This is a genomic window from Methylobacterium sp. J-048, assembly GCF_022829515.1.
In the GTDB taxonomy this organism is placed as follows: domain Bacteria; phylum Pseudomonadota; class Alphaproteobacteria; order Rhizobiales; family Beijerinckiaceae; genus Methylobacterium.
This window is the reverse complement of sequence record NZ_JAKSYL010000287.1, coordinates 112,793-224,983: the sequence shown is the minus strand read 5'-3', so window position 1 is coordinate 224,983 and position 112,191 is coordinate 112,793. Positions and strand designations below refer to the sequence as shown.

Sequence of the window (112,191 nt, the reverse complement as noted above, 5' to 3'; positions counted from 1 at the left end):
CGATGTCGGTGGCGAGGGTTGCCCGTCCGCCCGGGGCCAAGCGGAACTCGATCCGCCCTTCCTCGAAGCGCACGAGGTGGACGTCCCGCTCCAGGGCGGTCTTGAGCAGGATGTCGCGGTTGGCGTCGGCCAACGCGACCACGTCCTCGAAACGGCTGAGACGCAGGGCGGGGGCCGCCGCCGGCCGCTCCGCCGGGGCGGCCATCGCGGTCGGTGCCGGCGCCGAGACTGGCATCGCCAGGGGTGCCGGGGCGGCCGACACCATCGGGGCCGCGACCGGCATCGGACGGGGCGCGACGGCCGCGGCGGTCTGGCCGCCGCCGCGCAGGTCGGGGATCGACGGCAGGGGCGGGCGGGCCGAGGCGGGCGGTGCCTCCTCGGATGGCGCCGATGCAGCCTCGGCCTTGAGCTGGCGCAGGGCCTCGTCGGGGGTCGGCAGGTCGGCCGCGTAGGCGAGGCGGACGATCGCCATCTCGGCCGCGGCCAGCGGGCGGGGCGCGGCCTGGACCTCGGGGATCGCCTTGAGCAGGATCTGCCAGGCCCGCGACAGGGCACGGATCGAGAGTTGTTCCGCGAACTGGCCGCCGCGGACCCGCTCGGTCTCGCTCAGCGTCGGGTCGGAGGCGGTCTCGGGCACAACCTTCAGGCGGGTCACGAGGTGGGTGAAGGCCGCGAGGTCGGACAGCACCACCGACGGGTCGGCGCCGGAATCGTATTGCGCCCGCAATTCCGCGAACGCCGCCGGCACCGCGCCGCGCATCACCGCCTCGAACAGGTCGAGGATGCGCGCCCGGTCGGCAAGCCCGAGCATGTCGCGCACGCTCTGCGCCGTGACCGCCCCGGCTCCGTGGGCGATGGCTTGGTCGAGCAGCGAGAGCGCGTCGCGCACGGAGCCTTCGGCGGCGCGCACGATGGCGCCCAACGCCTCGTCCTCGGCCTCGACTTTCTCCGCCGCGCAGACCTTGGCGAGATGCGCGTGCAGGACCGGCGCCTCAACCCGGCGCAGGTCGAAGCGCTGGCAGCGCGACAGGATCGTAACCGGGACCTTGCGGATCTCCGTGGTGGCGAACACGAACTTGGCGTGGGGGGGAGGTTCCTCGAGCGTCTTCAGGAAGGCGTTGAACGCCTTCTCGGAGAGCATGTGGACCTCATCGACGATGTAGACCTTGTAGCGCGCCGAGACCGGCCCGTAGCGGATGCCGTCGATGATCGCGCGCACGTCGTCGATGCCGGTATGCGAGGCGGCATCCATCTCCAGCACGTCCATGTGCCGGGATTCCATGATCGCCGCGCAGTGCAGGCCGAGTTCCGGCATCGACACGGTCGGCCCGGTATCGGGCACGCCGGCGCGGGCGTAGTTGAGGCCGCGGGCCAGGATGCGGGCGGTGGTGGTCTTGCCGACCCCGCGCACGCCGGTCAGCATCCAGGCCTGCGGGATGCGGTTGGCTGAGAACCCGTTGGCGAGGGTGCGCACCATGGCGTCCTGGCCGATCAGGTCGCCGAAATTGGTCGGGCGGTATTTCCGCGCGAGCACCCGGTAGGGCGTCGCCGCGCTGGCGGGACTCACGAACCCGGGCAGGCCCGGCTCGTCGTCAGGCGTGCCGGTCGAAGCGTCCATGCCGTGTCGGATCAGGCTGCCGAGCGCCAGGAAATCAAGGTGGGAGGCTGGACGAAGACCCGCTCGGTCTCGTTAGGGCTGCTTCCTTCCGGACCTGACCCGGTTGGCGAGTGAAACGTCCCTCGCCAACCCCCCGCCGGCTATATGGCCGGGCTCTTGGCCGAACGCAAGCGCCGGCTACTCGGCCTTGCGCTTCACCACGGCCAGGGTCTTCGGATCGAGCTTCAGGTCGAACTGCTTGCCGTTGGCGTCGATCGCGTCGTCAACCTCGATCATGCCGTCGTCGAGCTCGATCTCCTTCCACTTGGTGAAGCCCTCCTGGCGCAGCACGGCCTCGACCTTCGCCTGCTGGTCGGGCGGCAGCTTCTCGTCCGCGCGGGCGACGCTGGTGAGGCCGGCGGCCAGGGTGAGGGCGAGAAGGGGCGTGGCAAGGCGCATGGCGGTCTCCGTTTCCTCGTTGCGTGCCGGCTTTGAACAGGAACAAGGCGTCCAGGTTCCGGTAGACCTGCGATCCTCTTGAGCCCGCTTCGATTTTCCCGCACAGCTAAGGTTGCTCGCGGCAGCGCCCCGCCTCAGGGGGCCAGGACTTCCGACCTATGGTCACACGCGTCGCCACCGTGGCGTTCGAGGGGATCGAGGCCCGGGCCGTCGACGTGCAGGTCCAGATCATCCCGGGCAACGTCGTGTTCAACGTGGTCGGCCTGCCCGACAAGGCGGTGGCGGAATCGCGCGAGCGGGTGCGCGGCGCCCTGATCGCCTCCGGGCTGGCGCTGCCGGCCAAGCGGATCACCGTCAACCTCGCCCCGGCCGACCTGCCCAAGGAGGGCTCGCATTACGACCTGCCGATCGCGCTCGGCGTCATGGCGGCAATCGGGGCGATCCCGGCCGATGCGCTCGCCGGCTATTGCGTGCTCGGCGAGTTGGCGCTGGACGGCAGCATCACGGCGGTGAACGGCGTGCTGCCGGCGGCCATCGCGGCGGGAGCCCGCGGCCTCGGGCTGATTTGTCCGGCCGCAACCGGCTCTGAGGCGGCCTGGGCCGGGGGCGATCTCGACGTGCTCGCCCCGCGCTCGCTGATCCAGCTCGCCAACCACTTCAAGGGCAGCCAGGTCATGGCCCGGCCGGAACCCTCGGTCGCCGGGCTGGCGGGGCCGCTGCCGGATCTCTCCGACATCAAGGGCCAGGAGGGCGCCAAGCGCGCCCTGGAAATCGCGGCGGCCGGCGGGCACAACCTCTTGATGAACGGGCCTCCCGGCTCCGGGAAGTCGATGCTGGCCGCCCGGCTGCCCTCGATCCTGCCGCCGCTCACCCCCCGGGAACTGCTCGACATCTCGATGATCCAATCGGTGGCCGGCGAGCTGAAGGACGGGGCGCTCTCGAACCGCCGGCCGTTCCGGCAGCCGCACCATTCCGCCTCGATGGCAGCGTTGGTCGGCGGCGGCCTCGGCGCCCGGCCTGGGGAGGTGTCGCTCGCCCATGGCGGGGTGCTGTTCCTCGACGAATTGCCCGAGTTCAATCCGCAGGCGCTCGACAGCCTGCGCCAGCCGATGGAGACCGGAGAGGTCATGATCGCCCGGGCCAACCACCGGGTGACCTACCCGGCGCGGTTCCAGTTGGTCGCGGCCATGAACCCGTGCCGCTGCGGCCAGGGGCTTGAGCCGGGCTATGCCTGCCGCCGGGGGCCGAACGCGCGCTGCATGGCGCAGTACCAGGCGCGGATCTCAGGGCCGATGCTCGACCGGATCGACCTGCGCATCGAGGTCCCCGCGGTCACGGCGGCCGATCTGATCCTGCCGTCGCCTTCCGAGGGCTCCCGGGAGGCCGCCGCCCGAGTCGCCGCCGCCCGCAATCTCCAAACGACGCGCTACGCGGCCCGCGCCCTGCCGGCCGCCACCACCAACGCCACCTGCCCGGCGACGCTGATCGAGGAGGTCGCGTCCCCCGATGCCGAGGGCACCGCCCTGATCCGGCAGGCGGCCGAGAGCATGCGCCTTTCCGCCCGCGGCTTCCACCGGACCCTGCGGGTGGCGCGCACGCTGGCCGATCTCGACGGTGAGGCGCAGGTCCGCCGGCTGCACCTTGCCGAGGCTTTGTCCTATCGCGGCCGAGGCGATACCTCGGCGGCGGCCGCGTGAGCGCGGCAGGCACGCTCACGGTCTCGATCGGCCAAGCGAGCACAGCCGGTCGGAAGGAGGCCAACCAGGATTTTCACGGGGTGCTGGTGCCGTCGCAGCCGGCACTCGCCCTGAAAGGCATCGCGGTGGCGCTCGCCGACGGGATCAGCAGCAGCGCTGTCGGTGCCCTGGCGAGCGAGACCGCGGTCAAGAGCTTCCTCAGCGACTACTACGCCACGCCCGACACATGGTCGGTGAAGTCCTCAGCCCAGCGGGTGATCGCGGCGACGAATTCCTGGCTCTACGCCCAGACACGGCGCGGTCTCGATCCGCACGATGCCGACAAGGGCTACGTCACCACCTTCAGCGCGCTGGTGGTGAAGGCGCGCACCGCACATCTCTTCCATGTCGGCGACGCCCGGATCTGGCGCGTCGCCGGCCGGTCGCTGGAACAGCTAACCGAGGATCACCGGGTCATCGTCTCCGCGGCGGAATCCTATCTCGGCCGGGCGCTGGGGGCGGGCGGACACGTCGACATCGACTATCACACGGTCAGCATCGAGGTCGGCGACGTCTTCGTGCTGACCACCGATGGGATCCACGAGCATGTCCGCCCGCGGGACATAGTCGCCGTGATCGCGGAAGCCGGGGACGACCTCGTCGGCGCCGCCCGGGCGATCGTGGAGGCCGCGCACGAGGCCGGCAGCCCGGACAACCTGACCGTCCAAATCGTGCGGATCGAGTCCGTGCCCGACGGCGAGCCGGCCGACCTCCTCGGCGGCGTCGAGGGGCTCGATCCGGCGCCTCTGCTCGACCCGCCGGCTGATTTCGATGGCTATCGGCTGCTGCGCACCCTGCATTCCGGGCCGCGCAGCCGGGTCTATCTCGCGGTCGATGCGCAGACGGAGGATCAGGTCGCGCTGAAGGTCCTGTCGCTCGACCTGCGCGACGACCCGGCCCAGCGCAAGCGCTTCGCCCTGGAGGAATGGATCGCCCGGCGGATCGACAGCCCGCACGTGCTCAAGGCCCATCCGCAGACCCGCCGCCGCAGCCACCTCTACACGGTGATGCGCTACGTCGAGGGCCAGACCCTGACCCAATGGATGCGCGACCACGCGGCGCCCGAGCTGGAGGCGGTGCGCGGCCTCGTCGAGCAGCTCGCCAAGGGCGTCCAGGCGTTCCACCGCAAGGAAATGGTCCACCAGGACCTGCGCCCCGACAACGTCCTGATCGACTCCGCCGGCACCGTGCAAGTCATCGATTTCGGCGCCACCAAGGTGGCCGGCGTGGTCGAAGGCGATCCCCGAATCGACGCGGCCGAGATCCTGGGGACGGTGCAGTACACCGCCCCCGAATGCTTCCTGGGTGCGCCGTCCACGGCCGGCTCCGATATCTTCGCGGTGGGCGTGATCGCCTACCAGATGCTCACGGGCCGGCTGCCCTACGGCGATCGGGTGCCCCGGGCGCTGACCCGGTCCGCCCAGCGCAAGCTCCGCTACGCCTCGGCCCGGGGCGCACGGCCACTTTTACCGGTCTGGGTCGACGGGGCGCTGCGCAAGGCCGTGCATCCCGATCCCACCCGGCGCTACCAGGCGCTCTCGGAATTCATCCACGACCTCCGGCATCCCAACCCGGCCTTCACCGAGACGCGCCGGGCCTCGCTGCTGGAGCGGGACCCGCTGCTGTTCTGGCGGCTGCTGTCGCTGGTGCTGGGGATCGTCGCCTTGGTCCTCGCGGGCATCCTGATCGCGCATCCGCCCCGGTGATTGGGTGGTTCAGCCGTCGAGCTCCGGATATCGGCGAAAAATCCCGTCCTCGTTGAATGGGATACGCCGGTCGCTCGCGAGATAGGCGGCGATGCGCGGACGCTGTGCCACCGCTTCGTGCAGCCGCGCGACATGGGGCGCGTCGCGCAGGGCCACCGCGGATGCCTTCGGGAAGGCGTAGCGCAGACCGGCGACGAGCTGGAACAGGGACAGGTCGGCGTAGGACAGCTCTGCGCCAACCAGATGCGCGCCGCCATTGGCCGTCAGCACGCGCTCGAAATAGCCGAGGAACTTGGGGATGCGCTCATGGCGAAACCCCTCCGCGCGGCGCAGCGCCTCCGGCTTCTGGTCCGCGTAGTATAGGCCGACGCCGAGGGGGTGATGAGTGTCGTGCGCTTCGTCCACCGCATCCGCGACGGTGAGCTGGAGTTGGTGCGTCCAGATCCGGTCCGGCTCGGAATTACCGACGAGGCTGAGCCGCGGCCCGAGATACAGCAGGATCGCTGAACTCTGGCCGATCACGACAGCACCATCGCGCAGAAACGGCGGCGCGAAGGGCGGGCGCGGATTTGCGGGATCGGAGAGGCGGTCGAGCATCGGCTCTATGCCGCCGGCCTCATCGTCTCGGCGCGCGACATCGACGTAGTTGGCGCCGGCTTCCTCGAGGGCGAGGCGGACGAACTCGCCGCGCCCCTGGATCATCGGCCAGTAATGCAGCTCGTAGGACATCGCCCTCTCCTCGACCGGGAAGGCGCTGCGCCGGGTCAGTTCGCCGGGGCGTCGCCGTCGGTGATCTTCTCGGGCGGCGGCTCGGCGCTGGCCACGGCCTTGTGGGCCAGCATCGGCTGCAGATGCTCGGCGAGCTGCTGGTCGAGATGCTTGGCGTAGGCGCCCTTGAAGTACCGCTCGCCGGTCTTGGCTCCGTAGATCCGATCGTGGGCCTGGATCATTGCGGCGACTTCCGGACGGCACAGGAAGCCGGTGATGCCCACCGCCTCGTACCAATGGCCGGCCCGCGCCTCGGCCGTCGCTTTCGGGTTCGCCAGCACCGTCTCGGCGAAGCATTCCGTCGCCGCCTGCCGCAAGGGGCTCAGGACCTTCTCGGCTTCCGCCTGGTTCACCACGGGAGCGGCCGGATGCCGATGGGGACGGGCCTGCGCCGTCGTGGCGAGCGCGAGGATGGCGAAGGTGGCGAGGATCGTGGACTTCATGCGGGCGGCCTCGTCGGATGTCCGAACGGCGTTCAGCATGCGCTCATGATTGCGTCGGGATCGGGGCTGAGGGCGCGCTGCACCCGCCCGATCTCGGGCAACATGCAGACCATTTCGCGACCGCGTCAGCCGCGCCGCTCGGCCTGCCAGCGGCCGCGGCATGCGACGGCGCCGGAAGCGACCCAGGTGCCGGTCCCAAACCCGTTCGCGCCGAGGCGGCCGGCGACGTCCGCGGTGGCGATGCCACTGGCGATCGAGCCGCGCACGATGCCGTTGCGGGCGACGCTGCCCTGCACGACGAAGGCGGTGCCGATGAACCGGGCCTGCCCGTGCTCGATCCGCACCGGATAGCGATAGGTCCGGTCGCAGGCCCCGGCTTCGGTGAGGATCTCGACGCTCCAGGTGCCGTCGAACCGGTCCGGGATCGGGACGCCCCGCGGCACAGCCGCCGCGGGGATCGCGCATCCGAGGATCAGGGCGGCGCCGATCAGGCACCCGAAACGGTGTCGAGTCATGACGATGGTCGGGGCAGGCAGGTTGGTGGTCGTCTTAGTGGGTCGCGGGGGCTCGCATGGCTGCCCGAAGCGCCTCGTTGAGCAGGGCGACCAGATCGCAACCGGCATGCAGGAACGCGTGCACGCCCGCTGCCTTCAACGGATCGAGCAGATCCGTCGGTTTGCCGGCGAGGTAAATCGTGCCGGCGCCTGCCTGTTTCAGCGCCGCCGCGGCCGCCACGGCATGGTCGGCGTAGATCGCGTCGGTGGAGCAGATGCAGACGATTGCAGCGCCGGATTCGCGGAACGCCGCCGCCAGGGCGGCCGGATCCGTGAAGCCGTCGTTCGACACGGCCTCGATCCCGCCGGCCGCGAAGGCGTTCGCCGCGAAGGTCGCCCGGGCGTTGAACGCCGAGACCGAGCCGAGATTGGCGAGGAACACGGCCGGCCGCCGCCCGGTCTTGGCGAGGTAGGCGTCGGAGGCGTCGCGCAGCGCCTCGAAGGGCTCTGCCAGACGGATCGAGGGCAGCGCGTCGCAGGCGACCGCCGAGCCGGAGCCGAAATTCGAGCCGGGTCCGAAGGCCACCGGCTTCACGTCGAGAACGGTGACCGGCTTCTCCGTGAGATTCGGGAACTCGCTCGCGCCGGTCAGCGGCTCGCGGCGGGTCGCCACGGCCTTGGCCCGGGCTTCGCGGGTCACCTCGATGCGCCGCTGCAGCTTGCCGACGCTGAGCGAGGCGACGATGCCGCCCTCGGCCTCAATCGCCTGGAACGCCTCCCAGGCCGCCTCGGTGAGCTGGGCGGTCAGGGTCTCGAACCCGCCCGCGCCGGCGGCCGGATCGCTGACCCGGGCGAGGTGCGATTCCTCCAGAAGGACGATCTGGCTGTTGCGCGCCACCCGCCGGGCGAAGGCGTCGGGCAGGCCGAGGGCCTGGGTGTAAGGCAGGATCGTGATCGTATCGGCGCCGCCCATCCCCGCCGACGCGGCGGCCATGCCGGTGCGCAGAATGTTCACGAACGGGTCGCGCCGGGCCGTCATCCGCCACGTGGTCTCGGCGTGGAGGCGCAGGGGCTTCGGATCCAGCCCGCAGGCCTGCTCGATCCGGGCCCAGAGCCGCCGCAGGGCACGGAACTTCGCGATCGTGACGAACTCGTCGGCATCGGCGGCGAGCAGCACGGAGATCCGGTCGCGGGCGGTGGCGAGGTCGTGGCCGGCGGCCTCCAGGGCGCGCAGGTAGGTGACCGCGGTGGACAGCACAGCGGCCAGTTCCGCCGCCTCGCCGGCCCCAGCCTCGTGGTAGGGGCGCCCGTCGGCCAGGAGCGCCCGGCCGGTGAAGCCGGCCGCTTCGAGATCCGAGACGGTGGCGGCCAGCCGCGGGGCGATCTCGCTCCAGACCGCGCCGAGGCTGCCGGTGGCGGCGAGCGTCCCGACCGGATCGATGCCGAGGTCGAGATCGTATGTCGACAGGTCTTCGCCGCGCCGCCCTGCCAGGGCCTTCACCAGGCCGGCGACTTCGAGGCCGCGCCCGCCGGCGTCGATGCGCAGCGCGATCAGCGGCAGCATCACGCCTTTGAGCAGAGCGTCGAGATCCTCGACGCTCTGGACCGTCAGACCGTAGCCCCGGGCGCTGGCCGACCCGGCAAAGACCAGGGCCAGCGCGTCGGCGCCGCCCTCGAGGTCGGTCATCGCCTGTGTGTTCGCGACGGCGATCTCGGGATGGTCCACTCGCTGCGAAACCCGCCAGGGTCCCGGCTCGCGGAACGGCTGGGCTGTAGGCTCAGCGCGCTCGTAGAGCGGCTCGATCCGCAGGCCGTCGCTCGTCCGGGAGACCAGCCGCTTCTCGAAATCGGCGCCCTTCAGGACACCCTCGACGAGGCCGAGCCAGCGCGCCCGGTCGGCGGGCTCGAACAGGTCGGCAAGCTTAGTGTCTTCCATCGGAACGCCCCTGGGCGCGGCGTCTTGTGCACCGCTTTCAGGGACGTGCCTCGCACGCCGCTCGCCCGGAGGCAATCGCCCCACGGCTGAGGGTTGTTATCCGAGAATGATCAGCCCGGCGAAGCCGAGGGCGCCGACGATGATTCGCCACCAAGCGAACAGCCGGAAGCCGTGGCGCGAAACGTAGTCGAGCAGCACCCGGACCACGAACAGGGCCGAGATGAACGACACGACGAACCCGATCACGATCAGGCCGACATCGTTGCTCGACAGGAATTTATAGTTGTCGAACAGGTCCTTGGCGAAGGCGCCGGCCATGGTCGGCATCGCCAGGTAGAACGAGAACTCGGTGGCGGAGCGCTTGTCGGCGCCCATCAGCATCGCGCCGACGATGGTGGCGCCGGAGCGCGACACGCCCGGGATCATGGCGAGGCACTGGAAGATGCCGATCTTCAGGTCCATCGGCAGGGTGAAGTCGTAGACGTCGGTCTTCTTCACCTCGAGGTCGGTGTCGTCGATGACGAGCAGCACCAGTCCGCCGGCCACCAGGGTCGCGCACACGATCCACGGGTTGAACAGGTAGGCCTTGATCACCTTCGAGAAGAGGCCGCCGATGATCGCGGCCGGCAGGAACGCCACCAGGATGCCGATCACGAAGCGGCGAGCCTGCGGGTTGGTCGGCAGCGCCGTGGCGATGCCGATCAGCCTGCGGAAATACACCGCCAGGATCGCCAGGATCGCCCCGAGCTGGATCAGCACCTCGAAGGTGTTGTTGGGCGAGTGGAAGCCGATGAAGTGGCCGACCAGGAGCTGATGCCCGGTGGACGAGACCGGGATGAACTCGGTCGCGCCCTCCACGAGGGCGAGCAGGACCGCCTTGCCGATGCTTACCGGATCCATTGTCGAGCCTCGCGCCGCGGGCGCGCGACCGCCCGGTTCGGGTGCGTCGCGCGCCATTGGGAAATTGCGCCCGGAGGCATCGCCCATCAGGGTTGACGGGCAGTTACCGGAACAGGCCGCGCGTGTTAAGGGCTCGGCAACGATCGAGCAATAACGCTCGCTTTGAAGTCCTGCGCGCCGAAGTCCTGCGCGCCTGGGCCGACGACCGGCGCGGGACTGGCCGCGCCGTCAGACCGAGCAGTCCTGACGGCCAATGGCGACCCTCTACCACTTCCCCTTCTGCGCGAATTCCCGGTTCATCCGTCTCGTGCTGGCCGAGATGGGCCTGGAACCGACGCTGTTCGAGGAGCGCCCCTGGGAGCGCCGGGACGATTTTATGCTGATCAATCCGGCCGGGTCGACGCCGGTTCTGCTGGAGCAGACCGGCCTTGTGGTGCCGGGCGCCGGGGTCATCGCCGAATACCTGGATGAGACCCGGGGCCTTGGGCTTTCCGGGCGAAGGATGCTGCCGGACGACACGGTGGAGCGGGTCGAGGTCCGGCGCCTGCTCGACTGGTTCCTGATCAAGTTCGACTCGGAGGTGACCGGCTACCTGGTCAACGAGAAGATCTCGAAGCGCTTCATGTCGGCCCATGAGGGCGGGGGCCCGCCGGACATGAACGCGATCCGGGCGGCGCGGACCAACGTGCGCTACCACCTCAAATATATCGGCTACCTGATCGCGCGGCGGCGCTGGCTCGCCGGCGACAACCTGACCTATGCCGATCTCGCGGCGGCGGCCCACCTCTCCTGCGCCGACTACCTGGGCGACGTCCCGTGGGACGAGGACGAGATGGCCCGCAACTGGTATGCTCGGGTCAAGTCGCGGCCCTCGTTCCGGGGGCTGCTGGCCGACCGGGTGGCCGGCATGCCGCCGGCGGCCCATTACGCGGATCTGGATTTCTGAGCCCCAGTCTGAGCCCAAGACGGACCTATTTCGGCGCCGACCTGCGTCGCCTCGTCGAGGCGCGGGCGCAGCATCTCGGCTTCTGCGGGCTGCGGGTCACCCGGCCCGACCGCCTGCCGGATCTGCCGGGCCGCCTGACGGCGTGGCTCGCCGAGGGCGCCCACGGCACGATGGACTGGATGGACGAGCGCGCCGACCAGCGCGCCAGCCCGGTCGGCCTGTGGCCCGGCCTCCGCAGCATCCTGGTGCTCGCCATGAGCTACCGGCCGGACGACGATCCCCTCGATCTCGTGGCCCGGACGGATCGCGGTGCCATCGCAGCCTATGCCCGCCGCCGGGACTATCACGAAGTTTTGAAAGGCAAGCTCAAGGAGCTCGGCGGCTACCTGTCGGCCAAGGGCGACGTCCGGGTGAAGGTCTTCTGCGACACCGCCCCGGTGATGGAGAAGACCCTGGCCGAGGCCGCCGGGCTCGGCTGGCAGGGCAAGCACACGGTGCTGCTGTCCCGGGAGCACGGCAACTGGCTGCTGCTGGGGGCGATCTACACCAGCGCCGAGTTGGAGCCGGACGAACCCGGGCGCGGCCATTGCGGCTCCTGCCGGGCCTGCCTCGACATCTGTCCGACCGACGCCTTTCCGGCACCCTACCGTCTCGATGCCCGGCGCTGCATCTCGTACCTGACCATCGAGCATGCCGGGCCGATCGCGGAAGAATTCCGGGCGGCGATCGGCAATCGGGTGTTCGGCTGCGACGATTGCCTGGCGGTCTGCCCCTGGAACAAGTTCGCCCGCACAGCCGCCGATAGCCGGCTGGCCGCCCGGGCCGATCTCGAAGCGCCGGCGCTGGCCGATCTCGCGGAGCTCGACGATGCCTCCTTCCGAAAACTGTTCGCCGGCACGCCGGTGAAGCGTACCGGCCGGGACCGGTTTCTTCGGAATGTGATGATCGCGGTCGGCAATTCCGGCGATGTCCAGCTGGCGGATAGCGCAATCGCACGCCTGGAAGACGACTCGCCGCTGGTGCGCGGCATGGCGGTCTGGGCCTGCGGCCGGCTGTTGGAGCCGGACGTCGTGCGGGCCTTGCAGCGGCGGCATGGGCTTGGCGAGGCGGATTCGCACGTGCGCGCCGAGTGGATCGCCGCCACCGCCTTGACGGAAACCCGGGCCGGCGAGACATCGGCGGCATGAACCTTTTCATCTTCGGGCTCGGCTTCACCGGCCACCGTTTCGCCGAGCGGGCGCGCGACCGCTTCCAGACGGTGCGGGCGACCGTCACCGATCCGGCGGCGGCCGCGCGCATCGCCACCGAGACCGGCTTCACCCTGCGCGCCTTCGGCCCGGAGGCCGAGGATTCCCGGATCGCGGCCGACCTCGCCGACACCGACGCGCTGCTGGTCTCGGCGCCGCCCTCCGAGCAGGGCGACCCGGTGCTGCGGCGCTACGCGGACGCGATCGCGGCGAGCCGGATCGGCTGGATCGGCTACCTCTCGACCATCGGCGTCTACGGCGACCAGGGCGGCGCCTGGATCGACGAGACCACGCCGGCCGCGCCGCGCAGCGCCCGGTCGAAGATCCGGGTCGAGGCCGAGGCGGCCTGGCTCGAACTCGGGGCCCGGACCGGCAAGGCCGTGCAGGTGTTCCGGCTGTCGGGCATCTATGGGCCCGGGCGCAATCCGATCGTGAAGCTGCGCGAGGGCCGCTCACAGCGCATCGTGAAGGCGGGCCAGGTGTTCAACCGCATCCATGTCGACGACATCGCGACGACGCTGCTGGCCTCGCTGGACCGTCCCCGGCCGGGCGCTGTCTACAACGTCACCGACGACGAGCCGACGCCGCCGCAGACCGTCACCGAGCACGCCGCGGCGCTCGCCAACCTGCCGCTGCCGCCCGAGATCGATTTCGAGACCGCCGACCTGTCGCCGATGGCGCGCAGCTTCTACGGCGAGAACAAACGCGTGCGGAACCGGCTGATCCGCGACGAACTCGGCGTCACGCTGGCCTATCCGACCTACCGCGAGGGTCTCGCCGCGCTCAAGGATCAGGCCTGATCACGCCTCGAGGTGGCGCGGCCGGATGAGGCGGCGGAGCAGGCCGCCGCGCGGGCCGGTGAGCATCGAGACGAGGTAGAGCGCGCCGGCGGCCAGCACGATGGCCGGGCCGCTCGGCAGGTCGAGGTGATAGGACAGGCTGAGGCCCGATACGCTGGCGATCACCGCGATCAACATCGAAACCGGGATCAGGCCGCCGAGATCGCGCGCCCAGAATCGGGCCGCCACCGCCGGCAGCAGCATCAGCCCGACGGCGAGCAGGGTCCCGAGCGCCTGGAAGCCGCCGACGAGGTTCACCACCACCAGCGCCAGGAACGCGAGATGCACCGGGCCGCCGCTGCGGCTGACCGTGCGCAGGAACAGCGGATCGACGCATTCCATGACCAGCGGCCGGTAGATCGCGGCGAGGGCTACCAGGGTCAGCGTGCTGATGCCGCCGAGCAGGATCAGGGCGGCATCGTCGAGCGCCAGGACCGAGCCGAACAGGACGTGCATCAGGTCGATCTGCGAGCCGCGCAAGGACACCAGCAGCACGCCGCCGGCCAGCGAGATCAGGTAGAAGGCCGCGAGATTGGAATCCTCCCGGACCACCGTGGCCCGGGTGACGGCGCCGGCGAGCAGGGCCACGACCAGACCGGCGACCAGCCCGCCCAGGGTCATGGCCGGCAGCGACAGGCCGGCGACCAAAAATCCCGCCGCGGCGCCGGGCAGGATCGCGTGGCTCATCGCGTCGCTCATCAGGCTCATCCGGCGCAGGGTCAGAAAAACCCCGACCGGCGGCGCCGAGACCGACAGCGCCAGGCAGCCCGCCAGCGCCCGGCGCATGAAGCCGAACTCCACGAACGGCGCGAGGATCGGCCCGAACGGATCGATCACGCGGCATCCTCGTGGTGGTGGTGATGGCTGTCCGGGCCGTGGTCGTGCCCGTGAGCCCCGGGCTTCCTGGGGCCGACACACACCGCGGCATCCTCGTCCCAGGCCTCGGAGAGATTGCGCGCGCGCGCCAGATTCTCCGGCGTGAGCACCCGGGCGGTCGGTCCCCAGGCCACGGCCTCGCGGGCGAGCAGGAGCGTCGTCGGAAAATGCTCCCGCACCTGGGCGAGGTCGTGCAGGGCGGCCACGATGGTGCGGCCCTGGCCGTGCCAGAGCCGGATCAGCGCCAGAAGGTCGTCCACGGTGCGGTTGTCGATGCCGGTGAACGGCTCGTCGAGGAGCACCACCGGGCAATCCTGCAGGATCAGCCGGGCGAACAGGGCACGCCGGAACTGGCCGCCCGAGAGGGTGCTGATCGGGCGCGTCTCGAAGCCGCCGAGCCCGACCGCGTCGAGGGCCGCCCCGATCTCCGGTCGCCACCGCCCGAGGCTGCGCCAGGATCCGGCCTTCCGCCACAGACCCATGCCGGCGAGGTCCATCACGCTGAGCGGGAAGCTGCGGTCGATCTCGTCGGCCTGGGGCATGTAGGCGAGGTCGCCGGCGCGCTCGATCTGCCCTTCGAGGCAGCGGATCTCGCCGGCCATCCCCTTGAGCAGGGTCGACTTGCCGGCGCCGTTCGGTCCCACCAGCGCCAGCAGGTCGCCGGCGCGGACGGCTCCGGACAGGTGGTGGACCGCCGGATGCCGGTCGTAGCCGAGGGTCAGGCCGACCAGGCGGATCGAATCCTGCGGCGACGGACGGATGCTCATGCGGCAAGCGCCCAGGCGATCACCAGCCAGACCAGACCCGACAGCATCACCGCGAGGGCGAGGCGCGGGCCGATGCCGCTGCGGAATAGGGATCGCGGACTCGCTTGGCGTGGGCTGGAGATGGGGGGCAAGACGTCCTCAGTCGCGCGCGCGGGCTGGCGCGGGGACCCATCGGGCTACTGGTGCGGTCCGGGGCTGCGGTGATACACTGTAACAAACCCGCCGGACAACCGGCGGTTTTCGGGTTGGAGCACACATGCACCGTCACGAGGGTCACGACGCGTGCCAGGCAGGCGTCGGCGACATGCTCGCGCGGGCGGAATCCGTCTGTCGCGAGCGCGGGCTGCAATTCACGCCGCTGCGCCGGGAGGTGATGGAGGCGGTGGCCGAGGCCGGCAAGGCCCAGGGCGCCTACGACATCGCCGAGACGCTGAGCGCGCCGGGTAAGCGCGTGGCGCCGGTCTCGGTGTATCGCGCCCTCGATTTCCTGATGCAGCAGGGCCTCGTCCATCGGATCGCCAGTCGCAACGCGTTCATCCCCTGCGCCCACGGGCACGCCCCGGGGGAGGGGGTCGTCTTCCTGATCTGCCGCAGCTGCGGCGGCGTCGACGAAGCCTCCTCGGAGGAGCTGGAGGACGGTCTCGACCGCACCCTGAAGCGGGCCGGCTTCACGCCGGCCCACAGCATCCTGGAGGTCGAGGGCGATTGCGGCGCCTGCCGGGGGCGGCAGGAAGCCGGCTAAGGCGTCAGCGGGCGTTCTTGTAGGCCCGGCGCGAGACGATCGTCTGGATCATGATCTGGAGGTCGAACCAGATCGACCAATTGTCGATGTAGTGCAGGTCGCAGGAGACGCGCCGCTCCATGTCGAGATCGGTCAGGGTCTCGCCCCGATAGCCGTTGACCTGGGCCCAGCCGGTGATGCCGGGGCGCACGTTGTGCCGACGGGCGTAGAGGGCGATGCGCCGCTCGAAGCTTCGGTCATGCGCCAGGGCGTGGGGGCGCGGGCCGACAAGCGACATCTCGCCCTTGAGGACGTTGAGCAGCTGGGGCAGCTCGTCGAGGTTCGTCCGCCGCAGGATCGCGCCGACCTGCGTGATGCGGCTGTCGTTGCGGGTCGCCTGCTTGAACACCGCGTTGGCGTCGGCCCGCATCGACCGGAACTTGAAGACGCCGAAGGGCTGCTGGTTGAAGCCGTAACGCTTCTGGCGGAAGAAGACCGGGCCCGGGCTGTCGAGCTTGATCGCCACGGCGATCGCGGCCAGCAGCGGCGACAGCGACACCAGGGCGATCGCCGCGACGGTCAGGTCGAGGGCCCGCTTCAGGACGATCTCGGCGACGTTGAGCGGCCGCCGGCCGATATTGATGCCGGAGACGCCGCCGACCCGGGCGACCTGCATGTCGGGGAACCGGTCGAGCACGCTGCCGGGACGCAGATGCAGGGCGGAGGGCACCCGCAGGAACGCATCGATGCAGCGTTCGATCTCGGCGGTGTCGGTCCACGGCACCAGCACGAAGACGTCGTCCGGCCGGAGGAAGCGGACCACCGACACGGCGAGGTCGAGATCCTCCTGCAACTGGTCGTGGCGGGACACGGTGTCGGCGCCGGGATCGACCCGACGCAGGTAGCTGGTGCCGACGATCCTCGAGCCGAGCTGGTCCGCCTCGTGGCTGGCATAGAACCGGGCGATGTCCTCCTCATAGCCGACCAGGTGGACGCGGCTGGCGGAGGCTGAACCGGAGGCGAGGCTGCGGCGCACCAGGCGGATCGCCACCGTGCGGGTCAGGACCAGGGCGGGCAGCCCGAGGACGAAGGCGGTGATCGAGACGATGCGGGAATAATCGTTGGTCGTCTTGGTCAGGAAGCCGACCACCAGCACCGCGGCCCAGGCCACCAGCCAGAGCGAGGCCATGCGCTGAAAATTCAGCTTCTGCGCCATGATGCCGTCGAGGCTGTAATCTTCCCGCAGGCCGTTCGTCGCGACGATGATGGCGCTAAGCAGTGCGGCGAGCCGCAGGCTGCGGAAGCTCGTCACCCAGAGGCTGTCACCGGCGAAGACGACTTGGTAGCCGAACTCGACCGTCAGGATGACGGCGAGGATCGCCGCGATGTCGGCCAGAGCCAGGGACGACGACAGGGCCATCCGCGCCACGGCGCGCCCGCGGCGCGGCAGGAGCGCGGACCACACGCTGCGACGGCGTTCGGCCGAGGTCGGCAAAGCCTGAAACGTCTCCGGAACCCGTTCGTGAAACATCTGGCCCGCCACGTCCCGGTTTGATCGGACTTTGTACCAGTCTGAAACACGAAAGATTTCAGCGCCGGCATCTGCCGATGACGGAGCAAGGGGTGAGCCGCAACGTTCGGTGATTCGGTCGCATCGTAATCGGCGCCCATGTAAGCGAACGTCGGACCGCCGGCAATACATGGTAAATGCTGAGTTGCCGGATTACAGTCACTTGAGATCGGCCTGAGTGCGAGAATCCGTTACCAGCAGTTGCGTTGTAACGTCAGAATATTTCTGAGCGGTTGAATTTCGTCGCCGCGCGAAGCTTGGCCAAAGCTCCGGTGAGCGTGGGTGGTTCGGCGACGCGACCCGCGCGTGCGGTTCGCGATGTCCGCGAATCAAAAAAGCGCCCGCCACCGGTCCGGCAGCGAGCGCTCACAGAATGATGAACCGCAGCGTCAGACGGCAGCGGCGTGCTGCTCGGTATCGCCCGCGCCGCCGACCGTCTGAACCATCTCGAAACCCTCGAATTGCGGGTGACCGAGATACAGCGGCTTGGTCGAGGGCGCCCGGCTATGGGCCTTGCGGAACTGCTCGGAGCGCGTCCACGCCTCGAACGCGGCGCGGGACCGCCAGACCGTGTGGGAGGCGTAGAGGACGTGATCCTCATGCTCCGGCCCGCGGAGCAGATGGAACTCGACGAAGCCTTCCATCTCGCCGAGGTGGCTGTCGCGGCCGAGCCAGACGGCCTCGAAGTCCTCGGTCGCATCCTTAACGACCTTGAAGCGATTCATCGCGATAAACATGGTGTTCTCCGGTGAAACAGCGAAATTAGGCCCTCAAGACCGTCTGGGCGAGCCCTGCTGCGGCGACGCGGCGCGCGTGAAGGACTGCGCAGACGTAATCGATCGACATTTGAGCAACAATGTTTCAAAGATACGTTAGGTTAAACCACAAGATGTAGTGTTTGACTTGCGGGGCCTAACAACTTGGTGTCCAATTGCCGTATGGCCCACAGTGTGCCGCAGTCGGCGTGTCGACCGATTGCTATAGCGCCCATTGTCAACGTGTTTTCTTGTTCGGCACGTGGGAGCAGGCGACAATAAGGGCTTAGAGGTGTTGCCGTTTGCAATGCAATCGGCTGCTGCTCTAGCGTGCGACACCACACGGCAGGTACAGGCGCGATATGAGATCGAGGGTCGGACGGTGAAGCGGCGCGATAGCGAGGCGGGAACACCGGATCCGCAAGGGGACGCTGTTCAGAGCGTGGACAAGGACACGATTAGTCATCTGATGCCGAAACAGACCACCGACGTCGATCGTCTGGTCGGCATCCGCATCACCGCATTGCGCAAGGCGCGCGGTCTCAGCCAGACCGCGCTCGGCAATGCTGTCGGCGTCACGTTCCAGCAGGTTCAGAAATACGAGAAGGGCCAGAACCGCGTCGGAGCCGGCCGGCTGCGTGAGATCGCGCGCCTGCTCGAAGTGCCGGTCTCCGCGTTCTTCGAGGAGAGCGAGACGCGCGAGAGCGCGCAGGAGGACGTATTCGGCTTCCTCAGCGCGCATGGTGCGATCGAACTGCTGCGCGCCTACGCGCAGATCGAGGACGAGCAGATGCGCCGGGATGTCCTGGCCCTGGTTCGCAGCGCCGCCCGCCTCGCGCAGGCCCGCAGCGCGCCGCCGGCGACGGATCCCGCCTGATCCTATCCAATTGCGGAATCAGCGAAGCGCTTCACGATCAGGCCGATCGTGGAGCGCTTTTCGTTTCAGGCCTGCCGCTCGCATGGCGTCTCACCCCTCGTCCGCCGCGATCAGGTGAAAGAAGCTGCCGCCCACGAGGCCGACCCGGTGTCCGGCCAGACCGTGATCGATGCCCTCCGCGTCGGTGACGCGGGCCAGGGCGTCCGCCTCCGCGGCGGCCGGCGACAGTTCGCTGGCGTAATGGAATTCATGGCCCACGACCCGCGCCCCACACCGGCCCAGGGGACTGTCGCTGCAGAGCCGCGCGATGCGGTAGCCGAGATGCAGCTTGCGTTTGGCGTACGACGTGGCGACCGGGAGCAGGCCGGCCATGGCGTGCGTGATGCCGTCCGCATCCTCCAGGGTATCCCCCAGCACCATATAGCCGCCGCACTCGCCGTGGACCGGGCGCGTGGCCGCGAAGGCGCGCAGACCGCCGAGGAAGCGGTAGGCTGCAGTTAGCCGGCCCGCATGTAGCTCCGGATATCCGCCCGGCAGCCAGCAGGTGTCGCAATCCTCCGGGGGCGCCTCGTCGGCAAGCGGTGAGAACGGCACGAGTTCGGCCCCGGCCAAGCGCCAGCCGGCTTCGAGATGCGGGTAGAGGAAGCTGAACGCCGCATCCCGGGCGACCGCGATGCGCTGCCCGGGCGGGCGCGGCAGTACGCCGCCTGAGGCCGGGATGGCGCCATCCGCGCAGGCGAACACGGCGTCGAGGTCGATGCCGGCCTCGGCCAGATCAGCCAGACGATCGAGCCGTGCCTCCAGGTCGGCGGTCTCGCCGGCTTGGACCAGGCCGAGATGGCGCTCGGGCAGGACCAACGCGGCGTCGCGCATCAGCGCGCCGAGGACCGGAAGCCCCACGCGCTCCATCCCGGCTTCCACCAGGCGGCGGTGGCGGGCGCTCGCGACCTTGTTGAGGATCACCCCGGCGAGCCGGATCCGCGGATCGTAGAGCTTGCAGCCGAGCGCCACGGCGGCGGCCGATTGCGCCGCCCCGGAGACGTCGACCACCAGCACCACCGGCCAGCCGTAGCGGGCGGCGATGTCGGCATTGGCCCCGGTCCGGCTCTCTGCCGCCCGGACGCCGTCGAACAGGCCCATGGAGCCCTCGGCGACCACGATGTCGGCCTCCGCCGCCGTCTCGCCCGCCAGCGCGTCCATGAGACCGGGCTCCATGGCGAAGCTGTCGAGGTTGAAGCTCGGCTGGCCGGTCGCGGCGCGATGGAAGGCCGGGTCGATGTAATCCGGGCCGCATTTGGCGCCGCGCACGCGCAGGCCCCGCCGGCTCAGCGCCCGCATCAGTGCGAGGGTGACGGTGGTCTTGCCGGAACTCGAGCGCGGTGCCGCGACCAGCAGGCCGGGGGCGCTCATACCGCGCTCCCGACGGTGCCACCGGGACGGTAGCGCCGGTCGTAGTCGGGGGCGTAGAGCGCGCTGTCGCGGAAATCGGAGGCGGCGAGCGCGGGGCCGACCAGGATCAGCGCGGTGCGCTCGAGGCCGGCCTCGGCGACGAGTCCGGGCAGCCCGGCCAAGTCGCCCACCAGCGCCCGTTCGTCCGGCCACGAGACGCGGAACACCGCGGCCGCCGGGCAGGCCGCTCCGTAGAACGGGATCAATTCGGCCGCGACCTTCTCCACGACGTGGATGGACAGATGGATCGCCAGCGTCGCGCCGGTGGCGGCGAACGCTGCCAGCGTCTCCCGCTCCGGCATCGCGCTCGCCCGGCCGGAGGTGCGGGTCAGGACGACCGATTGCGCCACGCCCGGCACGGTCAGCTCGCGCCGCAGCATCGCGGCGGCCGCCGCGAAGGCTGGCACCCCCGGCGTAACCGTGTAGGCGATGCCGAGCCGGTCGAGCCGGCGCATCTGCTCGGCGAGCGCGCTCCAGATCGACAGGTCGCCCGAATGCAGCCGCGCCACGTCCTGTCCACGGGACTCTGCGGCCTCGATCTCGGCGATGATCGCGTCGAGGTCCAGGGGCGCCGTGTCGATGATCCGGGCGCTCGGCGGACACCAGCCGAGGATCTCGGGCGCCACCAGGGAGCCGGCATAGAGGCAGACCGGGCAGGCGGCGATGCGGTCGCGGCCGCGCACCGTGATCAGGTCGGCGGCGCCGGGGCCGGCGCCGATGAAGTGGACGGTCATGGGTGCCGAGCTTTGTCGTGCGGGATCGCGAGGGCGCAGGTCGCGCCGTCGCTGGCGATGCGGGGGAGGGCGAGGCGGCTCTCCGGCCCCGCCGCCGCGAGCGCCGCCGCCTCGGCCAGGGAACCGACCCCGCGCAGGCGCTCGATCCGAGCGGAGCGCGTGACGACCTTTGGGTCGCAGGCTTCCAGGGCCGCCGGTTCAACCGAGCAGGGCGACAGGCCGAATTTCGATGCCGCCTGACGGATCGACGGTTCCGCGGCCCGATCGGCTGCAGTCGCGATGGCCGCGAGATCGGCATGGGGGGCGCCGATCGCCCCGAGGGCGCGGGCGATCAGCGCGGCGATTTCGTCGGCGCCCGTGCCGCGCCGAAATCCGATCCCGGCGACGATCCGGTCGCTCATGGCTTGGTCCAGGCCCATTGGGTCACCGGCATCGCCGGCCGCCAGCCGTGCAGGCTGCCGACCGGGCTCGCCCGATCCACCGAGAACCGCCGCAGGCTGCCGCCGTGCGCAGCGAAGGCCGCGAGCAGCGCCGCCTCGCCCTGGAGCGTCACCGCATTGGCGACGCAGCGGCCGCCGGACCTCAGGGCTGCCAGCGCGGCCGACAGAATCCCGGGCTCGGAGACGCCGCCGCCGATGAAGATGGCATCCGGAGCAGCCAGGCCGGCGAGCGCCGCAGGCGCCGTGCCGGTGATCACTGTCAGATCCGGAACCCCCAGGGTCTGAGCATTGAAAAACATTCGCTCGGCCCGATCCGGGCGCGCCTCGATGGCGGTGGCCCGCAGGCTCGGATGGCGCAGCATCCACTCGATCGCGATGGAGCCCGCGCCGGCCCCGACATCCCAGAGATGCAGGCCCGGATGCGGACGCAGGGCCGCCAGCGTCAGCGCCCGGATCTCGGCCTTGGTCAGCTGCCCGTCATTCTCGAACAGCGCGTCATCCAGGCCGGGCGCCAGCGGCAGCGCGTGTCCCGCGCCCCCAATGGCGATCGCCACGGTGTTGAGTGGGTCGATCGCAGCAAGGTCGAAGGCATCGGCCTTCGCCGCGCGGATCCGCTCGCGCGGGCCACCCATCGCCTCCAGGACGGTGACGGTCGAGGCGCCGAAGCCGCGCTCGGTGAGCACGGCCGCCAACGCCGCCGGCGTCGTGCCGTCCCAGGAGAGCACGAGGAGGCGCGCGCCCGGCTGGATATGCGGGACGATCCGGGCGAGCGCTCGGCCGTGCAGGGTGACGAGGCCGCATTCGGCGAGCGGCCAGCCGAGCCGCGCGCAGGCGAGGCTGAAGGCCGAGGGTTGCGGGAAGGCGCGGATCTCGGCGGGCGGCACCAGCCGGGCGATCTCGGCGCCGATGCCGTAGTGGAACGGGTCGCCGGTGGCGAGGATGCAGGTCGGCTGGCCGCGCCGAGCCAGGATCTCCGGATAGGCGTCGTGGATCGGGCTCGGCCAGGGCCGGGTCTCGACATCGAGAGGCGCGGCCAGGGCCAGGTGGCGCCGGCCGCCATAGACGACCTTGGCAGCATCCAGGGCCGCGGCGGCGGCGGGTGTGAGCCCGTCCCGCCCGTCCTCGCCGATGCCGACGATCGACAGCCAGCGCCTGGCCGCAGGCCGGCTCGACAGGGGCTCAGCGCTCATGGACAAGGCCCCCATGAGCGGCGGCGCGATGCGAATCCTGATCCTCGGCGGAACCGGCGAGGCGAGCGCCCTGGCGCGGGCTCTGGCCGACCGGGATGATTGCGCCGTGACGTTGTCGCTCGCCGGCCGGACCGCCGCGCCGAAGCCCGAACCGGTACCGACCCGGATCGGCGGCTTCGGCGGCGCAGAAGGCCTCGCCGCTTATCTGCGTCGCGAAAACATCGATCGCCTGATCGACGCGACCCACCCGTTCGCGGCGACGATCTCGGGCAACGCCGCCGCCGCCGCGGTCACCGTGGGCGTGCCGCTGCTTGCGATCCGCCGCCCGGCCTGGAGCCGCGCATCCGGCGACCTCTGGACCGAGGTCGGATCCATGGAAGAGGCGGTCGCCGCCCTCGGGCGAGAGCCGCGGAGGGTGTTCCTGACGATCGGTCGGCAAGAGGCCGGCGCCTTCGCGACGGCGCCGCAGCACGCCTACCTGGCGCGCAGCGTCGAGCCGCTCGAATCGGTTCTGCCGGTCCCACACCTCACCGCCATCGAGACGCGAGGCCCGTTCGACGCGGCGGCCGAGGCGGCGCTGATGCGCGCCGCCGGCACCGAAATCCTGGTCAGCAAGAATTCCGGCGGGGCGGCGACCTACGGCAAGATCGCGGCGGCGCGCAGCCTCGCGATCCCGGTGGTGATGGTGCGCCGGCCTGAAAAGCCCGACGTGCCGAGCGTGCCCAATGCCGAGGGTGCGCTTCGCTGGCTGCGGACGCGCGATCACGCCGGCCCCGCGACTTTGCGCGAGGTGTAGACGAAGGGCAGGCCATCATTCCGCGGGATCAGCCGGGTGGTCGAGGCGCCGAGGATCACCATCGTGGCCATGTCGGCCGGCACGTCGCGCGCCTCGGCGAGGGTCGACACCCGGATCGCCTCATCCGGGCGGCTGATCGCCCGAGCGAACATCACCGGGGTCTCGGGCGCCCGGATCCCGGCAGCGAGTTCGAGGGCCGCACCGAGCTGCCAGGGCCGCGCGGTGGAGATCGGGTTGTAGAGCGCGATGACGAAGTCGGCGCGCAGCACCGCTTCGAGGCGCGCAGTCACCACCGGCCAGGGCTTCAAATTGTCCGACAGCGATAGGGCGCAGAAATCACCGCCCAGCGGCGCCCCGAGCCGGGCCGCGGCGGCCAGCATGGCGGTGATGCCCGGCTCGACCGTAATCGCCAGGTCACGCCAGCCGGGCTCGCCGTGCTCGACCGCCTCGAACACGGCCGAGGCCATGGCAAACACGCCGGGATCGCCGCCCGACACCACCGCCACCCGTCGGCCGGAGGCGGCGAGCTGCAGGGCGTGGCGGGCGCGGTCGACCTCGACGCGGTTGTCGCTGGCATGCCGGATCAGGCCCGGACGCTCGGGCACGCGGGCGACGTAGGGAAAATACCCGACCAGATCCTCAGCGGCGTCGAGGGCCCGGTGTGCGGATTCGGTCAGCAATCCCGCATCCCCGGGGCCGAGGCCGATTACCGTGAGGCTGCCACGCGGATCCGGGCTCAACGCGCGTCCGCCTGTGGTGTCGGCGACAGGGTCGCGTAGCCCTGACGGTCCAGCAACGTGCGCGCGCGCCTGTCGAACGACACGAAGGTTTCGCTCCCCAGCCAGCGTCCCTCGAAGGCGATCACGCCATCCGCGAAATCGCCGCCGGCTTCCAACTGGGCCAGGCCCGCCTCGATGGCGGGTCGGTTGGCGACGACATTGCTCGCGCCGATCAGGCCGCGGATGGCGGCCGCGATGTCCGAGCGCGGCATCGCGTAGCGACCGCGCAGCACCCAGACCAGCTCGCACAGCGCATGCACGCCGATGGCGACCTGGGCGGCGCGCTCCATCGTCTCGACGGCCGCGGTTCCTTGCGCCTCGTCGTCATCGACGATGAGGCGGAGCAGGACATTGGTGTCGGGCGTGAGCTTCACGGCCGTTCCAGGCCGGCCATGCCGGCGGCCGCACCGGCTTCGGCAATGGCCTCGTCGATCTCTTCGATCGAGTAGCGGGCGCCGTTGCCCTTGCCCTTGAGCAGGCCATGCAGCTGCCGCCAGGATCTTGACGGCTGATCGGCCTTCAGCTCCGCCCGACCGTCGGGGAGCAGGTCGAGCCTGACCCTGTCGCCGGGCTTGATGCCGAGGTGCTTCAGCACGTCCTGTCCGAACGTGACCTCGCCCCGATCCGTCACCGTCAACGTCGTCACGCCACGTCCTCCAACCCACGAACTGTAATGCTCGCCGGCATCACAGACCAGGGACAGATACGTGGTCTTGCAATCACGGCCGCCGCCCCTCGCCGGGTAGAAGCACCATGGAGAAGTACGGGGCGTCGTCGTCCGCCTTGTCGGCGAGCATCACCACGCGCTCGCCCGCCATGGTCCCGCGCTCGACATAGATGGCCCGGGGCAGCAGCCCGGCGGCGGTCAGCGCCGCCCGGACCTTCGGCAGATGACGGCCGAGCTTCATCACCACGGCGGCGTCGGTGCCGCGCAGGCGCTCGGTGAGGGCGTCGAGCGGCAGCGTCGCCGGCAGGACCGTGAGGATGTCGTCGCCCCAGGTGATCGGCGTACCGGCCCGGGTCCAGCAACCGGACATGCCGGTCACGCCCGGCACCACCTCCACGGGGAAGCGGTCCTTAAGGCGCCGCCACAGGTGCATGAACGAGCCGTAGAAGAACGGGTCGCCCTCCGACAGGATCGCGACGTCCCGGCCGGCGCCGAGATGGTCGGCGAGCTGCCCGGCCGCGTCGTCGTAGAAGGCCGCGAGCGCCGCCACGTAGTCCGGGTGCTCCGGATGGATCTCTGTGGTGTAGGGATAGGCCAGCGGCATCTCCCGGGCCGGATCGCGCAGGATCGCGTCCGCGATGGTGCGGGCGTTGCCGCGCCGGCCGCGCTTGCAGAAATGCACCAGCACCGGCGCGCGCATCAGGATGCGCTGCGCCTTCACGGTGAGCAGCTCCGGGTCGCCCGGCCCCATGCCGACCCCGTAGAGGGTGCCGGTCACCGCCGCGGCGGGACTCTCCTCGACGGGGGCTTCGACCCGCTCGAACCCGTCCATCACTCGACCTCGCTGGCCAGCGCGTTGACCGCCGCCGCGGTCATGGCGCTGCCGCCGCGGCGGCCGTGGACGACGACGAACGGGACGCGGCCGTCCCGGGCCAGCGCCTCCTTGGACTCAGCGGCCCCGACGAAGCCGACCGGAATGCCGATCACCGCGGCCGGGGGCGGCACGCCGGCGTCGAGCAATTCCAGCAGGCGGAACAGCGCGGTCGGGGCGTTGCCCACCGCCACGATGCTGCCCGGCAGGTGCTCGCGCCACAACTCCATGGCGGCGGCGGACCGGGTCGTGCCCAGGCTCGCGGCGAGGTCCGGGACCCGCGGGTCGCCCAGCGTGCAGATGACTGCGTTCTTGGCCGGCAGCCGCGCCCGGGTGACGCCGTCGGCGACCATCCGGACATCGCACAGGATCGGGGCCCCGGCCTGAAGCGCCGCGACGCCGGCCTCGGCGAAGCCGTCCGACATCTCCACGTCCACGGGCAGGTCGGTCATGCCGCAGGCATGGATCATGCGCACGACGACGCGCTCGGCCGCTCCCGACCAGCGCGCGAGGTCCGCCTCGGCCCGGATCATCGCGAAGGAGCGCGCGTAGATCGCAGCGCCATCGCGGATATAGTCGTAGCGAGAGGTCGCCTCCGGCTCCGAACCTGCCTGGCGCAGGGCATTGTGGCTCGCGCTCATGCCGGTTTTCCGTTCCCCCCGAAATCCATCACAGTGCTCTCCGGCGCGAAGGCGGCGGCGAGCCCGATTGTCTCGGCCCTTCCTAACCGCTCCAGCACCGCCTCGATAGGGAGATGCATCGCCGGCTCATCGCCGGGCGCGCCGCCGATGACGGCGCCGTAGGAGCCATTCCGGCCGACGAGGGTGAGGTCCGCCGGGCCCGGCCGGGCGCAGCCCTTGGCGCAGCCGGAGACGTGGGCGGACCGCCCGTCCGCGGCGAACAGCGCGAAGATCTCCGCGAGACGTGCGGCATCCGTGAGCGTCGGCGTCGATCCGGAGGCGCAAGCCGGCGCGCCTGTACAGGCGGCGACGCTGCGTCGCGGATCGTCGGGGGCTATGATGAAGTCTTCGGCCAGCGCCGTCAGATCTGCGGTTGACGGAGCCTGAAGCGGCAGCAGCACGAAGCCGCGGGCCGGTGACAGGCGTATTTCCCCGGCCCCGAGGCAGGAGGCGCGGTCCACGAGTCGGTCAAGGGTATCGGCCGTGCAGCGACCGAACGGCGCATCCACGGTAAGGACGGATTGGCTTGGCGCCAGCCATTCGACACCGGCCCGCGGCGAGAAGGGCACTGCCCATCGAATGACGCCACCGTGCCCCCTCTCCCGTGCGGGAGAGGGTTGGGGTGAGGGACCAGGGTCTTCCGGAGAGGTCGCATCCCTCACCCTGTCCCTCTCCCGCACGGGAGAGGGGACCCGCGCCTGCATCTCAAGATGCACGGCAACTGCCAACGCGCTGAAGTCCTCCGGCGACAGATCGCGCATCCGCCGCATTCTGGTCCGGGCGAAGGCCTGCAGCAGCGCCGCTACCGCGGCCGGCGCCTCCTCCGCGGCACAGGTAGCGAGATCGTGAAAGCCCTGCTCTGCGGCGACCGCGATCCCGATGCCGCCGGAGGCACGAGGGAACACGCAGGCATCGCCGTCCGGCATCTCCGCATCCAGACGCCCCTCGACCACCACCAGGGTCTTGGCCGGCAGCCCTGGCACGGTGAGCCCCACCGCCTCAATGGCGCGGGCGAGGGCCGGCACGTCGAGCGACTCGGCGGGGTCGTGGCCGGCCAGGGGGCTCGTGAGCGTCAGGCGCTGCGGGCCGCCATCCGCGCGCGTGTCGCCGAGGCCGGCGGCTTCCAGCAGGCAGGCCAGCGGCGCGCGTGTCGCCTCGGAGATGCCGCGGATCTGGAGGTTGGCCCGGGCGGTGAGGTCGAGATGGCCGTTTCCGTAGCGGCGCGCGCCCTCGGCTACAACACGGGCCTGCGGCAGGGTCAGGATTCCCAGCGGCGGATGGACCCGTGCGAGCAGGCCGTCTCCGGTGGGCATCGGCCGGCTGAGCCCGGGGCACCAGCCCCGGCGGGCCGGCGCCTCGGGCAGGGCGCGGCGATGAGCCGGAGCGCTCATTCGGCCGCCTCCGGCATCAGCGCGTCGGCGGGCAGCGCGTTGCGCCGGCTGTGCCACAGGCCGCGGTCGCGGGCCTCGTCGAACCGCTCCAGGATCGCCCGGGTCGCGGCCGGATTGGCGGCGCGCAGCCGGTCGAACACGTCGGGATCGGCGATCCAGGCCGCGTAGAGCCGGTCGAAGCCGGCATCGGTCACGGCATCGCTCGCGGCGGCGAGCACGAACACCGCGTCGAGCCCCTGGGCCAGTTCCTGCGCGCCGCGGTAACCGTGGCGGAGCTGGGCGGCGATCCAGCGCGGATCGGCCAAGCGCCCGCGAATCAGCCGGGCTGTGTCCTCCCGGGCGGTGCGGGTCTTGGGGTGCTCGGGAACCGAGACGTCGAGGCTGTAGAGGGCGGGCCTGGCCCCCTGGAGCGTCGCTGCGGCCGCGAACCCGCCCATGGCGTCCACTGCAGCGTCGCCGTCGAACAGGTCGCGTTCGGCGACGTCGAAGGCGTGCAGGTAGGCATCCGCCGCGGCTATCCGGGCGCCGAAGGCCGCATCCGGCCCCTCACGGTCGCCGTAGGCATGGCCGCTCGCCGCGAGATAGGCCCGGCCGAGGTCCGCCCGGTCGTCCCAGGCGCCGTCGAGGGCGGTGGAGGCGGTGCCGGCGCCATATTGGCCAGGCGCCGCGCCGTAGACCCGGGCGATCCCGTCGCCGCGGCGCCGAGCGGCGGCCAGGGGATTTTCAGAATCCTCCTCGTCCCGCTCGGCTACCGCCCGGGCGGCGCGGTCGAGCAGCGCCAGCGTGTCCGGAAAGGTGTCGCGGAACGCGCCCGAGACGCGCACGGTCACGTCGATGCGCGGCCGGTCCAGCATGGCCAGCGGCAGCACCTCGAAGCCGGTGACCCGGGTGCTGGCATGGTCCCAGACCGGCCGCACGCCCATCAGCGCAAGGGCGTGGGCGACATCCTCGCCGCCGGTGCGCAGGGTTGGGGACGCCCAGAGATCCATGACGATCCGGGCCGGGTACTCGCCCTCGTCCTGGAGGTAGCGCGTCACCACCGAGGCGGCCGCTCGCTCGCCGTGCAGCGCGGCGGCGCGGCTCGGGATCGCCCGCGGGTCGAGGGTCGCGAGGTTGCGCCCGGTGGGCAGCACGTCGGCGCGGCCGCGCGACGGCGAGCCCGCCGGGCCCGGCGGCACGAAGCGGCCGTCGAGCGCCGCCAGCAGGCCCGCCCGCTCCCCCGCCGCGCTCGCCACAACCGGCTCGGACGCACCGTCGGGGGCGCGGCCGAAGACGTGCAGGCCGTCGCGGAACGTCGTCTCGCCGAGATCGCAGAGATGGGCGTCGAGGCGGGTCAGCGCCTCTTCCATCGGCGTGTCCGGGCCGATGCCGGCGCCGTCGAGCAGCCCGGCGACGTCCGCATCTTCCAGGATCGCGCCGGCGATCAGGCCGGCCCGCCGCGGATCGAGCACGCTGGCAGCGGAATATTCCTCCACCAGCTCCCGCAGGCGCGCGGCCGCCGGCGGCAGGGCGTGCAGGGTTGTGTCGGGGGTGAGGTGGCCGAGCGCGATCCCGCCCAGGCGGCGCTTGAGCGGGGCGGCCTCGCCCGGGTCGTCGACGATGAACGGGTAGATCACCGGCAGCCCGCCGACGCAGAGCGCCGGGAAGCAGTCCGGGGACAACGCCACCGCCTTGCCGGGCAGCCATTCGGCGGTGCCGTGCGTGCCGAGTTGCACCAGCGCGTCGAAATTCCGACGCAGGCCGAGATGGAAGGCCAGGTAGGCGTGGGTCGGGACGCGATCCGGGTCGTGATAGCCCACCTTGCGATCGGGATCACGGCCTCGGTCGGGCTGGAGGAAGAGAGCGATGGATCCGCCCGTGACCGCAGAGGCGTCGGCATGCGCACTTTGGCCCGGCAGAGATCCGACGTGCCCCCTCTCCCGTGCGGGAGAGGGTTGGGGTGAGGGACCAGGACTTTCCGGAGAGGTTGCATCCCTCACCCTGTCCCTCTCCCGCACGGGAGAGGGGACCAGCGCTCGATCCGGCACTGTTTGGATGTGGCGATCCGCAGCGAGGGGCCGGTGCGCGGCCCGCGATGTGACCATCCGAAACCGGAAAAGACCGTCGCGACACATCGGGTCGTCGGCCGGCTCGCCCCAGGCTTCCATCAACGCATCACGCGATGCTGTGGGCAGTTTGGCGAGCCACGCGGCGTAGTCCGCCAGCGGTACCGTGAATTCCGCCGCGCCCTCGGTGAGCACCTGCATCAGCGCGGCCGACTCGGGCAATTCCCCGGTCGCGTAACCCACCTCAGCCAGGTCCGAAACCAGCGTGCGGGCGCTCTCCGGCGTATCGAGGCCGACAGCGAAGCCGGCCCGGCCGCCGCGGGCGGGATAGTCGGAGAGGACCACGGCCACCCGCCGCTCGGCCCGGGGGAGGGCGGCGAGACGCAGCCAGCCCGCCGCGCGCTCGGCCAGGGCTTCGATGCCGTCGGGATAGGGCACGGCCCGGCGCTCGGCGAAGCCGGCGACCTCCGGGGCCTCCTCCTTGAACGAGATCGGGAAACCGGAGAGCCGGCCGTCGAATTCCGGCAGGGCAACCTGCATGGCGAGATCGGCGGCGCCCAAGCCTCGGGCCGAGGCCTCCCAGGCCGCCCGGGGAGCGCCGACCGTGAACGCCTGGAGCACCGGGCAATCGGCGCCGTCGAGGACGAAATCGATTCCGTCCTCTCGCGCTGAAAAGGCTGTGGCCGCGATCACGAGATCCGGCTTGCGCGTCCTCACGGCCTCGGCGACGGCCCGGGCCGCCATAGGCTCCTTGAGGCTCGATACCGCCATTGGCAGCACGCCGATCCCGCGGGCACGCAGGGATGCAGCCAGGGCGACGAACGGCGCGGTATCGCCGCCGAGCACCGCGGAGCGATAGACCAGGAGCAGGGCAAGCGGGGTCGCGGTTACGCGCGGGTCCGAGAGCGGCACCGCCGTCTCGGCGGCTTCGATCGCCGTATCCAGCGCGAGCACGCCGCAACCGGGACACCACGGGAAGCCCCGCGGCAACGGCTGCGGCGGCTCGACGGCCCCGCCCGCGCCGATCCGGGCGGCGAGCAGGCGCAGCATCCGCCGCAGGTTCTCCGGGCCGCCGGCACGGAAATACGCATCGAGTTGCTGGGCGAAATCCGGATCGGTGGAGAAGCCGGCTAGCCGCGGGTCCGGCCGATCGTCGCCCGGCAGCACCGCCAGCACGACCCCGTGCGCCCGCGCCGCGGCCGCGCAGCGCTCGATGCCGTAGCGCCAGTAATCCAGGCCGCCGAGGCAGCGGATCACCACGAGCTTCGCCCGGGACACGACGCGCTCGACATAGAGATCGACCGACATCGGATGCCGGAGCTTGGCGAGCTTGGCGAGCCGCAGGCTCGGCAGCCCCGGCTCGGCGGCCTGGGCCTGCCCGATCCCGGCGAGGTCGCTGTCGGTGAACGACAGCACGACGAGGTCCCCGGGCTCCTGCCCGAGATCCACGGCCGCCTCGCCCTCGTCGAGGGAGACGCTGTCGATGCGAACGAGATGCATGGCGCCCGGGCCTATTCCACCGGGCCGGGCTCGTCCGCGACGAGGCGCGGCCGTGCCGGAAAGGTGACTCCGTCGTAGATGTCGGCCAGCGGGAGGTTCAAGCTAAGGGCGGACAGCCCCAAGGTTCCATCGAGGCCCGTGACGCGCGCCTCTCGCCAGGCCCCCCTGTCGTCGCGGGACCACGATCGGATCTCGGGCGCGTTCGGTTCGACCAGCAGGATATGCGCGAGGCTGCCCATGGTTTTGTATTCCGCCAGCTTGGCGAAGGCATCGAAGTCGCGGGTCGTTGGGGACAGGACTTCCGCCACGAGCCGCGGCTCGGCTGCCATCAGGGCGTTGGGATCGCGCGCACCGCAATCGACGCCGACATCCGGCCGGCGGATCTGGCCTGGCAAGGTCTCGACGCTGCCATCGCCGGTAAAGGGCCGGCAGTCACTGCCGCGCAGATGCGTGCGCAACAGGGTCAGCAGGTTCACCACGATGTCGTCGTGGATGTTGCGTGCGCCCGCCATCATCCGGACAGGCACGCCGCCGACGAGTTCGTAGCGCTCGGCCTGGGTCTCCGCCCAGGCAAGGAACGCGTCGACCGACATCGGTTCAGGCTTGCGATCCAGCATGGTTCGAGGCGCTCCCTCGGCCCCAACACTCGTCACTTTGCCACGCGCCGCCGCTATTCCCTAACGCGCGCCGTGGAGAAACCGAGATCGATCGTCTGCAAGCACAGCGCGATAACAAGACCAGCGCGCATGCCGACGGGCGATCATCCCGCGAGCGCCGCGGCGACGGCGCCCTGATCGAACCCCTTCAAGCCGATCACCACGAGGCGCCCGTCACGGCTCTCGCCCGCCCGCCAGGGACGGTCGAAATGGTGGACGACGCGCCGGCCGACGCCCTGCACCACGAGGCGCATGGCCTTGCCCTCGACCTCGGCGAACCCCTTGATGCGCAGGACGCCCGGCGCTTCCGCGGCCTTCTCCACGCGGGCCGCGAGGTCGCCGGCGGTGATGGCCGGGCGGACCGGCAGGGCGACGGTCTCGAAGTCGTCGTGGTCGTGGTCCTCGCCGTCGCCGTGATGCGAGGGACGCGCGTCGAGGTCGTCCTCGGCGGCCGCACCCAGCCCGAGCAGGACCAGCGGGTCGATCGCGCCATTGGCGGTCTCGACCACCTTCACGGCGCGGGGCAGGTGCCCCTCGACCTCGGCGCGCACCCGCGCCCGGGTCTCGGCATCGAGCAGGTCGGACTTGTTGAGCACGACGAGGTCGGCGCAGAGGAGTTGATCCTCGAACACCTCCTCCAGCGGATTGTCGTGATCGACTGCCGTGTCGGCGGCGCGCTGGGCGGCCAGCGCCTCGGGGTCCTCGGCGAAGGCGCCCGCGGCCACCGCCGGCCCGTCCACCACGGCCACGACCCCGTCGACGGTGACCCGCGAGCGGATCGCCGGCCACTGGAACGCCTGGACAAGGGGTTTCGGCAGGGCGAGGCCGGAGGTCTCGATCAGGATATGCTCCGGCGGCTCGGCGCGGCTGAGCAGGCTTTCGAGCGCCGGCACGAAATCGTCGGCCACGGTGCAGCAGATGCAGCCGTTCGGGAGCTCGACGATGGAGTCCTCGGTGCAGCCCTCGACGCCGCAGGCGGCCAGGAACGACTTGTCGAAGCCGACATCGCCGAATTCGTTGACCAGGATCGCCAGGCGGCGGCCCTTCGCGTTCTCGATCACGTGGCGGACCAGCGTGGTCTTGCCGGCACCGAGAAAGCCGGTGACGATGGTGCAGGGAATCTTGGTCACGATGGTCATTCCGCAGCCTCCAGGGTGCCAGCCGGAAGCGGGCGGGGATCGGGAAAGGGCGGGATCCGGGCGATCACGCCGGTCTTGAAGGCGGCGGGCCGTTCCCGCCACGGCACGATGCCGTCCTGCGTCGCCGCGTAGGACGAGAGACCGCCCAGGATAATCGCGGCGGACTCGATCGGGTCCATGTCGCCGTAAACGTAGGTCCAGCGGTTCACGGAGGCGACCGCCACCGAGCAGGGCCGTTTGCACACCGACAGGCACTCCACCCCCTCAATCCGCAGATCCGGCGCAGCGTTGCCCGCGCGCAGGGCGTCGAGCAGGCGCGCCCCGGCCCGGGGGCCGTCCGGGTCGTCGCCCGGGCGTCGGCAGGTGGTGCAGACGTAGAGGACGGTCTCAGGCATGAGCCGTCCCGCGCGTCGTACCCCGGGCGAACGCCTGCCAGGCCCAGCCGAAGCCGAGGCCGATCAGGAGCCAGAAGACGAAGCTGATCGCCAGCGACCTTGCCGCGAACTGCGCCGCCAGCGCCGCGGGAAGCTCGGAGGCCGCCTCCGGTGCCTGCGGCGCGCCGGCCACGTGCGGCGCGATGATCAGCACGAGCCCGCCCAGGATCGCGATCAGCGAGCGCCGGATCGCGATCAGGTACAGGCCCATGCCGGTGGCGGCGGCGGTCATCACCCACCAGGCTTGGCGGGTGGCCAGCGGCGCCGCCTCGCTGCCCGGCAGTTCCGGCGGCAATCCGAGGCCCGGGGCCAGGGCGACGCTGGCGAAACCCGCGATCGCGAAGGCGACGCCGACCTGCCGGGTCGGCTCCCGCCCGCAGGCGAGGATCGCGGCGCCGAGCAACAGGGCATAACCCACCGCGCCGACGAGGGTCGCGAGCGCCGTGAACGTCATGCGGGGCAGGCCCTCCCCGGGCTGCCATTCCGGCGCGGCATCGGGCGCGGCGTGATCGTGCCCGGCATGCGCCAGGACGATCGGCAGGCCGCGCTGGGCCTGATGCGTCTCGTGGTTCTCGTAACGCTCGGCCGCGACGATCAGCGGCGAGGTCAGGGTCAACTCGAGGCCCGTCACGACGACGGCCGCGAGGAAGCCGGCGGCCAGAGCCGCCGACAGAAGCCGGATTATCATCCCTGTGGCAGGGGCGTCAGTGGCAGGGGAAGTTCTGGGTATGCCGGAAATCGTGCGCCGCGTTGTGCAGCGCGATCGCCGGCGAGAAGCCCGCCATGAACAGCAGGCCGAGGCCGAGGAAGGCCGCGAGCGCGACGGCGACCGGGCGCTCGGCGGCGCGGGTGCCGGTGGCGACGGGGGCGAGGGTCGAGGTTGTCATCATCGTGTCTCCAGCCGCCCCACCGGCGGCAATGCGGGATGTCATCATGACGGCAGGTCTCCTGGCTCGCGGCTCGGCGCGCCTGCCGCCTTCCCGGATCGCTCCGGTGGCTTCCTGGCAGACGCTCGCCGCTCACAGTTGCGGGGGCAGCCGCGGAATCGGGGCTCGCACCCCTCACCGCATTCCCTTTTCACCCCGTCGCCGGGGCACCGTCACCGGATCGTTGTAGACGCATGACAGCTCTCGCACAACGGACGCGCGGCGGAATCGTTTCCCGCCGACTGGTGCGGCGCAGAAATGGGGCTGAGACGGTTGCTGTGAGGGTAAGGCCGCGTCCGCACGACGCTTCCGGCGAAGGGACCGTCCCACCCCGGCGATGTACGGGGTGCATGCCGTCCGGATCACACGACCGTCGTCCCGGCAGCGGCCGGGCGAACAGTCGTTTCTCGAACACCTTGAGCATGATACCGATGCGGACCTTGTCGCTGGCTTTCGCCGCTTTGGCGGTGGCATCCCTACCTGTCCGAGCCGATGACACCAGTGCCGTGCTCGCGGCCGGTGAGCTGGTCCTGGAGAAGACCGACAGGATCGCGCTCGCGGCGGAGGACCTGTACCTGTCCGAGCAGGTCGTGCGGATCGACTATCGGTTCCGCAACCTCGCCGACGCGGATATCGAGACCACCGTCGCGTTTCCGATGCCCGACATTACCGGCGATCCCGCGACGCTCGTTTCGATCCCCGATCCCGCGCGTGACAACTTCCTCAGGGTCGCGACCGAGGTCGATGGCCGGCTCGTCGAATCGCAGGTCGAGCAGCGCGCCTTCCTGGCGCGCAGCGGCTCGCCGCCGGTTGAGATCACCGACCGGCTCAAGGCCTTGGACATTCCGTTGATGCCGACGGTGGAGGCTACGGAGGTCGCCCTGCGCCGCATCGGAGAAGGCCAGCGCCGCGCCCTGGCCGAAGCCGGCATCCTGGAGCGCCAGGTGCACAAGGATGGAACCATCGCGGACGTTCCGGTCTGGAGGCTGACATCGAAGCTCTGGCACCGCCAGGTCTTCCCGGCCGGCCGCGAGATCGTGGTCCGCCAGAGCTACGCGCCGAGCCTCGGCGGCCAATCCAGCCTGTCCTTCGGCTCTCCCGACCTGGACCCGTCGCAGCAGGCCCAATACGTGGCGCGGTTCTGCACGGATGCCGCCTTCGAGAAGGTCGCCCAGGCTCTGTATCGAAGGGCGAGTGCCGATGGCAGCCGGGCCTTTCAGGCCTATGAGCAGTACCTGACCCACGTCATCGCGTCCGGGGATAACCGGGCGGGGCCGATCGGCACATTCAGGCTCGTTGTGGACAAGGGCGATCCGGCGACCCTGGTTTCGTTCTGCGGCAGCAACGTCAAGAAGACCGGGCCGACGACCTACGAGATGGTCGCGAAGGATTACGTCCCGCAGCGCGACATCGACGTTCTCTTCCTGAAGATCGGGCACAGAGGCTGAGGCTGCTGCCCAGGTCGAGGCCGGCGAAGGGCCGCGCGCCCGGTTCCCATGACCGCGGCACGCGGGCGGACTTGACGGGCCGGTCCCGATGCGGGCACCGCCGGTCGCGCCGTCCGGCTGCGCCCGTGGCGCGGCCGGCCCCGATCCGCCCCGGAGACATGATGGCCCCGGCTGACGACCCGAATCCCGCCTTCGTCGACCTCGCCTCCGGACGTGCGCCGCAGGCTGTCGCGGATACGACCTGGATGGAGATCGATCTCGGCGGCCGCTTCCCGATCCACTCGATCGTCGTCATGGACGGGGAGGGTGGGGCACCCGCCGCGGACGTCGCGGTCCTGTTTTCGCAGGACGGTGCGTCCTGGTCGGAGCCCGGCATCGAGGGCCGGCAGCGCGCAGCGGGTTTTAGGGCCGCATTCATCGAACCCGACGAGCGCGCCTGGGCACGGTTGGTACGAGTTGCCGTGTCGGCTTCCGAAACCAACGCCGCCGTGCAGGTCCGGTGCGACGAGGCTGCGTTCGACCTGATCGCCTTGCGGGCGATGCTCGACCTCGACGTGACGCTCCTCAACGAGAAACCGGGGGCCAACGCCTTCACGTCCTATAGCCTCGGAAGCGGACCCAGGCGGAAGAGCCGTACCCTTGTCGGCGTCTCGACGTTTCAGAACGGCGCGTTCGGCAATTGTCTAATCCAATACATCATCGCGCTCTCGGTCGCGAAGGCGCTGAATCTAAAATATGTCGCGGTCCCGAAGTTCGACCGCAGCAAGGTGATCTTTCTCACGGAGCGGCTCACCCGCGACGGCATCACCTTCCTGCCACCGGATGAGGAACTGCCTGCCGACGGATACTTCCTGTCCGGCCTGTTCTTCGATCCGACGCAGTTCCAGCGGCAGGTGAGCCTCGACGCACCGCCGGACTCGCGAGCCATCATCCAAGGGATGATCCGCCCGCTGTTCAACGGCCTGCCGGCGACGTTCCCGGCCAAGGCCGACGACCAACTCCTGATCCACATTCGTTCGGGCGACATCTTCAGCACCTGGGTCGATCCGCATTATCCGCAGCCGCCCTTCGCCTTCTACCGCATGGTCATCGACCGGCTGCTCGGCGAGGGACGGATCCGCTCGGTGAAACTGGTCTTCGAGAACCGGCTGAACCCGGTGATCGCGGAGGTCGAGGCTTATGCCGGCAGCCTTGGTCTGCCGGTTGAGACGCAGAGCGAGTCCCTCGTGGCCGATGTCGCGGCTTTGGTGAACGGCCGCTATCTCGTCTTCGGACTGGGCACCTTCGGTCCGGCGATCTGCCACCTGTCCGAGCGGGTCGAGCAGGTGTTCTACTTCGCGTCGAACTGGCCGCAGATTTTTCGCGGTATCCCGTCCATCGACAAGGTGGTCGAGGTCCGAGACATCGCGGAGCGCTACATCAAGGTCGGTGAGTGGCAGAACACCGACGCCCAGCGTCGTATGATGATCGACTACCCGGCCGAAGCCCTCGTGTTCGACGACGCGGCCTGACCGTCAGGGCACGTCTTAGGGGCGTTCGCCCGCAGGGACCACCGAACCGGCGTCGCGAGCCTTGAGGGCGTCCTGATAGAGCCGCTGGACATCCCGCTTGAACGCGGCGCGGGAATCGTCGCGCGAATAGAACATGTGCCCCCCGGGATAGACCGCGAGGCTGAGGCGTCCGGCGCTGTAGGCCGGGACCTGCGCGAGCAGCAGCTTCGAGGCGTAGTACGGCGTCACCAGATCGGTGAAGCCGTGGGCGACCAGCACGCGAAGCTGGCCGTCCAGCGCAAGCACGCCCTTGAGGTTCGAGAGCACTTCCGGCGCCTGCCGGCCAGAGCCCCAGCTCCATCCGCGGTTCACGGCGTTGCTCAGGAGCTCGTAGCGCAGGTTCGGCACCGGCCATTTCAGCGTGCGCGCGTAGAGATCGATCATCGCGCTGGTCAGCGGCGCCTGGAGCGCGGTGAGTTGCGGATCCTCGAAGCTCGGCTGCGCGGAATCCGGGTTCGGGTCCCAGCCGGTGATGCCGGTGTCGTAGGCACTGGTGACGCGGCCCTCCGCGCGATCGATCTCGCGCTGGATGCTGCGGGTCGAGAGGCGCGCGGCCTGGGCGCGGACGAAGGCCGGATCGAAGCCGGTGAGCGGCGCGACCCTGTCGGTCATCCGGGCGACGGCGGCGGCATCGCTCGGGCCCTTGAGCAGGTCGGTCAGATACGGACCGGCCGCGTAGGCCTCGGCCTCGCCGAGCAGCGCCGGGGTCGGGATCGTGCCGGCCCGTTCCAGGGCGCCGGCCGCCAGGGAGGGCAGCTTCAGCACGTAGCCCCACGGGTTCGCCCGCGGGGTCTCCAGCCAGCCGAAATCGAGCACCGGGGACAGCAGCACCATCCCGGACAGACCGATCCCGATCTCTTCCTGCAGCTTCTCGGTGATCAGGGGCCCGCGGAAGCCGCCGTAGCTCTCGCCGACGAAGAATTTCGGGCTCGCCATCCGCTCGTTGACCCGTAGGTAGCGGGCGATGACGGCGGCGAGCGTCGAGGCGTCACTGTCGATGCTCCAGTAGGTCTTGCCGTTGCCGTCGCTGGCCCGGCTGTAGCCGGTGCCGACGGGATCGATGAACACGAGGTCGGTGAAGTCGAGCCAGGTGCCGTCGTTGGGCGTCAGCGCCACCGGTTGCGACGGGCTGATGCTGGTGCCGCCCGTAGGCAACCGCCAGGGGCCGATCGCACCGAGGTTCAGATAGGCGGAAGCCGCGCCCGGGCCGCCGTTGATCGCGAAGGTGACCGGCCGCTCGCGGCCGGCCTCCGGGGCCATCGTGTAGGCGACATAGGCGATCTCGGCCTGGAGCTTTCCGGCCTCGTCGACCAGCGGCAGGCTGCCGGCCGTGGCGGTGAAATCGAGCGTCCGTCCATCCGGAAGCTTGATGCTCTGTCGCGTGGTCGAATCCGCTGGCAGCCGTTTTCCGTCCGGCCCGCGCTGGGCCGTTTTGGCCTCCGGTTTGGCCTCCGGCTGGGCGCCGTGATGCGGGTCCGCCTGGGCGTGGACCGGCAGCGGCGCCGCCAGCGCGACGGTGAGGGCGAGCGCGGCGTGCGCGAGACGCGTGTTGAAGAGCACGATCAAGCCTTCTTGTTCCAGCGGCCCGAATCGTCCTGCTGCCAGTAGGCGACGGCATGGCCCGCCTCCTTGGCCTGGCGCCACTGCTCGCGGGCGCGCAGCAGGGCGTCCTGGTCGGTCCCGTCGAACAGGATGCAGATCCGCTCGTAGCTCTCCGCGTCCGGCGGCAGGTCGGCGCCCTCGACCAGGAACCGGATCGAGGCGGTGTTGGGGTTCACGTCGCGGAGCGTCAGCACCACCGGCTGGCCGGCCGCATCGGGGTCGCGGTCGGTGCCGTGCGGCAGAAAACTCTCGTCGGAATAGGTCCAGAGGTGGTCGTCGAGGGCCTGCAGCCGTTCCTCGGTGGCCGCCTGGATCGCGGCCTGCCAGCCCCGGCCGAGCGAGCGCTCGACGAGGTTCGGCAGCACCTTCTCCAGGGGCTGGCGCTGCATGTGGTAGAACAGAATCTCGGTCACGATCCGACCGATATAGGGTTCAAGCCCAGGGAGCGAGCAGCGGCGCGCGGCCGCGGTCCTAAACCAGCCGGCTCTGCTCGATCGCGGCGCCGACGAACCCCTTGAACAGCGGGTGCGGCTCGAACGGGCGCGACTTCAGCTCCGGGTGGAACTGCACGCCGATGAACCACGGGTGCCCGACATGCTCGACGGTCTCGGGCAGGAGCCCGTCCGGCGAGAGCCCGGAGAAGCGCAGGCCCGTGGCCTCCAGCCGCTCGCGATAGGCCATGTTGACCTCGTAGCGGTGGCGGTGGCGCTCGGAAATCCGGTCCGACCCGTAGATCTGGGCGATCTTCGAATCGGGGTCGAGCTGCGCGTCGTAGGCGCCGAGCCGCATCGTGCCGCCCAGGTCGCCGACCGCGGCGCGGCGCTCCAGCTCGTTGCCGCGCAGCCACTCGGTCAGCAGGCCTACAACCGGCTCGGAGGTCTCGCCGAACTCGGTGGAGTTGGCGTCCGGGACGCCGGCCAGGGACCGGGCGGCCTCGATCACCGCCATCTGCATGCCGAAGCAGATGCCGAGATAGGGGATGCGCTTCTCGCGGGCGTAGCGGGCTGCGCGGATCTTGCCCTCGGCGCCGCGCTGGCCGAAGCCGCCGGGCACCAGGATGCCGTTCAGGCCTTCGAGGAACGGCGCGGGATCCTCGCGCTCGAACACCTCGGCCTCGATCCATTCGAGGTTGACCTTGACCCGGTGGCTGATGCCGCCGTGGATCAGCGCCTCGGTCAGCGACTTGTAGGCGTCCTTCAGCCCCGTGTACTTGCCCACGATGGCGATGGAGACCTCGCCCTCGGGGTTGCGCACCCGGTCGGAGATCGTGGTCCAGCGGCCGAGATCCGGCTCCTCGCCGTGCTCAAGGCCGAAATGGCCGAGCACCTCCCGGTCGAGCCCGGCCTTCCGGTAGGAGAGCGGCACCTCGTAGATCGAGGCCACGTCGAGGGCTTCGATCACCGCGGTCTCGCGGACGTTGCAGAACAAAGCGAGCTTGCGCCGTTCCTCGACGGGGATCGAGCGGTCGCAGCGGCAGAGCAGGATGTCGGGCTGGATGCCGATCGAGCGCAGCTCCTTCACGGAGTGCTGGGTCGGCTTGGTCTTCAACTCGCCGGCGGACGGAATGTAGGGCAGCAGCGTCAGGTGCACGTAGCAGCAGGTACCGCGGGGCAACTCCTGGCCGAGCTGGCGGATCGCCTCGAAGAACGGCAGCCCCTCGATGTCGCCGACCGTGCCGCCGATCTCGACCAGGACGAAGTCGAACGTGTCGTTGCCGTCGAGGACGAAGTCCTTGATCGCGTTGGTGACGTGCGGGATCACCTGGATCGTGGCGCCGAGATAGTCACCCCGCCGCTCCTTGGCGATGATGTCCTGGTAGATCCGGCCGGTGGTGATGTTGTCGGCCCGGCTCGCCGGCACGCCGGTGAAGCGCTCGTAATGGCCCAGATCCAGGTCGGTCTCGGCGCCGTCGTCGGTGACGAACACCTCGCCGTGCTGGGTCGGGCTCATCGTGCCCGGATCGACGTTCAGGTAGGGGTCGAGCTTGCGCATCCGGACCCGGTAGCCCCGGGCCTGGAGGACGGCGGCGAGCGCCGCGGAGGCGAGTCCCTTACCGAGAGAGGAAACCACGCCGCCGGTGATGAAAACGTACCGCGTCATGGGCCTCGGTCCATAAAGAAGGCGCTGGCATTTGCCAAACGGCAAGCCTGCCGGCGATGGAATGGTTGGGGATCAGGCGGGCACGGGAAAGGCCTGCCCGGGCGGACCGGCGTCAGGCCGAATCGTCGGCCCGCGCTCCCCCGCCGCCTGTCCTCTTGCGGCTCACGGACCCGGATGTCACGCGCGCCCAGTGCCGATCCGGTATCCGTTTCGACCATGCGCGCCCGGCGCGGGTCAGCGCGACTCCGGCGCCTCGGGCACGGCTGGCTGGGCCGGGGCGGTGGCGGGCGCGCGGTCCTGCTGCTGGCGCAGGGTGTCGAGCAGGTTGTCGGCGCCGGTGGGCTGCTTGGCCGGCTGGCCGGCCGGCGTCGACGCGCCGGTGTCGAGGATCGACTTCGGCGCCGCCGTGCGGTGCGACATCACGGCGAGCAGCATGCTGGTGGCGAAGAACAGGGCGGCCAGGATCGCGGTCGCGCGCGTCAGGGCGTTGGCCTGTCCGCGGCCGGTCATGAAGCCCGCAACGCCACCACCGCCGCCACCGCCGAGACCGAGGCCGCCCTCGGAGCGCTGCAGCAGCACGACGCCGATCAGCGCGAGCACGATGATGAGGTGGACGACGATCAGGACGGTCTGCATCGGTGTTCCGGAATCGGGTTCGGCGTCGCGCGTCGGTCCCGAGGGTCCGGCGGCAGGCACAGGGCGAGCGGTCCCAAACGGTTCGACTGGGTGCGCCGGTCGCAAATCTGTGCCGGCCATACACCACTCGCCGGCCGCCGCCAACTTGACGATCGGCCGTCCGCTGTTCCCCGCACCCCTCGCACCTGGGTCTGCATCGTGCTCTGTCGGGCGGAAGGGCGGCTGGCATAACGCGCTGCCCGGCCCGGGAGGCCCGCCATGACCATCTCACGCCGTACGACGCTCGCCGCCGCGTTGGCCGCGCCGATCCTGATACACGCAGGACCCGGGATCGCCGCCGGCCCGACCGACCCGGCGCAAACCGCCGAGGTCGAGGCGGCGGTGGATGCCCTGACCAAGGCCTTGCTCGCGGCGGACGGTACCGCCCTCGACGCCCTCACCCTCGACGGCTTGAGCTACGGCCATTCGAGCGGCGTGATACAGGACAAGGCGGCCTTCGTTGGGGCGCTGACCAGCGGCGCCTCGCGCTTCCCCAGCATCACCCTGTCGGACCGCTCGGCCTCGGTGATCGGCGAGGACGCGATCGTCCGGCACGTCTTCACCGGGGAAACCGTCGCGGGCGGCAAGACTTCCCCGGTCCATATCGGGGTGCTGCAGGTGTGGCGCCGGGATGGCGGCCGTTGGCGGCTGATGGCGCGTCAGGCGTTCAAGCTCTGACGTGCCGTGAGCGCGCTCAGTAGCGCGCGGGAACGAGCATCTCCGGCGGGGTCGGCGTGCGGATGTAATCCGCATGGCGCACGCGCTCGGGCAGATGGACCGCCGGATGCTCGACGTCCTGGTAGGGGATCTGCTCGAGCAGGTGGCTGATGCAGTTCAGGCGGGCGCGCTTCTTGTCCACAGCCTCGATCACCCACCAGGGCGCCTCGGGGATGTGGGTGCGGGCGAGCATATCCTCCTTGGCCCGGGTGTAATCCTCCCAGCGCCGGCGGGATTCGACGTCCATCGGCGAGAGCTTCCACTGCTTCAGCGGGTCGGCGATGCGCATGTGGAAGCGCAGGGCCTGCTCCTCGTCGGTGATCGAGAACCAGTATTTCAGCAGGATGATGCCCGAGCGCACCAGCATGCGCTCGAACTCGGGCACGGAGCGGAAGAACTCCTCCACGTCGGCCTCCGAGCAGAAGCCCATGACGCGCTCGACGCCGGCCCGATTGTACCAGGAGCGGTCGAACAGCACGATCTCGCCGCCCGCGGGCAGGTGGGTGACGTAGCGCTGGAAGTACCATTGCGTGCGCTCGCGCTCGCTCGGCGCCGGCAGAGCGGCGACCCGGCAGACGCGCGGGTTGAGGCGCTGGGTGATCCGCTTGATCACGCCGCCCTTGCCGGCCGAATCACGCCCCTCGAACAGGACGACGACGCGCAGCTTCTTGTGCTGGACCCAATCCTGGAGCCGGACCAGCTCGTGCTGGAGGCGCAGGAGCTCACGGAAGTACCGCCTGCGGTCGAGGCCGGATTCGGTGGCGCCTTCGAGGCTGTCGAGGCGGTCGTCCTCGAAGCCGAGTTCCATCTCCTCGTCGTAGCTGTCGAGGATTTCGCGGCGGATCATCTCCACCATCGTGGGATCCGCGGAGGCGTGGTCGATCGTCATGTCGGGGCTTCTTGGTCGGATGTCGTCACGACCCTCAAAGCAGGATCGTGTGACAGATCCGAGAACCCCTGACGCCTCACGCGTAGGCGGCGCAGATCCCCAAGAAGTCCTCGGCCACGAGGCTCGCGCCGCCGACCAGGGCGCCGTCGACATTCTCCACCGCCATCAGCTCGCGGGCGTTGCTGGGCTTCACCGAGCCGCCGTAGAGGATGCGGATCCGGTGGGCCTCGTCGCCGACGAGCTTGTCGAGCATCTCCCGCAAGGATGCGTGGACCTCGGCGATGTCGCGGGGCGTCGGGGTGCGGCCGGAACCGATCGCCCAGACCGGCTCGTAGGCGATCACCGTGTCGGCCGAGGTGGCGCCCTTGGGCAGGCCGATGGCGAGCTGGGCGCGGACGATGTCGAGGGCGCGGCCCTGCTCGCGCTCCTCGATGGTCTCGCCGACGCAGATGATCCCGCTCAAGCCGGCGCGGCGAGCGCCGAGCGCCTTGGCGTGGACGCCGTCATCGGTCTCGTGGTGGTAGGCCCGGCGCTCGGAATGGCCGACGATCACGTATTGGGCGCCGAGATCGGCCAGCATCTCGGCCGAGATCGAGCCGGTGAAGGCGCCGCTCGGACGGGCGTGGAGGTTCTGGCCGCCGATGGCGATCGGCGACCCGGCGGTGGCTGCCACGCAGGAGCCGATCAGGGTCGCGGGCGGGCAGATCAGCACGTCGACGCGGGCGGCGAGTTCCGGCGTGAGACCGTCGCGGATCGCCTCGACCACTTTGATCGATGCCCGCGTTCCGTTCATCTTCCAGTTGCCGGCGACAAGCGGCTTCCGCCCCGTCTGCGTCATCCCTATCCCTCGCCTCGACCCCGCGCCGCCTCGGTTTTCCGGGGTCGGCGCGGCCTACCAGAGCGAGCTTGGGCGCGCAAACCGTCCGAAAGGCTGAGCCTTTGCCTGCGGGCGCGAATGGTCTATCGCGGTCGCCTTTCAGGGATGGCATCGGCCCGGCGACGGGTCAGGTGCCGAAGGTATCCGATCACAGATCATGCTTCAGGGCATCCGCAACGCCAGCCAGCACTGGCTCGGCAAGATCGTCTTGACGATCATCTTCGCGCTGCTGATCGCGGGCGTGGGCATCTTCGGCGTGGAGGAGTTCTTCCGCGGCGGCTCCAGCAACAACGTCGCCACGGTGGGCAGCACGCCGATCACCGGCGAGCAGGTGCGCCAGGCCTACCAGAACCAGCTGCAGCGCTATCAGGCGCAGCTGAAGCGCGCGCTCACCCCCGATCAGGCGCGTATGCTCGGCCTCGACCGGCAGGTGATGTCGCAGCTGATCACCGAGGCGGCCCTCGACCAGAAGACGCATGATCTCGGTCTCGGCGTGCCGGACGCGTCGGTGATCCGGGCGATCCACGACGAGAAGAGCTTCCAGAACGCGCAAGGGCAGTTCGAGTCGCAGCTGTTCTACCAGACCTTGCAGCGGGCCGGCCTGAACGAGGGGATGTTCGTGCGCGAGCAGCGCGCCGTGATCGCGCGGCTGCAGCTCGCCGAGGCCGTGTCGTCCGACCTGCACGTGCCGGCGGCGATGCGCGAGGCGGTCCACCGCTACGCCACCGAGCGCCGCTCGGCCGCCTACCTGATGCTGACGCCCTCCGTGGCCGGAGAGATCCCGGCCCCGACCGAGGACGAGCTGAAGACCTGGTACGAGGCCAACAAGTCGGGCTTCCGGGCACCGGAATTCCGCGCCGCCACCCTGCTGGTGGTCGATCCGGAGGCGATGGCCAAGCCAGAGGCGATCACCGATGCGGATGCCAAGGCCGCCTACGAGCTGAACAAGGGCCGCTACGGCAGCCCGGAGAAGCGCACGATCCAGCAGGTCGTTTTCCCGGACGCGGCCTCCGCGGACGCCGCCCGCAAGGCGATCGAGGATGGCGCGAAGACCTTTGAAGCTGTGGCCGAGGCGCGCAGCACCGGCGGCACCGACCTGACGCTCGGCACGCTGACCAAAGCTGAGTTGTTCGACACGGTCGTGGCCGATGCCGCCTTCGCGCTGCCCGAGGGCGGTGTCAGCCAGCCGGTCCAGGGCCGGTTCGGCACGGTGCTGCTGCGCGTCACCAAGATCGAGCCCGGCACCGTCAAGCCGTTCGAGGCGGTCGAGGGCGAGATCCGCAAGAGCCTCGCGCTCACCCGGGCCCGCGACGCCATGGAGACCACCCGGGACGCCATCGAGGACCAGCGCGCCGGCGCCAAGCCGCTGGCCGACATCGCGGCCGAGCGTGGCCTCAAGCTCGTGACGCTCAAGGCGGTGGATCCCCAGGGCAAGGGTCCCGACGGCCAGCGCGTCGCCGACATCCCCGATCCGGACACGACCCTGCCGGCCCTATTCCGCGCCGAGATCGGCGGCGACAACGAGCCGCTGCGCACCAAGTCCGGCGGCTACGTCTGGTACGACGTGACCGGCATCGACGCCGCGCACGACAAGCCCCTGGACGAGGTCCGGGATGGCGTGAAGGCCGGCTGGACCGCCACGGAGATCGCCAAGCGGCTCCAGGCCAAGGGCCGCGAGCTGGTGGACAAGCTCAACGGCGGCGCGACCATCGAGGCGGTCGCCCAGGAGGCCGGCGTCAACACCCAGGAGGCGCAGGATCTGTCGCGCAACCAGGCGAAGGACATGCTGACCGCCGACGACGTGAACCTGATCTTCGCCACCCCGGTCGGTAAGGCCGGCACCGCGGCGGCGGGCGATTCGCGGGCGGTGTTCAAGGTGACCAGCGCGACGATGCCGGCCTTCGTGGTCGATACCCAGGCCGACAAGACCATCACCAAGAACTTCCAGGCCGCGCTGGCCGACGACGTGCTGTCCCAGTACATCTCGGAGGTCCAGAAGAACGCCGGCGTGAAGATCGACCAGACGGCCCTGCGCCGTGCGATCGGCGGAGAGTATTGAGGGCCATGGCCGAGGCGCACGACTACGCGGCCTTCGCCGGACGCTACGAGGCCGGGCGACCGAGCCTCGTCGAACTGAGCCTCGTGGCCGACCTGGAGACGCCGGTGGCGGCGTTCCTCAAGCTGCGCGCCCGCCACGCCGGGCCGGCCTTCCTGCTCGAATCGGTAGAGGGCGGCGCGGTCCGCGGCCGCTACTCGATGATCGGGCTTGATCCGGACCTGATCTGGCGCTGCCGCGACGGCGCCCCCGCCATCGCCCGCGGCAACGATCTCGACGCGTTCGAACCGGACGATCGGGCGCCGCTTGCCAGCCTCCGGGCGCTGATCGCCGAGAGCGCAATCGGCGAATCCGACGGCCCGGACCTGCCCCCGATGGCCGCCGGCCTGTTCGGCTATCTCGGCTACGACATGGTCCGCGCCATGGAGCGGCTGCCCGAGCCGAACCCCGACCCGCTGGGCGTCCCGGACGCGATCCTGCTCCGCCCGCGGGTGATGGTGGTGTTCGATTCGATCCGCGACCAGATCACCGTCATCTCACCCGTCCGTCCGGTGCCCGGCGTGACGGCCCGCGCCGCCTACGAGGCCGCACTTCTGCGTATGGACCGGGTGGCGGAAGCCCTGGAGGGACCGCTGCCGGTCGACGCCCGGGTCGACCTCTCCACGGTGGCGCATCCCGAGCCGGTCTCGAACACCACGCCGGAGGCTTTCGCCACCATGGTGGCGCGGGCCAAGGAGTACATCGTCGCGGGCGACGTGTTCCAGGTGGTGCTGTCCCAGCGCTTCTCGGCGCCGTTCACGCTCCCGGCCTTCAGCCTCTACCGGTCGCTCCGGCGGACCAACCCGGCGCCGTTCCTGTGCTACCTCGATTTCGAGGCGTTCCAGATCGTCTGTTCGTCGCCGGAAATCCTGGTGCGGGTGCGCGAGGGTACCGTCACGGTGCGCCCGATCGCCGGAACCCGGCGCCGGGGCGCGACCCCGGCCGAGGACGTGGCCCTGGCGGCAGAGCTCTTGGCCGATCCGAAGGAGCGCGCGGAGCACCTGATGCTGCTCGACCTCGGCCGCAACGATGCCGGCCGGGTCTCGAAGATCGGCACCGTGCGGGTGACCGATTCGTTCTTCATCGAGCGCTACAGCCAGGTGATGCACATCGTGTCGAACGTCGAGGGCGACCTCGACCCGCGCCACGATCCCCTGGACGCCCTGGCGGCCGGCTTCCCGGCCGGCACGGTCTCCGGCGCCCCAAAGGTGCGGGCCATGGAGATCATCGACGAGCTAGAGCACGAGAAGCGCGGGCCTTACGCCGGCTGCATCGGCTATTTCGGTGCGCGCGGCGAGATGGACACCTGCATCGTCCTGCGCACCGCGGTCGTGAAGGACGGGCGGATGCACGTCCAAGCCGGCGCCGGCATCGTCTACGATTCCGACCCGGCCTCCGAGCAACAGGAATGCGTCAACAAGGCCAAGGCGCTGTTCCGGGCCGCCGAGGAGGCGGTGCGGTTCGCCGCGCAGGCCAAGCGCGGGCAGTAGCGCCCGGTTGACCGGAGGCATGCGAGCCGTCACATCGCCCCCATGCCCGAGCGTCCCGCGATGCCCAACGTCCTCGTCATCGACAACTACGATTCCTTCACCTGGAATCTGGTCCACCTGATCGGTCCGCTCTGCGGCGCCGTCGAGGTCGCCCGCAACGATGCGCTGAGCGTCGCCGACATCCGCGCCAAGGCGCCGGACGCGATCGTGCTCTCGCCCGGACCCTGCACGCCGAATGAGGCCGGCATCTGCCTCGACGTGGTCCGCGAGCTGTCCGAAGAAATTCCGATCTTCGGGGTCTGCCTCGGCCTCCAGGCGATCGGCCAGGCGTTCGGCGGCGACGTGATCCGGGCGCCGCTCCCCCTGCACGGCAAGGTCTCGACCATCCGGCACGGGGCCAGCGGGCTGTTCCGCGGCCTCAACGACAGCTTCGAGGCGACGCGCTACCATTCGCTGATCATCGACCGCGCTACCTGCCCGGAGACCCTGCGGGTCACCGCCGAGGCGGACGGCCTGATCATGGGCGTGGAGCACGCGGAGCGACCGCTGCATGGGGTGCAGTTCCATCCCGAAAGCATCCGGTCGCAGCACGGCACCGAGATCGTGAAGAATTTTCTGGATCTCGCCGCCGCCTGGAACGCGGGGCGTGACAGGACCCCGGCCGACGTGCATTGACGCCGGACGGCCGGGGCGGCCTTCCGACAGAGCGCATGGACAGTTTCAGACCCCATCTCGCCAAGGTCGCCGGGGGCTTGGCCCTCGACCGCGCCGAAGCGCGCGCGGCCTTCGACGACCTGTTGTCGGGCGAGGTCACCCCAGTCCAGGCCGGCGCCTTCCTGGCCGCGCTGAAAGTGCGCGGCGAGACCGTCGAGGAGATCGTCGGCGCGGCCGAGGCGATGCGCGCCCGCATGACCCGGATCGCGGCGCCCGACAACGCCGTCGACGTGGTCGGAACCGGCGGCGATCATTCCGGCAGCGTCAACGTCTCGACGCTGGCCGCCATCCTGGTCGCCGCCTGCGGCGTGCCGGTGGCCAAGCACGGCAACCGCGCCGCGACCTCGCGCTCCGGCGCCGCCGACGTGCTGGCGGCGCTCGGCATGAAGCTCGGGCTCGATGCCGAGAGCCAGGCCCGGTGCCTCGCCGAGGCCAATCTGTGCTTCCTGTTCGCCCAGGCCCATCACGGCGCCATGCGCCACGTGGCGGCGGTGCGCTCCGAATTGCCGGTGCGGACGATCTTCAACCTGCTGGGTCCGCTGTGCAATCCGGCGGGCGTCGCCTACCAGCTGTTCGGCGTCGCCCAGGAGGCCCTGGCCGAGCCGCTGACCCGGGTGCTCGCCGAACTCGGAAGCCGCCGGGTCTGGACCGTCCACGGCTCGGACGGCCTCGACGAGATCACCGTCACCGGGCCGACCCGGGTGGTCGCCCTCGAGGACGGCCGCCTGACCCGCTTCACCATCGATCCGCGGGAACTCGGCCTGCCCCTGCGGGCGCCGGAAGACCTGCGCGGCGGCGATCCCGCCGACAATGCCCGGGCGCTCGAAGCCGTCCTGGCGGGGGCACGCAACGCCTACCGCGACATCGCCGTTCTCAATGCGGGCGCGGCCCTCGTCGTCGCGGGGGCGTCGTCGACCCTGGCGGAGGGGCTCGCCCGGGCGCAGGATGCCGTCGATTCCGGGGCTGCGCGCAACACCCTCGCCCGCCTGGTCCGGGCCTCGAACGAACGCTCGAACGGGCAGGAGTGCCGATGAGCACGCTCACGCAGGATCCGGCGCCCCAAGCGGGTGCCGCCGAGGCGCCGCCCGAGCGGCCCAACGTGCTGGCTCGGATCGAGGCCTACAAGCGCCGCGAGATCGCCGAGGCGAAGCTGCGGGTGCCGCTGGCCAAGCTGGAGCGCCGCGCCGCCCAGGCCGAGCCGGTGCGCGGCTTCGCGGCCGCGATCCGGACCCATCTCGCCGCCGGGCGACCGGCCCTGATCGCCGAGGTGAAAAAGGCCTCGCCGTCGAAGGGGCTGATCCGGGAGGATTTCGCGCCCGCGATGCTGGCGGCGGCCTACGAGGCCGGCGGGGCCACCTGCCTGTCGGTGCTCACCGACGAGCCGTCGTTCCAGGGGCGCCCCGAATACCTGACCGAGGCGCGGGCCGCCTGCAATCTGCCGGTCCTGCGCAAGGACTTTCTGTTCGAGCCCTACCAGGTTTACGAGGCCCGCGCCTGGGGCGCCGATTGCATCCTCGCGATCATGGCCTGCCTGGACGACGACGAGGCGCAGGCCCTGGTCGCCACCGCCCACGAGCTCGGCATGGACGTGCTGGTCGAGGTGCATGACGGGGCCGAGTTGGCGCGGGCGCTGCCGCTCGGCACGGCCTTGATCGGGATCAACAACCGCAACCTCAAGACCTTCGAGGTCTCGTTCGACACCGCGATCCGTCTCGGCCCCGGCATCCCGAAGGACCGGATCGCCGTGGCCGAGAGCGGCATCGGCGGCCATGCCGATGTCGAGCGGCTCCGGCAGCACGGCCTCGGCGTGGTGCTGGTCGGCGAGAGCCTGATGCGCCAGGCGGACGTGACCGAGGCGACCCGGGCGCTGCTGTTCGGCGAGGCCGGCAAAGCCAAGAAGAAGGGCTGAGCATGGAGCCGGGTTCGACGCTCACCCATCTCGACACCACCGGCGCGGCCAACATGGTCGACGTCACCGACAAGCCCGCTTCAGACCGGACCGCCCGGGCCGAGGGTAGCGTGGTGATGCGGCCCGAGACCCTGGCGCTCATCCGCGAGGGCGACGCCAAGAAGGGCGACGTGATCGGCACCGCTCGGCTCGCCGGGATCATGGCGGCCAAGCGCACCCACGAGCTGATCCCGCTCTGCCACCCGCTGCTGCTCTCGAAGGTGCGGGTCGAGTGCGAGCTGGACGCGGGGCTGCCCGGCCTGCGCATCGCCGCCGAGGTCCGGGTCCAGGGGCCGACCGGGGTCGAGATGGAGGCGCTGACCGCCGTCTCGGTGGCCTGCCTCACGGTCTACGACATGGTGAAGGCGGTGGATCGCGGCATGCGGATCGAGGGCATCCGCCTCGTCGCCAAGGATGGCGGCCGCTCCGGCGCCTATCGGGCACCCGAGGTATGAGCGGGCTCATCCCGGTCGCCGAGGCGCTGGCGCGGGTCCTGGCGAGCGTGCCCGGCCCGGTCGAGGCCGAGACCGTTCCGCTGGCCCAGGCCGCAGGCCGGACGCTCGCGGCCGATGTCGCCGCCGCCCGCACGCAGCCGCCGTTCCCGGCCTCCGCCATGGACGGCTACGCGGTCCGGTTCGCCGACGCAGCGACCGTCGGTGCCAGCCTGCGGCTGATCGGGACCAGCGCGGCCGGCCACGGCTTCTCCGGCCGCATCGGCCCCGGCGAGGCGGTGCGGATCTTCACCGGGGCACCCGTGCCGGAGGGGGCCGACGCGATCCTGATCCAGGAGGATGCGGAAGCCCAGGGCGAGACCGTTCGGGTTACGGAGGGAGTCGAAAAAAATCGCTTCATCCGCCGGGCCGGGCTCGATTTCACCGCCGGGGAGACCCTGCTGGTGGCCGGCATGACCCTCGACGCGCGGCGCCTGGCGCTGGCGGCCGCAGCCGGCCATCCGCATCTGTCGGTGCGGCGCCGGCCGCGCGTGGCGATCCTCGCCACCGGCGACGAGTTGGTGGAGCCCGGCGCCGCGCCGGCCTGGGACCAGATCGTCGCCTCGAACAGCCTGGCGCTCGCGGCGCTCTCCGCCGAGGCCGGCGCCGAGATCATCGACCTCGGCATCGCCGCCGACGATCACGGCGCTTTGGAAGACGCCTTCCGCCGCGCTCGCGAGGCCCGGGCCGACCTGCTGGTGACGCTGGGCGGCGCCTCCGTGGGCGACCACGATCTCGTTCAGGCGGCTTTGGCCAAGGAGGGGCTGGAACTCGGCTTCTGGCGGGTAGCGCTCCGACCCGGCAAGCCGCTGATGCAGGGGCGTCTCGGCGCCATGCAGGTGATCGGCCTTCCCGGAAATCCGGTCTCGTCGATCGTCTGCGGGCTGCTGTTCGTGGTGCCGGCGATCCGGGCTCTCCAGGGCGATCCCCAGGCCGGCGTCGACCGGAGCGAGCCGGCCACGCTCGGCCGCGACCTGCCGGCGAATGACGGTCGCGCCGACTACATGCGCGCGAGCCTCGCCCTTGAGCCCGGCCGCCTGCCGGTGGCGGATCCGGAGAAGCGCCAGGATTCCTCGATGCTGGCCGTGCTCGGGCGCGCGGAAGCGCTGCTGATCCGCGCCCCCCACGAGCCGGCCGCGAAGGCCGGCGACCCGTGCCGGATCATCCGGCTGGACCGTCGGCTGCTCTGACCGCTCACCGCATCACCCGCCAGACCTTCAGGGGGCCGGGCAGCGCAATCGCCTCCAGCCGGTCGGACCGGACCTCCCCGCGGGCGAGCCGGGTCGCGAAAGCCGGCTCGGCCTGAAGGTCGTCGGCGGGCCGGGACGGACAGGCCACCAGGTAGCGGACCCGGAAGGTGTCGAGCACCCGGTCGAGATCCGCTTCGGTCCCGCCAAGCCCCTCGATCGCGGCGGTCAGGCCCGGAATCGCCCGGTGATAGGGCGCAGCCACGATCGTGTGGGGTGTGCGCAGCAGGATTGACGGGCCGAGGAAGATCGGCCCCAGAACGGTCCCGGCCGGAAGCGCGGCCAGGGGGCTCACGGCGGCGTCGCCCTGGCAGGCGATGACGCCCGCGGGATCCAGCGCCGTCCGCGAGGCCGGGGCGAGCCATTCGGCCAAAGCCGCCGGCGCTAACCAGACCATGCTGACCAGGCTGCCGCCGAGGGCGACAGCGCCCCAGCGCCGTGCGCCGGTCCCGGGTGCGGCGGCCAAGATCAGGGCGCGGTCGATCACCGGCCCCGCCACCAGCGGCACGAATCCGGAGGCGATGTAGAGCCCACGGAACTGGAAGAACCCGAGGATCAGACCGGGCCACAGGAACAGGGCCGCCACCGACCAGGCCCGCCGCCGCGGTCCGCGCCAAGCCATCCAGGTCGCCGTCAGGCTCGCGAGCAGCACCACCGGATAGAAGACCAGCATTTCCCAGCGCCCCTGGGCGACGGATTTCGGCAGCGCGGTCATCTCGTTGACGGTGAGCAGCCAGTGATCCCGAACCAGGGCCGGCATACCGGCGAACGGCCCGTCGAGGCAGATCGGGAAGGCAAGGACGAAGCCGCCGATCAGGATGGATCCGCACAGGGCCGCCAGGGCGACACGCGATCCGGGCGTCGCGAGCCGGCGGCCCAACTCGATCGCCGCCAGCGCGAAGCCGAAGCCGCCGGCGGCCAGCCACAGCCAGGGCGGCGAAAGGGCGTCGCAGCGCGTCGCGGTCCAGAGGGCGGGCGCCGTTTGTGCGGCAAACAGGAGCGGCGCCCCGAGCCCGAGGCCCAGCCCGAACCCGGCGAGGCAGGGGAGGGCGGGCCGGCCGCGCCAGCACCAGTCGCCCGCGAGGTACAGGGCGCCGAGCACGACGTAGGGCAGCCCTTCCAGACCCACCGCCAGCGACAGGGAGGCGAGCCCGCCGCCGATGAGGCCGGCCCGAAAACCGCCGCGCATCACGCAGACGGCGAGGCCCAGCATCGCCAGGATCTGCACGTTGTGGTGATCGACCCGGCCCGGCTGAAACTGGATGGCGATCCCAAAGGTCTGCGTCGCCACGAGCACCGCCAGGATCGCCGCGCGGTCCCCGAAGTTCTGCCGCGCGCCGCGATAGAGCAGGACGCAGAACAGGCCGAACACCAGCATGGGCCAGATGACGGCCGCCAGCCCTTCGGCGAGGGGCGGGCTCGCCAGCGGCGTGAGCATCCGGATCAGCCCGGCGATCGGCGCGTCCACCAGGCGCGACCAATGGCTTGCCACGCCGTCCGGCGCGAGGAACCGGTGCTGGACATTGTCGTACCAGCCCTGGCCGGCCAGGAGGTCGCGCACCGCCGCGAGCCGCATGGCGTCGTCGGTATCAGGCACGCGCAGGTGCCGGATCGTCTCCCAGATGTCCTGTGGCGCGTGCATCGTCGCCAGCGACAGAGCGACGAGCAGCCATAGGAAGGCGCGTTGGTCGATCCGTGCCGGCGAGGCGGCGGCCGCGGGCGGCATCTGTGCGGGTCCCCGTCTGCGCCAAGGTCAGGCGCGGGAGGGAGCCTGCGCGAACCGGCTTAATGGCTGGTCAATCGACCGTGAGTCGGTTCCTTAACCATCCGCCCGCAATCTCCGCGCGAGCCGGCCCTGGACCGGCCGCGACGGCAGCCGGAGCAGGGGATGAGCCACCACACCGAGACGCTGGTGATCGGCGCGGGGCCGGCCGGCCTCACGGCCGCTTACCTGCTGTCGAAGCAGGGGCGGTCGGTTACCGTTCTGGAGCGGGATCCGGCGCAGGTGGGCGGCATCTCGCGCACCGTCTCGCACAACGGCTACCTGTTCGATATCGGCGGGCACCGGTTCTTCTCGAAGTCCAAGGCGGTGGTCGATCTCTGGGACGAGATCCTGCCCAACGATTTCATCGAGCGGCCGCGCCTGTCGCGGATCTACTATCGGGGCAAGTACTACGCCTATCCGCTCAAGGCCTTCGAGGCGCTGCGCAATCTGGGCCTGTTCACCAGCGCGGCCTGCGTCGCGTCCTACCTGTACGCGCGCATGAAGCCGGTGCGCGACCCGAAGAACTTCCACGCCTGGGTGCGCAACCAGTTCGGCGAGCGGCTGTTCTCGATCTTCTTCAAGACCTACACCGAGAAGGTGTGGGGCATGTCCTGCGACGCGATCTCGGCCGATTGGGCGGCCCAGCGCATCAAGGGCCTCGACCTCGGCTCGGCGATCCGCGACGGCCTCAAGCGCTCGCTCGGCCTGCGCAAGGCGCCGAAGGCCGGCGGCCCGGTAATCAAGACGCTGATCGAGTCGTTCCGCTATCCGCGCCGCGGACCGGGCATGATGTGGGAGGCCGCCGCCGCCAAGATCCAGGCTCAGGGTGGTCGCGTGATCCTCGACCGCGGCGTCGATTCCCTCAGCTATGATTCCGGCACCGGCGTCTGGACGGTGGCGGCCCGGAGCGCCGACGGCAGCCGCGAGACCTTCACGGCCCGGCACGTGATCTCGTCCGCGCCGGTGCGGGAGCTGGTGGATTCGATCCGCCCGCGCCCGCTCAGCACCTTCAACGCGAGGTCCCTCAAGTACCGCGACTTCCTCACCGTCGCGCTCATCGCAAAATCCCAACAGAATTTTCCGGACAACTGGATCTACATCCACGATCCGTCGGTGCAGGTCGGGCGCGTTCAGAACTTCCGCTCCTGGTCGCCCGAGATGGTGCCGGACGAAGACCACACTTGCCTCGGCCTCGAATATTTCTGCTTCGAGGGCGACGGGCTCTGGACCGCCTCGGACGAGGAACTGGTGGCCTTGGCCAAGCGCGAGATCGGCCAGATCGGGCTGATCGACCCGGCCGACGTGGTCGATGCCTGTGTGGTCCGCCAGCCTAAAGCCTATCCGGTCTACGACGAGGATTACGCCGGCCACGTCGTCACCGTGCGCCGCGAGCTGGAGCGGGATTTCCCGAGCCTGCACCTCGTCGGCCGCAACGGCATGCACAAGTACAACAACCAGGACCACGCGATGATGACCGCGATGCTGACCGTGGAGAACATCCTCTGCGGCCGGCGCCGGCACGACGTCTGGCAGGTCAACGAGGACGCGGAATACACCGAGTCCGGCGTGTCCGGCGCGCAGGAAGCGCTGGGCAACGAGCGCCTCGTCCCGCGCAAGGTCGCCTGACGCGCCACAGGTGCGGGCGCGCGTCACCGCCGCAACTTGCCCGCCCGCTCGGGTCGTCTATGTCCGATCCGGAACCGCCCGAACCCAAGGGCGGCCGGGAGGATTTTAAGACGATGCGATCGCTGATCATCGCCGCGCTCTGGGCGGGTGTCGCCATGCCCGCATTCGCCGTGTCGGTCCTCGCGCAGGGCGCGGCGCCGGCCGAGACCAAGGCCAAGACCGACGACCTGGAAAAGCTCCAGGGCATGCGCAGCACCGACACCCAGGCCGCCCCCGAGATCCCGCAGACCGGCCGCCGGGCGGACGCGATCCGCAAGACGCTCGGCAAGATCAAGCTGCCCGAGGGCTTCAAGATCGACCTCTACGCCGTGGTGCCGGATGCCCGCGCCATCGCGGTCGGCCCCAATGCCGGGGTGCTGTTCGTCGGCACCCGCAAGAACAAGGTCTACACGGTCACCGACCGCGACAAGGACCGGGTCGCCGACGAGGTCCGCGCCTTCGCGCCGGGCATCGCGTTCAAGATCCCCAACGGGGTCTGCTTCTCGAAGGACGGCGTGCTCACCGTGGTCGAGCAGAACCGGGTCCTGGCCTTCCCGGCCGCCGAGTTCTTTTATGAGAATCCCGATGTCGCGGCCGGCATCCTCGTGAAGGAGGGCGCCCTGATCCCGGCGGCGGAAGAGAGCTTCAACCACACCGCCCGGGTCTGCCGGGTCGGGGCGGACGGCAAGACCTACATCGCGCTCGGCCAGCCCTACAACGTGCCGCCGGCCGAGAAGATGGACTTGTACCGGAAGGCCGGCATCGGCGGCATCATCCGCATCGATGCCGACGGCAAGAACCGCGAGGTCTACGCCACCGGCATTCGCAACTCGGTGGGGATGGATTTCGCCACCGACAAGTCGCTCTGGTTCACCGACAACCAGGTCGACGGCATGGGCGACGACAAGCCGCCGGGCGAATTGAACCATGCCACCAAGGCCGGCGAGAACTTCGGCTTCCCCTGGTATGGCGGCGGCGCGGTCCGCACCGTCGAGTACAAGGACCAGACCCCGCCCGCCGACGTGGTCGCCCCGGTCGCCGAACTGCCGCCGCACGCGGCCGATCTCGGCATGACCTTCTACAACGGCAAGCAGTTTCCGGCCTCGTACAAGGGCGGGATCTTCATCGCCGAGCACGGCTCCTGGAACCGCACCGAGCCGGTGGGCGCCCGGGTGATGTTCGCCCCCATGGGCGCGGACGGGAAGCTCAGCGCGGTCAAGCCGTTCGCGGAGGGCTGGCTGACCGGCGACGGCGAGTATCTCGGCCGCCCGGTGGACGTAGCGGTGATGCTTGATGGCTCGCTGCTGGTCTCGGACGATTCCGCCGGGGCGATCTACCGGATCTCCTACGAGAAATAGGTTTTTGGGACTTGGCGCCTCTGCTCGTGAGAGGCGCCACGAACCCTTTTCCTCATGCGGGATACGGTCGCTTGTGAAGGCCGCGGCGCGCCCCCTCTCCCGTGCGGGAGAGGGTTGGGGTGAGGGACCAGGGTCTTCCGGAGAGGTCGCATCCCTCACCCTGTCCCTCTCCCGCACGGGAGAGGGGACCTGCTCTTCTTGCGTTGACCGTTCGTGAAACCGTCTGCCGAGCCCAATCGATGATCCGTCCGTTTCTCCTTCTCGCCGCAACCCTCGTCTCGCTCTCGGCCCAGGCCGGCGACGCCGCCCTCGGGCGCAAGAAGGCCAGCGCCTGCCAGACCTGCCACGGGATGGACGGGCTCTCGAAGCTGCCGGAGGCGCCGAACCTCGCCGGCCAGGTCGAGCCCTACCTGGTGAAGGCGCTGACCGAGTACCGCGACGGCAGGCGGCAGAACGAGATCATGAACGTGGTCGCCAAGGAGCTGTCGGACGCCGATATCGCGAATCTGGCGGCGTATTATGCGGGCATCCAGATCGACGTGCTGCCGCCGGGGTAGCGCCGTGCGTCATTGCGAGCGGAGCGAAGCAACCCAGCTGCGCGACGATGGCGGGCGGCCCGCTGCCCTAGGTTGCTTCGCTTCGCTCGCAATGACGGCGCTGATCAATCATCCATCTTCAGCGCCGCGATGAACGCTTCCTGCGGGATCTCCACGCGCCCGAACTGGCGCATCTTCTTCTTGCCTTCCTTCTGCTTGTCCAGCAGCTTGCGCTTGCGCGAGATGTCGCCGCCGTAGCACTTGGCGGTCACGTCCTTGGACAGGGCCTTGATCGTCTCGCGGGCGATGATCTTGCCGCCGATCGCGGCCTGGACCGGGATCTGGAACAGGTGGCGGGGGATCAGGTCCTTCAGTTTCTCGCACATGGCCCGGCCGCGCGATTCGGCGCGGGTGCGGTGGACCAGCATCGACAGGGCGTCCACCGGCTCGGCGTTGACCAAGAGCGACATCTTCACGAGGTCGCCCTCGCGGTAGTCGGAGACGTGGTAGTCGAACGAGGCGTAGCCCTTCGAGATCGATTTCAGCCGGTCGTAAAAATCGAACACCACCTCGTTCAGCGGCAGGTCGTAGACCACCATGGCGCGTTTGCCGACGTAGTTGAGGTCGATCTGGACGCCGCGGCGGTCCTGGCAGAGCTTGAGCACGCCGCCGAGATACTCGTCGGGCGTCAGGATCGTGGCGCGGATCCAGGGCTCCTCGATCAGCTCGATCTTCATCACGTCCGGCATGTCGGCCGGGTTGTGCAGCTCCTTGAGCGTGCCGTCGCGCATCTTCAGCCGATAGACCACCGAGGGCGCGGTCGAGATCAGGTCGAGGTTGAACTCGCGCTCCAGCCGCTCCTGAATGATCTCCAGATGGAGAAGTCCCAAAAATCCGCAGCGGAAGCCGAAGCCCAAAGCCGCCGAGCTCTCCATCTCATAGGAGAACGACGCGTCGTTGAGCCGGAGCCGGCCCATGGCCGCGCGCAGGTTCTCGAACTCGGCGGCGTCCACCGGGAACAGGCCGCAGAACACGACCGCCTGGACTTCCTTGAAGCCCGGCAGCATCGAGGTGGTCTGGCGCTTGTCTTCGGTGATCGTGTCGCCGACGCGGGTGTCGGCGACCTCCTTGATCGAGCCGGTGAAGAAGCCGACCTCGCCCGGGCCGAGCTCGCCAATCTCGGCCATCTTCGGGCGGAACACGCCGATCCGGTCGACGCCGTGGACCGCGTCGGCGCCCATCATCCGGATGGTCATGCCTTTTTTCAGCACGCCGTCGATGATGCGCACCAGCACGACGACGCCGAGATAGGCGTCGTACCAGCTGTCCACCAGCAGGGCCTTGAGCGGCGCGCTCCGGTCGCCCTTGGGTGGCGGCAGGCGGGTCACGATCGCCTCGAGCACCGCCTCGATGTTGAGGCCGGTCTTGGCCGAGATCGGCACGGCGTTGGAGGCGTCGAGGCCGATCACCTCCTCGATCTGCTCCTTCACGCGCTCGGGCTCGGCGGCCGGCAGGTCGACCTTGTTGAGGACCGGGACGATCTCGTGGTTGGCGTCGAGCGCCTGGTAGACGTTGGCGAGCGTCTGCGCCTCGACCCCCTGGGAGGCGTCCACGACCAGCAGCGAGCCCTCGCAGGCGGCGAGCGAACGCGACACCTCGTAGGCGAAGTCCACGTGGCCGGGCGTGTCCATCAGATTGAGGATGTAATCCTTGCCGTCCTCGGCCCGGTATTCCAGGCGCACGGTCTGCGCCTTGATGGTGATGCCGCGCTCCTTCTCGATATCCATCGAGTCGAGCATCTGCTCGCTCATGTCGCGCAACGCCACGGTGCCGGTGGCCTGAATCAGCCGGTCCGCCAAAGTCGATTTGCCGTGGTCGATATGCGCGACGATCGAGAAGTTGCGGATGTTGTCGATCGGGGTTGTCATCGGCATTCCGTTCGGGCGCGCGACGGCGCGCACCGTCTGACGTCTGGGCGTGTTCGGGTCGGTCGGCTCACGCGCGAGATAGCAGCGCCGCGGGAACGCGCCAAGCGCGCCGGCGGGCGCCATCTGGTCTGGCCGCCGCAAACGACGAGACGGGAGCCGGAACGATCCGGTCCCCGCCCATCGGCAGCGTCCCGCCGGTTCCAGCGGCTGTCAGAAGCGATTAGCGACCGCGGTCGCGGATCAGGCGCTCGATCTCGGCCTCGCCGTGGGTGCGGGCCTTCGACTCGGTCGGGTGCTTCCGGTCCGAGCGCTGGTGCAGCTTGCCGTGCTTGCGGATGCTCCACTGGAACATCGCGCCGCTCTCGCCGACCGGCTGCACATCGAGGCTGAACGGATAGGTGTCTGTCTGTGTGTCGCTCATCGCGCGGATATGGTGCACCGGGCCGTGCTTCGCCATGCCTGGGCGCGATCCGCCGCGTTACGTTTGCCCCGTACCGACACCGCCGCGGGCCTGCGCGGCCATCGCGACGAGGCTCTTGCGCAGGCCGCCCATATCCCTGATCCGCTCCGGATAAACCACCCGCGCGGTCCGCTCGCCAGCCATCAGGTCTAGGCCTTCCGGGTCGAGCCCGGTCAGCCGCCAGGGTAGCCCGGCCTCCGCGCCAGAGGCCGCGGCATAGACAGCCAGCGCGTCGGCATGGTCGGCATTCATGTGCTCGACCGCGCCGCGCTCGCCCGTCGCGATGGCCTCCGCGCCGGTGAGGTCTAGGAGCAACTCTTCGCGGGTCAGCGTCGCGGCCTTGGCGAAACCGCCATTGAGGTGGCCAGCCTTCGCGTCCAACGCGAAGAACCCGAAATCCGGGAAGTCGGCGTAGAGCTTGGCCTTCGGATGCCGCGCCAGGAACCGCTCCCGCGCCTGCGGCTCGGCGGTCTGGACGGCGCTCCCGACCACGGTGAGCCTGGGATGCGCGAGCGGATCGCCCTTGCCGCCCTGCGAGAACAGCAGCGAGCAGCGCGGATCGGCCAGCAGGTTGCGGGTATGCGCCGAGAGCCGCGACAGCAGCATCAGCGGCGTGCCGTCCTGGTCGGTGGCGATGGTCACGAGCGACGCGAACGGCGTCCCGTCCTGGTCGAGGGTCGCCAATGCCCCGGAGCGGATGCTCCGCAGCAGCATCCGCGACAGCCCGATGGCGTCGAAGGGGGCGTCCGCGGCGGGAAGCGGGCGGGCCGGCTCACGCTGTTCCGATGCCCCTGTGCTCGCCTCTGCCATCGGATCCCTCCCGTTTCGAACCGCCGCCACATTCCCGCATCATGGTAGCGGTGGGGCGGCCGGCGCACGAGCGTCGCAGGCCGCGTCAGATCGGCCTTTACGGCCAAGCTATGACCGCCGCTCGCTTTTTCCGAACGGCCGTACTAAAGCACCTGTCCCGTTGCGCGAACCGGGCGGCGCCCAAACCGGCCCGGTTCGCACGTCCGCTTGCCCCTTGGGGGGCCGGGACGAAGCGCGGCCCGCGCGAATAGCCGGGACCGCGCTCGAACCCGTTCATTCAGGGACCGCGCATGCCAACCATCGCCCTCGTCGACGACGACCGGAATATTCTGACCTCCGTGTCGATCGCGCTTGAGACCGAAGGCTACCGCATCCAGACCTACACCGACGGCGCCTCCGCCCTCGACGGTCTGCGGCACTCCCCGCCGGACCTCGCGATCTTCGACATCAAGATGCCGCGCATGGACGGGATGGAGCTTCTCCGACGCCTGCGGCAGAAATCCGACCTTCCGGTGATCTTTCTGACCTCCAAGGACGAGGAGATCGACGAATTGTTCGGTCTCAAGATGGGCGCGGACGATTTCATCCATAAGCCGTTCTCGCAGCGCCTGCTGGTCGAGCGCGTCAAGGCCGTGCTGCGCCGCTTCGCAAAGGAGCCGGCCGGCGCCACCCCGCGGGGCGAGGCCGAGGTGGCGGCCCGCTCGCTGGAGCGCGGCTCGCTGATGATGGATCCGGAGCGCCACACCTGTACCTGGAAGGGCGAGCCGGTGACGCTCACCGTCACGGAATTCCTGATCCTCCAGGCGCTGGCCCATCGCCCCGGCGTCGTGAAGAGCCGGAACGCCCTCATGGATGCGGCCTACGACGACCAGGTCTATGTCGACGACCGCACCATCGACAGCCACATCAAGCGCCTGCGCAAGAAGTTCAAAGTGACCGACCAGAACTTCGATATGATCGAGACGCTCTACGGCGTCGGCTACCGGTTCAAGGAGGCGTGATCCAAGGATCCGCTCCGTGACCAGCCGTAACCCCGCTGAGGCCGAGGACGCGCAGCCGCGCGCCTCGTTCACCCAACTCCTCTCCCGACCGCTGACCTGGCCGCGCGCCCTGTGGGACGCGATCGGGCAGCGCGCGTCGTCCAGCCTGACGCGCCGGATCGTCGTGCTCAACCTCGTCGGGCTGATCGCGCTGCTCGTCGGCTTCCTCTATCTCAACCAGTTCCGGCAGGGCCTGATCCAGGCCCGGATCCAGAGCCTGGCGATCCAGGGCGAGATCATCGCGGGCGCCATCGCGGCCTCCGCCTCGGTCGATACCGATACGATCCAGATCGATCCCGACAAGCTGCTTCAGCAGCAGGCCGGTGAGGCCGCCGAGGAGGAATCGCAGCCGCTGGCCTTCTCGCTCAACCCCGAGAAGGTGGCGCCGCTGCTGTCGCGTCTGGTCACGCCCACCGGCAACCGCGCCCGGGTGTACGACCAGGAAGGCGGCCTGCTGTTCGACACCAGAACCCTGTTCAAGCGTGGCGATGCCGGCCGCGGCGACGCGATCACGCCCAAGCCGCACAAGGCCGGGATGCTCGAATCCGCCTTCCAGGCGGTCCAGGCGAAGTTGAGCGCCTGGTTCGGCAGCCGATCCGCGCAGCCCGAGGAGACCGGGCCGGTGAACGGACATTCGCTGCGCGAGGTCCAGGCGGCGCTCAACGGCAATCGCGGCAGCCTGGTTCGCCGCAACGCGCTGGGCGAGACCACCGTCTCGGTGGCGGTACCGATCCATCGCGCCGGCTCCGTGCGCGGCGCGCTGCTGATCTCGACGCAGGGCGACGCGATCGACCGGGTGATCGCCTCGGAGCGCTTCGGCCTGCTCCAGGTGTTCTTGGTCGCCTCGGCCGTGATGGTCGTGCTCTCGGCGCTGCTGGCCGGTGCCATCGCGGGCCCGGTCCGGCGCCTCGCGGAGGCCGCCGAAAAGGTCCGGATGGGGATCAAGACCCGCGAAGAGATCCCGGATTTCACCCAGCGCACCGACGAGATCGGCCACCTGTCCGGGGCACTGCGGGACATGACGCAGGCGCTCTACCGGCGCATCGACGCCATCGAGAGCTTTGCGGCCGATGTCAGCCACGAGCTGAAGAACCCGCTGACTTCGCTGCGCAGCGCGGTCGAAACGCTGCCGCTGGCGAAATCCGACGATTCGCGCGGCCGGCTGATGGCGATCATCCAGCACGACGTGAAGCGCCTCGACCGGCTGATCAGCGACATCGCCGACGCCTCGCGACTCGACGCCGAGCTGGCCCGGGCGGAGGCGCGCCGGGTCGATCTCAAGAAGCTCCTGACCACGGTCGTCTCGGTGGCGAACGAGCGTCGGCGCCCCAAGGATTGCCTGATCCAGTTGGATGTCGAGCCGATCCCGGACCAGGATGCGCCGTTCACGGTCATCGGCCATGACAGCCGGCTGGGCCAGGTGGTCAACAACCTCCTCGACAATGCCCGCTCGTTCTCGCCCACCGAGGCCAAGGTGCGGGTCGCCCTGCGCCGGGTCCGGGGCGAGGTCGAGCTGGTCTGTGAGGACGAGGGGCCGGGCATCCCCGAGCATGCCCTGGAGAGGATCTTCGAGCGCTTCTACACCGACCGGCCCGAACAGGGCTTTGGGCAGAATTCGGGGCTCGGCCTGTCGATCTCCCGGCAGATCGTCCAGGCCCATCGCGGCATGATCCGGGCCGAGAACCGTCCGGGCGCGCCCGACGAGGACGGCGAACCCACAGTACGCGGCGCTCGCTTCACCGTCCGCCTGCCCGCCGCGCCGCGCCAGCTCCACGGCTGATGGCGACCGTTCACGCCGCCTGCGTCGCCCTCGGCGAGGCCGGCATCCTGATTCGCGGCCCGGCCGGTGCGGGTAAGTCGACCCTGGCGATTCTGCTCGCCGCCGAGGCGGATGGGACTTTCATCGCCGATGATCGCGTCATCTGCGACCGGCGCAGCGGCTCGATCGTCGCCCGGCCCCACGATGCGTTGGCCGGGATGGTCGAAGTTCGGGGCCAGGGTATCCTGTCGGTGGCCGCACTCGGCCTGGCGCTGCGTCCCGAGGTCGATCTGCGCCTCGCAGTCGATCTCTTAATGGATTTGCCCCGGCTGCCCGAGCCTCCGGACGAGGCCGAGATCCTCGATCTGCACCTGCCTCGCCTGGTTCTCGACCGGAGCGTCCGGCGCGCCGGACTGGCGACGTTGCTGATCCGTGCGGCACTGCGAAAGTGGCAGCCGTGACTTCGCAGCCGCACAGGGCATTGATTCGCGTCACGGTGGTGAGAGCCCATGGCGCTCAAGGCGTCACCGTGGCATGATCGCCGGAATGTCCGAGCAAAAACGTCGCGATCGCCTTGTTGGGACCTGTGCATTGCACAACATGGCGGCTGACAGAGGACGTTGGAATACGTGTCGATGATTGGCATGGTGCTCGTCACTCACGGGCTACTGGCGACCGAGTTCAAGGCCGCTCTGGAGCACGTGGTCGGCCCGCAGGATCAGATCGAGACGATCACGATCGGGCCGGAAGACGACATGGAACTGCGACGCCGGGACATCATGTCCGCGGTCTGTCGCGTGAACACCGGTGACGGTGTGGTGGTGCTGACCGACATGTTCGGCGGTACGCCCTCGAACCTTGCGCTTTCCTGTATGAACGGCGGCTCGGTCGAGGTGGTGGCGGGGATCAACCTGCCGATGCTGATCAAGCTGGCTAGCGTTCGCGACGAGGAGAATCTCGGCGACGCCGTCCTCCATGCCCAGGAAGCGGGCCGCAAATATATCAACGTCGCCTCGCGCGTCCTCGCCGGCAAATAAAGCTCTTCAGCTCTCCAGAATCGCCGCCCCAGGCGCCGACCGACGGTTCGTGGCGGTGATGCCCGCGGATGCCGCGATCACCAGCCCGATGGCGAGCCATTGGACAGCGCCGAGCCGCTCGCCGAGCAAGGCGAAGCCCGCGCAAGCCGCAACCGCCGGCTCCAGGCTCATCAGCACGCCGAAACTCTTACGGTCGAGCCGTCGCAGGGCGACCATCTCCAGGGAATAGGGCAGGGCGCTCGACAGCAGCGCCACGGTCAGTCCAGCGACGAGGATCCCGGGCGCCAGCAGGCCCAGCCCGGCCTCCGCAAAGCCGAACGGCGCTACCACCAGAGCGGCCATGAGCATGCCCAGCGACACGGCTTGGCCACCGTCGATTCGGCCGGCGCGCTGACCGAACAGGATGTAGAGCGCCCAGGCCAGGGCCGCCCCGAGGGCGAGGAAGACGCCGAGCGGGTCGAGCGCGCTGGTCGATGTGGCCGGCAGCAGCAATCCAAGTCCCACCACCGCCACGCCGATCCAGAGGAAATCCGCCCTCCGGCGCGAGGCGATCAACGCGATGGCGAGCGGCCCGGCAAACTCGATCGCCACCGCCGGCCCCAGCGGAAGACGCGCGATGGCCAGATAGAAGAGCAAATTCATCAGCCCGAGGGTGACCCCGTAGAGCGCGATCCAGCCGGCCTCGCGCCTGGACAGGCTGCGCCGCCACGGACGCCAGACGGCGATCAGGATCAGCGCCGAGAAGCCGACGCGCAGGGACGATGTCCCTGCTGCGCCGACGATCGGGAACAGGCTCTTGGCGATGGTCGCGCCGTATTGCAGCACGACCATGCCGGCGATGAGCGCCGCAACAGGAAGGAGCGTCGTCCCGAGGCCATGTCTGGTGGTCGTCACGTGCCCGGGCCTTTCAGGAATGCGGCTCGACCAGGAGGTAGCTTGTGCTGCGTCCCCCCGCCGGACCGCGCGTCAGGAACCCGCGCGCGGTCAGATCTTCGATGTCCCGAAGGGCGGTATCGTGCGAGCACTTCGCGATCTGCGCCCATTTCGATGTCGTGAGCTTGCCCTCGAATCCGTCGAGGAGGCGGCTCACCATCATGCGCTGGCGCGGGTTCACGGGCCGCGCTTCCAGTGCGCGCCAGAACCGCTCCTTGCGCAGGACCGCCGTGAGCGTCGTCTCGGCGGTGGCGATTGCCGCGTCAAGAATTCCGAGAAACCAGGCCAGCCGGGCCGTGATCTCGAGATCGCCCTTCTGCGTCGCTTCGAGCGTCTCGTAATAGGCATTCCGCTCGACCCGGAGGCGTGTGGACATGCTGTAGAACCGCCGACCCGTCCCCTCGGCACGCGCAAGGGCCATGTCGGCGATCGCCCGGGCGATACGGCCGTTGCCGTCGTCGAAGGGATGAATGGTCACGAACCAAATATGGGCGATGGCCGCCTTGAGGACCGGATCGGTCGGATCGACCGGATCCTCGAACCACCGCAGAAAGCGGTCCATCTCAGCCGGGATGCGGTCTGCGGGCGGAGCCTGGAAGTGTACCCGCTCGCGCTCCCACGGACCCGAGACGACCCGCATCGGTCCCAGCGCGTCGGTCCGCCACGATCCGATCGTGATCGGCTGCCGCCCGACATCGGGATTTGGAAACAAGGCGGCGTGCCAACCGAACAGGCGTTCGATGGTCAGCGGTTCGGCGAAACGCTGTGTCGCATCCAGGACCATCGTGACGATGCCGTCGACCCGGCGGCCGCTTGGAACCAAGCCCGCCGTCTCGATCCCGAGGCGCCGCGCCAGCGACGAGCGGACCTCATCACGGGCGAGGTTCTCGCCCTCAATCTCGCTGGTCTTCACGGCATCCTGGGTGAGGGTGTCGAGGACGGCTTCCTCGCGCAGATCATAGCCTAGGGCTTCCATTCGGCCCAGCAACCGACCCTGCCGGTAGCGGACCGCAGCCAGCGGGGCGAGGAGCGCGGTCTTGTCCCAGCGGAAGCGGGGCCAATCGGGGCGGTCGTAGATATACACCAATCGACGCATATCATGCGTCGATTGCCCGGTCCAATCTACGCATCAGGGTCTGGGGACCGCCCTATGCTCACAAAATGAACCGGCTCAGATCCGCGTTGGCCGCCAGATCCTCGACCCGGGACCGCACATAGGCGGCATCGATCGGCACGGTCTCGCCGGAGCGGTCGGTGGCGGTGAACGAGATCTCGTCGATCACCCGCTCCAGCACGGTCTGAAGCCGGCGGGCACCGATATTCTCCACGGACGAATTTACTTCGACGGCGACGCGGGCCAACGCATCCACGGCGTCGTCCGTGAAGGTCAGGGTCACGCCCTCGGTCTGCATCAGGGCGACCGTCTGCTTGAGCAGGCTGGCCTCCGTGGAGGTCAGGATCTGCCGGAAATCGTCCACCGTCAGCGGCTGCAGCTCGACCCGGATCGGCAACCGGCCCTGGAGCTCGGGCAGGAGGTCGGACGGCTTCGAGACGTGGAATGCGCCGGAGGCGATGAACAGCACGTGGTCGGTCTTCACCGGGCCGTGCTTGGTCGCCACCGTGGTGCCCTCGATCAGCGGCAGCAGATCGCGCTGCACGCCCTCGCGGGAGACGTCGCCCGAGGAGCGGCCCTCGCGGGCGCAGATCTTGTCGATCTCGTCGAGGAAGACGATGCCGTTATTCTCGACCTCGCGGATCGCCTCGCGGATCAGGGCGTCGTCGTCGACCAGCTTGTCGGATTCCTCGGCCAGCAAGGGCGCGTAGGCGTCCCGCACCAGGACCCGGCGCGGCTTGCCACGCTGGCCGCCCAGCGCCTTGCCGAGCACGTCGCCGATATTGATCGCCCCCATGGAGGCGCCCGGCATGCCGGGGATCTCGAACATCGGCAGGCCGGCGGGGGCACCCGAGGCCAGTTCCAGCTCGACTTCCTTGTCGTCGAGCTCGCTGTCGCGCAGCTTGCGCCGGAAACTGTCGCGGGTCGCCTGGCTGGCGGTGGGCCCGACCAGAGCGTCGAGGATGCGATTCTCCGCGGCTGCCTCGGCCTTGGCCTTCACGGTCTCGCGCTTGGCCTGCCGGGTCAGGCCGATCGCCACCTCCACGAGGTCGCGGACGATCTGCTCGACGTCGCGGCCGACATAGCCGACCTCGGTGAACTTGGTCGCCTCGATCTTCAGGAACGGGGCATTGGCCAGCCGAGCCAGCCGCCGGGCGATCTCGGTCTTGCCGCAGCCGGTCGGCCCGATCATCAGGATGTTCTTGGGCGCCACCTCCTCGCGGAGCGGACCGGTCAGCTGCTGGCGGCGCCAGCGGTTGCGGAGCGCGATCGCGACGGCGCGCTTGGCGTCCTGCTGCCCGACGATGAAGCGATCGAGTTCGGACACGATCTCGCGCGGAGAGAACGTCGTCACCGCTGGGCCATCCTGTTGTTTCCGGCCCGACAAAACCGGGCGCCAAGCCGGGAATGGGGTCCCGGCGCGCGCGACGCAAGAGGCGGCACGCGCTCGGCGGGGGCAGGCGACCCGCTCAGTGCCCCGCGGGAGACGCCGTGGCGCCGGGCTTGTCGTGCGTGCCGAAGCGCTCGACCAGGGTCGCGCTAGCCGCGTTCAGCCCGACGACCTCGACGATCCGGCCGCGGCCGCGCGCCTTCAGCACGACGCGATCGAGGGCGGCCACCGCCGAGATGTCCCAGAAATGCGCGTCCTGCACGTTGATCACGAGGCGGTCCAGGGGTTCGAGCACGTCGATCGCCTCCGAGAAGGTGCCGGCCGAGGCGAAGAACACCTGCCCAGCCACCCGGTACGTTCGGGTCCGGCCATCGTCCGACAGCGTCGAGGTGACCTGGCTGAGCCGCGACACCTTGCCGGCGAAGAACACGCCGGAGAGGAGCACGCCGGCCAGGACGCCCTGCGCCAGATCCTTGGTCGCGACCACGACCAGGACGGTCGCCAGCATCACCGCCGAGGAGGGCAGGGGGTTGGTGCGCAGCTGCGCCAGCGAACGCCACGAGAAGGTGTTCAGCGAGACCATGATCATCACCGCCGTCAGCGCCGCGACCGGCACCACAGCGAGCAGGTCCTGCAAAGCCACGAGGAGCAGCAGCAGGAAGGCGCCCGCGACCAGCGTCGACAGGCGGCCCCGCGCGCCCGAGGAAACGTTGATCACCGATTGCCCGATCATCGCGCAGCCACCCATGCCGCCGAACACGGCCGAGGCCATGTTGGCGACGCCCTGGCCCATGCATTCGCGGTTCTTGTCGCTGCCGGTATCGGTCATGTCGTCGACGATCTGCGCGGTGAGCAGGCTTTCCAGCAGTCCGACCGCGGCCAGCGTCGCCGCGTAGGGCAGCAGGATCCGCAGGGTCTCGAAGGTCAGCGGCACGTCCGGCAGGGCGAAGCTCGGCAGCGTCGAGGGCAGGGCGCCCAGATGCGAGACGGTGCGGACGTCGAGGTGGAAGATCGCCGTCACCGCGGTCAGCACCGCGATCGCCACCAGGGGCGAGGGCACCGCCCGGGTGATCCGGGGAAACCCGTAGATGATGACGAGCCCCAGGGCGATCAGCCCGTAGGTCGCCGGCGTCACGCCGGTGAGCTCGGGCATCTGTGCCAGAAAGATCAGGATCGCCAGCGCGTTGACGAAGCCGGTCATCACCGATTGCGAGACGAACCGCATCAGCCGGCCGAGCCTGAGCAGGCCGGCCAGGATCTGGATCAGCCCCATCAGGATGGTGGCGGCGAACAGGTATGGCACGCCGTGCTCGCGGACGAGATCGACCATCACCACCGCGGTGGCGGCGGTGGCGGCCGAGATCATCGCCGGCCGGCCGCCGGCGAAGGCGATCGTGCAGGCGATGACCACCGAGGCGTAGAGCCCGACCTTGGGATCGACCCCGGCGATGACCGAGAAGCCGATCGCCTCCGGGATCAGCGCGAGGGCGACGACGATCCCCGACAGGGTATCGCCGCGGATATTGGACACCCACGACCCGAGAGGGCCGGCGGTTCCGGATGTGTTGCGTGGCATGAAAAAATCCGCACGAGACGCGCGTCCGCACCTGGGGGCGGAGGAGAGAGCGTCTCGGATGCGTGGTCCGGCGGATCGGCGGCCGGAAGAGCCACCCGGGCTTTCACCGGGTCCTTGCGAATGGCGCGACCCTAGGGGGCATCGCGCTGCGACGCAACATCGGCCCGCTTCAGGCCGCGCGCACCTGCGCCACGAAGCCCGCGACCTCGCTGCCCAGCCCCTCCGACCGGCGGGCGATGTCGGCGGCGGCGTTCAGAACCTCTCCGGCGCTGGCCCCGGTGTGATGGGCCGCGTCGAGCACCTGCGACATCGTCTCGGTCACCGCGCGGGTCCCGCTCGCCGCATCGGCGATACTGCGGGCGATCTCCTGGGTGGCGACCTGCTGCTGCTCCACGGCCGCGGCGACGCCGATCGCGATGCCGTGGACCTGCTCGATCGTACCGCCGATCTCCTCAATGGCCGTCACCGCATCGTGCGTTGCCGCGCGCATCGCGGCGATCTGCCCGGCGATCTCGTCTGTCGCCCGGGCCGTCTGCGTCGCCAGCGCCTTCACTTCGGTGGCGACAACCGCGAAACCGCGCCCAGCCTCGCCCGCGCGCGCCGCCTCTATGGTGGCGTTGAGGGCGAGCAGATTGGTCTGACCCGCGATGGTCGAGATCAGGGACACGACCTGGCCGATGCCGTCGGCGCTGCGCGCGAGCGCCTGGACGCTCGCGCGGGTCCGCCGGGCCGCCTCGACGGCACCCGCGGCGGCATCCGAGGTCTGCGAGACCTGGACGCCGATCTCGCTGGCGGTGGCGGCCAGTTCCTCGGTGGCGGCGGCGACCGCATCGACGTTGTGCGCGGTGGTCTCGGCGGCGCGGGTCACGGCCCGGGATTGCTGGTCGGTGCGTTCGGCATTGCCGGCCATTGCGGCGGCGGCGCGCTCCATGCCGACGGCGGCGCCGGCCAAGTGATGAACCAGGCCGCCGATGCTGCCCTCGAACTGGTCGGCGAGTTCGACCATCTCGACGCGTTTGCGCGTCGCCGCTTCTGCACCACTCCGCTCGCGCTCCAACCGCAGGTTTTCGGCCTCCCGCATCGTCCCGGCGAAGATCGCCATGCTCGCCCAGATCGCCCCGATCTCGTCGCGGCCGGCCTTGACGACCGGAAGCGTCAGATCGCCCCGGGACAGGCGCTGGATCGCCTCGGAGACCGCCCGCAGCGGCCGGGCGATCTGGCGTTGGCCGACCAAGAGGCCGAGCCCGCAGCACAGGAGCGTGCCGGCCAGCGCGAGCCCGAACACCAGGATCGTGCGCGCCTGGAAGAGATCCCGCGTCTCGGCCTTGATCGCCGCCATCTCGGCCCGGCCGCCGGTGACCAAGGTATCGATGCTCGCCTGGAAGGCCCTGCGGTTGGACTGGTTGGCCTCGTTGAAGCCGAGATCGGCGGCGGCGCGCGGGCCGGTCTCCACGCCGGCGGCGGCCAGCGCGGTCCGCAGGGTCCGGAAGGCATCGGCGTTCCGCGCCATCGTGTCGAACAGCGGGCGCTCGGCTTCGGTGACACGCGGCGCCCAGTCGGCCCGTAGGGCATCCATCGCGGCGAGACCCTTGCGGATGCCGGCGGCGTATTTCCCGGCCTCGGTCCGGTCGGCCGAGGCGTAGACGCCGCGCGAATCCATCGTGACCTCGGCGGTGAGGCGGTTGAAGTTGGCGGCATTGAGGGACCGGACCGAGGCGTCCTCGACGCGCGTCAGCGCCTGCTCGAAGCGCTGCAGCGTCGCGACGCTCACGCCGGCGACCACCAGCGTCGTGAGGCTGCAAGCCGCCACGAAGCCCAGAAGTTTCCCGCCGATCTTCATGGCCAATTCCACCCGAGGTATTTGCGGACCGAGTGTGATGGCGGCGGATCAATGCCCCGTTAAGACAGACCCGATCCGCGCGTTCGTACGTCTCGAACCTGGAATCCGGGGTCTCGTCCTTGCGCGATTCGCTCCGTCGCGCCGCTCCACCGGTTGGAGGATAGCGAACGAGGCGCGATTTAAGATGACCGATCGGCCTGCCTCCGCGCTAGGCCGCCGAGAGCCCGGAACGGGCGGGTGATGTCAATGACCGGCAGGCCGATCCGAAAAATCGCGGCGCTGCAAATCAGCCCTGATCCAGCGCCTCGATCACCAGATTGCCGTTGGTGTAGACGCAGATCTCGGCGGCGATCGCCATGGCCTTGCGCACGATCGCCTCGGCGTCGAGGTCGGTATCCTCGAGGGCGCGGGCGGCCGCCAGGGCGTAATTGCCGCCGGAGCCGATCGCCATGACGCCGCTTTCCGGCTCGAGCACGTCGCCGGAGCCCGACAGGAGCAGGCTGACCTCCTTGTCGGCCACCACCATCATCGCCTCGAGGCGGCGCAGGTAGCGGTCGGTGCGCCAGTCCTTGGTGAGCTCGACGCAGGCTCGGGTCAGTTGGCCGGGATACTGTTCCAGCTTGGCTTCCAGCCGCTCGAACAGCGTGAAGGCGTCGGCCGTGGCGCCCGCGAATCCGCCGATCACCGCGCCCTTGGCCAGGCGCCGGACCTTGCGGGCGTTGCCCTTCACGATGGTCTGGCCGAGGCTGACCTGCCCGTCGCCGCCGACGACGACGCAGCCGCCCTTGCGGACCATCAGGATCGTGGTGGCATGCATCTGGGGCACGGAGCCCCTGTCGTCGTACCTGAAGGCGTCGTGGCTCAAGGTCTCAGCTCCGATCTCGGTCCGGCCGAGATGGGGAGCTTTACCGGCCGCGTCCAGCCGTCGGCTATTCGGCGACCGCCTCGGCGGTGTGGACCGAGCCCGCATCGGTGAGGATCGAATCGGCCGCCGCCTGGGCCAGGAGAGCGTATCCGCCATCCGCCATATGGAGGCCGTCCGAGGCGAAGAGCTGCTTGGCGGTGAGTTTCCCCTCCCGGACCCAGCCGTGCATCAGGTCGGCCCGGCGGATCACCGGCACGTCGAGCTCATCCCCGATCGACCGCACGGCGTCGCGGAACCGCGAGGAGCCGGGCGTCGAATCGAGCTTCGGGCACCATTGCGGCTCCATCAGCACCACGTCGATGCCGGCTTCGCGGATCCGCCGGATGGCGGCGGCGGTGGCATCGCGAAAGTGCTCGATCGAGACGCCGCGCAGGGGATCGTTGCTGCCGGTCTGCCAGATGACGAGCTGCGGCTCGGCCGCGATCACGTCGCGATCCAGGCGCTTCAGCATGTCGTCCACATGCTCGCCGCCGATGCCGCGGTTGATCACGGCGACATCCATGCCGCGCAGCTTCTTGCGCAGGTCTATCTGAAGGCGGGACGGGTAGGAATTGGCCGGGCTCGACGCGCCGATTCCCTCGGTGGAGGACGAGCCGAAGGCCACGATCTTGAGCGGCGCGCCGATGGCGATCTGTCGAGCGACGTGCGGCAGGTCCGGGCTGTCGCTCAGATCGATGCCGAGGAGATCCAGCGAATCAGGCAGGAGGTCGGCGTAGGCCAGCACCGCCGTCGGCACCATCAGGAGCCCGCACAGAATCAAGACTTCACGCAGCCGCTTACGGCGCGGCTTGACTGAAGTACCGGATGTTAAATGCTGTGGCACGGGACCGATCGCTCCGCCGCTCGTCGACGATAGATACAATCTGACACAGGAATTTGAAAAGGGCGGTTCCGCGCAAGCCTTGAAGACGAACTGAATTCGTAACACAAAATTAAATCCGTGAGGCCGGGCAGACGGAACCGTGCCGCGGTTCGCCCACCCAGCCCGGCATCAGCCCGCCGGCGGGGAAAGCACCATCTTCCCGACGAACGGCGCGTCCCGCTTGTTGTTGGCGGTACAAGCATAGCTGTGCTCGCCGGCGTCGAGGGTACGCAGCTTGAGCGTCCCGCGGCCGTTGGCTTTGACCGTGTAGCCCTTCTCGCTCATCACGTGGACGAGGTCGCCGTCGGCGTGCAGCAGGTGGCCCTGCTCGAACTGGCCCTCAGCCGTGATCGTCACCGGCACGTTGGCTTGGCTGACCACCTGCAGCACGACGTTGGTGTTGGCCGGCAGGCGCAGATCCCCCGGCGCGCAGACCGGCTTGCCATCCTGCAGCGTGATGGTCAGCTCGACCGGGGGCATCACGTCGCTGGCGGGATTGCCGAGTTGCGGGTTGTCGGCGGCGCTGGCGGAACCCCCAAGCAGGGCGGCCAGGGCTGCGGCGATCACGAAGTTGCGCAAGGGTTCCATTCTCCAGTCTTTATCTCGGCGGCAGCATCGCGTGGACGGAAAAGACCGGTTTTCGCGACGATGCCCGCGGGGCTCGGGCTTCTCGGCGGCAATGAAGCGGCGAGACGCCTGTTCCGGTGCGCGACGCCATGGCTCAGACGGGGCCGGTGCGCCGGGACCTGGCGTTTTATTGCGCATTCGGCGCGTGCGCGCCGGATTCGGCATGAACGATGCGACGGCTCGGCACGGATCCGCGAGCGGGCGGCGGGGATCCGGGTTCGGGATTTCGCGTACGGATCCTCGACCGGCTGCGGGCCTCGGTGAGCCGTCCCATGGTCGACCGCTTGCGCATCGCGATCCTCACGCACTCGACCCTTCCGCGCGGCGGCGTGGTCCACGCCCTTGCGCTCGGCGAAGCCCTGTGTGGGCTCGGCCATGAGGCAGTGGTCCACGCGCCCGACCCGACCGGGCGCGGCTTCTTCCGCGACGCGCGCTGCCCCGTGCTCTCGGTGACGGCCAAACCGGTCGCCGAGCCGACCGTGGCGCTGGTCCGGTCCCGGATCGCCGACTATCTGTCGCATTTCTCGACGCCGGCGGCCTGCGATTTCGACGTATTCCACGCTCAATGCGGGATCAGCGGCAATGCGCTGGCGACGCTGACCCGCCGCCGCCTGATCCCCGGCTTCGTCCGCACGGTCCACCACATCGATACGCTCGCGGACCCCCAGCTTAGCCAGTGGCAGGACCGGGCGATCCTCGATGCCGGACGGTTGCTCTGCGTCAGCCGGAGTTCGGCCGAAACCCTCGCGGCGGAGTACGGCGCACAGGCCGAGATGGTCGGGAACGGCGTCGACGGCACGGTCTACACGTCCGATCCGGCGCCCGGCGATCCAGACCTTCGACGCCGCATCGGGCTCGGGGCCGGCCCGGTCTTCCTGAGCGTCGGCGGCTTCGAGGCGCGCAAGAACACCCTGGCGATCATCGAGGCGTTCGCGCGCCTGCGTCGGCATATCCCCGCTGCGCAACTAGTCGTGGCCGGCGGCGGCTCGCTTCTCGACCATGCCGGCTACGAGGCCCGATGCTGCGCCGCGTTGGAACGCGAGGGCCTGGAGGTCGGGCCGGGCAAGCCGGTCATCCGGACAGGTCCGATCGCACAGGGCGACATGCCGGGCCTCTACCGGATCGCCGACACGCTGGTGTTTCTCTCGGTCGGCGCGGGCTACGGCCTATGCGCCCTTGAGGCGATGGCCTCCGGCACACCCGTCATCGTCGCGACCCAGCCGGCCAGCGCCGACGACCCCGCCCCCGGGGAGGCGCTGCCGGTCGAGCCCGACGATCCCGACGCGCTCGCAGCGGCCATGCGGGCGAGCCTGGAGCCGTCCCGGCGCGTCCGCCTGCGCGCCGGCGGCCTGGAGGTCGCCCGGGCCCACGGATGGGAATCCTGCGCCGCCCGGCACCTGGAGACCTACGCGTCCCTCGTCCCCGGGACCGCCCCAGCGGCGACGATCGCCACGGGATCCGCCGCCTGGAATACGACCCGGATCCCCGGCGATGCCTGAGATGCGCTTCCATATCCGCTGGCCGGATGGCAGCCGCGACGCCTGCTACTCACCCTCTCTGGCGATCAAGGATCATCTCGCCGTCGGCCAGGATTATGCCCTCGACGAGTTCCTGGCCCTGACCCGCCTCGCCCTCAGCAGCGCCAGCGAGCGGGTGCGCGCGCGCTACGGCTTCCCCTGCGGCCGGACGGAGGCGTTGCTCGGGAGGCTCGAGGAGACCGCGCGCCGCCAGGAGCCCGGCACCGTCCATGTCGAGGCTTTCGAGGAGTGAGGTTTTCGGCGCGGACGCTCAGCACACGGACAGGCAGTCCCGCCCCACGCTTATCCGTGGCGAACGGACACAGCCGAACGCCGGACCCGCCCGCGTTGTCCCCAAGCCTGCTCCCATCGAACCCCGCTCCCGTCGAACAAAGCCCGCGCGATGATCATCCGGACAGCCACGGCCATCCTGCTGTTGGCGGTTCCCGCCGCGGCGCAGACGCGCCCGTCGAGCACCGCCATGACCTGCCAGCAGACCGCCCGTCTGGTCCGGGCCAACGGCGCCCTCGTCCTCGGTACCGGCGGCCAGACCTACGACCGCTTCGTGCGGGACCGATCGTTCTGCGCCGTCACCGAGATCGCCCGGCGCGCGTTCCGCCCGACCCGCGACAACCCGACCTGCCTGATCGGCTACACCTGCTACGAGCCCGGTGCCGACGACTGGCCCGGCGAGGGGTTCTAGCCCGGGCAGGCGCGACGCCGGCCCCTCAGCGTCCGGCCCCTTCCAGCGCCACGATCACCCGGCGATCCCCGCTCCGGCGCGTGAACCCCGCCGCATCAAGGTGCTCCAGGAGCGGGATCGAGAATTTCCGCGAGATCCCGAGGGCGGCTCCGGCTTCTCGGGCCAGGAAGCCGGCCTCCGGCGTCGTTGCGTTCGGGAACGCCTCCGTCAGCCGCGTCCGGGCCACCGCCACCGATTCCCGGTGGAACAGCACTGCCCGGCGCTGAACCCGGTCGATCGCGCGGATCACGGTTCCGGCGCCGACTAAGTAGGTCAGCGCCTCGCGCCGGCGGACATCGCGGCCGACCGCCTCGCTCTCGTCGGGCGGATTGAGGCCGGCCCGGCGGAACAGCTGTTCGAGCTTGCGGGCGGTGTCGCTCTCGTTGCGGGCCGGGTCGAAATCGGACCGGCGCCACAGCGCGCCGGCTTGGACCGTGCCGCCGGTGCCGGTGAGATCGCGCAAGACCAGCCCGGTCAGGGCTTCCGGAAGCGACAGAATCTTGGCGAGGCGTTCGAGCGCGATGCCGTGCTCCATCGGGTTGTCCCGGTGATGCTCGGAGAGTGCCGCCATCGTGGCGGTGCGGAGCGCAGCGAAGGCCGGAGCCCCGACGAAGCGGTCGCCGACTTCCCGGGCGCCCGAGGCCGCGAGCATCTGCCGGACCCGGTCGATGCCGGTGCCGGCCGCGCGGGCGAGGTCCGGAAGCGTCGCGCCGGCCGCCCCGGCCTGGGCCAGGCGGATCGCCACGGCGTCGGTGGGCTTGCCCGACGCCAGGGCCTTGAGGTCGGCGAGCACGCGGGCTTCGTGCCGCCGCCGCCGCCGGCTCGCCGGATCGAGCACGTGACCGCCGGCCACCGTGGCGGCCGGTGAGTCGAGACGCAGCACGAACGGTTCGCGGGCCGGCACGCTCACCGGCTCGGCGAGATGCAGCTGCGCCGGCGCGGTTGCCCCCGGCTCCAATGCGTCGCGGTCGAGCAGCCGCAGGCGGGCCTCGACCTCGGTGGTGCCGAACAGTAGCCGGCAGGCGCTGCCGCCCGCGAGCGCCGAATCCGCGTTCGCGGTGGCGGTCAGCGCGACATCGAGCCATTGCGACGGGGCCAACAGGCCCGGCACCGAGAGGGCGTCGCCCCGTGCGATCTCGTCCAGGCCGATGCCGCGCAGGGCCACCGCCGTTCGCCGTCCGGGCTCGGCGCGCTCGACCGGGCGACCGTGGATCTGGAGGCTGCGCACCACGGCGCTGCGGCCGCCCGGCACGATCTCCAGGGTGTCGCCGACCGCCAGCGCGCCCCGCCGCAACGTCCCGGTCACCACCGTGCCGAAGCCCGGCCGGGTGAAGACCCGGTCCACCGGCAGGTACGGGAAACCGTCATCGCGTCCCGGTTCCGCATCCGCCAGCAACCCGGCAAGCGCCTGGGCTAGGTCCGACAGCCCGGCGCCGGTCAGCGTCGAGGTGGCGATCACCGGCCCCGACTCGATTCCGGCGCGGGCGGCGGCGGCGGCGATCTCGGCGGCGCGCGCGGCGATGACCTCGGGGGTGGCCAGATCGGACTTCGTCAAGGCCAACACGCCGCGCCGGACGCCGATCAGCCGGGCGATCTCCAGATGCTCGACCGTCTGGGGCTTGATGCCCTCGTTGGCATCCACCGCCAGCAGCACGGCACGCATGCCGGTGGCGCCGGAGACCATGGCGCGGACGAAGCGCTCATGGCCGGGCAGATCGACCAGGTCGATCTCGCCCTCCTCGCTCGCGAGCAGCGCGAAGCCCGGGACGATCGACACCCCGCGATCCCGTTCTTCCTTCAGCCGGTCCGTCTCCACTCCCGTGAGCGCCCGGACCAGGGCCGTCTTGCCGTGATCCACATGCCCGATCACACCGACCAGAAGTGTTTTCAAGGGAGCCACCGACCCGACGATTTCCGCGGCGCGACCGTCCACGCAAGGCGCACCGCACTGAAAGACTTGGGATTCCGTCTCGCTGGCACGGCGTCGTGCGGTTCGCCGCCGAACGGACGGAGCCGGGGCGCAGGAGGCAGATCAATTGTGGACAATCGGTCTTGGCACGACCTCCCGATTTGGGAAAGCATAAATTTGGAGCGGTTCAAATACCGCCGCACGAACCGGGAAGCGGCCGGTGGCCGGATCTCGGATTTCCAGCCGCTTCCAATTGCAACGCCGGCATGAGCGGCCCTAGATCAGTTGACGCGACGCTCGGTTGCAACCCGGATGACGCCACGCCGAGTTATGAACCGGACGTTTGGAAGAGGAGAGCATGACCGAGACCGATAGCCACGCTGTGGCAGCCCCCCGCGAGATCGAGCTGAAGCTCGATTGTGCAGGCCCCGACCTGACCGCGCTGGCGGCGCATCCGAGGCTTCAGGGGGCCGAAGGCTCCGAGCCCGAACACCTCGTGACCACCTACTACGACACATCGGCGCAGGATCTGCGCGCCGCCGGGCTGACCCTGCGGGTCCGAGCCAAGGGCGGCCGCCACATCCAGACCGTGAAGGCCGGCAAGGGCGGCGTCGGCCTGTTCGACCGGGCCGAGTGGGAGACCGAGATCGCCGGTGAAACCCCGGATCCGGCGGCCTGGGCCGAGACCGCGGCGGAGAAAGTCCTGCGCAAGGCGGATGCACCCCTGGAGAAGCTGTTCTCCACCGTGGTCACCCGCCGGGTGGTCCCGGTGGAGCAGGGCGCCTCGCGGATCCTCGTCACCCTCGATGAGGGCCGGGTCGAGAGCCTGGCCGGCGCAGCGCCGCTCTGCGAACTGGAACTTGAGCTGGCCGAGGGCGAGGCCGCCGACCTGTTCGCCCTGGCGCAGATCCTGGCCGAGACCGTGCCGCTGCGCCTGAGCGCCACCGCCAAGAGCGCCCGGGGCTTCGCCCTGGTGGACGGGACCGGACCGTCCGTGGTCAAGGCCGAGCCGGTCGAGCTGCCCGAGGGCGCGAGCGCCGGTGACGTCTTCCGCCAGGTGGCGCGCGCTTGTCTGCGTCACCTGCGCCTCAACGAGACCGTCTTCCTGGCGAGCCACGCCCCCGAGGCCCTCCACCAGATGCGCGTGTCGCTGCGGCGGCTGCGCTCGGCGCTGTCGCTGTTCGCCCCGATGCTGGAGGCCGATCCGCGGGCGGCCGGCTTCGGCGATGAGATCAAGCGCGTCACCGAACCGTTCGGCCACGCCCGCAACCTCGACGTGTTCCTCGGCCAGACCCTGCCGCGCCTGGTCAAGGACCGTCCGGACGATGCCGATCTCGACGCCTTGCGGGACCTGGCCGAGACCGAGCGCGCCGGCGCCTACGATACGATGCTGGCGATCCTCGAAAGCCCGCAATGGCGCGGGCTGATCATCGACTTCGCCGGCTGGGTCGAGGCCGGCGCCTGGGCCGGGCAGGACTCCGCCGCCGAGGATGGCGCCGCCTTCGCCGCGCGGGTTCTGGACCGGGCGCGCGAGCGGTTGAAGAAGCGTGGCCGCGGCTTGAGGAAGCTCGATCCGCATACCCGCCACCGGGCGCGGATCGCCGCGAAGAAACTCCGCTACGGCGCCGAATTCTTCGCCGAGCTGTTTCCGAAGAAGAAGGCTCGCCGTCGCCAGGACAAGTTCGGCGCCGCGCTCTCGGACCTGCAGGATCATCTGGGCACGCTGAACGACCTGGAGACGGCCCGGTCGATGGTCGAGAGCCTGGGCGGCCCGCCGATGCCCGGACCGGACGATGCGAGTACCCTGGACCTGCTCGCGGCGGCCGCTGCGGCGCGATCCGAGCTGCTCGACGTCAAGCCGTTCTGGCGCTGAGGTCTTTTGCCTAGCACGCTGGCCAGGCGTGACAAAAAGTGCCGGATCCGTGCCGAGTCGAACGACGATCCGGCACGGATCTCGCGACGCGCTCTCGACCGGAACGCGGCCGATCGGCCGGTCTTCGCGGGAGAAACGGCGAGGAGCACGAATGGCCCACGCCTACCGATTCGGGATCGAGGAAGAGTTCTTTCTGGCCGATGCCCGCACCCGCGGCTCGCCGCGTGCCGGTCTCAAAGCGTTCCACGCCGCCGTAAAGGCTCGGCTCGATACCGCCGAGCGCGAGCAGCTCCAGTGCCAGATCGAGATCGCCTCGCCCCCGACCGCCGAGACCGCGGAGGCGCGCGCGCATCTGGCCGGACTGCGCCGGGGCCTCGCCGAGATCGGTGCCGAGCGCGGCATCCTGCCCTTTGCCGCCGGGACGCATCCGACCGCCCGGTGGCGCGACCAGAGCGCCACCGACAAGGCCCGCTATCACGGCATCATGTCCGACCTGCGCATCGTCGGGCAGCGCAACCTGGTTTGCGGGCTGCACGTCCATGTCGAGGTGCCGGATCCCGACGCCCGCATCGACCTGATGGGGCGGCTGCTGCCGTTCCTGCCGGTTCTGCTGGCGCTCTCGACCTCATCGCCGTTCTGGCAGGGCGAGCGGACCGGCATGGCCGGCTACCGGACCCGCGCCTACGCCGAACTGCCCCGCACCGGCCTGCCCGAACTGTTCGCCGACGCGGCCGATTATGCCCGCTACGTCGACGTGATGACCCGGAGCGGCGCCATCGCGGATGCAACCTTCCTGTGGTGGCAGCTGCGCCCGTCGCTGAAATACCCGACGCTGGAACTGCGCGTGGCCGATAGCTGCACGCGCCTCGACGACGCCATCTGCATCGCGAGCCTGTTCCGGTGCCTGGTGCGCCGGATGGTCCGGGACCGCACACTGAATGCCGGGATGACGGCTGCGTCCCGGGGCTTCATCCGGGAGAACCTGTGGCGCGCCGAGCGCGACGGCGTGCAGGCGACGCTGATCGACGAGGCCCGCGCGCAGGCCCTGACCATGGCCGAGATGGTCGAGGCCCTGCTCTCCGAGACGGCCGAGGATGCCGAGGCTCTCGATTGCGCGGAAGCCTGTGCACAGGCTCGGACCATCGTGGCGGAGGGGGCGAGCGCCGACCGCCAGGTCGCCATCTTCGCGGCTTCACGCAAGCGCGGCGCCCGGGAGCGCGAGGCGCTTTCAGCGGTGGTGGATCATCTCGCCCAGGAGACCGCCGTGGAAGAGACCGCCGCCGGAACGGCAGACGCGGTTGGGGCCACCCGCGCACCGTCCCGACGGCGTTGAACAGGAACCGGGCCCACCCGAGGGGGGGATGGCAGGCCCGGGATCCGTCGGACCGCGCTGGGGACGCGGTTGAATTCACGATTCTCACACGCGTGTTGCCGGAGAATTTCTGGATCACGGCACATCCGAAATTCCAGCTGCCGAACCTACCCGCGTCGCGTTGACCGCATGCCCTCCGGCACCTTCCTTCCGCACGGCACTCTGCTATCCCTCGCGCTCCGGCGGACAGTCTCGAATATTCGGCATGAGCCTTCTGAGCGATATTTTCGGCCGTGTCGGCCGCACCGTGACGGCCTATGCCGGCGACAAGACCCTGATGCTCGCCGCCGTCTCGGCCGCGGCCAACGTCATCGTGGCCGATGGCGAGGTGGCGAGTGAAGAGTTCGACGCGGCCCTGCACGGCCTGCGCGCCGATCCGGTCCTGGAGAAGGGCTACGACGCGTTGATGCTGGAGACGGAGCTGTACGAGGGCATCGCCCGGGCGCGTACCCGCCTCGGCCGCGCCGAGAATCTGCGTCACGTCGCGGCGATCATCGAGCGGCCGGGGAGCCAGCGCGAGAACGTCTTCCTGATCGCCGCCGACGTGGCCGACCAGGATGGGATCAGCGGCATCGAGGCGACCGCCTTGGGCGAGATCGCCAGCGCCCTGCAGGTCGATGGCGAGGGGCTGCTGCGCGCCAATCCCGTGCGACGGCCCCCGGTCTGATCCCGCCGGCTGGCATCGCCGTTGCTCCGGGCTGGCGCATCGCCCGATAACCGGGCTCGAAGATCTTGCCGCACGGCGTTGCGCCGTGAGAGGACCCGCCATGGCTGAAACCAATCCGAGCAAGACCGATAACCTGCGCGCCAACGGCGGGCGCCTCTGGGCCACGATCCTGGAGACGGCCGCGTTCGGCGGCACGCCGGCCGGCGGGATCAACCGGCTGACCCTCTCGCCGGAGGATGCCCGGGTGCGCGACTGGTTCCGGGAGGCTTGCGAGGCCGCGGGGCTCACCGTCTCGGTTGACGGGCTCGGCACGCAATACGCTCTGCGGCCGGGGCGTGACATGAGCCGGGCGCCGATCGCGTTCGGCTCGCATCTCGACACGCAGCCGACCGGCGGCAAGTTCGACGGCGTGCTCGGGGTCCTGGCCGGGCTGGAGGTGATGCGCAGCCTGAACGATGCCGGTATCGAGACCGAGACGCCCCTGATGGTGGTCAACTGGACCAACGAGGAGGGCTCGCGCTTCGCCCCCGCCATGATGGCCTCGGCCGCCTATGCGGGCGAATTCACCACGGACGAGATCCTGGCCAAGCGCGACGCGGCCGGCATCAGCGTCGCCGAGGCCCTCGACGCGATCGGGTATCGCGGCGGTGAGGCGGTCGGCGCGCGCGCGATCGGTGCCTTCGTCGAGCTGCATATCGAGCAGGGCCCGATCCTGGAGGCCGAGGGCAAGACCATCGGGGTGGTCGAGGGCGGCCAGGGCATCATGTGGTTCGACGGGGCGATCACCGGCTTTGAGAGCCATGCCGGCACCACGCCGATGCCGCGCCGCCGGGATGCGCTTTTGGCGCTGTCGGAGTTCGCCCTCGCGGCCGAGCGGATCGCCCTCGCGCACGCCCCTTCGGCGGTAGCGACGATCGGCGAGGCTACGATCCTGGCGCCCTCCCGCAACGTCGTGCCGGGCCGCGTCGCGTTCACGCTGGACGTGCGCGATCCGCGCTCGGCCACCCTCGACGCCATGGAGGCGAGCTTGAGCGAGGCCGCCACCGCAATTGCCGAGCGGCGCCGGGTGGAGATCGCGCTGACCCGGATCTGGCGCAAGGAGCCGGTGCCGTTCGATCCGGCGATCGTCGCCGCGGTCGATGAGGCGGCCCGGAGCCTCGGGCATCCGCGGCGCCGGATCATCTCGGGGGCCGGGCACGACGCCTGCAACCTGGCCGCCAAGGTGCCGACCGCGATGATCTTCGTGCCGTGCAAGGACGGCGTCAGCCACAACGAATCGGAATCGGCCACCGCGGACGACTGCGCGGCCGGCGCCGATGTTTTGCTGCAGACGGTGCTGCGCCTCGCCAACGCGCCCCGGGCGGAACAGCCCGCCCGATGATCTTCGCCCCGTGCATCCAAGAGCGCCTCGACGCGCTGGCGGCGATCACCGCCGAGCCGGGCACGATCACGCGCTTCTACCTGACCCCGGAGCAGGCGAAGGCCGAAGCCCTGGTGGCGGGCTGGATGCGCGAAGCCGGCATGAGCGTGCGGCACGACGCCGTCGGCAACCTGATCGGCCGCCTCGAAGGGCCGGAGCCCGGCGGCCCGGCGCTGGTCGTCGGGTCGCATCTCGATACCGTCCGCAACGCCGGCCGCTACGACGGACCGCTCGGCGTGATCACCGGGATCGCCTGCGTCGAGGCTCTGGCCCGCGACGGGATCCGCCTGAGTCACGCCCTGGAGGTGGTGGCCTTCTCGGATGAGGAGGGCGTGCGCTTTGCGGCCACGCTCACCGGCAGCAATGCCTTCGCCGGCCGTCTCGACCCGGCGGCGCTTCGCGCGACCGATGCGGACGGGATCACGGTCGCGGCGGCGATGCGGGTCTCCGGGCTCGATCCCACGGCAACCGCTTGCGCGGCGCGCCGGCCGGACGAAATCCTGGGCTACCTGGAACTGCATATCGAGCAGGGGCCGATGCTCGAAAAGGCCGGCCTGCCGGTCGGGGTCGTCACGGCGATCTCCGGGGCCAGCCGCCTGGAACTCACCCTGACCGGCGAGGCCGGCCATGCCGGCACCGTCGCCATGAGCGAGCGGCGCGATGCCCTCGCAGGCGCCGCGGAATGCGTGCTCGCCATCGAGGCGCGCTGCCGCGACGCGGCGCATCTCGTCGGCACCGTCGGCCGGATGCACGTCCATCCCGGGGTGGGGAACACGATTCCCGGCTCGGTGCGCTTCTCCCTCGACCTGCGCGCGCCCGACGATGCCCAGCGCCTCGCCGCGCTGGCCGACATCCGGGCGGCCTGCACGGAGATCGCGGAACGCCGCCGGCTCGATCTCGGCGTCGAACCGACGCACCAGGCCGCAGCGGTGCCGTGCGATCCCAGCCTGACCGCCCTGATCCGCGACGCCATCACCGCCGAAGGCCTGCCCGTCCTGGCCTTGCCGAGCGGCGCCGGCCATGACGGCATGGCAGTGGCGGCCATCGCGCCGATCGCCATGGTGTTCGTGCGCTGCCGGGGCGGTATCAGCCACAACCCGGCCGAGTTCGCGAGCGCGCCGGATATCGAGGCCGGGGCGCGGGTTCTGCTCGGGGCGATCAAAGCATTTTCCGCCACGCGGCGCGAGGTTTGAGCGCAATCACCGAAATGCGAACCGTTCATCGCCGCGACGCCTGCCGCGGGTTGTTCATCGCATCTCGGCTGCATACTGTCGCGCTATGGGCGAAGACGATCGAACAGCCTGGGATGACCGCAAGAACGATCTCAATGTTCGTCGGCATGGAATCGATTTTGCTGCCCTACGGGAGGTTTTCGACGGCCGGTTCGCGCTGACACGGGAGGACACTCGGCGAGATTACGGCGAAAGACGTTTCAATACGCTCGTGGCCTTGAACGGTGTTATCTTGAACGTCACGTTTACGCCGCGGAACGGCAAGCGACGGATCGTCTCCGCGCGAATCGCCAACCGCAGGGAGAGGCAGCTTTATCATGCCCGCCGGCAAGAGAGCTGACGCCGTGCCAGATCGGACCGATTGGGATCGCCTGCGTTCGATGTCGGAGGCGGAGATCGAACGACTCGCGTCCGAGGACCCGGACAATCCTGCGACCCGTGCGGACGCGGAATGGGATGATGCGGTCGTCGGCCTGCCGCCGCTCGACGCTGAAGCGCCGGCTCGTCCGGCCAAGCGTGAGATCCATGCGCGCTTCGACAGCGATGTCGTGGCCTTCTTCAGGAGCGGCGGACGCGGCTATCAGGACCGGATGAACGCGGTGTTGCGCCGTCACATGGAGACGCAACTCGGCAAAAAGGCCGACGGCTGAACCGCGAATCGCTGACCGAGATCGTGCGGCGTGCGCACGGTGCTGGGCTCGACTGCAGTGGGTGTACGCCACCAAAAAATCCCGTACAGACGCGCCATGAGCGCGCAATCCCACCGCGACGCCCGGGGCCGGCCGCTGATCGCGGTGACGGGCATCGGCGTCGTCTCCTCCCTCGGACAGGGCCAAGCCGACACCTGGGCGGCCATGAGCGCGGGCCGGTCCGGCATCCATGCCATCGGCCGGTTCTCCACCGAGGGCCTGCGCACCCGCATCGCCGGCACGGTGGATTTTCTCGATACCGAGCCGCTGGTGGCACCGCTCCTGTCCGAGCGCTTTGCCGCGGAGGCCGCCGAGGAGGCGGTCGCGCAGGCCGGCATCGGCACGAAGGGCGATTTTCCGGGGGCGCTGTTCATCGCGGTCCCGCCGGTGGAGATGGAATGGCCGCAGCGCCAGGCATTGGCCGAGGCCGCTGGCGGCGAGGGCGACGTCGACTATGCCGGCCTGCTCCGAGCGGCGGCGACCCGGCGCTTCGACGCCTGGCACGACTTGTTCATCTTCGGCACGGTGGCCGACCGCATCGCCGAAAGGTTCGGCACCAAGGGCTCGCCGATCTCATTGTCCACCGCCTGCTCGTCGGGCGCCACCGCGATCCAGCTCGGCGTCGAGGCGATCCGCCGGGGCGAGACTGCAGCGGCGCTCTGCATCGGCACAGACGGCTCCGTGAACCCGGAATCGCTGATCCGGTTCTCCCTGCTCTCGGCGCTGTCCACCCGCAACGACGCGCCGGAGGAGGCGTCCAAGCCGTTCTCGAAGGATCGGGACGGCTTCGTGATGGGCGAGGGTGCGGCCGCCCTGGTCCTGGAGGATGCCGAGGCTGCCGTGGCCCGGGGTGCCAAGATCCTCGGCTACGTGCTCGGCTGCGGCGAGAAGGGCGACGGCTTCCACCGCACCCGCTCGAGCCCCGACGGGGCGCCGGTCATCGCGGCGATCCGGGCCAGCCTGGACGATGCCGGGCTGGGACCCGAGGCGATCGACACGGTCAACGCCCACGGCACCTCGACCCCGGAGAACGACAAGATGGAGGCGTTCGGGCTCGCCGCGGTGTTCGGCGACCGCGCCCCGTCCCTGCCGGTGACCTCCAACAAATCGATGATCGGGCACACCCTGACCGCGGCCGGCGCCATCGAGGCGGCGATCTCCCTGCTGACGATCCGGAACGGCCGGATCCCGCCAACCATCAACCACCGCGTGCCGGATCCGGCGATCGGCCTCGACGTGGTCGAGACCGCCCGGGACCTGCCGGTGCGCACCGTGCTGTCGAATTCCTTCGGGTTCGGCGGCCAGAACACCTGCCTGGTGTTCGGGGCGGAGCCGGCGTGAACGCGGAGAGCACCGCCCGCCGCGTCCTCGTCACCGGCGGCGCTTCCGGTGTCGGCGCGGCGATCGTGCGCGCGCTGGCGGGTGCCGGCCACGCGGTCGATTTCACCTACCGCTCCTCAGTCGAGGCGGCCGAGGCCCTGCTAGCCGAATTGCGCGCGACCTATCCGGACCGCAGCTTCACCGGACATGCTCTGGACCTCGCCGACAAGGCGGCCCTCGACGCCTTCTGCGCGGCGGCCGAGGATGCCGGCTATCACGGCCTCATTCACAATGCCGGCCAGCCGAGCGATGCGCTGGCGGCGATGTTCGACCAGGACAAGGCCGAGACGGCCATGCAAGTGAACTTCTTCGCGTTGACCCGCCTCGCCAAGGCGCTGGTCCGCCCGATGACCCAGGCACGCACGGGCCGCATCATCGCCATCGGCTCGGTGGCGGCGCTCCGCGGCAATGCCGGCAACGCCGCCTACGCGGCGACCAAGGGCGCGCTGATCGCCTATTGCCGGACCCTCGCGATCGAGACCGCCAAGCGCGGAGTCACGGTCAACGTCATCGCCCCGGGCTTCGTCGACACCGCCATGATGGCCCGCTACGCCGCCCACCGGGCCGGAATGGAGCGCCAGATCCCCGCCGGCCGGTTCGCTCGGCCCGAGGATGTCGCCGCGCTCGCCGCGTTCCTGATGGGCGATGCCGCCGGCTACATCACCGGGGCGGTGCTGCCGGTCGACGGTGGGCTGACCGCGATGATGGGCGTCCACCGCACCTGATTCTTTTGTGATTGCGTGTCTCCATCGCAGGCTCACGGCTCTCGCCGCCGCCGTGATAAGTCCCGAGACCGGAATTCCCTCATACGCGCCCTGCCTGAGCGACATGCCGATGCGCGCCCGCCTCGCCCTCCTCGCCGGACTCTGCTTTGCGGCGCTCCTCGTCCCGGGCGGCGCCGATGCCGAACCGGAATCGTACCGGATCTCCGGGCTGCCCCCCGGCGAGCCCCTCTCGATCCGCGCCGAGCCGGACGCCGCTTCCGAGCAGGTCGGTGAGATCCGCAACCGCGCCCTGGTCTTCGGCTGCACCAACGATACGCCGAGCCGGACAACCTGGTGCCGGGTCAAGGCCGGACGCGCCGTGGGCTGGGCGCGGCGGCGCTACCTGGCGCCGGAACAATGAGAGACAGTATGCAAGCCCTTCAGCTATTCGGCGACCGCGACCTGCGCCTCACCGAGGTCGAGGCCCCCGCCGCCCCGGGGCCGGGCGAGGTGCGGATCCGCATCCGCGCGGTTGGGCTCAACTTCATCGATGTCTGGGGCTTTCGCGGCATGGCCTTCGCCAAGCGTAGGATGCCGCTGATCGTCGGTGCCGAGGCGGCGGGCGTGGTCGAGGCGGTCGGGACTGACGTCACCGCCGTAGCCCCCGGTGATCGCGTGGTGCCCTACGGGGCGATGACCTGCGGGCAGTGCCGCGCTTGCCGCGAGGGCCGCGACAACCTCTGCGAGGACGTGTCCGGCGTGATGGGCTTCCACGTCGACGGCTTCGCCCGCGAACTGGTCAACATGCCGGCCCGCCTGGTGGTGAAGGTGCCGGACGGGGTCAGTGACACCGACGCGGCCTGCGCCGGCATCGCCTTCGGCACGGTCCAGCACATGCTGTTCGACAATGCCCGGCTGGAGCCCGGCGAGAGCGTGCTGGTCCATGCCGGCGGGTCCGGCATCGGCACCGCGGCGATCCGCATGGCCAAGGCGATCGGCTGCACTGTCTACACGACGGTCGGCGACGACGAGAAAGGCCGGAAGGCGGCGGAGCTCGGCGCCGACCACGTCATCAACTACCGGACCGAGCGGTTCGAGGGCGAGGTCCGGCGGCTGACCAAGCGCAAGGGCGTCGACGTGGTGTTCGAGCATGTCGGCGCCGATACCTGGAACGGCTCGCTGCTGTGCCTGAAGCGCGGCGGCCGGCTGGTGACCTGCGGCTCGACCTCGGGCGTCTCGGCGACCATGAACCTCATGCAGCTGTTCCAGCAGCAATACCGCATCACCGGCTCGTTCGGCTGCGCGCTGGCCAACATCGGCCAAGCCCTCGACAAGATGGCCCAGGGCATTCGCCCAGTGGTGGATACGGTCTACCCCCTCGGCGACTTCGCGCAGGGGCTCGAACGGCTCGAATCCCGCAAGGTCTTCGGGAAGATCCTCGTCAGTCTCTGACGCTTCACCCTCGGTCCAAGGCCGGCCGCTGCCCGTCCGGACCTTGCGCTATCGCACCGCGGCAGAGATCGGTTAAGCTTCGCCTTTCACGCGAATTGCCGGGCCTGCCCGCATCGTGCCCGGGAATCCATCGTGCTGCGCCTCGCCCTCATCCTTAGACGATCCTTCCCGCGGCTGGCGGGCTTCGCCATGATCCCGCTGATCCGCGGCCTGGTGTTGCTGGCGCGCACCCTCGGGCCGGGTCGCTCGACGGCTTTGGGCGCCGCGCTCCTGCGCACGATCGGGCCTCTGTTGCCGGCCCATCGCACCGCGATGGCGAACCTGCGCGCTGCGTTTCCGGATAGGCCGGAGGCGGAGCGCAGGCGGATCGCCCTGGAGGCCTGGGACAATCTCGGGCGGACCGGTGCGGAATACGCCCATCTCGATTCCCTATTCGACTTCGATCCCGACGCCCCCGGCCCGATGCGGACGGAGGTCGCCGGGATCGATCACTTCGCCGCCCTGCGCGACGACGGCCAGCCGGGGCTGATCTTCTCCGCCCATCTCGGCAACTGGGAACTGCCGGCGATCTGCGCGGCGCGGTTCGGCCTGGACGCGACCGCCGTGTTCCGGCCCCCGAACAATCCCGCCGCCGCCCGCCTCGTGCAGGAGGTCCGCCGGCGCTCCATGGGCGGGCTGGCCGCCTCCACCCCGGGCGCCGTCTTCGCGATGCGCGACGTGGTCGAGAATGGCGGCCATCTCGGGCAGTTGATCGACCAGCATTTCACCCGCGGTGTGGTGGTCGACTTCATGGGCCGGCCGTGCCTGGCCAACCCGCTGCTCGCCAAGCTCGCCCGGCACTACGATTGCCCGGTCCACGGCGTCCGCGTCGTCCGGCTGCCGAAGGGCCGGTTCCGGCTGGAGCTGACGCCGCCCCTGGATCTGCCGCGCAACGCCGATGGGGTGATCGATATCGCCGGCGCGATGCAGGCGATGACCGCGGTGGTGGAGGGCTGGGTGCGCGAGAATCCCGGCCAATGGTTGTGGATGCACCGCCGCTGGCGACCGGACATGTTGCCTAAAGCGAGAATGGCTAGAAATACATCACAACCGATAGTAGAAAATCCTCAAGCCAACGTGATTTCACACACGGCATCGCAGACGCTCTGATGGTCCGATGATCCATCGGCACCGCGCCCGTACCCGGTCCGGCGACATCCGCGCGCTTAGCGCGGCCGCATTGCTGTGCGCCATCGCGCCTTCGGCCCAAGCACGTGCCGAGCCGGTGCGTGCCGTGGTCGAGCTGTTCACCAGCCAGGGTTGTGGCGCCTGCCGGGGGGCGGATCCGATCATCCGCGATCTGGCTCACCAGCCCGGCGTGGTCGCGCTGACACTGCCGGTGACCTACTGGGATTATCTCGGCTGGAAGGACACCCTGGCCCTGCGTCCGCTGACCGAGCGCCAGCGTGCCTACGCGCGGGTCCATGGCGGCCGGCAGGTATTCACGCCGCAGGTCGTGGTCGATGGCAGCGGCTTCGCCGTCGGCTCCGACCGCGTGGCTCTGGAGCGGCTAATGCGCGAGGCGACGCAGCGCGGGGGATTGCCGATCCCGGTCCGCGGCGAGATCCTGGGAGACCGGATCACGGTCGAGGTCGGCGCCGCACCGGACGTGCGGGCCGAGACGCGCGGCGAGGTCTGGCTGGTACCGGTGCTGCGCAGCCGCGCCATCGCGATCCAGAGCGGCGAGAATGGCGGCCGCACCACGACCTACGTCAACGTCGTACGGGGCATGCAGCGCCTCGGAACCTGGACCGGCCAGCCGACGCGCTTCGACGTGCCCCGCACCCTCGCCCAGATCGCCGAGGCCGACAGCTGGGTGATTTTGGTCCAGGGCGCCGCGGAGGGCAGGCCCGGCCGCATCCTCGGGGCCGCCAAGGGGCCGGGCCTGTAGGATCGGGTGACTAATCCAGGGTGATCGGGTCCAGGGCCCGCCGGCCCTCCCGGCGGCGGCGTTCGTTCGACGCCCGCGCCAAGCCGCCGAGTTCCGCGTCCAGGCGCTCGGACGAGCGCCCGACCAGGCCGATCGTCGCGTCGAGCCCCCGGCTCAGCAGTGCCACGCTCCCGGTCACGCCCGCGACGAGCACGCGATTCGCGACGTGACCGATCCAGTGAAAAATCCGCATTGTCGGTGTCTGGCCTTCACGATTTGTGCGATGCGGGATGCACCGTGTCCCGTCCGCAGATAGCGCGGACCGGTCGGCGCCCGCTGCGACCGAACGCGGCATCGAACCGCCGAGGCGGCCGGCTCGTTGCCTGCGTGAGGCCGTCCGCCGGACCGCGTGGGCGCCCAGCACCGAGTGTCGGCCATGCGGCGACGCCATCTGCTTTCCGGGATGCTCGCCGCCCTGTCCCTGGTCGGCCGGCGCGCCGCCGCCGCGGAGACCGGGGTCGACGTCCTCCTCGTGCTCGCCGTCGATGTCTCGCTCAGCATCAGCGCTGAGCGCTTGGCGCTGGAGCGGCGGGGCTACGCCGAAGCGTTCAGCGACCCGCGCGTCCTGCGGGCCATCGCCGAGGGCAAGCGCGGGCGCATCGCGGTGGCTCTGTTCGACTGGGCGGGGCCCGGCGAGCAGCAGGTCGCGGTCGATTGGATGGTCATCGCCTCGGCCGCGGATGCCGCCGCCTTCGCGGCGCGGCTCGCCGCGGTGCCGCGCCCGTTCTACGGCCGGACCGCCATCGGCTCGGCGATCGGCTTCGCCGCCATGCTGCTCGACCGCTCGCCCTACGCCGCCGAGCGGATGGTGATCGACATCTCCGGCGACGGCACCGGCAATTCGGGCCGGTCGATCGCCGAGGCAAGGGACGCCGCGGTGGCGGCGGGCATCACCATCAACGGTATCGTGATCCTCACCGACCCCGCCGGGATGCCGGGCTACCTGAGGGAGCACACCAATCCCCCGGGCGGCCTGGCCGCCTATTACCGGGAGACCGTGATCGGCGGCGAGGGCGCCTTCGTCATGACCGCCGAGGGCTTCGAGGCGTTCGGCCGGGCGCTGATCACCAAGCTGGTGCGCGAGATCTCCTGACACCCGACGACAACCGGCCGTCCGCGTCACCCGCGCTGCTCGCGCCCTGCGTGCAGGGACGCTAGGTTCTTCGCGCACGTGCCCGGCGAGGCGCGGCCCAGGGAGGAACCACGATGCCGATCACGGCCGACACGCTGTCCGCCTATCCCGTCATCACCCTGCGGCCGGATGACGGCGTTGTGGTCGCCCGCGCCGCGATCGAGCCGGGCACGCCGGTGGCCCCGGGCGTCATCGCCGCCGAGCGGATCCCACCCGGCCACAAGGTCGCGGTCCGCTCGCACCGCTCGGGCGAGGCGGTGACCAAATACGGGCAGATCATCGGCTTCGCCAAAGACGACATCGCCGCCGGCCGCCACGTCCATATCCACAACCTCGGCATGGGCGAGTTCGCCCGTGACTACGCCTTCGGGGTCGATGCGCGGCCGACCCGGCTGATCACGCCGCCGGCCACCTTCCAGGGCATCCGCCGCCCGGACGGGCGGGTGGCGACGCGCAACTATGTCGGCATCCTGACCTCGGTGAATTGCAGCGCCCATGTCGCCGACCTGATCGCCGACGCGTTCCGGCGCCACCCGATCCTCGGCCTCGATCCGCTCGCCCCCTATCCGAATGTCGACGGCGTGGTCGCGCTGACCCACAAGACCGGCTGCGGCATGGCGATGGGCGAGCCGTTGCGGCTCCTGCGCCGGACGCTCGCGGGCTATGCCCGGCACGTCAACTTCTCGCACATCGTGATGATCGGGCTCGGCTGTGAGGTGAACCAGATCGGCGCCTTCCTGGAGGAGCAGGGCCTGGGCGACCGGATCCGCAGCATGAACATCCAGTCGCTCGGCGGCACCCGCAAGACCGTCGAGGCCGGAATCGCATTCGTCACCGGCATCCTGGCCGAGGCCAACGTGGTCCGCCGGGAGACCGTGCCGGCGAGCGAGCTGATCCTCGCCCTGCAATGCGGCGGCTCGGACGGCTATTCCGGCGTCTCGGCCAACCCGGCGCTGGGGATCGCCAGCGACCGCGTGGTCGAGAACGGCGGTACCGTGATCCTGTCGGAGACCACCGAGACCTACGGGGCCGAGCACCTGTTCACCCGCCGGGCCGTGAGCCCGCAGGTCGGCCAGAAGCTCGTCGACCTGATGCGCTGGTGGGAGGACTACACCCGCCGGGAGGGCTCGGAGATCGATGCCAACCCGTCGCCGGGCAACAAGGCCGGCGGCCTGACCACGATTCTCGAGAAGTCGCTCGGCGCCATGGCCAAGGCCGGCAGCACCAACCTGGTCGACGTGATGCGCTACGCCGATCCCGTCACCGCCAAGGGCTTCGTGTTCATGGACACCCCCGGCTACGACCCGGTCTCGGCGACCGGGCAGGTGGCCGGCGGGGCCAATCTCGTGTGCTTCACCACCGGGCGCGGCAGCGTCTTCGGCTGCAAGCCGTCGCCGTCGATCAAGATCGCCACCAACTCGGCGATGTACCGGCGGCTGGAAGAGGACATGGACGTCAATTGCGGCACGATCCTCGACGGCGAGGAAACGGTTGAGCAGGCGGGCCAAAGAATCTTCGAGCTGATCCTGCGGGTGGCGAGCGGCGAGCGGACCAAGAGCGAGCAGTTCGATTTCGGCTCCTCGGAATTCGCACCGTGGCAGCTCGGCGCGACGGTTTAGAGCATCATCCCGAAAGCTGGCTTCCTGCTTTCGGAAAAAGATGATGCAGAGTCATAGGAATTGATCTTCGCCTTGGATCCAACGTTCGAGACGACGCTCTTACGTGACGGCGCCGGTGCCGCCCCCAGTGTGTGAGATTGGATTTGGGACTCGGTATCATGTACCATATTTCGACTGATTTTACCGGTTCCGGAAAATCGAAACTCTCTTTCTATGGCATCATTTCATTGTTCAGATTGGCTGGAATAGTGGTCGGCCAAATTATGTCCGGTCCATCCAGCACTGTAAGATTGTGGGTCGGTCGGCAACATGGTCTTTTTCCACGCAGCGACTTCCTCTTTCAGGCGTAAGAATACGTCCGGGTAGCGATCTTTGAGATTGGCCCGTTCGCGTGGGTCCGTCACAACGTCGAAGAGGAACTCGTTGCCGGCAATTCTGAGATATTTCCAGTTGGCTGAACGGTGTGCATCCTGATCGTTGGCCTTGTAATGCCAGAAGAACGAGCGGCTATGAGGCTTCGCTTGAGACAGCAGTGCGGGAAGGACGCTTTCGCCGTCGGGCGGAAACGCCGGATCAGGGGCGGTTCCCGCCGCTTCCAACAGAGTTGGCAACCAGTCCATAGAGATGATCGGCTGTTCGCTGACAGTATCGGCGGCTATACGGCCCGGCCAGCGGACGATGACCGGGACACGCAGCCCGCCCTCCAGCAATTCCTCCTTCATGCCGGTAAACGGCCAGGTCTTGGAGAACCGCTCGCCGCCGTTGTCGCTGGTGAAGACCACGATGGTGTTGTTGGTTAAGCCGCCCTCGTCTAGAGCCGCAAGCACACGACCGATACTGTCGTCCAGGCTTCGCACCATTTCGCCATAGGTCTTCTGGCTGCCCCCGTCCAAGTCCCACAGGCTTCGGATGCGTTTCGACTCGTCTTCGTCCGCGGGCCCTTCCCACGGCCAATGCGGGGCCGTGAAATGCAAGCTGAGCAGAAAGGGATGTTTGGATCGTGCGTAAGGCTCGATCGTTGCGACGGCACGGTCGGCCAAGAGGTTGGTTAGATAGCCATGCCGTTCGACCGGGATGAGATCGTCGTACAGGCCGAGATCACCATTCGGCGCCCCGTCCTTGTGAGTGAAGTAATCGACGGCGCCTCCGACAATGCCGAAGAAATGATCGTACCCGCTCTTCAACGGGCCGAAATGTGGCGGATATCCCAGGTGCCATTTACCGACGAGGGTCGTGTTATACCCGGTTCCGCGCAACAACGACGGCAGGGTGGGGTGATCGGGGGGCAAGCCCAGCACCGGACTTCCTTTGGCGTTGCCGGCAATCGGTTCCTCAAGTCCGACCCGCAGGCGATTCTGGTAGCGTCCGGTGATCAGCGCAGTCCGGGTCGCCGAGCAGACTGCCGAATTGGCGTAGGCTTGCGTAAAGCGGATTCCCTGCCGCGCAAGCTTGTCGAGATGTGGCGTTTCGTAATCATCGCGGCCGAAAATGCTGAGGTCCGCATAGCCAAGATCATCCGCCAGGATGAAGACGATGTTGGGACGCTCCTGGGCGACGGCGCGGCCGGCCGGCAACACGCTCCCCAAGGACATGAAAGACGATAGTTTCAGGAGCCGGCGGCGAGATACAAATGTAATCAAGACCTTGCTCCACTGTGGTTTTTATTTGGTCCGATTCCAAAAGTTAATATATTACCCATCGAAAACAGGTGGATTTCAGCTAGATTGGAAGCCTGCAGTTCAGGGGCAAACGTCCAGTCTCGATTTATCATGCAGATTGCATCGAAGGCCAAGTGATTCTTGAGCCCGTGCCTTGCTCGGAGCCGAGCTATCTGAGACTGTGATCCATAAATCAAAACCGGTGCGACGATTCAGGTTTCAATTTCGCGCTGTATCATTCGAAAATACGGCAATCGTCGTTCAGGGCGATTGCTGATATCAGTTCTCATTCATCCGGACCGATGTTCAGAATCGATGAAATTTGATGGACGCCCATGGCCGCAGAGTCGCGCCAGCGGCCCGTGATGCGTTGGGTTCATTGAGGACTGGTATAAGGCCGGATCAACTCGGCCCTCCCGGTGCTTGGGATTACAGGTCAGCCCGCGAGACCTCTGGAAACCCCACAATGAAATCCGGCCCGAAGGCGGTGACGGGTGTGTGGAAGCCGGCCGGCACCGCGCCCGATGCCACGCGCCGGGCCACTTCGAGCGCGGTGAACACCGTCAGCGTGTAGCCCTCGGGAGTCTCCATGCGGCTCGCCGCGCGATTGCCAGACCCGTCCCAGGCCTCGGCCAGGAAGGTGCTGCGCGCCGTCGCCCGCGCTTTCGCGGAGGGTCCCGGCGGCAGCCGGTCGATGCCGCGGTTGATCAGGCGCTGCGCCGTGCCGCCGGCGATGATCCGGCGCAGGCCGGCCGGCAGGCCCGCGGCGGCCGCCATGGCGGGAAACGCCTCGAAATAGACCGCGATGTTGGGCACCCGCGTCGAATACCACGCGCTCGACACGTCGCCCCAGCCCAGCCCCACCGTGCGCCGGGCGCCGCGGCCGAAATCGGCGCTGCCGCGAGGCGGGCTCGGCAATTCGACGATGCGGCCGTCCCGGCGGACTCGCGTTCCCCAGGCGATGCCCTCGACCATGGTGCGGGCGGTCCCACGGCTGAAGCCGCCGAATCCGCCGACTGAGATCCGCAGATGCGTGGCGCCGGGCAGCCGGTTCGCGACATGGGCGGCCAGGCAATCGCTCGGCACGACGTCGAAGCCCGCGGCCGGAAGCAGGACGATGCCGGCGGCCTTCGCGTCGGCATCCCGGGCGGCGAGCGATTCCAGCACGTCGATCTCGCCGGTGATGTCGACGTAATGCGCCCCCGCGGCGAGGCAGGCCTCGGCCATCGGCCGGGCGGTCTTCGAGAACGGTCCTGCCGCGTGGATCACCGCAGCGATGCCAGCCAGCGCCTCCCGCAGCCGGGCCGGATCGTCGAGGGACGCGGCGCGCCAATCGAGCCCGAGGCGGGCGGCCAGCGGCCGGAGTTTCTCGGGATCGCGCCCGGCCAGGATCGGACGCAAGCCCTGCGCGATGGCGTGTTCGGCGAGCAGCGTGCCGGTATAACCCGTGGCGCCGTAGATCAGGATCGCGGTCATGGCGGCCCCTGTACCATGGCGGCAGGGCACGTCGGCAAAGGTGGCGCCCGACAAGCGGACGATGCGGCGACGCAGGCAAAGCGTTTGGGGGCTGCTGTCGCTCGGCCGGCCAGTCGCCCGACCGTCCAGCGGGCACAAATGTAGGTCCTGGCCGCTCCGCCGCGACGACCCATTCGCCATCGGGTATTGCCGACAGGCCGGCGCGACCCGGGACACGGCCACGCGGCGCTCGATGAATCGTCCGATCTGGCAGACAAGGCCCGAACAACCGCAGCGGACGATGGTGCGTTGAGGGGTAGGCGTTTGCGCCGTCCCGCAACCCCGAAAGGCGCTTCATGTCCGGATCCGGCCACCCCGATCCGTCCGCCGACGCGGAGGACCATCCGTTCACGGCCTTCGCGGACGAGGTCGCGGTTCTGTCGCCCTTGCGGGCTGCCATCGTCGCGGCCTGCCGGCGGCCCGAGCCGGATTGCATCGGGCCGCTGCTGGATCTTGCGCGCCTGTCTCCCGATGCGGCCGGGCGCGTCGCGGCGACCGCGAGACATCTCGTCGATTGCCTGCGCCGCCAGACCCGGCACGGCGGCGTCGAGGGGCTGATCCACGAATACGCCCTGTCGAGCCAGGAAGGCGTGGCGCTGATGTGCCTCGCGGAAGCGTTGCTGCGCATCCCCGATGCCGCCACCCGCGACGCGCTGATCCGCGACAAGATCGCCGGCGGCGATTGGGCTGCCCATCTCGGCCACAGCCCGTCGCCCTTCGTGAACGCGGCGACCTGGGGCCTGCTGGTCACCGGCCGGATCGCCGCGACCCGCAGCGAGGCCGGCCTGTCGGCTTCGCTCACCCGTCTGATCGGCCGAGGTGGCGAGCCGCTGATCCGCAAGGCCGTCGATCTCGCCATGCGGCTGATGGGCGAGCAATTCGTCACCGGGCGCGATATCGCCGAGGCCCTGCGCAACGCCAAGCGCATGGAGGCGAAGGGGTTCACCTACTCGTACGACATGCTCGGCGAGGCGGCTTTCACCGCGGAGGATGCGGATCGCTATCTACGCTCCTACGAAGAGGCGATCCGGGCGATCGGGGAGGCCTCGGCCGGGCGCGGGATCCTCCGGGGGCCGGGCATCTCGATCAAGCTGTCGGCGCTCCATCCGCGCTACGCCCGGTCCCAGCGCCGCCGGGTGATGGCGGAACTGGCGCCCCGGGTCCGCGGCCTCGCGCGCCTCGCCCGGCGCTACGACATCGGCCTCAACATCGACGCCGAAGAGGCGGACCGGCTCGACCTGTCCCTCGACATCCTCGAAACCTTGGCCTTCGACCCGGATCTCGCCGGCTGGGACGGGCTCGGTTTCGTCGTGCAGGCCTACGGCAAGCGCTGCCCGTTCGTCATCGATTGGCTCATCGACCTCGCCCGGCGCAGCCGGCGCCGGCTGATGGTCCGCTTGGTCAAGGGCGCCTACTGGGACAGCGAGATCAAGCGCGCGCAGGTGGACGGGCTCGACGGTTTCCCGGTCTTCACCCGCAAGCTGCACACCGACGTGTCGTATTTCGCCTGCGCACGCAAATTGCTGGCTGCGCCGGATGCGATCTTCCCGCAATTCGCCACCCACAACGCCCAGACACTGGCCAGCATCGTCGAGATCGCCGGGCCGGATTTCTCCCTCGGCCAGTACGAGTTCCAGTGCCTGCACGGCATGGGCGAACCGCTCTACGAGGCGGTGGTCGGGCCGGGCAAGCTCGATCGGCCGTGCCGGATCTACGCGCCGGTCGGCACGCACGAGACCCTGCTCGCCTACCTGGTCCGCCGGCTTCTGGAGAACGGCGCCAACTCTTCCTTCGTGAACCGGGTCGGCGACGCCTCCGTGCCCGTGGCCGACCTGATCACCGATCCGGTCGCCGCAGTCGCGGCGATGCCGGTCCCGGGCGCGCCGCATGAGCGGATCAAGCTGCCGCGCGACCTCTACGGCCCGAGCCGTGCCAATTCCGCGGGGCTCGACCTCGCCAAGGAGGCGGTCCTGGCGCGACTCGCCGAAAGCTCGGCCGAGAGCGGCCGGACGGAATGGCGCGCCGTGCCCTCCGGGACCGAGCCTGCCTCGGCCGATAGGCCGGTGCGCAACCCGGCCGACCACCGGGACGTCATCGGCACCGTCCGCGCCGCATCGCCCGCAGAGATCGAGGCCGCGCTCGTCCGGGCCGACGCCGCCCACGAAGCCTGGGGCGCCGCCGCGCCGCGACTCCGCGCCGCCCGCCTGCGCGAAGCCGCCGACGCCCTGGAAGCCCGAATGCCGGTGCTGATCGGGCTGATCGTGCGCGAGGCCGGAAAGTCCTTCGCCAACGCCGTGGCGGAAATCCGCGAAGCCGTGGATTTCCTGCGCTATTATGCGGCCGAAGCCGAGCGGACCCTCGACGGCACGCACCAGCCCCTCGGCCCGATCGTCTGCATCGCGCCGTGGAATTTTCCGCTGGCGATCTTCACCGGGCAGGTCGCCGCCGCCCTAGCGGCCGGCAACCCGGTCCTCGCGAAGCCGGCCGCGGAAACGCCCCTGATCGCCGCGGAAGCGATCCGGATCCTGCATGCGGCCGGCGTACCCGAGGGCGCGCTTCAGGTCCTGCCAGGGCCGGGCGAAGTCGGCGCGGCGCTCGTCGGCGACGCGCGGGTGCAGGGGGTGATGTTCACCGGCTCGACGGCGGTGGCCAAGACCATCCAGCGCCGTCTGGCCGAGCGCCTCACGCGTGATGGTGAGCCGGTCCCGCTCGTCGCCGAGACCGGCGGCCAGAACGCCATGGTTGTGGATTCCTCCGCGCTCAGCGAGCAGGTGGTCGCCGACGTGATCGCCTCGGCGTTCGATTCCGCCGGCCAGCGCTGCTCGGCCCTGCGCATCCTTTGCCTGCAGGAGGAGATCGCGGATCGCACCCTCGGGATGCTCAAGAGTGCCATGCGCGAATTGGCGGTCGGCGATCCGCGCCGTCTGGCGACCGATATCGGCCCGGTCATCAGCCGGGCGGCGGCCGAGCGCATCGACGGGCATGTCGCCGCGATGCGGGCGCGCGGTTTTCCGGTCGATCAGCTCGCGGTGCCGGCCGAGGCGGCGTTCGGCACCTTCGTGCCGCCGACCCTGATCGAGATCGGCCGCGTCGCGGACGTGGAGGGCGAGGTGTTCGGTCCGGTCCTGCATGTCCTGCGCTATGCCCGCCAGGACCTGGACAGGCTGCTGACCGAGATCGACGCGACCGGCTACGGCCTGACCTTCGGACTCCACACCCGCATCGACGAGACCGTGTCCCGGGTGCTTGGCCGCATCGGGGCCGGCAACCGCTACGTGAACCGCAACGTCATCGGTGCCGTGGTCGGCGTGCAGCCCTTTGGTGGTTCCGGCCTGTCCGGCACCGGGCCCAAGGCCGGTGGCCCGCTCTATCTCGGCCGCCTGCTGAAGCGCCCCCCGGCCGCCGCCCTCGACGGTCTGGCGGGCGACGAGGACACGAGCCGGCGCTACCTGGCCTGGCTGCGATCACGGGGACATGGCCCGCTCGCGGATCGGCTGTCGGCCGTGCGCTTCCCTCAGGGCGCCGAAGTCGAGCTGCCCGGACCGGTTGGCGAGCGCAATCTCTACGCCCTGCATCCGCGCGGGCGCGTGGCGGTTTTCGCGGAGACGGAGACCGGGCTGATGCTACAGCTCGGCGCGATCCTGGCAACCGGCAATCGCGCGGTGGCGATCGGCTCCGACCGGATCGTCGACGCGTGGCGCGATCTCCCAGCCGATCTCGCGGCCCGGGTCGAGCGAGCTGCCGGTCTCGAACAGGCCGGCGACGTACAGGCGGTGCTGTTCGAGGGCGATACGGCGGGTCTTCGGGCGCTCAATCGCGCCTTGGCCGAGCGCCCCGGGCCGATCCTGCAGGTTCAGGCCCGCACGCCCCGGGCGCTCGCGGCGGGCGACCTCTACGCGCTGCCTGGCCTCGTCGAGGAGCGCTCGACCGCGATCAACACCGCGGCCGCCGGGGGCAATGCCAGCCTGATGGCGATCGGGTGACCGGTCAGATCGAGCGGCGCAGGTTCCAGAACAGCGGCAGGCCGGTCAGCATGCCGTCCAGGTCGCGCCGGTAGGCGGTGGGCTGGAAATACTGGCCGCAGGGGATGTAGGCGCCGACCTCCAGGGCCCGAGCCTGGATTTTCGCCGCCAGTGCCTTCTGCCCGTCGAGGTCCGGGGCGGCGAACCAGGCGCCGCGCAGTTCCTCCAGGGGCGCGTCGGTGAGCCAACTCGGCACGCCGGCACGGCCGTTGCCGCGGGCCGCGAGGTGATAGGCCGGCGAGATCATGTCGAGCCCGCCCGAAAAGATGCCGAACATCGACCAGCCGCCCTGGTCGAGCGGCTTCGCGTTGAGGATCCGCTGGTTCACCGTGCCCCAGTCGGTGGCGACCACGTCGAGATTCATCCCGAGCTTGCGGCAGAGGTCGGCCATCACCTCGCAGACCGCATTGATCCGCGGCACATCGGTGCCCGCGAGCAGCACGACCTTCTCGCCATTGTAGCCGGCCGCGGCGAGGGCCTTCTTGGTGGCGGCGAGGTCGCGCTTGCCGGTGAGCACGCCCATGCCGGCCTCCGAGGCCATCGGGCCGCCGGCGGTGAAGATGCCGACCGGCCCGCGCCGGATCGCGGGGTCGCTGCCGGCCACCGCATCCATCATCTCGGTCTGGTCCACCGCCGACAGCAGCGCGTGGCAGATGTTCGGATTGTCGAAGGGCGGCAGGGTATGGTTGAGGCGGATCTGGCCGATCAACCCGGCGCTCTCCACGAGTTCGACGCGCACGTCCTTCTGACGCAGCAGGTCGGGCACGAGATCGACCAGGGGCTGCTCCCACCAGTCGATCTCGCCGGAGCGCAGGGCGCCGGCCGCGGTGGCGCCGTCGGGAATCGTGCGCCACTCGATCCGGTCGAAATGCGCGATCCGCGGCCCGGCGGTGAAGCTCGGCGTGCCGTCCTGACGCGGCCGATAATCCTCGAACCGGCGGTAGACATTGAGGGAGCCCGGCACGCGCTCGGCCGCGACGTAGCGGTAGGGGCCGCTGCCGACCATCTCCGGTACGGCCTGGGTGGCGGCGTCGCGCTCAGCCGCTCGGGCATGATCACCGGCAGGTACGAGGTCGGCTTCGCCAGGGCGTCGGGCAGGAGCGGGAACGGCCGCTTGAGCCGGAACTGCACCACCGCGTCGGACGGGGCCGAGAGTTCGTCCACCGTGGCGAACAGGGCGCCCCCGAAGGCATCGCGCTGGGCCCAGCGCTTGAGGCTCGCCACCACGTCGCGGGCCAGCACCGGGGTGCCATCGTGGAAGCGCAGGCCGTCCCGCAGGGTCAGCCGCCAGGTCAGCCCGTCCGGCGAGACGTCCTGGCTCCCGACCATCTGCGGTTGCGCGCGGTAGGAGGCGTCGAGGCTGTAGAGCGTGTCGAACACCATCAGCGCGTGGGTGCGCGTGACGTAATTCGTGGTGATGATCGGATCGAGGAGCGCCAGGTCGGCGTAGGGCACGAAGCGGAGCGTGGCGGCCGAGGCCGCCCGGACCAGGGCGGGGCGGGCCACCGCACCGGCGATCACGGCGCCGGTGCCTTGCAGCAGGGTGCGTCGCTTCATGCTGTCGCCCGCTTTCGTATCCTGGATTGCCGACGCTGCCGCGCGCGGCCCAAACGGGTTGCAAAGCCTAAGCCAGCAGCCGCCCAAGAGACATTCGAGGGACGAAAGAGGGACCGCCCGATCAAGATCCGAACGGGTCAGAAACGGACGGACGATCGCGTCAGCGCCTGAGCGCCGTTCTTAAAAAATCAGGCGGCGCGGGACCAGCGGATGTCGCCGAGGCTCTCGCGGAAGGCGAAGCGGGCGAGGTGGTCGGCGACCACGTTCTCCAGCCGGGTGAGGTTCACAGGGTCGGCGCTGTCGATGCGCATCACCAGGGCGTCGGGCTCTGCGTCGAAGGTGCAGACGCGATCCTCGCCGAACGGCACGGTGCCGTGCTCGGGGGTCGCCTCGACCTTGAACTTGTGGCTCCAGTGCCGGCACAGCTGCTGCAGGTAGCGGCTTGCCTCGGCGGTCTGCACGCGGGCCTGGGAGGTAGGCATTCCGTCGGTCTCCAGATGGGTACGATGGTGTCAGCCGCTGGACGGGTCGTCGCTGATCTCGCAGCTGCGAGATAGGATGGCTGTGAAGCATTTGCCATGCCTCACGCTGACACACACGTCCCGGTGGTCACAAATGAGGGTCGGCTCGAAGCGTTAGCAGTCGCTTAACGCCCGGACCGGCGGCCACCGATCGCGGCGCCGCGTGTCCGTCCTGCACCCGTCGGCGTGCCGAATTATGGCGCGCCGCACAAATTCTGGGTCCGCATGTTGAAAACGCGGGGGCGGCGTTCGACCGGCTTCGGTCCACACCTTCCCGTGCCCGAGGAGACGCAGGGCTGCGCGACCGAAGCCGAGCGCCGCCCCTCGGCCTCGGGGCCGTGTGCGATCCCCGCCCGAGGAGGCTCCGTCGCCAGCGTATCGATTGTCGACGCTCGCTCATCGCGCAACGCGGAAGGGCTTACACCGAAAAGAGTAGGCGGCTGGCGGCGCGCGCGGATGCAGATCTACGGCCCGTCCTGAGACCGGCAACCTGCTTGTTCACGGGCGGACGCAACTGTCAGGGAACCTGCATGCGTGCGATCGAACACCGGGACGGACAGAGGCTCGCATTCCTAGACGGATGGCGGGGCGTCGCGATTCTCCTGGTGCTGGTCGGGCATTTTCTGTCCGACACCATCAGGCCCGGCTTGAGCGTCCTCGGCGTCGACCTGTTCTTCGTCCTCTCCGGCCGTCTGATGGCCGAAATCCTGTTCGTGCGCCGCGTTCCCTTGAAGACGTTCTTCGTACGCCGATTTTCGCGCGTGTATCCCGCCCTCCTGGTCTTCGTCGTTGCTGCGACGGCCCTGTTTTACGGGACGTCTTTGGGGCACGGCGTCGGGGCTGTCGCCACGGCGCTGACCTTCACGACGAATTACGCGATGATTTACAGCCATCCGATCGCGGTTCTGGATCATCTCTGGTCGCTCTGCGTCGAAGAGCATGGCTATCTGCTCCTCGCCGTCATCGCGACCGCGGTCGTCCGAGACCAGCGCAGCGCGACGATCGTCCTGCTGGCGCTCGGCTTTGCCGCCATGGCGAACGGGATCGTCCGCGCCATGATGCTGAACATCTGGTTTCCCGAGACCGCATGGCGCACGGACGTTCAGATCGCGCCGCTGTTCCTCGCAGGCGGCTTTTACCTCGCAGCCCGCAGGCTCGAAGTCCTGCAGCGGAGCTGGATTTCCCCAACCTGCCTTGTCCTGGGCCTCGCTGTTAAACTCTGTTCGGACCAAGTTTTCGTTCAGTTCGGCCTAGGGACGGTTCTTCTCGCCCTCGCGGTCGCGACGATCGACTTCGCAACCGTCGGCTTCAGATCGCTTTTCGAGCCAAAGATACTGTGTCAGATCGGCCTCTGGTCGTTCTCGCTCTATCTCTGGCAGCAGCCGTTCTACAAGATGGCGCATACGGACTTGTTACCGGCGGGCTTGGCGTTGCTGGCGGCCCTGTGCGTCGGGGTCACCAGTTTTTACCTGGTCGAGGTGCCGATGCGCCTGACGATCAACGAGCGCTGGCAGGCTTTTCTGCATAAGCGCTCACAGCTCAAAGACGTGAACGCAGCCGGCATCAATCCCATCTAGTTCGCGTCTCAGTGCCTGTTTGACCGGTCTTTCTCCTTCTCGACCTCATCCTGATGTGGCGCAGCGGCCTGCAAGAGAAGAGGAAAAGACCGGTCAGTCAGGCTCGAGAGACGGGGCCGATGGAGTCCCGGCCCGTCTCGGAATCACCTTCCCGGGGTTCATGACGTCCTCGGGGTCGAGCGCCGCCTTGATCCGGCGCATCAGGTCGAGCCCGACCGGGTCGCCGTAATGCGCGAGCTCGTCGCGCTTGATCAGGCCGACGCCGTGCTCGGCCGCGATCGAGCCGCCGAGTTCGTGCACGATGTCGTGGACGATCCGGTTGAACCGGCCCCATTCTTCCAGGAACCCGGCGCGGTCCATGGCGGCCGGCTGGGTCAGGTTGAAGTGGATGTTGCCGTCGCCGAAATGGCCGAAGCCGCAGGGGCGCAGGCCCGGCATCGCCGCGACGCAGGCCGCGCTCGCCCGCTCCAGAAACGCGGGCAGCTTCGAGAGCGGCACCGAGACGTCGTGCTTGATCGAGGCACCCTCCCGGGTCTGAGCCTCGGGCACGCCCTCGCGCAGGGCCCAGAGCGCTCCGTTCTGGGCACCGCTGGACCCGATCGTCGCGTCGGCGATCAGCCCGGCCTCCAAAGCCTCGCCGAGGGCGGCTTCCAGCTCGGCGCGGGTGTCGGCGTCCGGCCGCGCGGACGACACCTCGATCAGCGCGTAGGCCCCGTGCGCGCTTGCCAGCGGCCGGACCGTGCCGGGGACATGCCGCAGCACGATCTCCAGGGCGAAGGGCGGCAGGTACTCGAAGGCCGTGAGGTCGCGGTCCATCCGGGTCCGCAGGGCCACGAACAGGTCGAGGGCGGCGTGCGCCGAATCCAGGCCCACGAAGGCGACGCTGGTGGAGCGCGGCCGCGGAAACAGCTTCAGCACCGCCGCGGTGACGATGCCCAGCGTCCCCTCGGAGCCGATGAACAGCTGCTTCAGGTCGTAGCCGGCATTGTCCTTCCGGAGCGCCTTGAGCCCGTTCCACACCCGGCCGTCGGCCAGCACCACCTCCAGCCCGAGGACGAGGTCGCGGGCGTTGCCGTAGGCGAGCACCGCGATGCCGCCGGCATTGGTGGCGATGCCGCCGCCGATCCGGGCCGAGCCCCGCGACGCGTAGGAGAGCGGGAACAGCAGGCCGGCCCGCTCGGCCGCATCCTGCACCTCCGAGAGGATCATCCCGGCCTCGACCGTGATCGTCGAATCCACCGGGTCGACCGCGCGCAGGCGGTTCATCCGCTCCAGCGACAGGACCACGCCGCCCTGCGGGATGCCGCCCCCGGTGAGGCCGGTATTGCCGCCGAGCGGCACCACCGCGAGGCCGGCCTGGGTGCAGGCCCGGACCGCGAAGGCGACCGCCTCGGTGCTGCCCGGCCGCAGCACCGCCACGGCCGAGCCGGTGAACAGCTTGCGGCTCTCGACGAGGTAGGGCGCGAGATCCTCGGGCTCGGTCAACACGTGGCGCGCGCCGAGTCCGTCGCGCAGGGCGCTGAGCAGCGTGTCGTGGGTGAGGGCTGGTGGCGTCATCGTCAAAATTTTGTAGGCCACGCTGCGCCGGTTGCAAGCGCCGGGATGGCGCGGGGCCCTGCACGCCTTACAACGCTCCGGTACGCCCGGGGCAGCCGCGCCCGGTTCCCAGCACGCTCACCGCAGAGGCCGCGATGCTCTCCGTCATCCAGAACCCGCCCCGCATCGCCCTGCCGATCGCCGGCAGCAGCGACCTGTTCCCCGTGCGCCGCGTGTACTGCGTCGGGCGCAACTACGCCGCCCATGCCCGCGAGATGGGCGCCGATCCCGACCGCGAGCCGCCGTTCTTCTTCATGAAGCCGGCCGATGCCCTGCAGATCGTCGGGTCCGAGCCCACCCCGCACACCTACCCGCCCCAGACCGGGAACTACCATTTCGAGGTCGAGCTGGTGGCCGCGCTGGCGGGCGGCGGCAGCGACATTCCGGTGGAGTCGGCCCTCGACCACGTCTACGGCTACGCGATCGGCCTCGACATGACCCGGCGCGACCTTCAGGACGAGGCCAAGAAGCTGTCGCGGCCCTGGGATCTGGGCAAGGCGGCCGACGGCTCCGGCCCGATCGGAGCGCTCTATCCGGCCTCGGCGATCGGCCATCCGGCCAAGGGTGCGATCACGCTCGCGGTGAACGGTGAGATCCGCCAGCGCGGCGACCTCGCCGACATGATCTGGTCGGTGGCCGAGCAGGTCGCCTACCTGTCGCGCTACTTCACCCTGCAGCCCGGCGACCTGATCTTCACCGGGACGCCGTCGGGCGTCGGGCCGGTCCAGCGCGGCGAGCGCATGGTCGGGGCGATCGCCGGCCTGGGTGAGATCACCCTCGACGTCGTCTGACCGTGCTGGACAAGCTCCTCGACCGGCCGTTCCTGCGGCGCCTGTTCCACCTCGGGGCGCTCGCGTCCCGGGGCATGACGCTGGGGGTGCGCGGCGTTGCCCTCGACGCAGACGGGCGCGTGGCCCTGGTCCGCCACACCTACATCAGCGGCTGGCACCTGCCCGGCGGCGGCGTCGAGCGCGGCGAGACCGCCATCGCCGCCATGGAGCGCGAGTTCCGCGAGGAGGCGGAGATCGTGGCCGAGGCGCCGCTATGCCTGCACGGGCTCTACCGGAACGCGGCGGCCGCGCCCCGGGACCACGTCGCGGTGTTCGTCCTGCCGGCCTTCGCGGTGCTGCGGGCGAAAAGTCCCGACCGGGAGATCGCCGCCTGCGGGTTCTTCCCGGCCGACGCGCTCCCCGAGGGCACCACCCGGGCGACCCTCGCCCGCCTACACGAGATCCGCCACGGGCTGCCGCCCGACCCGAATTGGTGAATCGTCACGAACCGCAAAACAGGCGCTTGCGTCGCCCGGCGGAATGGTGTTTAGAGAGCGCCGCCGGGGGCCGCCGGCACGCAAGTCCAGGCGGTCAGGCACTAGTGAGCGGGTGTAGCTCAGGGGTAGAGCACAACCTTGCCAAGGTTGGGGTCGAGGGTTCGAATCCCTTCGCCCGCTCCAGTTTTCCAACTTCCAACCGAGACTTCGCAAAACGCCCGTACGGGCGTTTTTGCTTTTGGGGGGTGAGCGTGCGGCCGGATGGCCGGAGCCTATGGGCTCAGCCGCGCACGCCGTCTGCGAAATGTTCGCGGATCCAGCATTCCCCCGAAATGCGGGCGCCGTTCTGCGTCACGAAGGCGTAGGGCGAATGCTCCACCACGGTGCCGCCGCCGGCCCTGATGACCCAGCGAAAGCAGCGCGGATCGCTCGCGCAGGGAATGACTTCGACGCTGTGCGCGGGTATCAGATCGATCGACATGGCAGATTAACGTGCCACGTCGGATTTCCGCTCCAACACATCGCGCCACGCGGTTACTTAAGTGTGCAATCGCACGCTCGCAGTAGTTGCATCGACGGATCGACGGCGCGGAAGATCCTGACTTTTGCGCCGGTTCGACCACAGGGCGGCGCACCGTCGCAAAGCGAAATTTCCAGACACGCCGCAAAGATTTGCGAGGCCGCCTCCGGCCTCCGCGGCGACGACCACTCCGCAGCAGGGGACACGGCATGCCGATCAACGCGCTCAACGACCGCAAGAAGCTGTCGAGCGATTTCAACGAGGCCAACGACGCCTTCATCGACGAGGTGCTGAAAGCCCTCCAGTCCGGCCAGATTCCGATGGATCTCGCCCGTGCCTACCTCGCGCATCCGATCGCGATGATGCACACGGATGGCGCCCAGGCGGTCGCCAACTACTTCGACCGGATGCTGGCGCAGCGGCCGAACATCGATTGGGCGCCTGGCGACTGATCGGCTGAGGCCTGGAAAGGGATTGCGGATGACCGTCGACGAGGTCGAAGACCTGAAGCGCGCGCGTGGCGCCCTGGCGCGCCAGAGGAACGCCATCGCCAAGCGACTGGGCGGGATCGATGTCGCCCCGATCTCCATGGCCGAGGATCTGACCCGGACCCTGCTGGCGATCGAGGCGGTGGACCGCGCCCTGGTCGATGCCGGACAGCCGCACGTGGATATCGGCGCCGCCCACGATCTGTAGGCGTCGCGGGCCCGCGCCACGTGGAACCTTGCGCGCCGCTCCCGGGCGGGCATACAGGCGGGACGGTGCGAGGAGACCCGACGATGACCGACCGCCTGCCCGGCTTCAACACGCTGGCGATCCATGCCGGCGCCGCGCCCGACGCGAGCACCGGCGCGCGGGCCACGCCGATCTACCAGACCACGAGCTTCGTGTTCGACGATGTCGACCACGCCGCCTCGCTGTTCGGGCTCCAGGCCTTCGGCAACATCTATTCGCGGATCACCAACCCGACCAACGCGGTGCTGGAGGAGCGCATCGCCGCGCTCGAAGGCGGCACCGCGGCACTCGCCGTGGCCTCGGGCCACGCCGCCGAGTTCCTGACCATGCACGCCTTGATGCAGCCGGGGGACGAGTTCGTCGCCTCGAACAAGCTGTATGGCGGCTCGATCAACCAGTTCAACCACTCGTACAAGAACTTCGGCTGGTCGGTCGCCTGGGCCGACAACGACGACCCGGCCTCGTTCGAGGCCGCGATCACCCCGCGCACCAAGGCGATTTTCTGTGAGTCGATCGCCAATCCGGGCGGGGTCATCACCGACATCAAGGCGCTCTCGGAGGTCGCCAAAAAGCACAACATCCCGCTGGTCGTCGACAACACCATGGCGACGCCGTACCTGATCCGGCCATTCGAGCACGGGGCCGACATCGTCGTGCACTCGGCCACCAAGTTCCTGGGCGGCCACGGCAATTCGATCGGCGGCCTGATCGTCGACGGCGGCTCGTTCCAGTGGGCGGGCGATGCCCGCTACCCGATGATGAGCCAGCCCCGGCCGGAATATTCCGGCATGGTGCTCGCCGAGACCTTCGGCAATTTCGGCTTCGCCATCGCGTGCCGGGTGCTCGGCCTGCGCGATCTCGGGCCGTCCCTGTCGCCGTTCAACGCCTTCCTGATCCTCAACGGCATCGAGACCCTGCCGCTGCGCATGCAGCGCCATTCCGACAACGCCCTGGTGGTGGCCAAGCATCTGGCGCAGCACGAGGCGGTGGCCTGGGTGAGCTATCCGGGCCTGGAGACCGATCGCTACCACGCGCTGGCGAAGCGCTACACGCCCAACGGTGCCGGGGCTGTCTTCACTTTTGGGTTGAAGGGCGGCTACGAGGCCGGGGTGAAGCTCGTCTCGAACCTGCAGTTGTTCTCGCACCTCGCCAATATCGGCGACACCCGCTCGCTGGTGATCCACCCGGCTTCGACCACGCACCGCCAGCTCACCGACGCCCAGAAGTCAGCCGCCGGGGCGGGACCCGAGGTAGTGCGGCTGTCGATCGGGCTGGAGGATCCGGCGGACCTGATCGAGGATCTGGACGGCGCGCTGCGGGCTTGAGGCGTCGATCCGATCAGATCACCTCATCCTGAGGCGCGCTCGTAAAGCGAGCGCCTCGAAGGAGCCCTCCAGCCAGCCACGCGGTCTCTGGAGGCCTCCTTCGAGGGCGCTTCGCGCCACCTCTGGATGAGGGGAATGGGTGGGACAGCGGTCCGCCCCTAGAACGCCTCATCCGCCAGGGCCATGGTGCTCTCCGCCCCGGCCTTGATCCGCACCAGCCGCAGGCCGGTCTCCGGCAGCATCCGCTCCATGAAGAACCGGCCGGTGGTGAGCTTGGCCTCCCAGCGGGGCGAAGCCTCCTCGGCGTTGCGGGCCTGGGCCGCCTTGGCGATCCGTGCCCACATGTAGCCGAGCGCCACCAGGCCGAAGAGGTGCATGAAGTCGGTGGCGCCGGCACCGGCATTGTCGGGCTTGGCGAAGGCGTTCTGCATCAGCCACATCACGGCGCCCTGGAGATCGTTCAGCCCGGCCTGAAGCGGCTGGGTGAACGGCGCCATCGCCGGGTCCTCGCCGTGGTCCTTCACGAAGGTCTGGACCTCGCCCAAAAAGGTCATCATCGCCCGGCCGCCGTCCTTGGGCAGCTTGCGGCCGATCAGGTCCATGGCCTGGATGCCGTTGGCGCCCTCGTAGATCATGGCGATGCGGGCATCGCGCACGAACTGCGACATGCCCCATTCCTCGATATAGCCGTGGCCGCCGAACAGCTGCTGCGCCTCGACGGCATTAGCGAAGCCGCGATCGGTCAGCACGCCCTTCACCACCGGGGTGAGCAGGCCGAGATGGTCGTCGGCGGTCTGGCGCTCCTTGGCATCCTCGGAGCGGTGCAGGATGTCGGCCTGCAGGGCGGTCCAGAGCATCAGGCCGCGGGCCGCCTCGTTGAAGGCGCGGATCTGCATCAGGGTGCGGCGTACATCCGGATGGACCAGGATCGGGTCGGCCGCCTTGTCGGGGGCCTTGGTGCCCGTGAGCGCCCGGCCCTGGAGCCGGTCCTTCGCGTAGGCGACGGCGTTCTGGTAGGCGACCTCGGACTGGCCGAGCCCCTGGACGCCGACCGCCAGCCGCGCCTCGTTCATCATCACGAACATGGCGTTGAGGCCGCGATTCTCCTGGCCGACCAGCCACCCGGTGGCGCCGTCGTAGTTCATCACGCAGGTACTGTTCCCGTGAATGCCCATCTTGTGCTCGAGGGAGCCGCAGGACACTCCGTTGCGGGCACCGAGCGAGCCGTCCGGGTTGACCAGGAACTTCGGCACCACGAACAGCGAGATGCCCTTGGTCCCGGCCGGCGCGCCCTCGATCCGGGCGATGACCAGGTGGACGATGTTCTCGGCGAGGTCGTGCTCGCCCGCCGAGATGAAGATCTTGGTGCCGGTGAGGCTGTAGGAGCCGTCGCCGTTCGGCGCCGCCTTGGTCTTGAGGAGGCCGAGATCCGTGCCGCAATGCGGCTCGGTCAGGTTCATGGTGCCGGTCCAGGCGCCCTCGACCATCTTCGGGAGATACAGCGCCTTCTGCTCGTCCGTCCCATGGACCAGGAGCGCGGCCATCGCCCCCTGGGTCAGGCCCGGATACATCCCCAGGGCGAGATTCGCGCCCGAGGCGAATTCCTGCATCGCGGTGTTGACAGTGTGGGGCAGGCCCTGGCCGCCGAATTCAACCGGGACCGCCAGGCCCATCCAGCCGCCCTTGGCGTAGGCGTCGTAGGCGGCCTTGAAGCCGGTGGGCGTGCGCACGCTGCCGTCGGGCTCGCGGCGGCAGCCTTCGAGGTCGCCCGCCCGGTTCACCGGGGCGAGAACTTCCTCGGCGAGTTTCGCGCCCTCGCGCAGGACCGCCTCGACCACGTCCGGGGAGGCATCGGTGAATCCGGCCAGATTGTCCCGGGCGTGGAAGCCCAGGACATCGTTGAGCAGGAACAGCGTGTCGTCGACCGGGGCGCGGTAATGCGGCATGACGTGATTCCCCCTCGCTCAGGCTGGGCGCCACCATCGGCCCGCCCGTTTCCAAGCATCTAAGCGCGCCGCCGCATCCGGGGCAACGGTTCTGCCGTCGCGGGTGCGGGATCTGTCAGGGGCATGCACGCGAGCGCCGAAGATTACTGGGCCAAGCTCGCCTTAACCGTGTGTTTACCAAGAAAGTTAAAGGTCGCCTCGAACGATCCGGCACCCGCGCTCCGTGGATACCGTCTCTCGGTCCCGCCCCGCGAACAGGATCAGTGCCGAACGCTGCCGACGACAGGCCTCCGATGACCCGCAACGCCATGCCGCAGCTCGACAGTTTCGACCCGGAGGTGCTCGACGCCGCCCGGGACGTCGCGGCGCGAGCGGGCGTCCCGCTCGAGACCTGGATCGCCTCCGTGGTGCCGCAGCAGCAGAGTGTGCAGGCGAATCGGCGGGCGCGGCGCCGCCCCCGCCCCGAGAAGGCC

Annotated in this window: 105 protein-coding genes, 1 tRNA gene, 1 other RNA gene, 1 pseudogene, 1 riboswitch and 1 other annotated feature (2 of these 110 only partly in view); of the genes and pseudogenes, 52 read left to right on the top strand and 56 right to left on the bottom strand. The window is 69.8% G+C overall.

Annotation, left to right across the window (positions count from 1 at the left end; genetic code table 11):
* From MKL09_RS28920 to MKL09_RS28910, 3 genes are all read right to left on the bottom strand, one after another.
* Positions 1-1,618, bottom strand: partial view of a DNA polymerase III subunit gamma/tau gene (locus MKL09_RS28920; protein WP_244025398.1) — the 5' portion only. 275 nt of this gene lie to the left of the window's left edge; only the first 1,618 of its 1,893 coding nucleotides appear in the window; its start codon is at positions 1,616-1,618; its stop codon lies off the left edge, out of view.
* Between the two features lie 37 nt (positions 1,619-1,655).
* Positions 1,656-1,754: signal recognition particle sRNA small type (gene ffs / locus MKL09_RS28915), an RNA gene on the bottom strand.
* A 41-nt stretch (positions 1,755-1,795) separates the two neighbouring features.
* Positions 1,796-2,056, bottom strand: a complete 261-nt coding sequence (locus tag MKL09_RS28910; protein ID WP_244025397.1) for a PepSY domain-containing protein — start codon at positions 2,054-2,056, stop codon at positions 1,796-1,798.
* 158 nt (positions 2,057-2,214) lie between these two features.
* Between MKL09_RS28910 and MKL09_RS28905 the strand changes: the two genes are divergently transcribed.
* Positions 2,215-3,753: a YifB family Mg chelatase-like AAA ATPase gene (locus tag MKL09_RS28905; RefSeq protein WP_244025396.1), complete on the top strand. Its 1,539-nt coding sequence runs from the start codon at positions 2,215-2,217 to the stop codon at positions 3,751-3,753.
* On the top strand, positions 3,750-5,498 hold the full coding sequence (locus MKL09_RS28900; protein ID WP_244025395.1) for a bifunctional protein-serine/threonine kinase/phosphatase: 1,749 nt from the start codon (positions 3,750-3,752) through the stop codon (positions 5,496-5,498). The genes MKL09_RS28905 and MKL09_RS28900 overlap by 4 nt, the downstream gene beginning before the upstream one ends.
* 9 nt (positions 5,499-5,507) lie before the next feature.
* Here the strand turns inward: MKL09_RS28900 and MKL09_RS28895 are convergent, their stop codons facing one another.
* From MKL09_RS28895 to MKL09_RS28875, 5 genes are all read right to left on the bottom strand, one after another.
* Positions 5,508-6,227, bottom strand: a complete 720-nt coding sequence (locus tag MKL09_RS28895) for a glutathione S-transferase family protein (protein WP_244025394.1) — start codon at positions 6,225-6,227, stop codon at positions 5,508-5,510.
* Positions 6,228-6,262: 35 nt separating this feature from the next.
* The gene (locus tag MKL09_RS28890) at positions 6,263-6,709 is read right to left on the bottom strand and encodes a hypothetical protein (RefSeq protein WP_244025488.1); all 447 of its coding nucleotides are present in this window, start codon (positions 6,707-6,709) and stop codon (positions 6,263-6,265) included.
* A 125-nt stretch (positions 6,710-6,834) separates the two neighbouring features.
* On the bottom strand, positions 6,835-7,224 hold the full coding sequence (locus tag MKL09_RS28885; protein WP_244025393.1) for a hypothetical protein: 390 nt from the start codon (positions 7,222-7,224) through the stop codon (positions 6,835-6,837).
* A gap of 34 nt (positions 7,225-7,258) precedes the next feature.
* Complete coding sequence (locus MKL09_RS28880; protein ID WP_244025392.1) at positions 7,259-9,139, bottom strand: methylmalonyl-CoA mutase subunit beta; 1,881 nt, start codon at positions 9,137-9,139, stop codon at positions 7,259-7,261.
* A 96-nt stretch (positions 9,140-9,235) separates the two neighbouring features.
* Complete coding sequence (locus MKL09_RS28875; RefSeq protein WP_244025391.1) at positions 9,236-10,039, bottom strand: undecaprenyl-diphosphate phosphatase; 804 nt, start codon at positions 10,037-10,039, stop codon at positions 9,236-9,238.
* A 253-nt stretch (positions 10,040-10,292) separates the two neighbouring features.
* Between MKL09_RS28875 and MKL09_RS28870 the strand changes: the two genes are divergently transcribed.
* From MKL09_RS28870 to MKL09_RS28860, 3 genes are read left to right on the top strand one after another with little or no spacing between them, the layout of a single operon-like run.
* Entirely contained in the window at positions 10,293-10,985 is a 693-nt protein-coding gene (locus tag MKL09_RS28870; RefSeq protein ID WP_244025390.1) for a glutathione S-transferase family protein, read from the top strand.
* Positions 10,986-11,026: 41 nt separating this feature from the next.
* On the top strand, positions 11,027-12,172 hold the full coding sequence (gene queG / locus MKL09_RS28865; RefSeq protein ID WP_279606182.1) for a tRNA epoxyqueuosine(34) reductase QueG: 1,146 nt from the start codon (positions 11,027-11,029) through the stop codon (positions 12,170-12,172).
* Positions 12,169-13,032: an SDR family oxidoreductase gene (locus tag MKL09_RS28860; protein ID WP_244025389.1), complete on the top strand. Its 864-nt coding sequence runs from the start codon at positions 12,169-12,171 to the stop codon at positions 13,030-13,032. The genes queG and MKL09_RS28860 overlap by 4 nt, the downstream gene beginning before the upstream one ends.
* Here the strand turns inward: MKL09_RS28860 and MKL09_RS28855 are convergent, their stop codons facing one another.
* From MKL09_RS28855 to MKL09_RS32150, 3 genes are read right to left on the bottom strand one after another with little or no spacing between them, the layout of a single operon-like run.
* On the bottom strand, positions 13,033-13,857 hold the full coding sequence (locus MKL09_RS28855) for a metal ABC transporter permease (RefSeq protein ID WP_244025486.1): 825 nt from the start codon (positions 13,855-13,857) through the stop codon (positions 13,033-13,035). It abuts the gene before it with no gap.
* 47 nt (positions 13,858-13,904) lie between these two features.
* Positions 13,905-14,714, bottom strand: a complete 810-nt coding sequence (locus tag MKL09_RS28850; RefSeq protein ID WP_244025388.1) for a metal ABC transporter ATP-binding protein — start codon at positions 14,712-14,714, stop codon at positions 13,905-13,907.
* Positions 14,711-14,845 (bottom strand): hypothetical protein, encoded by a 135-nt coding sequence (locus MKL09_RS32150; protein ID WP_279606163.1) that lies wholly within the window; start codon positions 14,843-14,845, stop codon positions 14,711-14,713. Before MKL09_RS32150 ends, MKL09_RS28850 begins: the two co-directional genes overlap by 4 nt.
* A 125-nt stretch (positions 14,846-14,970) precedes the next feature.
* On the opposite strand from MKL09_RS32150, the gene MKL09_RS28845 reads away from it, so the two are divergent.
* The gene (locus MKL09_RS28845; protein ID WP_244025387.1) at positions 14,971-15,456 is read left to right on the top strand and encodes a transcriptional repressor; all 486 of its coding nucleotides are present in this window, start codon (positions 14,971-14,973) and stop codon (positions 15,454-15,456) included.
* A 4-nt stretch (positions 15,457-15,460) separates the two neighbouring features.
* On the opposite strand, the gene MKL09_RS28840 is transcribed toward MKL09_RS28845, so the two are convergent.
* Positions 15,461-16,966 carry an undecaprenyl-phosphate glucose phosphotransferase gene (locus tag MKL09_RS28840; RefSeq protein WP_244025386.1) on the bottom strand — a complete coding sequence of 502 codons (1,506 nt, stop codon included), beginning with the start codon at positions 16,964-16,966 and terminating at the stop codon, positions 15,461-15,463.
* Between the two features lie 428 nt (positions 16,967-17,394).
* A complete protein-coding gene (locus MKL09_RS28835; RefSeq protein WP_244025385.1) occupies positions 17,395-17,742 on the bottom strand; it encodes an antibiotic biosynthesis monooxygenase family protein in 348 nt (115 codons plus the stop codon).
* Between the two features lie 484 nt (positions 17,743-18,226).
* Between MKL09_RS28835 and MKL09_RS28830 the strand changes: the two genes are divergently transcribed.
* Positions 18,227-18,637: a helix-turn-helix domain-containing protein gene (locus MKL09_RS28830; RefSeq protein WP_244025485.1), complete on the top strand. Its 411-nt coding sequence runs from the start codon at positions 18,227-18,229 to the stop codon at positions 18,635-18,637.
* A gap of 90 nt (positions 18,638-18,727) precedes the next feature.
* Here MKL09_RS28830 and MKL09_RS28825 read toward each other — a convergent pair whose 3' ends face one another.
* Genes MKL09_RS28825 through cbiE form a run of 4 tightly spaced genes read right to left on the bottom strand, consistent with a single transcriptional unit; the run spans position 18,728 to position 22,450 of the window.
* Entirely contained in the window at positions 18,728-20,047 is a 1,320-nt protein-coding gene (locus MKL09_RS28825) for a cobyrinate a,c-diamide synthase (RefSeq protein WP_244025384.1), read from the bottom strand.
* The gene (gene cobM, locus MKL09_RS28820) at positions 20,044-20,820 is read right to left on the bottom strand and encodes a precorrin-4 C(11)-methyltransferase (protein WP_244025383.1); all 777 of its coding nucleotides are present in this window, start codon (positions 20,818-20,820) and stop codon (positions 20,044-20,046) included. Before cobM ends, MKL09_RS28825 begins: the two co-directional genes overlap by 4 nt.
* On the bottom strand, positions 20,817-21,221 hold the full coding sequence (locus MKL09_RS28815) for a cobalamin biosynthesis protein (RefSeq protein WP_244025382.1): 405 nt from the start codon (positions 21,219-21,221) through the stop codon (positions 20,817-20,819). Before MKL09_RS28815 ends, cobM begins: the two co-directional genes overlap by 4 nt.
* Entirely contained in the window at positions 21,218-22,450 is a 1,233-nt protein-coding gene (gene cbiE, locus MKL09_RS28810) for a precorrin-6y C5,15-methyltransferase (decarboxylating) subunit CbiE (protein WP_244025381.1), read from the bottom strand. The genes MKL09_RS28815 and cbiE overlap by 4 nt, the downstream gene beginning before the upstream one ends.
* Between cbiE and MKL09_RS28805 the strand changes: the two genes are divergently transcribed.
* Positions 22,449-23,246 carry a cobalt-precorrin-6A reductase gene (locus MKL09_RS28805; RefSeq protein ID WP_244025380.1) on the top strand — a complete coding sequence of 266 codons (798 nt, stop codon included), beginning with the start codon at positions 22,449-22,451 and terminating at the stop codon, positions 23,244-23,246. The two genes, cbiE and MKL09_RS28805, sit on opposite strands and share 2 nt — an antisense overlap.
* Here MKL09_RS28805 and cobJ read toward each other — a convergent pair.
* The 12 genes from cobJ to MKL09_RS28745 all read right to left on the bottom strand — a co-directional run bounded on the left by cobJ (position 23,213) and on the right by MKL09_RS28745 (position 34,295).
* On the bottom strand, positions 23,213-23,986 hold the full coding sequence (cobJ, locus tag MKL09_RS28800) for a precorrin-3B C(17)-methyltransferase (protein WP_244025379.1): 774 nt from the start codon (positions 23,984-23,986) through the stop codon (positions 23,213-23,215). The two genes, MKL09_RS28805 and cobJ, sit on opposite strands and share 34 nt — an antisense overlap.
* Complete coding sequence (locus tag MKL09_RS28795) at positions 23,983-24,399, bottom strand: type II toxin-antitoxin system VapC family toxin (protein ID WP_244025378.1); 417 nt, start codon at positions 24,397-24,399, stop codon at positions 23,983-23,985. Before MKL09_RS28795 ends, cobJ begins: the two co-directional genes overlap by 4 nt.
* Positions 24,396-24,671, bottom strand: a complete 276-nt coding sequence (locus MKL09_RS28790) for an AbrB/MazE/SpoVT family DNA-binding domain-containing protein (protein WP_244025377.1) — start codon at positions 24,669-24,671, stop codon at positions 24,396-24,398. Before MKL09_RS28790 ends, MKL09_RS28795 begins: the two co-directional genes overlap by 4 nt.
* A gap of 73 nt (positions 24,672-24,744) precedes the next feature.
* Positions 24,745-25,524 carry a precorrin-2 C(20)-methyltransferase gene (locus tag MKL09_RS28785; RefSeq protein WP_244025376.1) on the bottom strand — a complete coding sequence of 260 codons (780 nt, stop codon included), beginning with the start codon at positions 25,522-25,524 and terminating at the stop codon, positions 24,745-24,747.
* Entirely contained in the window at positions 25,524-26,204 is a 681-nt protein-coding gene (locus MKL09_RS28780; RefSeq protein WP_244025375.1) for a precorrin-8X methylmutase, read from the bottom strand. Before MKL09_RS28780 ends, MKL09_RS28785 begins: the two co-directional genes overlap by 1 nt.
* Positions 26,201-27,634 carry a precorrin-3B synthase gene (cobG, locus tag MKL09_RS28775; protein WP_244025374.1) on the bottom strand — a complete coding sequence of 478 codons (1,434 nt, stop codon included), beginning with the start codon at positions 27,632-27,634 and terminating at the stop codon, positions 26,201-26,203. Before cobG ends, MKL09_RS28780 begins: the two co-directional genes overlap by 4 nt.
* Positions 27,631-31,179: a cobaltochelatase subunit CobN gene (gene cobN / locus MKL09_RS28770; protein ID WP_244025373.1), complete on the bottom strand. Its 3,549-nt coding sequence runs from the start codon at positions 31,177-31,179 to the stop codon at positions 27,631-27,633. The genes cobG and cobN overlap by 4 nt, the downstream gene beginning before the upstream one ends.
* An 11-nt stretch (positions 31,180-31,190) precedes the next feature.
* Positions 31,191-31,796 carry a Uma2 family endonuclease gene (locus tag MKL09_RS28765; protein ID WP_244025372.1) on the bottom strand — a complete coding sequence of 202 codons (606 nt, stop codon included), beginning with the start codon at positions 31,794-31,796 and terminating at the stop codon, positions 31,191-31,193.
* Between the two features lie 143 nt (positions 31,797-31,939).
* Entirely contained in the window at positions 31,940-32,974 is a 1,035-nt protein-coding gene (gene cobW / locus MKL09_RS28760) for a cobalamin biosynthesis protein CobW (RefSeq protein ID WP_244025371.1), read from the bottom strand.
* On the bottom strand, positions 32,971-33,369 hold the full coding sequence (locus MKL09_RS28755; protein ID WP_244025370.1) for a DUF1636 domain-containing protein: 399 nt from the start codon (positions 33,367-33,369) through the stop codon (positions 32,971-32,973). Before MKL09_RS28755 ends, cobW begins: the two co-directional genes overlap by 4 nt.
* Positions 33,362-34,096 carry a CbtA family protein gene (locus MKL09_RS28750; RefSeq protein WP_244025369.1) on the bottom strand — a complete coding sequence of 245 codons (735 nt, stop codon included), beginning with the start codon at positions 34,094-34,096 and terminating at the stop codon, positions 33,362-33,364. The genes MKL09_RS28755 and MKL09_RS28750 overlap by 8 nt, the downstream gene beginning before the upstream one ends.
* A gap of 16 nt (positions 34,097-34,112) precedes the next feature.
* Positions 34,113-34,295 (bottom strand): CbtB domain-containing protein, encoded by a 183-nt coding sequence (locus MKL09_RS28745; RefSeq protein WP_244025484.1) that lies wholly within the window; start codon positions 34,293-34,295, stop codon positions 34,113-34,115.
* A 33-nt stretch (positions 34,296-34,328) separates the two neighbouring features.
* Positions 34,329-34,524: riboswitch (cobalamin riboswitch) on the bottom strand.
* Positions 34,525-34,765: 241 nt separating this feature from the next.
* On the opposite strand from MKL09_RS28745, the gene MKL09_RS28740 reads away from it, so the two are divergent.
* The gene (locus MKL09_RS28740) at positions 34,766-35,782 is read left to right on the top strand and encodes a DUF4424 domain-containing protein (protein WP_244025368.1); all 1,017 of its coding nucleotides are present in this window, start codon (positions 34,766-34,768) and stop codon (positions 35,780-35,782) included.
* A gap of 161 nt (positions 35,783-35,943) precedes the next feature.
* Positions 35,944-37,293 carry a coagulation factor 5 8 type domain-containing protein gene (locus MKL09_RS28735; protein WP_244025367.1) on the top strand — a complete coding sequence of 450 codons (1,350 nt, stop codon included), beginning with the start codon at positions 35,944-35,946 and terminating at the stop codon, positions 37,291-37,293.
* A gap of 15 nt (positions 37,294-37,308) precedes the next feature.
* Here MKL09_RS28735 and MKL09_RS28730 read toward each other — a convergent pair whose 3' ends face one another.
* From MKL09_RS28730 to secG, 4 genes are all read right to left on the bottom strand, one after another.
* A complete protein-coding gene (locus MKL09_RS28730; RefSeq protein ID WP_244025483.1) occupies positions 37,309-38,892 on the bottom strand; it encodes a S10 family peptidase in 1,584 nt (527 codons plus the stop codon).
* A gap of 2 nt (positions 38,893-38,894) precedes the next feature.
* Entirely contained in the window at positions 38,895-39,347 is a 453-nt protein-coding gene (locus MKL09_RS28725) for a DNA polymerase III subunit chi (RefSeq protein ID WP_007561502.1), read from the bottom strand.
* Between the two features lie 58 nt (positions 39,348-39,405).
* Positions 39,406-41,034, bottom strand: a complete 1,629-nt coding sequence (locus tag MKL09_RS28720) for a CTP synthase (protein ID WP_244025366.1) — start codon at positions 41,032-41,034, stop codon at positions 39,406-39,408.
* Between the two features lie 234 nt (positions 41,035-41,268).
* The gene (gene secG, locus MKL09_RS28715) at positions 41,269-41,670 is read right to left on the bottom strand and encodes a preprotein translocase subunit SecG (protein ID WP_244025365.1); all 402 of its coding nucleotides are present in this window, start codon (positions 41,668-41,670) and stop codon (positions 41,269-41,271) included.
* Positions 41,671-41,928: 258 nt separating this feature from the next.
* On the opposite strand from secG, the gene MKL09_RS28710 reads away from it, so the two are divergent.
* Complete coding sequence (locus tag MKL09_RS28710; RefSeq protein WP_244025364.1) at positions 41,929-42,387, top strand: nuclear transport factor 2 family protein; 459 nt, start codon at positions 41,929-41,931, stop codon at positions 42,385-42,387.
* Positions 42,388-42,403: 16 nt separating this feature from the next.
* Here MKL09_RS28710 and ppk2 read toward each other — a convergent pair whose 3' ends face one another.
* The gene (gene ppk2 / locus MKL09_RS28705) at positions 42,404-43,315 is read right to left on the bottom strand and encodes a polyphosphate kinase 2 (RefSeq protein WP_244025363.1); all 912 of its coding nucleotides are present in this window, start codon (positions 43,313-43,315) and stop codon (positions 42,404-42,406) included.
* A 76-nt stretch (positions 43,316-43,391) separates the two neighbouring features.
* Complete coding sequence (tpiA, locus tag MKL09_RS28700) at positions 43,392-44,153, bottom strand: triose-phosphate isomerase (RefSeq protein ID WP_244025362.1); 762 nt, start codon at positions 44,151-44,153, stop codon at positions 43,392-43,394.
* Between the two features lie 196 nt (positions 44,154-44,349).
* Between tpiA and MKL09_RS28695 the strand changes: the two genes are divergently transcribed.
* The 7 genes from MKL09_RS28695 to glp are packed head-to-tail and all read left to right on the top strand — an operon-like array spanning position 44,350 to position 52,120.
* Entirely contained in the window at positions 44,350-46,251 is a 1,902-nt protein-coding gene (locus tag MKL09_RS28695) for a peptidylprolyl isomerase (RefSeq protein ID WP_244025361.1), read from the top strand.
* Between the two features lie 5 nt (positions 46,252-46,256).
* Complete coding sequence (gene trpE / locus MKL09_RS28690; RefSeq protein WP_244025360.1) at positions 46,257-47,777, top strand: anthranilate synthase component I; 1,521 nt, start codon at positions 46,257-46,259, stop codon at positions 47,775-47,777.
* Positions 47,778-47,837: 60 nt separating this feature from the next.
* Positions 47,838-48,452, top strand: a complete 615-nt coding sequence (locus MKL09_RS28685) for an anthranilate synthase component II (protein WP_244025359.1) — start codon at positions 47,838-47,840, stop codon at positions 48,450-48,452.
* A gap of 35 nt (positions 48,453-48,487) precedes the next feature.
* Positions 48,488-49,525 carry an anthranilate phosphoribosyltransferase gene (trpD, locus tag MKL09_RS28680; protein ID WP_244025358.1) on the top strand — a complete coding sequence of 346 codons (1,038 nt, stop codon included), beginning with the start codon at positions 48,488-48,490 and terminating at the stop codon, positions 49,523-49,525.
* On the top strand, positions 49,522-50,400 hold the full coding sequence (gene trpC / locus MKL09_RS28675) for an indole-3-glycerol phosphate synthase TrpC (protein ID WP_244025357.1): 879 nt from the start codon (positions 49,522-49,524) through the stop codon (positions 50,398-50,400). The genes trpD and trpC overlap by 4 nt, the downstream gene beginning before the upstream one ends.
* Positions 50,401-50,402: 2 nt before the next feature.
* A complete protein-coding gene (gene moaC, locus MKL09_RS28670; RefSeq protein WP_244025356.1) occupies positions 50,403-50,894 on the top strand; it encodes a cyclic pyranopterin monophosphate synthase MoaC in 492 nt (163 codons plus the stop codon).
* Positions 50,891-52,120 (top strand): gephyrin-like molybdotransferase Glp, encoded by a 1,230-nt coding sequence (gene glp, locus MKL09_RS28665; RefSeq protein WP_244025355.1) that lies wholly within the window; start codon positions 50,891-50,893, stop codon positions 52,118-52,120. Before moaC ends, glp begins: the two co-directional genes overlap by 4 nt.
* A gap of 4 nt (positions 52,121-52,124) precedes the next feature.
* On the opposite strand, the gene MKL09_RS28660 is transcribed toward glp, so the two are convergent.
* Positions 52,125-53,903 (bottom strand): hypothetical protein, encoded by a 1,779-nt coding sequence (locus MKL09_RS28660; protein ID WP_244025354.1) that lies wholly within the window; start codon positions 53,901-53,903, stop codon positions 52,125-52,127.
* Between the two features lie 162 nt (positions 53,904-54,065).
* Between MKL09_RS28660 and MKL09_RS28655 the strand changes: the two genes are divergently transcribed.
* From MKL09_RS28655 to MKL09_RS28645, 3 genes are all read left to right on the top strand, one after another.
* Positions 54,066-55,568 carry an NAD(P)/FAD-dependent oxidoreductase gene (locus MKL09_RS28655; protein WP_244025353.1) on the top strand — a complete coding sequence of 501 codons (1,503 nt, stop codon included), beginning with the start codon at positions 54,066-54,068 and terminating at the stop codon, positions 55,566-55,568.
* Between the two features lie 113 nt (positions 55,569-55,681).
* Positions 55,682-56,965: a PQQ-dependent sugar dehydrogenase gene (locus MKL09_RS28650; RefSeq protein ID WP_244025352.1), complete on the top strand. Its 1,284-nt coding sequence runs from the start codon at positions 55,682-55,684 to the stop codon at positions 56,963-56,965.
* Positions 56,966-57,204: 239 nt separating this feature from the next.
* Complete coding sequence (locus MKL09_RS28645) at positions 57,205-57,522, top strand: c-type cytochrome (RefSeq protein ID WP_244025351.1); 318 nt, start codon at positions 57,205-57,207, stop codon at positions 57,520-57,522.
* A 104-nt stretch (positions 57,523-57,626) separates the two neighbouring features.
* Here MKL09_RS28645 and lepA read toward each other — a convergent pair whose 3' ends face one another.
* The 3 genes from lepA to MKL09_RS28630 form a co-directional block, all read right to left on the bottom strand.
* A complete protein-coding gene (gene lepA / locus MKL09_RS28640) occupies positions 57,627-59,429 on the bottom strand; it encodes a translation elongation factor 4 (RefSeq protein ID WP_147853555.1) in 1,803 nt (600 codons plus the stop codon).
* Positions 59,430-59,649: 220 nt separating this feature from the next.
* Positions 59,650-59,886 carry a hypothetical protein gene (locus tag MKL09_RS28635; RefSeq protein ID WP_244025350.1) on the bottom strand — a complete coding sequence of 79 codons (237 nt, stop codon included), beginning with the start codon at positions 59,884-59,886 and terminating at the stop codon, positions 59,650-59,652.
* A 21-nt stretch (positions 59,887-59,907) separates the two neighbouring features.
* The gene (locus tag MKL09_RS28630) at positions 59,908-60,699 is read right to left on the bottom strand and encodes a HugZ family protein (protein WP_244025349.1); all 792 of its coding nucleotides are present in this window, start codon (positions 60,697-60,699) and stop codon (positions 59,908-59,910) included.
* Positions 60,700-60,989: 290 nt separating this feature from the next.
* On the opposite strand from MKL09_RS28630, the gene MKL09_RS28625 reads away from it, so the two are divergent.
* From MKL09_RS28625 to MKL09_RS28610, 4 genes are all read left to right on the top strand, one after another.
* On the top strand, positions 60,990-61,700 hold the full coding sequence (locus tag MKL09_RS28625) for a response regulator transcription factor (RefSeq protein WP_244025348.1): 711 nt from the start codon (positions 60,990-60,992) through the stop codon (positions 61,698-61,700).
* A gap of 16 nt (positions 61,701-61,716) precedes the next feature.
* A complete protein-coding gene (locus MKL09_RS28620) occupies positions 61,717-63,519 on the top strand; it encodes a stimulus-sensing domain-containing protein (protein WP_409567004.1) in 1,803 nt (600 codons plus the stop codon).
* Positions 63,519-63,959, top strand: a complete 441-nt coding sequence (locus MKL09_RS28615) for an HPr kinase/phosphorylase (RefSeq protein ID WP_244025347.1) — start codon at positions 63,519-63,521, stop codon at positions 63,957-63,959. The genes MKL09_RS28620 and MKL09_RS28615 overlap by 1 nt, the downstream gene beginning before the upstream one ends.
* 174 nt (positions 63,960-64,133) lie before the next feature.
* On the top strand, positions 64,134-64,535 hold the full coding sequence (locus MKL09_RS28610; RefSeq protein WP_007561549.1) for a PTS sugar transporter subunit IIA: 402 nt from the start codon (positions 64,134-64,136) through the stop codon (positions 64,533-64,535).
* Between the two features lie 6 nt (positions 64,536-64,541).
* Here MKL09_RS28610 and MKL09_RS28605 read toward each other — a convergent pair whose 3' ends face one another.
* The 8 genes from MKL09_RS28605 to MKL09_RS28570 form a co-directional block, all read right to left on the bottom strand.
* Positions 64,542-65,366, bottom strand: coding sequence for a DMT family transporter (locus MKL09_RS28605; protein WP_279606179.1), 825 nt, complete (start codon positions 65,364-65,366; stop codon positions 64,542-64,544).
* 76 nt (positions 65,367-65,442) lie between these two features.
* On the bottom strand, positions 65,443-66,564 hold the full coding sequence (locus tag MKL09_RS28600; protein WP_313901212.1) for a Fic family protein: 1,122 nt from the start codon (positions 66,562-66,564) through the stop codon (positions 65,443-65,445).
* Positions 66,565-66,622: 58 nt separating this feature from the next.
* Positions 66,623-67,936: an ATP-dependent protease ATPase subunit HslU gene (gene hslU, locus MKL09_RS28595; RefSeq protein ID WP_243948076.1), complete on the bottom strand. Its 1,314-nt coding sequence runs from the start codon at positions 67,934-67,936 to the stop codon at positions 66,623-66,625.
* 115 nt (positions 67,937-68,051) lie between these two features.
* Positions 68,052-69,548: a SulP family inorganic anion transporter gene (locus MKL09_RS28590; protein WP_244025345.1), complete on the bottom strand. Its 1,497-nt coding sequence runs from the start codon at positions 69,546-69,548 to the stop codon at positions 68,052-68,054.
* Positions 69,549-69,609: 61 nt separating this feature from the next.
* Positions 69,610-69,665 (bottom strand) — a sequence feature (sul1 is cis-regulatory element that is thought to sense ions involved in sulfur or methionine metabolism; They are found in Alphaproteobacteria).
* Positions 69,666-69,717: 52 nt separating this feature from the next.
* Entirely contained in the window at positions 69,718-71,388 is a 1,671-nt protein-coding gene (locus MKL09_RS28585) for a methyl-accepting chemotaxis protein (RefSeq protein WP_244025344.1), read from the bottom strand.
* A gap of 286 nt (positions 71,389-71,674) precedes the next feature.
* Positions 71,675-72,205 (bottom strand): ATP-dependent protease subunit HslV, encoded by a 531-nt coding sequence (gene hslV / locus MKL09_RS28580; RefSeq protein ID WP_244025480.1) that lies wholly within the window; start codon positions 72,203-72,205, stop codon positions 71,675-71,677.
* A 112-nt stretch (positions 72,206-72,317) separates the two neighbouring features.
* Entirely contained in the window at positions 72,318-73,052 is a 735-nt protein-coding gene (locus tag MKL09_RS28575; protein ID WP_244025343.1) for an SGNH/GDSL hydrolase family protein, read from the bottom strand.
* 252 nt (positions 73,053-73,304) lie between these two features.
* Positions 73,305-73,763: an anaerobic typically selenocysteine-containing protein gene (locus tag MKL09_RS28570; RefSeq protein WP_313901211.1), complete on the bottom strand. Its 459-nt coding sequence runs from the start codon at positions 73,761-73,763 to the stop codon at positions 73,305-73,307.
* Between the two features lie 311 nt (positions 73,764-74,074).
* Here MKL09_RS28570 and MKL09_RS28565 point away from each other — a divergent pair, with 311 nt between their 5' ends.
* The 3 genes from MKL09_RS28565 (at position 74,075) to MKL09_RS28555 (ending at position 76,022) form a co-directional block, all read left to right on the top strand.
* A complete protein-coding gene (locus MKL09_RS28565) occupies positions 74,075-75,301 on the top strand; it encodes an MSMEG_0565 family glycosyltransferase (RefSeq protein ID WP_244025342.1) in 1,227 nt (408 codons plus the stop codon).
* Entirely contained in the window at positions 75,294-75,572 is a 279-nt protein-coding gene (locus tag MKL09_RS28560) for an MSMEG_0570 family nitrogen starvation response protein (RefSeq protein WP_244025341.1), read from the top strand. Before MKL09_RS28565 ends, MKL09_RS28560 begins: the two co-directional genes overlap by 8 nt.
* 150 nt (positions 75,573-75,722) lie before the next feature.
* Complete coding sequence (locus tag MKL09_RS28555) at positions 75,723-76,022, top strand: hypothetical protein (RefSeq protein ID WP_244025340.1); 300 nt, start codon at positions 75,723-75,725, stop codon at positions 76,020-76,022.
* Between the two features lie 25 nt (positions 76,023-76,047).
* On the opposite strand, the gene selB is transcribed toward MKL09_RS28555, so the two are convergent.
* On the bottom strand, positions 76,048-77,994 hold the full coding sequence (selB, locus tag MKL09_RS28550) for a selenocysteine-specific translation elongation factor (RefSeq protein ID WP_244025339.1): 1,947 nt from the start codon (positions 77,992-77,994) through the stop codon (positions 76,048-76,050).
* 334 nt (positions 77,995-78,328) lie between these two features.
* Here selB and MKL09_RS28545 point away from each other — a divergent pair, with 334 nt between their 5' ends.
* The 13 genes from MKL09_RS28545 (at position 78,329) to MKL09_RS28485 (ending at position 90,689) form a co-directional block, all read left to right on the top strand.
* Positions 78,329-79,843 carry a CHAD domain-containing protein gene (locus tag MKL09_RS28545; RefSeq protein WP_244025338.1) on the top strand — a complete coding sequence of 505 codons (1,515 nt, stop codon included), beginning with the start codon at positions 78,329-78,331 and terminating at the stop codon, positions 79,841-79,843.
* A gap of 151 nt (positions 79,844-79,994) precedes the next feature.
* Complete coding sequence (locus MKL09_RS28540) at positions 79,995-81,176, top strand: carboxylate-amine ligase (protein WP_244025337.1); 1,182 nt, start codon at positions 79,995-79,997, stop codon at positions 81,174-81,176.
* A gap of 244 nt (positions 81,177-81,420) precedes the next feature.
* Complete coding sequence (locus MKL09_RS28535) at positions 81,421-81,882, top strand: tellurite resistance TerB family protein (RefSeq protein ID WP_244025336.1); 462 nt, start codon at positions 81,421-81,423, stop codon at positions 81,880-81,882.
* Positions 81,883-81,982: 100 nt separating this feature from the next.
* Complete coding sequence (locus MKL09_RS28530) at positions 81,983-83,263, top strand: Zn-dependent hydrolase (RefSeq protein ID WP_244025335.1); 1,281 nt, start codon at positions 81,983-81,985, stop codon at positions 83,261-83,263.
* Positions 83,260-84,495: an allantoate amidohydrolase gene (locus tag MKL09_RS28525; RefSeq protein ID WP_244025334.1), complete on the top strand. Its 1,236-nt coding sequence runs from the start codon at positions 83,260-83,262 to the stop codon at positions 84,493-84,495. Before MKL09_RS28530 ends, MKL09_RS28525 begins: the two co-directional genes overlap by 4 nt.
* Positions 84,496-84,580: 85 nt before the next feature.
* Entirely contained in the window at positions 84,581-84,874 is a 294-nt protein-coding gene (locus MKL09_RS28520) for a BrnT family toxin (RefSeq protein ID WP_244025333.1), read from the top strand.
* Positions 84,852-85,184 (top strand): BrnA antitoxin family protein, encoded by a 333-nt coding sequence (locus MKL09_RS28515; protein ID WP_244025332.1) that lies wholly within the window; start codon positions 84,852-84,854, stop codon positions 85,182-85,184. The genes MKL09_RS28520 and MKL09_RS28515 overlap by 23 nt, the downstream gene beginning before the upstream one ends.
* A gap of 96 nt (positions 85,185-85,280) precedes the next feature.
* Entirely contained in the window at positions 85,281-86,564 is a 1,284-nt protein-coding gene (locus tag MKL09_RS28510; RefSeq protein ID WP_244025331.1) for a beta-ketoacyl-ACP synthase, read from the top strand.
* Positions 86,561-87,328 carry an SDR family NAD(P)-dependent oxidoreductase gene (locus tag MKL09_RS28505; RefSeq protein WP_244025330.1) on the top strand — a complete coding sequence of 256 codons (768 nt, stop codon included), beginning with the start codon at positions 86,561-86,563 and terminating at the stop codon, positions 87,326-87,328. Before MKL09_RS28510 ends, MKL09_RS28505 begins: the two co-directional genes overlap by 4 nt.
* Positions 87,329-87,437: 109 nt before the next feature.
* Positions 87,438-87,728, top strand: coding sequence for an SH3 domain-containing protein (locus MKL09_RS28500; RefSeq protein ID WP_244025329.1), 291 nt, complete (start codon positions 87,438-87,440; stop codon positions 87,726-87,728).
* Between the two features lie 8 nt (positions 87,729-87,736).
* Positions 87,737-88,759: a zinc-binding dehydrogenase gene (locus tag MKL09_RS28495; RefSeq protein ID WP_244025328.1), complete on the top strand. Its 1,023-nt coding sequence runs from the start codon at positions 87,737-87,739 to the stop codon at positions 88,757-88,759.
* 132 nt (positions 88,760-88,891) lie between these two features.
* Entirely contained in the window at positions 88,892-89,908 is a 1,017-nt protein-coding gene (locus MKL09_RS28490; RefSeq protein WP_244025327.1) for a lipid A biosynthesis lauroyl acyltransferase, read from the top strand.
* Positions 89,909-89,915: 7 nt separating this feature from the next.
* The gene (locus MKL09_RS28485; protein ID WP_244025326.1) at positions 89,916-90,689 is read left to right on the top strand and encodes a DUF1223 domain-containing protein; all 774 of its coding nucleotides are present in this window, start codon (positions 89,916-89,918) and stop codon (positions 90,687-90,689) included.
* Positions 90,690-90,699: 10 nt separating this feature from the next.
* Here the strand turns inward: MKL09_RS28485 and MKL09_RS28480 are convergent, their stop codons facing one another.
* On the bottom strand, positions 90,700-90,921 hold the full coding sequence (locus MKL09_RS28480; protein WP_244025325.1) for a hypothetical protein: 222 nt from the start codon (positions 90,919-90,921) through the stop codon (positions 90,700-90,702).
* Positions 90,922-91,104: 183 nt separating this feature from the next.
* Here MKL09_RS28480 and MKL09_RS28475 point away from each other — a divergent pair, with 183 nt between their 5' ends.
* Together MKL09_RS28475 and MKL09_RS28470 are read left to right on the top strand one after the other, a co-directional pair.
* On the top strand, positions 91,105-91,821 hold the full coding sequence (locus MKL09_RS28475; protein ID WP_244025324.1) for a DUF1194 domain-containing protein: 717 nt from the start codon (positions 91,105-91,107) through the stop codon (positions 91,819-91,821).
* 134 nt (positions 91,822-91,955) lie between these two features.
* Entirely contained in the window at positions 91,956-93,479 is a 1,524-nt protein-coding gene (locus tag MKL09_RS28470) for a UxaA family hydrolase (protein ID WP_244025478.1), read from the top strand.
* 224 nt (positions 93,480-93,703) lie between these two features.
* Here the strand turns inward: MKL09_RS28470 and MKL09_RS28465 are convergent, their stop codons facing one another.
* Positions 93,704-95,119 carry a sulfatase-like hydrolase/transferase gene (locus MKL09_RS28465; protein WP_244025323.1) on the bottom strand — a complete coding sequence of 472 codons (1,416 nt, stop codon included), beginning with the start codon at positions 95,117-95,119 and terminating at the stop codon, positions 93,704-93,706.
* 447 nt (positions 95,120-95,566) lie between these two features.
* On the bottom strand, positions 95,567-96,613 hold the full coding sequence (locus MKL09_RS28460; RefSeq protein ID WP_244025322.1) for a saccharopine dehydrogenase family protein: 1,047 nt from the start codon (positions 96,611-96,613) through the stop codon (positions 95,567-95,569).
* A 335-nt stretch (positions 96,614-96,948) separates the two neighbouring features.
* On the opposite strand from MKL09_RS28460, the gene putA reads away from it, so the two are divergent.
* The gene (gene putA / locus MKL09_RS28455) at positions 96,949-100,635 is read left to right on the top strand and encodes a trifunctional transcriptional regulator/proline dehydrogenase/L-glutamate gamma-semialdehyde dehydrogenase (protein WP_244025321.1); all 3,687 of its coding nucleotides are present in this window, start codon (positions 96,949-96,951) and stop codon (positions 100,633-100,635) included.
* Between the two features lie 4 nt (positions 100,636-100,639).
* Here putA and MKL09_RS28450 read toward each other — a convergent pair.
* Both MKL09_RS28450 and MKL09_RS28445 read right to left on the bottom strand, forming a co-directional pair.
* Positions 100,640-102,231: pseudogene (locus tag MKL09_RS28450) on the bottom strand (ABC transporter substrate-binding protein).
* Between the two features lie 188 nt (positions 102,232-102,419).
* Positions 102,420-102,713: a DUF2218 domain-containing protein gene (locus MKL09_RS28445; RefSeq protein ID WP_039902563.1), complete on the bottom strand. Its 294-nt coding sequence runs from the start codon at positions 102,711-102,713 to the stop codon at positions 102,420-102,422.
* Between the two features lie 569 nt (positions 102,714-103,282).
* On the opposite strand from MKL09_RS28445, the gene MKL09_RS28440 reads away from it, so the two are divergent.
* Positions 103,283-104,329, top strand: a complete 1,047-nt coding sequence (locus MKL09_RS28440) for an acyltransferase family protein (RefSeq protein ID WP_244025320.1) — start codon at positions 103,283-103,285, stop codon at positions 104,327-104,329.
* Between the two features lie 93 nt (positions 104,330-104,422).
* On the opposite strand, the gene MKL09_RS28435 is transcribed toward MKL09_RS28440, so the two are convergent.
* Complete coding sequence (locus MKL09_RS28435) at positions 104,423-105,886, bottom strand: FAD-binding oxidoreductase (protein ID WP_244025319.1); 1,464 nt, start codon at positions 105,884-105,886, stop codon at positions 104,423-104,425.
* Positions 105,887-106,020: 134 nt separating this feature from the next.
* Between MKL09_RS28435 and MKL09_RS28430 the strand changes: the two genes are divergently transcribed.
* From MKL09_RS28430 to MKL09_RS28420, 3 genes are all read left to right on the top strand, one after another.
* Positions 106,021-106,716, top strand: coding sequence for a fumarylacetoacetate hydrolase family protein (locus MKL09_RS28430; RefSeq protein ID WP_244025318.1), 696 nt, complete (start codon positions 106,021-106,023; stop codon positions 106,714-106,716).
* Between the two features lie 2 nt (positions 106,717-106,718).
* The gene (locus MKL09_RS28425; RefSeq protein ID WP_409567003.1) at positions 106,719-107,192 is read left to right on the top strand and encodes an NUDIX domain-containing protein; all 474 of its coding nucleotides are present in this window, start codon (positions 106,719-106,721) and stop codon (positions 107,190-107,192) included.
* Between the two features lie 108 nt (positions 107,193-107,300).
* Positions 107,301-107,375, top strand: a tRNA-Gly gene (locus MKL09_RS28420).
* Between the two features lie 97 nt (positions 107,376-107,472).
* Here MKL09_RS28420 and MKL09_RS28415 read toward each other — a convergent pair.
* A complete protein-coding gene (locus MKL09_RS28415) occupies positions 107,473-107,673 on the bottom strand; it encodes a hypothetical protein (RefSeq protein ID WP_244025317.1) in 201 nt (66 codons plus the stop codon).
* Positions 107,674-107,921: 248 nt separating this feature from the next.
* Here MKL09_RS28415 and MKL09_RS28410 point away from each other — a divergent pair, with 248 nt between their 5' ends.
* The 3 genes from MKL09_RS28410 to MKL09_RS28400 all read left to right on the top strand — a co-directional run bounded on the left by MKL09_RS28410 (position 107,922) and on the right by MKL09_RS28400 (position 109,772).
* On the top strand, positions 107,922-108,164 hold the full coding sequence (locus MKL09_RS28410; protein ID WP_244025316.1) for a hypothetical protein: 243 nt from the start codon (positions 107,922-107,924) through the stop codon (positions 108,162-108,164).
* Between the two features lie 28 nt (positions 108,165-108,192).
* Positions 108,193-108,408, top strand: a complete 216-nt coding sequence (locus tag MKL09_RS28405; RefSeq protein ID WP_244025315.1) for a hypothetical protein — start codon at positions 108,193-108,195, stop codon at positions 108,406-108,408.
* 83 nt (positions 108,409-108,491) lie between these two features.
* Positions 108,492-109,772 carry an O-acetylhomoserine aminocarboxypropyltransferase gene (locus MKL09_RS28400; RefSeq protein ID WP_244025314.1) on the top strand — a complete coding sequence of 427 codons (1,281 nt, stop codon included), beginning with the start codon at positions 108,492-108,494 and terminating at the stop codon, positions 109,770-109,772.
* Between the two features lie 158 nt (positions 109,773-109,930).
* Here MKL09_RS28400 and MKL09_RS28395 read toward each other — a convergent pair whose 3' ends face one another.
* On the bottom strand, positions 109,931-111,718 hold the full coding sequence (locus tag MKL09_RS28395) for an acyl-CoA dehydrogenase C-terminal domain-containing protein (protein WP_244025313.1): 1,788 nt from the start codon (positions 111,716-111,718) through the stop codon (positions 109,931-109,933).
* A 293-nt stretch (positions 111,719-112,011) separates the two neighbouring features.
* On the opposite strand from MKL09_RS28395, the gene MKL09_RS28390 reads away from it, so the two are divergent.
* Positions 112,012-112,191 carry the 5' portion of a tetratricopeptide repeat protein gene (locus MKL09_RS28390; RefSeq protein WP_244025312.1) on the top strand. 3,036 nt of this gene lie beyond the right edge of the window, so 180 of the gene's 3,216 nt are visible here — the first part of the coding sequence; its start codon is at positions 112,012-112,014; its stop codon lies beyond the right edge, outside the window.

Bases quoted from the DNA above. Each gene is read 5' to 3' on its own strand.
- MKL09_RS28910 (WP_244025397.1), bottom strand. From the start codon at position 2,056: ATGCGCCTTGCCACGCCCCTTCTCGCCCTCACCCTGGCCGCCGGCCTC.
- MKL09_RS28905 (WP_244025396.1), top strand. From the start codon at position 2,215: ATGGTCACACGCGTCGCCACCGTGGCGTTCGAGGGGATCGAGGCCCGG.
- MKL09_RS28895 (WP_244025394.1), bottom strand. From the start codon at position 6,227: ATGTCCTACGAGCTGCATTACTGGCCGATGATCCAGGGGCGCGGCGAG.
- MKL09_RS28890 (WP_244025488.1), bottom strand. From the start codon at position 6,709: ATGAAGTCCACGATCCTCGCCACCTTCGCCATCCTCGCGCTCGCCACG.
- MKL09_RS28885 (WP_244025393.1), bottom strand. From the start codon at position 7,224: ATGACTCGACACCGTTTCGGGTGCCTGATCGGCGCCGCCCTGATCCTC.
- MKL09_RS28880 (WP_244025392.1), bottom strand. From the start codon at position 9,139: ATGGAAGACACTAAGCTTGCCGACCTGTTCGAGCCCGCCGACCGGGCG.
- MKL09_RS28875 (WP_244025391.1), bottom strand. From the start codon at position 10,039: ATGGATCCGGTAAGCATCGGCAAGGCGGTCCTGCTCGCCCTCGTGGAG.
- MKL09_RS28870 (WP_244025390.1), top strand. From the start codon at position 10,293: ATGGCGACCCTCTACCACTTCCCCTTCTGCGCGAATTCCCGGTTCATC.
- MKL09_RS28860 (WP_244025389.1), top strand. From the start codon at position 12,169: ATGAACCTTTTCATCTTCGGGCTCGGCTTCACCGGCCACCGTTTCGCC.
- MKL09_RS28855 (WP_244025486.1), bottom strand. From the start codon at position 13,857: ATGCGCCGGGCGCTGGCGGGCTGCCTGGCGCTGTCGGTCTCGGCGCCG.
- MKL09_RS28850 (WP_244025388.1), bottom strand. From the start codon at position 14,714: ATGAGCATCCGTCCGTCGCCGCAGGATTCGATCCGCCTGGTCGGCCTG.
- MKL09_RS28845 (WP_244025387.1), top strand. From the start codon at position 14,971: ATGCACCGTCACGAGGGTCACGACGCGTGCCAGGCAGGCGTCGGCGAC.
- MKL09_RS28840 (WP_244025386.1), bottom strand. From the start codon at position 16,966: ATGTTTCACGAACGGGTTCCGGAGACGTTTCAGGCTTTGCCGACCTCG.
- MKL09_RS28835 (WP_244025385.1), bottom strand. From the start codon at position 17,742: ATGTTTATCGCGATGAATCGCTTCAAGGTCGTTAAGGATGCGACCGAG.
- MKL09_RS28825 (WP_244025384.1), bottom strand. From the start codon at position 20,047: ATGAGCGCCCCCGGCCTGCTGGTCGCGGCACCGCGCTCGAGTTCCGGC.
- cobM (WP_244025383.1), bottom strand. From the start codon at position 20,820: ATGACCGTCCACTTCATCGGCGCCGGCCCCGGCGCCGCCGACCTGATC.
- MKL09_RS28815 (WP_244025382.1), bottom strand. From the start codon at position 21,221: ATGAGCGACCGGATCGTCGCCGGGATCGGATTTCGGCGCGGCACGGGC.
- MKL09_RS28805 (WP_244025380.1), top strand. From the start codon at position 22,449: ATGGACAAGGCCCCCATGAGCGGCGGCGCGATGCGAATCCTGATCCTC.
- cbiE (WP_244025381.1), bottom strand. From the start codon at position 22,450: ATGAGCGCTGAGCCCCTGTCGAGCCGGCCTGCGGCCAGGCGCTGGCTG.
- MKL09_RS28785 (WP_244025376.1), bottom strand. From the start codon at position 25,524: ATGGACGGGTTCGAGCGGGTCGAAGCCCCCGTCGAGGAGAGTCCCGCC.
- MKL09_RS28780 (WP_244025375.1), bottom strand. From the start codon at position 26,204: ATGAGCGCGAGCCACAATGCCCTGCGCCAGGCAGGTTCGGAGCCGGAG.
- cobG (WP_244025374.1), bottom strand. From the start codon at position 27,634: ATGAGCGCTCCGGCTCATCGCCGCGCCCTGCCCGAGGCGCCGGCCCGC.
- cobN (WP_244025373.1), bottom strand. From the start codon at position 31,179: ATGCATCTCGTTCGCATCGACAGCGTCTCCCTCGACGAGGGCGAGGCG.
- MKL09_RS28765 (WP_244025372.1), bottom strand. From the start codon at position 31,796: ATGCTGGATCGCAAGCCTGAACCGATGTCGGTCGACGCGTTCCTTGCC.
- cobW (WP_244025371.1), bottom strand. From the start codon at position 32,974: ATGACCATCGTGACCAAGATTCCCTGCACCATCGTCACCGGCTTTCTC.
- MKL09_RS28755 (WP_244025370.1), bottom strand. From the start codon at position 33,369: ATGCCTGAGACCGTCCTCTACGTCTGCACCACCTGCCGACGCCCGGGC.
- MKL09_RS28750 (WP_244025369.1), bottom strand. From the start codon at position 34,096: ATGATAATCCGGCTTCTGTCGGCGGCTCTGGCCGCCGGCTTCCTCGCG.
- MKL09_RS28745 (WP_244025484.1), bottom strand. From the start codon at position 34,295: ATGACAACCTCGACCCTCGCCCCCGTCGCCACCGGCACCCGCGCCGCC.
- MKL09_RS28740 (WP_244025368.1), top strand. From the start codon at position 34,766: ATGCGGACCTTGTCGCTGGCTTTCGCCGCTTTGGCGGTGGCATCCCTA.
- MKL09_RS28735 (WP_244025367.1), top strand. From the start codon at position 35,944: ATGGCCCCGGCTGACGACCCGAATCCCGCCTTCGTCGACCTCGCCTCC.
- MKL09_RS28720 (WP_244025366.1), bottom strand. From the start codon at position 41,034: ATGACGCGGTACGTTTTCATCACCGGCGGCGTGGTTTCCTCTCTCGGT.
- secG (WP_244025365.1), bottom strand. From the start codon at position 41,670: ATGCAGACCGTCCTGATCGTCGTCCACCTCATCATCGTGCTCGCGCTG.
- MKL09_RS28710 (WP_244025364.1), top strand. From the start codon at position 41,929: ATGACCATCTCACGCCGTACGACGCTCGCCGCCGCGTTGGCCGCGCCG.
- ppk2 (WP_244025363.1), bottom strand. From the start codon at position 43,315: ATGACGATCGACCACGCCTCCGCGGATCCCACGATGGTGGAGATGATC.
- tpiA (WP_244025362.1), bottom strand. From the start codon at position 44,153: ATGACGCAGACGGGGCGGAAGCCGCTTGTCGCCGGCAACTGGAAGATG.
- MKL09_RS28695 (WP_244025361.1), top strand. From the start codon at position 44,350: ATGCTTCAGGGCATCCGCAACGCCAGCCAGCACTGGCTCGGCAAGATC.
- trpE (WP_244025360.1), top strand. From the start codon at position 46,257: ATGGCCGAGGCGCACGACTACGCGGCCTTCGCCGGACGCTACGAGGCC.
- MKL09_RS28685 (WP_244025359.1), top strand. From the start codon at position 47,838: ATGCCCAACGTCCTCGTCATCGACAACTACGATTCCTTCACCTGGAAT.
- trpD (WP_244025358.1), top strand. From the start codon at position 48,488: ATGGACAGTTTCAGACCCCATCTCGCCAAGGTCGCCGGGGGCTTGGCC.
- trpC (WP_244025357.1), top strand. From the start codon at position 49,522: ATGAGCACGCTCACGCAGGATCCGGCGCCCCAAGCGGGTGCCGCCGAG.
- moaC (WP_244025356.1), top strand. From the start codon at position 50,403: ATGGAGCCGGGTTCGACGCTCACCCATCTCGACACCACCGGCGCGGCC.
- glp (WP_244025355.1), top strand. From the start codon at position 50,891: ATGAGCGGGCTCATCCCGGTCGCCGAGGCGCTGGCGCGGGTCCTGGCG.
- MKL09_RS28660 (WP_244025354.1), bottom strand. From the start codon at position 53,903: ATGCCGCCCGCGGCCGCCGCCTCGCCGGCACGGATCGACCAACGCGCC.
- MKL09_RS28655 (WP_244025353.1), top strand. From the start codon at position 54,066: ATGAGCCACCACACCGAGACGCTGGTGATCGGCGCGGGGCCGGCCGGC.
- MKL09_RS28650 (WP_244025352.1), top strand. From the start codon at position 55,682: ATGCGATCGCTGATCATCGCCGCGCTCTGGGCGGGTGTCGCCATGCCC.
- MKL09_RS28645 (WP_244025351.1), top strand. From the start codon at position 57,205: ATGATCCGTCCGTTTCTCCTTCTCGCCGCAACCCTCGTCTCGCTCTCG.
- lepA (WP_147853555.1), bottom strand. From the start codon at position 59,429: ATGACAACCCCGATCGACAACATCCGCAACTTCTCGATCGTCGCGCAT.
- MKL09_RS28635 (WP_244025350.1), bottom strand. From the start codon at position 59,886: ATGGCGAAGCACGGCCCGGTGCACCATATCCGCGCGATGAGCGACACA.
- MKL09_RS28630 (WP_244025349.1), bottom strand. From the start codon at position 60,699: ATGGCAGAGGCGAGCACAGGGGCATCGGAACAGCGTGAGCCGGCCCGC.
- MKL09_RS28625 (WP_244025348.1), top strand. From the start codon at position 60,990: ATGCCAACCATCGCCCTCGTCGACGACGACCGGAATATTCTGACCTCC.
- MKL09_RS28615 (WP_244025347.1), top strand. From the start codon at position 63,519: ATGGCGACCGTTCACGCCGCCTGCGTCGCCCTCGGCGAGGCCGGCATC.
- MKL09_RS28610 (WP_007561549.1), top strand. From the start codon at position 64,134: ATGATTGGCATGGTGCTCGTCACTCACGGGCTACTGGCGACCGAGTTC.
- MKL09_RS28605 (WP_279606179.1), bottom strand. From the start codon at position 65,366: ATGGTCGTGCTGCAATACGGCGCGACCATCGCCAAGAGCCTGTTCCCG.
- MKL09_RS28600 (WP_313901212.1), bottom strand. From the start codon at position 66,564: ATGCGTCGATTGGTGTATATCTACGACCGCCCCGATTGGCCCCGCTTC.
- MKL09_RS28590 (WP_244025345.1), bottom strand. From the start codon at position 69,548: ATGCCACGCAACACATCCGGAACCGCCGGCCCTCTCGGGTCGTGGGTG.
- MKL09_RS28585 (WP_244025344.1), bottom strand. From the start codon at position 71,388: ATGAAGATCGGCGGGAAACTTCTGGGCTTCGTGGCGGCTTGCAGCCTC.
- hslV (WP_244025480.1), bottom strand. From the start codon at position 72,205: ATGCATGCCACCACGATCCTGATGGTCCGCAAGGGCGGCTGCGTCGTC.
- MKL09_RS28575 (WP_244025343.1), bottom strand. From the start codon at position 73,052: ATGGTGCCGACGGCGGTGCTGGCCTACGCCGACCTCCTGCCTGATTCG.
- MKL09_RS28570 (WP_313901211.1), bottom strand. From the start codon at position 73,763: ATGGAACCCTTGCGCAACTTCGTGATCGCCGCAGCCCTGGCCGCCCTG.
- MKL09_RS28565 (WP_244025342.1), top strand. From the start codon at position 74,075: ATGGTCGACCGCTTGCGCATCGCGATCCTCACGCACTCGACCCTTCCG.
- MKL09_RS28560 (WP_244025341.1), top strand. From the start codon at position 75,294: ATGCCTGAGATGCGCTTCCATATCCGCTGGCCGGATGGCAGCCGCGAC.
- MKL09_RS28555 (WP_244025340.1), top strand. From the start codon at position 75,723: ATGATCATCCGGACAGCCACGGCCATCCTGCTGTTGGCGGTTCCCGCC.
- MKL09_RS28545 (WP_244025338.1), top strand. From the start codon at position 78,329: ATGACCGAGACCGATAGCCACGCTGTGGCAGCCCCCCGCGAGATCGAG.
- MKL09_RS28540 (WP_244025337.1), top strand. From the start codon at position 79,995: ATGGCCCACGCCTACCGATTCGGGATCGAGGAAGAGTTCTTTCTGGCC.
- MKL09_RS28535 (WP_244025336.1), top strand. From the start codon at position 81,421: ATGAGCCTTCTGAGCGATATTTTCGGCCGTGTCGGCCGCACCGTGACG.
- MKL09_RS28530 (WP_244025335.1), top strand. From the start codon at position 81,983: ATGGCTGAAACCAATCCGAGCAAGACCGATAACCTGCGCGCCAACGGC.
- MKL09_RS28525 (WP_244025334.1), top strand. From the start codon at position 83,260: ATGATCTTCGCCCCGTGCATCCAAGAGCGCCTCGACGCGCTGGCGGCG.
- MKL09_RS28520 (WP_244025333.1), top strand. From the start codon at position 84,581: ATGGGCGAAGACGATCGAACAGCCTGGGATGACCGCAAGAACGATCTC.
- MKL09_RS28515 (WP_244025332.1), top strand. From the start codon at position 84,852: ATGCCCGCCGGCAAGAGAGCTGACGCCGTGCCAGATCGGACCGATTGG.
- MKL09_RS28510 (WP_244025331.1), top strand. From the start codon at position 85,281: ATGAGCGCGCAATCCCACCGCGACGCCCGGGGCCGGCCGCTGATCGCG.
- MKL09_RS28500 (WP_244025329.1), top strand. From the start codon at position 87,438: ATGCGCGCCCGCCTCGCCCTCCTCGCCGGACTCTGCTTTGCGGCGCTC.
- MKL09_RS28495 (WP_244025328.1), top strand. From the start codon at position 87,737: ATGCAAGCCCTTCAGCTATTCGGCGACCGCGACCTGCGCCTCACCGAG.
- MKL09_RS28485 (WP_244025326.1), top strand. From the start codon at position 89,916: ATGATCCATCGGCACCGCGCCCGTACCCGGTCCGGCGACATCCGCGCG.
- MKL09_RS28480 (WP_244025325.1), bottom strand. From the start codon at position 90,921: ATGCGGATTTTTCACTGGATCGGTCACGTCGCGAATCGCGTGCTCGTC.
- MKL09_RS28475 (WP_244025324.1), top strand. From the start codon at position 91,105: ATGCGGCGACGCCATCTGCTTTCCGGGATGCTCGCCGCCCTGTCCCTG.
- MKL09_RS28460 (WP_244025322.1), bottom strand. From the start codon at position 96,613: ATGACCGCGATCCTGATCTACGGCGCCACGGGTTATACCGGCACGCTG.
- putA (WP_244025321.1), top strand. From the start codon at position 96,949: ATGTCCGGATCCGGCCACCCCGATCCGTCCGCCGACGCGGAGGACCAT.
- MKL09_RS28445 (WP_039902563.1), bottom strand. From the start codon at position 102,713: ATGCCTACCTCCCAGGCCCGCGTGCAGACCGCCGAGGCAAGCCGCTAC.
- MKL09_RS28440 (WP_244025320.1), top strand. From the start codon at position 103,283: ATGCGTGCGATCGAACACCGGGACGGACAGAGGCTCGCATTCCTAGAC.
- MKL09_RS28435 (WP_244025319.1), bottom strand. From the start codon at position 105,886: ATGACGCCACCAGCCCTCACCCACGACACGCTGCTCAGCGCCCTGCGC.
- MKL09_RS28430 (WP_244025318.1), top strand. From the start codon at position 106,021: ATGCTCTCCGTCATCCAGAACCCGCCCCGCATCGCCCTGCCGATCGCC.
- MKL09_RS28415 (WP_244025317.1), bottom strand. From the start codon at position 107,673: ATGTCGATCGATCTGATACCCGCGCACAGCGTCGAAGTCATTCCCTGC.
- MKL09_RS28410 (WP_244025316.1), top strand. From the start codon at position 107,922: ATGCCGATCAACGCGCTCAACGACCGCAAGAAGCTGTCGAGCGATTTC.
- MKL09_RS28405 (WP_244025315.1), top strand. From the start codon at position 108,193: ATGACCGTCGACGAGGTCGAAGACCTGAAGCGCGCGCGTGGCGCCCTG.
- MKL09_RS28400 (WP_244025314.1), top strand. From the start codon at position 108,492: ATGACCGACCGCCTGCCCGGCTTCAACACGCTGGCGATCCATGCCGGC.
- MKL09_RS28395 (WP_244025313.1), bottom strand. From the start codon at position 111,718: ATGCCGCATTACCGCGCCCCGGTCGACGACACGCTGTTCCTGCTCAAC.